This window comes from Actinomadura sp. NPDC047616 (assembly GCF_040642915.1).
In the GTDB taxonomy this organism is placed as follows: Bacteria; Actinomycetota; Actinomycetes; order Streptosporangiales; family Streptosporangiaceae; genus Spirillospora; species Spirillospora miaoliensis.
Genome location: NZ_JBEYTB010000014.1, coordinates 1 through 114,894, shown reverse-complemented (window position 1 = coordinate 114,894; position 114,894 = coordinate 1). Strand labels below are relative to the sequence as shown.

The following is a 114,894-nucleotide window of genomic DNA, read 5'->3' as shown; positions in this document are numbered from 1 at the left end:
GGCGAGGTGGCGTTCACCCTCGCCCAGGCCTCCGCCTGACCACTCCGTCCCAGGGGGCCCGCCGGGGACGCCGTCGGTGGTGCGGCGGCGCGTCGTCCTGGTCCCACCCCGCTCGACCAGGAAACCGGCGGAGTGCACGCCGGGGCGCCGGTCCGGTCACGGCCGGACGGCGCCCCGGCGTCTGTCTTCCGCCCTCTTGTGCGTTCTTCTGCGACACTGGCCGGGTGAGCCGGAACAGGTCGTCGTGGCGCGACCAGCCGCGCGGCCTGGCCTGCGCGGTCATCGCCGCGTTCCTCCTGCTCACCTTGGTCGCGTTCGGGCTGGCGATCGGCGCGTTCGTCGTCGCCCTCACCTGAGCGTTCAGGCGCCGGGGCCGAACGACGGGTGCGGGCCCAGCGCCCAGTACTCGAACAGGCCGTACCCGGTGTGCGCGGGCGTCGGGGCCGAGCCGTCCAGGTACTCGTAGCGCGCCACCGCGTCGACCATGCCCCACATGCGCGCCGCGTCCTCCGGGTCGCGCGTGTCGTACGAGACGCCCTGCACCTTCAGCTCCGGCCCCTGGTACATGCCGTGCTTCCAGTCGGGCTCCAGCCCGTACCCGGTGCCCACCATCAGGTGCACGGGCAGCAGCGGGGTGGCGCGGATCTCGAACGCCTTGCCGCCGGACGGGGCGAACGCCAGCGTCGCGGTCACCACGTCCCGCGTGCCCGGCGCGTACGACGGGCGGTACTCGGGCCGTCCCAGGAACTCCTCCTCGCGCCCCGACCCCTCCGGCCACACCCGTACGGCCTCCTCCAGGACGCGGCGGCCCTTCTCGTCCTCCTGGACGATGCACAGCACCGCGTGGTCCTCGAACTGGATCGGCGCGTACAGCCAGTAGAAGGTGCCGGAGTTCTTGACCTGGATGCCGGGCGGCTCGGGCTCGCCCACGGGCCGGATGCCCCAGGAGCGGTCCCGCGAGCCCCACCAGCGGTCGGGCGTCACCTCGACGCGGTCGCCGCCGACGTCGATCCAGCCGCTCCACCGCCCGGTCTGCGCCAGCCGCCGCGAGTCGAACACCACCCGTTCCTGCCGGCGCAGGCAGTGCGGCGGCTCCAGGGTCGCCGGGACCGTCCCCTCCCAGGTCAGGTCGAACGCCAGCCCGTGCCCGCCGTCGTCGAGCGCCACCCGCAGCCGCCTCAGCCCCTCGATCACCTCCACGCGGAACGGCCCGACCGTGGTGTCCATGCGGTCGGCGCCCAGCTCGCGGGACGCCCGCACCACCCGGTGCAGGGGGCCGCGGCGGACGACCGCGAACGCGTCGGTGACCCCCAGGTTCGGGTACTGCCCCATCCCGATCAGCATCATCAGCTCGTCCGAGCAGGCGTGGACGTTGAAGTAGTAGCGGTCGTAGAAGTTGCGGTCGGAGGTGGTGACGTGCCGCATGACCTCCGGGGCCTGGTGCACCGGGTAGTCGTCGAGCGGGGAGAGCGTCATCGGGATCCTCCCAGGATCCGGTCGAGCAGCCGGGTGCAGTTGTTGTCGTACGGGAACGTGTTCTCGTGCTCGATCCAGCCGAAGTCGATCATCGCCTGGCCGACCCGGGCCATGATGACGGCGAACTTGAAGCCGGACAGCACCTCGTAATAGGCCAGGTCGCGCACGGGACGGCCGAGCAGTTCCTCGTAGCGCGCCACGGTCTCGGCGTAGGAGGGGAAACCGGGGAGGCGGGGCACGCCCATGCCGTCGCTGTGGTGGCGGTCCAGGAACATGAACCACGCCAGGTCCTCCTCGGGCGCCCCCAGCGTCGCGGTCTCCCAGTCAAGGACGGCGCGCGGCTCCCCGTCGTCGAAGACGACGTTGCCGATGCGCGCGTCCCCCCACAGCAGTACGGGCGGGTCCGGCTCGTCCGGCCGGTTGGCCCGCAGCCACCCGAGCGCGCGCTGCGCGATCTCCTGCGGCCCGTCGTACGCCCAGCGCATGTAGTGCTCGTAGTAGTTGAGGCGCTGTTGCAGGCCGGTGGCGCCCCATTCGGGACGGTCCACGAAGCCGAGCCCCAGGGCGTCCACGTCGAGCCGGTGGACGCGGGCGAGGATCTCCAGGGTGGACCACCACATCGCCGCCCGCTCCCCGGGCGGCACCTCGGTCACCCAGCCGTCCATGTGGTACGGGGGCATGTCGGTGGGGACGCGGCCCTCCGCCCGTCCCATCACGTAGAACGGGGCGCCCAGCGGTTCGGCGGACGGCTCGTACCAGCGGATGGGCGGCACCGGGATGTCGGTGTGCGCGTCCAGGATCCGCATCAGCCGGTACTCGTCGGCGAACCGCGGTTCGGGGAAGACCTGGTAGTTGATCGGGGCGACCCGGGCGACCAGCGCCTCCCGGTGCCCGGCGCCGTCCTCCCCCGGCCATATCGCCTCGAAGATCAGCGTCTCGTTGGAGAAGCCGCTCGTGCCGGGCGTGTCCACCCGGGGGATCCGCACGCCGGGCAGGTGCCGGTCCAGCCAGCCGGCCAGGGCGCGGCGGGTGATCTCGGGATCGCGCTGTTCGGGCACGGGCATCGCTGCCTCCTCGCGGCCGCATCCCAAATTGAAACGTGTTCTATCAACGGGTGGCGGGCGGGTCAATGGCGGGTGGACGGCGGGTGGCGACCCGGCCCCGACGTGCCGGGGGACGGCCGGGCGGCGGCGCGACCGGGCGTGAAAAAATGTGGCAATGCGTCTCACCAAGTTCGGACACGCCTGCGTGCGGATCCAGAAGGACGACCGGACCCTCGTCATCGACCCCGGGGCGTTCACCCCGGAGGCCGACGCCCTGGCGGGCGCCGACGCGGTCCTGATCACCCATGAGCACCCCGACCACTTCGACGCCGACCGGCTGCGCAAGGCCCTCGCCGACGACCCGTCCCTGGAGGTGTGGACGTCCCGCGTCGTCGCCCGGAGCCTGGCCGACCTGGGCGGCCGCGTGCACGAGGTGGGGCACGGCGACGCGGTGACGGTGGCGGGCTTCGACGTGCACGTCTACGGGGAGGACCACGAGATCCTGCACCCGGACGTCCCGCCCATCCCCAACGTCGGCTTCCTCGTCGACGGCGAGGTCTTCCACCCGGGGGACGCGCTGACCGTCCCCGGCGAGCCCGTGCCGACCCTTTGCCTGCCCGGCAACGCGCCCTGGCTGAAGGTCCCGGAGATGTACTCCTACGTCCGCGAGGTACGGCCCGAGCGGGCGTTCGTCGTGCACGACGGGCTGCTCAACGACTTCGGCCTGAACGTGATGATGAACCACGTCACCACCGCCGGCAAGGAGGCGGGCAAGGACTTCCGCCGCCTCACCCCCGGCGAGTCCGTGGAACTCGGCTCGTCGTGAAGCCCATCCAGGCGGTCTTCTTCGACATCGGCGAGACCCTCATCAACGAGGGTGAGATCTACGGCCGCTGGGCCGACTGGCTGGGCGTGCCCAGGCACACGTTCCTGACCAAGCTCGGCGCGGTGCTGGCCACCGGCGGCGACTACGCCGACCTGTTCGCCTACTTCCGTCCCGGGTTCGACCTGGCCGTGGAGGAGAAGAAGCGGGCCGAGGCGGGGATGCCCAACGGGTTCGGCCCCGACGACCTCTACCCCGACGCGCGCGCGTGCCTGTCCGCGTTGCGCGCGCAGGGGCTGTACGTGGGCGTCGCGGGCAACCAGCCCGCCGAGGCCGCCGAGCAGTTCGCCGCCCTGGGGCTGGAGGCGGACGTGGTGGGCATCTCCGCCGTGTGGGGCGTGGAGAAGCCCTCCCAGGAGTTCTTCGCCCGGTGCGCGGAACACGCCGGTGTGCCGCCCGCACACGTGCTGTACGTGGGGGACAGGATCGACAACGACGTTCGGCCCGCGCTCGCCCACGGCATGCGGGTCGCCTTCCTGCGGCGCGGTCCGTGGGGCCACATCCAGCGCGACGACGGCGCGCTGCGCCGCTGCCAGTTCGTCCTGGACGACCTGGCGTCCCTCCCCGGTCTCGTCGCCGCACGGAATGACGGCGGCGGCTGAATCGTCGTCCCGTAAGGGTCATCCCCTAGTCCGTGGGTAGGGGGCGAGGACAGGCCGTTCGGCCGATCCGGACCGGGACTCCCCGTTCGTAGCGTGGTGAACGTGACCCGCAGACGGCGGGGCACCCGGCCGCACAGGCACGGTTCGATCGGAGAGACGAAAAGGACAATGGAAGGTCTTCACCGCCCTCGCCACGGACGGATGATCGGCGGAGTGTGCGCCGGGCTCGCCCGCCGGTTCGGAATGAGCCCCGGGACGGTCCGGCTGCTGGCACTGCTGTCGTGCGTGCTGCCCGGCCCCCAGTTCGTCGTCTACCTCATCCTGTGGGTGATGCTGCCCAGCGAGGACAAGCACGCCGCCCGCACCTACTGACCCGTCCCCGCAGCCCGGGCCGCCCCCTGAGGGCGCCCCGGGCCGCCCCGGACCACGGGGCGGGCGGCGGCCATGGAGTCCGAGCCCGGCCCGCGCGGTGCCACCCGGCGACGCCCCCGTTCGGGTCGCCGAGGCTCCGCGCGAGCGGAAGAGTTCCCCCGTGCCATGGCCGCCGCCCGGCCCCTCGATCCCGTCGCGTTCCCCGGTTTCCCGATTCCCCGTGACACTTTCCGCGACCGGGATCGATACGAGTTTCTAGCAGGCCGGGGGCCGCGACGATCTCGATTCGCCGTCATTTTCTCCTGGTCATTTGGGGTGATCTCAAGGCCATTTCGCCGCACTTGGAGCCGGACGTCCCGCAGTGTTAGATCGGGACGTCGGACAGGCGGGGGCGCGCGGCGGAGGGAGGGCCGTGGACACCAGGGGCGGCGCGGCGGACGCGTCCGGGCTGCTGCGGTTCCTGCGCGACCTGGCCCGTGTGCGGCGCGCGCCCGCCCGCGACGCGGGCGCCCGGCGCGAGCGCGTCCACTGGCTGGCCGAACTGCCCGGCGACGTCTACGTCGAGACCGACGCCGGGCAGGGCGACGTGCTGTTCAGCGTGCCGTTCATCCCGCTGACGCCGCCCGCCGTGCTGGAGGAGTTCGACGGCTGGCTGGCCCTGCGGCACTGGTACCGGACGCTGCGCGAACTGGCCGAGCTGTCGTCCGGCGGGCACGAGGTGGTGCTGGCGGCGGGGCTGCTGTCCTGGCGTCCGGGCGGCGGTCCGGCCGTCCGCGGCCACCTGCTGAGCACGCCGGTGAGCGTCATGGTGGACGAACGCACCGAACGCGTCGACGTCGTCCTCACCGGGCCCACGACGTTGCGCGACCGCGAACTGCTCACCGGGTCGCCGGGCTTCCGCGCCGAGCATGCCGGTCGGGTGCGCGACGCCGTCCGAGCCGGTCAGGGCTTCGGGCTGGGCGCGTCCGTCTGCGACGTGCTGCGCGCGTGGGGTGCGGCGGCGTTCGAGGGCGGCGTGCCCGTCCGCGCGGACTGGCCCCCGGACGACCCCGCCGGAGCCGCGCGTACGGCTCGCGCCCGCGCTGGTGATCCGTCCACCCGGCCGCGCCGCCCTCGCCGACCACTACGAGCGGCTTCTCGCGCAGGGCACGACGTCCCGCGGCCTCGCCCGCCTGCTGGACCCCTCGCTCGGCGGCAGGCCGCTGATGCACGTCCCCGAACGCGGACCGGGCACCGTCGCCGACCTGCTCGCCGGGCTGCTGGTGCGCGGCCGGCGCGTGCTGGTGGCCTGCGCGGACGCACAGGCCGCGCGGCGGCTGCTCGCCGGCCTGCCCTCCGGCGTCGCCGGGCTGTGCGCGGGGGCCGGTGACGGCGACCGGGTCGCCGAGGCCCTGGCCGCCCGCGCCGCCGGACACGACCCGTCCCGCCACCTGCGGCACGTCGCCGACCTCGAACGGCGCCGCGACGACGCCGCCCGCGCCGTCGCCGAGCTGCGCGAACGTCTCGCCGTCACGCTGGCCGCCGACCGCTGCGACCTCGCCCCCGGATACCGGGGCACCCGCGCGGAGGTGGAACGGCGGATCGCGGCCGAGGCGGCCGACCACTCCTGGCTGCCGCCCCGTCCCGGCCTGCCCGGGGCGCCGCCGCTCACCGCCGCCGAGGCGGCCGAGCTGGTCCGGCTGCTCGCCGGTGAGACGCCCGCGCGGCGGGCCCGTCCCGCGCAACGCGACGTCGATCCCGGCACGCTGCCCAGCCCCGCCTACGTGCGGACGCTCATCGACGAGGAGGCGAAGGCCCGGGCGCGCGCGGAGGAGGCCGAGACCGTCCTGTCACGGCGGCTGCGCGACGTCGACGTCGCCGCCCTCGCCCGCCTCGACGCGTGCGCGACGGCGGTCACCGCGACGCTGCGCGACCTGGGCCTGAGCGAGGACCCGGACGACTGGGACGCGAGCGACCAGGCCGTCCGCGCGTTCACCGACGCTCTCGCCCGGCGCCGTACCAGCGCGTGGGCGCGTGTCGCCGCGCTGGCCGCGCGGGCCGAGGAGGCCGCCCGCGCCGCCGCGTCCACCGCCGGACGCCGCGTCCTGCTGCCCCCGGGCGACCCGCGCGAACTGGCGGACGCGGCGGAGGGCCTGCGCGGCTACCTGGCCGACGGCGGCACCCTCAAACGCGGCCCGCTGCGCCCGGCCCCGCAACGCCGCGCCGAGCCGCTGCTGTCGGGCGCCCGCGTCGACGGCCGGCCGCCCACCACACCCGACCGGCTGGCCGTGCTGTGCGCGTACCTGGAAGCTCTCATGGCGTGCCGGGAGCTGCAGCAGGCGTGGGAGGCGACCGGGGCCCGGTTCCCCGCCGACGCGCCTCCGCATGAGCGCCTGGCCCGGTTCCGCCGCGCCCACGACCGGCTGGCGCGCGTCCGCGCGGCCCTGCCCGCACTGGAGGAGACCGGCGCGTTGCTGGACGGCGCGGGCCTGGACGTCCCGCTGCACCAGCCGCGGCTGTGGCACGAGTACCTGACCGGCCTGCGCAGCGCCCTGCTGGGCGTGGACGCGGGACGCGCCACCGCCGACCTGACCGCGCTGCGCGACTCCATCCCCAGGGGCGAGGACGACCCGCCCGAGCTGCGCGCCGCCCTGGCCGCCCTCGACGACCGCGACGCCGGCGCCTACGCCCGCGCTCTCGGCGACCTGGCCGGCGCCCGCCGCGAACGCGAACTGCAGGTGCGGTGCGAGGCGCTGCTCGGCCGCGTCCGTGCCGTCCACCCCGACCTGGCCGACTCGCTCGCGACCACCGCCCACGACGACGCGTGGACGGAACGGACCGCGCGCTGGGACGAGGCATGGACGTGGGCGCACGTGTCCGGCCGTCTGGCCGAGCACGCCCGTTCCCCGGCGGAGACCCGGGTGCGCCAGGCGCTGGCCGAGGCCGAGACGCGGCAACGCGATCTGGACGCCGAACTGCTCGCCGCCCGCGCCTGGGGGGCGGCGCTCGCCCGGCCGCACCTGGTACCGGCCTGGGTGCTTCCGCTGCGGGACGTCCCGGACGCGCTCGCGCCCGACCCCGACTCGTTCGACGTCGTCATCATCGACGGCGAACACGGCGCCGGGGCCGAGGCGCTGTTCCTGCTGTGGCAGGCGCCCCGCGTCATCCTGGTGGGGGAGAGCGGCCCGCCGCTGCCCATGCCCGACGGCGCGCCGCCCGCCCCCGAGGACATCCCGTCCGATCTGCGAGAGGTGATCAGCCCCACCGCGCCCCTCTTCGCCGTCCTGCTCGGCGCCCTGGGCGACCGCCCGCCCCCGGCCTCACCACCGGCCGTGCCAGGGGCGCGCTCGGGGCGTTCCATCGCCACCTACAAGCGCGCGGAGCTGGTGGACCTGATCGGCCGCATCGCCCGGCAGGACCCGGACCTCACCGACGACCAGCTCGTCACCGTCGCCCGTGCCCGGCTCGCGTGCCCGCCGGACGAGCACGACCTCGTCGAAGCCCGCCTCCGCTTCGCCCTGGACGTCCACCGCGGCTCGTCCGGGGAGCGCGGCGGAGGCTGAGGGGCTCAGGAGCCCGCTTCCCGCGCGCGCACGATCTCGGCGAGCGTGTCGGTGATCCACTGTTCGGCGGCGGGCTTGGTGACGCCCAGGCCGGCCAGCAGCCGCCCGCCCGCCTCCTCGTCGCTGAGCAGGGCCAGCAGGATGTGCTCGGTGCCGATGTAGTTGTGGCCGAGCCGCAGCGCCTCCCGGACGGTCAGGTTGCGCACCCGCTTGCCCGCGACGCCGAACGGGACGTCGCCGGTGACGGCGGTGCCGGTGGACCGGGGCAGCGCGGCGCGGGCGGCCGTGCGCACCGCGTCGAGCGACACGCCCTGCGCCTCGATCGCCTTGGCGGCCAGCGCCTCGGGTTCGTGCAGCAGGCCGAGGACGATGTGCGTGCCGTCCACCTGGTCGTGCCCGGCCTGCCGGGCCTCCTCCTGCGCCTGCTCCAGGACGTGGCGGGTGCGCGGGGTCAGCCGCGCGCCGATGCCGCTCTCCGGCGGGCCGGGCTCGGCGCCGGGCCTGGGCACGAAGCGCTTCTGCGCGGCCTGCTTGCTGACGCCCATGCTGCGGCCGATCTCCGTCCAGGACGCGCCGGACCGGCGCGCCTGGTCGACGAAGTGCCCGATGAGGTGGTCGGCCAGCTCGCCGAGCCGTTCGGACAGCAGCATGGCCGTGGCCAGGTGCTCCAGCGGCCCGGCCTCGTCGGGGGACGCGATGACGACGACGTCGATCAGGTCGTCCAGTCGTACGGGGAGCTGTTCCATGCGTCAACCGTAAGTTGACGATCCATGCTCGTCAACCCGGAGTTGACGATTGACAGGCAACTTTCTGGTTGCCTATGGTGGCGACAGGCAACCAGAAGGTTGCTTATCCCAGGTGAGGACGATGGACGCGATATTCAAAGCGCTCGCCGACGCCAGCCGCCGCCGGCTTCTGGACAGCCTCAACAGCCGTAACGGCCAGAGCCTGCGCGAGCTGTGCGCCGACCTGGACATGACCCGGCAGGCCGTGACCAAGCACCTGGCGGTGCTGGAGGCGGCCGGGCTCGTCACCACGATGCGCCGCGGCCGGGAGAAGCTGCACTACCTGAACGCCGCGCCCATCAACGACATCGCCGAACGCTGGATCGGCCGCTACGACCGCGAACGCGCCCGTGCCCTGGCCGACCTGAAGACCGCATTGGAGGCCGCCCCGATGACCGACAACCCGTTCGTCTACACGACCTACATCAAGACCACGCCCGAACGGCTCTGGCAGGCCCTGACCGACCCCGCCTTCACCCGCCGCTACTGGAACATCGAGTTCGAGACGGACTGGAAGCCGGGCTCCACCATGGCCTGGCTGACCGAGGACGGGCGCAAGACCGTCGACTCCGAGCAGGTGGTCCTCGAGGCCGAGCCCTACCGGCGGCTCGCCTACACCTGGCACACCTTCACGCCCGAGTGGGCGCAGGCCGCCGGGATCGGCGACGACGTGCTCGCCAGGCTGGCCGCGGAGCCCCGCTCGAAGGTCACCTTCGAGATCGAGCCCTTCGGGGAGGAGATGGTGAAGCTGACCGTCGTGCACGACGGCTTCGGACCCGACAGCACCATGCGCGCGATGATCAGCGAGGGCTGGCCGGGCGTGGTGGCCCTGCTCAAGACCCTGCTGGAGACCGGCGAGGTCCCCGCGGTCCCCCAGCACTAGGAGACCCGCGGCCCCGCGCCGGGGAAGGGCTACCGATCGCCCCGCACGATCTGGTCGGCGTGCGTCCACAGGAGCGCGCCGCCCGCCTCGGGCAGGAAGTGGCGGCGCGCCCCCGGGATGCGCCCGGCCAGCGTCGCGCCGAAGTCGGGGGAGTGCGTGGGGTTGGTGTCCTGGCCGCCGTACCACAGGTCGACGGGGACGGCGATGTCCGCCACGTCGAACGGCCAGCGCGACATGTGCAGCACCGTGTCGCGCGCGTAGCCGCCCGCGCCCTGCGCGAACCCCTCCGACAGCGCCCGCCGGAACGCCGACTCGAAGTCGGGCCGCAGGTACACGTCGCGGTCGACGGCCGGGCTGCCCTCGATGCTCATCCGCCACATCGTGTCGGGGTCGCCGAACGCGGCGAACTCGGCCTCGGCGGCGGCCGGGTCGGACGCCACCAGCTCGACCAGCCCGCGGATGTCCGGCGGCAGGCGGTCGGCGAACACCGGATGCGCCAGCTCGTCGCCGCCGGACACGACCGTGGCCGCCGCCGCGACCCCGCGGGCGGCGCACGCCAGCGCGAACGGCGCGCCCTGCGAGAAGCCCACCACGCGCGGCGCGTCCAGCCCGAGCTCGGCGACCAGGTGCGCCACGTCGTCCGCCCAGTCCAGCAGCGTGCGGCCGGGGCACGGATCGGACGCGCCGAGCCCCGGCCGGTCGACCGTCACCAGCCGCACGCCCGGCGCGTCGAACCCCAGCCACCTGCTCCACCCGGCGCCCCCGCACAGCAGCACCGGCACGCCGTCGGACGGCCCCCGCTCGGCCCAGCCGAGGACGCGCCCGCCGGGAAGCTCGATCGTGCCCAGCCGGTCCGGTCCGGTGATAGTCACACGCATGATCGACAATGCTGCCCCAGCCGCCCCGCCCCGCGCATCCCGAGAAAGGGCACCGGCCGAGAAACCACGCGATCGGGATGATCTTCCGCATGGCGCCGAGCGAGCTGGTTTCGCGAGCCATGAGAAAGCGTTCTTCGCTCGGCCGGCATGGCCGGTGGCCGCGCTCCGGGCACGACCACCGGCTGGGGGATCAGCCGATCGCGGCCAGGTCCACGATCTGGAACGATCCCTTGATCGTCCTGATGAGGTACCGGTCGAGGACCGAGCCGGAGCCGTTCTGCCGTGCGCTCGGAATGGTCTGCGGGACATCACCCTCGTGGCCGGGGCCGAGGTCGAACAACTTCCCCGTCGCCAGGTCATAGACCGCTTCGTGCTTGTTGTGGAGCGTCCGATTGATGAACCGGTCGTACATCACCGGCAGCCCGGTGACGGGCAGCTTGTCGGCCGGCAGCGCGCGGCCGGTGCCCCCGGCCAACGGAAGGATGCGGGTGTCGGGAACGCGGTCGAGTGTGACGCCGATGGGCGGTCCCCCCACGCACCAGCTGATCCAACATGTCCAGGTGTTCGCAGCCTTGGGGGGCCGGATGCTTCGGGTCTGCCCCGTCTCGAGGTTGCGCAGTTCCGTGAAGTCGGTCTCGCCGGCCCGCCCCTTGGTGGTGCCCGGTGTGCCGATCCAGGGCCAGGAGAGGATGCGGTACCCCTCGGTTCCGGGGATCATCCGCGCGTTGCCACCGGCGAGCGGCGCCTCGTACACCGCGGACTGCCGGTCACCGTCGGCGCCGCCTCGGACGTCGGCCGCCGCGTCGGCGCCGGCAGGGGCGAGGCTCCAGCGGAGCTTGCCGCCGCCGACCACCAGTTGCCCGACCTGCGCCTGCTTCGACGTGGCGTCCATCGACAGGACCTTGCGGGCCTTTCCGCCGCGCAGCGGCGCGGCCCATATCTCGGTCGCCGACCGGCCGCCCGGCTCGGCTCCGTTCGCCCACACGACCTGACCGTCGCCGACGGCGAAGTCGCTCGTGATCTCCGGCGGTCCGGCCGGCTTCGGGACATCGGTGACCTTGGTGGCCTGGCGTGTCCGGGGGTCGTACCGCCACAACCGGTCGGGCACATCGTCCCTGGACGACGTCGAGACCAGCAGCGATCCGTCGTCCAGCGCCACTTCGGGGTTGTACGCGCGGCCGTCGGGCAGCGTGTCCGGCACGGTCAGGATCGCCGCCTTCGGGACCGGCACGGGCGATGGGACGGTCCTCGGCGGCAGGGCGCCCGCGTTCCGTCCCGAGAACGCTCCGGCCCCCGGCCCGGTGTCGGCGACGAACGAGGTCCCCGCGGTCACCGCCATCGCCGTGGTGATCGCCGCCGCCACGGGCACCATGGCCCGGTTGCGCCTGCGCGCCCGCCCGCGCCTCACCACCCGGTCGAGCAGTTCCGGTGCCGCGTCCGGGGCGTCCAGCGAGGCGGCCCTGAGCGTGTTCCTCAGGGCCTGCTGAAGGTCATCGGTCATGGTGGGCTCCCATCGTCGGGGTCGGTGCGGGACGCCAGTCCGCCCGGAGCTTGCCGAGAGCGCGGGCGGCCTGGCTGCGCACCGTCCCCCGCGAGATGCCGAGCACCTTGGCTATCTCCTCGTCCGGCAGGTCTTCGTAGTAGCGCAGGACGAGCACGGCGCGTTGCCGCTTCGGCAGCGCCGCCAGGGCCCGCCACAACCGGGGGTCGCGTTCCGCCTGCTCCAGTCCCCTGTCCACGTGGTCACGCTCGGGCACCTCGCGGACGAGGTGCTCGCGCCTGCGCCGCCGCCACATGCTGATGTGCTTCCGCGCCATGATCGTCCGCGTGTAGCCCTCCGGGTCGTCCTTCCTGACGACACGCGGCCACGCGGCGCGCAGCCGGATCAACCCCTCCTGCACGAGATCGGCCGCGTCGTGCGCGTTGCCGGTCAGCACATAGCCGTAGCGGAGGAGCGTCGAGGCGCGGTCGGTGACGAACCGCTCGTAGGTCAATGCGTCGTCATCATCCACAGGCCATCCCTTCTGTCATGACCGGGACGCCGCAGGCCCGCGAATCTGTTGCATCCGCCAGCCGGCCACGGGATGACCAGGGATGTTCGGATTCCGGCCCCCCGAGAACGGTCGGGGAGTGGATCAAGGGGAGGGAGCCGCGTGAGGAACCTCTGCCGGCCTGCAAGCCGCACAGGAGCCGTCCTGGGGCGGCCGGCGAGGGCGCCGCTGCCGTGGGCGGCACGAGAGTCCGCAGAAGTGGCGTTTCCGGTTACAGGACGACGCCGCTTCTGTAGAAACAGACGTGTGACGGGATGGGACGAGCCGTCGCTGGCGCGGTTGCGCGCGGCGGCGTACCGCTGGGACGGCGCCGCGGGCATGGACGTCCTGCGCACCCGGCCGCTCGGCCCGGTGCTGCAGTACGCCGGGGACGTCCTGGTCGCCGCCCTCGAACAGGAGGTGTCCGGCGCCGAGGCGATGGCCCGCAAGTGCCTGGAGGAACTGGACGGCCGCGACCTTCCCGGCGACGCCGAGCTGGCGGACGAGCTGTCGGCCGCGCTCGGCGCGCCGCGCGGCCCGGAGCTGACGCGGGTGCCGGTCGACCTCGGCGCGCTGGCCGCCGCGCTGGACGACCCCGGCCCGCACGCGGTCGACCTGGGCACCGGCGACGTCGTCCCCGCCGGCGAGGCCGGCGCGTCGTTCACCGAGAGCCTGGAGTACGAGCCCGAGCGGTGGCTGGCGCTGTGGGGCGAGCCGGGCGGCGACCGCGACGAGGACCGGCGGCGCGGCCGGGCCCGGCGCTGGCTCGCCGAACGCGGCTGCCGCCCCGGCCCCCGCACCCTCTGAGCACGGCCAGGACCCCCAGGACGACCGGGACCGCCTACGACCCCGGTTTGACCAGCGGGAACGGGATGGTCTCCCGGATGCTGCGGCCGGTCAGCGTGATCAGCAGCCGGTCGATGCCCATGCCCATGCCGCCGGCGGGCGGCATCGCGTACTCCAGGGCGCGCAGGAAGTCGCGGTCGAGCTCCATCGCCTCCGGGTCGCCGCCCGCCGCCTGCAGCGACTGCTCGGTGAGCCGCTGCCGCTGCAGGATCGGGTCGATCAGCTCCGAGTACGCGGTGCCCAGCTCCAGGCCGAACACGATCAGGTCCCACTTCTCCGCCAGCCGCGGGTCGGCGCGGTGCGGGCGGGTCAGCGGCGAGGTCTCGGCCGGGTAGTCCCGCACGAACGTCGGCGCGACCAGGGTCTCCTCGACCAGCGCCTCGAACAGCTCCTGAACGATCTTTCCCTGGCCCCAGCCGGGGTCGACGTTCACGCCCGCCCGGTCGGCCAGCTCGCGCACGGCGCGCTGCGGGGTGTCCGGGGTGACCTCCTCGCCGAGCGCCTGCGACACCGACCCGTACACGGTGATCTCCCGCCACGGCTCGGCCAGGTCGTACTCGACGCCGTCGCGCACCACCACCGTCGTGCCGAGCGCCGCCTTGGCCGCCGCCGTCACCAGATCGCGGGTCAGCGCGGCCATGGTGTCGTAGTCGCCGTACGGCTCGTAGGCCTCCAGCATCGTGAACTCGGGATTGTGCTTGTTGGACACGCCCTCGTTGCGGAAGTTGCGGTTCAGCTCGAACACCTTGCCGACCCCGCCGACCAGCAGCCGCTTGAGGTACAGCTCCGGCGCGATCCGCAGGTACAGCTGCATGTTGTAGGCGTTGATGCGGGTGGTGAACGGACGGGCCGCCGCACCGCCGTGGATCGGCTGCAGCATCGGCGTCTCGACCTCCAGGTAGCCGCGTTCGCGCAGCGTGTCGCGCACGGCGGCCACCGCGTCGCCGCGCATGCGCAACATCCGGCGGGCCTCGTCGTTGACGATGAAGTCGACGTACCGCTGCCGCACCCGCACCTCGGGGTCGGCCAGTCCGGTCCGCTTGTTGGGCAGCGGGCGCAGGCACTTGGCGGTCATCGTCCACGACGCGGCCAGCACCGACAGCTCCCCGGTGCGGGACGTGACGACCTCGCCGGTCACCCCCACCAGGTCGCCGAGGTCGACCAGCGACTTCCAGCGCCGCAGCGCCTCGGCGCCCACCGCGTCCTCGGCCAGCATGACCTGCAGGTCGCCGGTCTCGTCGCGCAGCGTCGCGAACACCAGCCGGCCGTGCTCGCGGGCCAGCACCACCCGCCCGGCGATCGCGACCTCCTCGCCGGTGCGGGTGTCGGGCGCCAGGCCCGGGTGGCGGGCGCGGATCTCGGCGGCGAAGTCGGCGCGGTCGAACCCGAGGGGATAGGGGTCCATGCCGCCGGCGCGGATCTGGTCGAGCTTGGCGTGCCGCACCCGCTCCTGCTCCGACAGGCGGCGCACCGGCGGGCGCGGCCCCTTGGCCGCGTCCTCGATCTCCTGGATGCGGGCGACGACGTCCGGCGGCGGCACGGTGCGGGCGGCACGTTCCAGCTTGGGCCGGTTGAGGTTCGGCAGGAAGCCCTCGGCGCGCGCGTACGCCAGCCCGAGCCGTACCAGGTGCCGGCTCTGCTCGTAGCAGATGAACCGCGGCCGCCACTCGGGCATGTACTTGGCGTTGGCCAGGTACAGCGACTCCAGCTGCCAGAACTTGGACGCGAACGACAGGAACCGGTACGACAGCCGCGCCACCGGGCCCGCGCCGATCTGCGAGCCGCGCTCGAACGCCGACCGCAGCATCGCGAAGTTCAGCGACATGTGCTTGGCGCCCAGCCCGGCCACCTTCTCGGCCAGCTTGGCGACCATGTACTCGTTCAGCCCGTTCTCGGCGGTGCGGTCGCGGCGCATCAGGTCCAGCGACAGGCCGGTGCGGCCCCACGGGACGAAGCTGAGCAGCCCGCGCAGCCGGCCCTCGGCGTCGAACGCCTCCACCATCACGCAGCGGCCGTCGGTCGGGTCGCCCAGCCGGCCGAGCGCCATCGAGAAGCCGCGCTCGGTGTCCTCGCCGCGCCAGGCGTCGGCGCTGCGGACGAGCTGTTCCATCTCCCAGTCGGGGATCTGCGAGTGCCGCCGGATGCGCACCGAGTACCCGGCCCGCTCGACACGCCGCACCGCCTGCCGGACCTGCCGCATCTCCCGGCCCTCGAGGTTGAACTCGGTCAGGTCGATGATCGCCTCGTCGCCGAGCTCCAGCGCGGTGAAGCCGTGCCGCTTGTAGATGTGCGCGGCGCGCTCGCCCACGCTGACCGCGCCGGGGATCCAGGCGTGCGCCCGGCACTCGCTCAGCCACGCCTCGATCGCCTGGTCCCACGACTCGGGGTCGCCCAGCGGGTCGCCGCTGGCCAGCGACACCGAGCCCTCCACCCGGTAGGCGATGGCGGCCTTGCCGTTGGGCGCCACGATGACGTCCTTGTCGCGGCGCAGCGCGAAGTAGCCGAGGGAGTCCTCGTCGCCGTACTCGGCCAGCAGGGTGCGCGCGGCCAGCTCCTCCTCGGCGCTGAGCACCGCCTCGCGCCGTCCCGGCCGGAACATCGCCCAGAAGGTGATGACCAGCAGGCCGGTGCCCAGCACGCCGATGGCGGTGTCGACCCAGCCGGGCACGTTCACGTCCAGGTCGCCGCCGGTCAGGCCGGCGCCCAGCACCGTCTGCAGCACCACGTAGGCCGGGTGGGTCCACCCGCTGCCCTCGGCGTCCCGGTCGGTGACGGAGACCAGCAGCGTGCCGATGCCGCCGCTGACGACCAGCCACACCGAGAACACGATGGCGGCCAGGCGCCGGTTGGCCCGGTCGGGCAGCGTGGTGAACTGCCCGCGCGCCGCGATCAGCAGGCCCAGCACGGCGCAGTACGACACGGCGGTGACGATCTCGCCGCTGGCCGTCGGCTCGGCCGGGTCGAGCACCACGGCGATCAGGATCAGCACCGAGTACGCCGCGTACAGCCCGAACAGCACCATCAGGATCCGCCAGGCGGCCTTCTTGCGGCGCCGGATCCCCATCGACAGCAGGATGTACAGCAGGCCGAGCGGCAGGCTCGGCGACAGCCCGAGGTAGTAGATCCAGCGCAGCGCCCAGATGTCGGCGATGCGCAGGATGAGGTCGGACGACAGCCACGACAGGATCGACAGGATGCCCGACAGCCGGGTGTACCAGAAGAAGACCGTCGGCACCGACTCGATCAGGCTCCGCCACGCGCCGGGCAGGCCCCTGTCCGTCATGCTGCTCCCATCGCGACCATGCCGCTCGTCACCAAGCCGCCCGTGCCGATGCCGCTTGTGATCGAGCTGCGTTCTCTTCTTTGTACCGGCTGTCACGTCTTCACGCCTCTGTCCGCCGCGCGGCGTGACCTGCCAGGAGGCGGCCGCGCGGATTCCGCCTGTGATCGGTGCGAACTTCGGGGGCGCGGCGGACGTCCTACCCCGAGAGGGCTCCGGCCGCCGAGCCGGGTCCAAGGTTGTCAGCAAAAGTCGATATGGTCGCCGATATGCCGAACGAGACCACCGGGGAGCGGTTGCTCGCCCGCCGTTACCGACTGGTGACCCCGGTCGGCCGCGGCGGCATGGGCACGGTCTGGCATGCGCACGATGAGGTCCTCGGTCGTGACGTCGCGGTGAAGGAGGTCATCCTCCCGCATGGTCTCACCGACGAGGAACGCGCCGTCCAGCACAAGCGCACCTTCCGCGAGGCGCGCACCGCGGCCCGGCTGGGGCATCCCGGGGTCATCACCGTCTACGACGTGGTCGAGGAGGACGGCCGGCCCTGGATCATCATGGAGCTGCTCCGGGCGCCGTCCCTCGACCAGATCATCAAGAGCGAGGGCCCGCTGGAGCCGCGCCGCGCCGCCGAGCTCGGCCGCCAGATGCTGGCCGCGCTGCACGCCGCGCACGAGGCCGGGGTGCTGCACCGCGACGTCAAGCCGTCCAACGTGCTGGTCAGCCGGGGCGACCGCGCGGTGCTCACCGACTTCGGCATCGCCACCTCGGCCGGTGACGCCACGCTGACCCAGACCGGGCTGGTCATGGGCTCGCCCGCCTACATCGCGCCCGAACGGGCCCGCGGCCGCACCGCCGGGCCCGCCTCGGACCTGTGGTCGCTGGGCGTCACGCTGTACGCGATGCTGCACGGCAAGTCGCCGTTCGAACGTTCCGAGCCGATGGCCGCGCTGGTCGCCGTCATCTCCGAGGAGCCCGATCCGCCCGAGAACGCCGGGCCGCTGACGCCGGTGATCGAGGGCCTGCTGCGCAAGAACCCCGACCAGCGCATGGACGCCATCGAGGCGGGGGCGCTGCTGGACGACATCGTCCGCATGGAGACCGTCGACACCCAGCGCACGCTGGCGGTCGAGGTGCCGCTGGAGGAGCTGCTGGGCCGTCCGCCCGGCCGCGCGTCCGAACCGGCCGACGGCGACGCGGCCGGTACGGCGGTGGACGAGGCGTCCGGCACGGCGCGGCCGTACGCCGACCCCTCCGCGGACCCCTACTCCAGCCTGTACGCCGACAAGCCGGGCGGCGGCGAGCCGTCCGGCGCGGGCGGCGACGAGTCCGGCGGGTCGTCGTCCGGGCTCGACACCCAGCCGCACCGGCGGGACGACCTGGCCGGCGGCACCCGCCTGAGCCCCGCCATGGACGAGGCGGGCGCGCACGCCGTGCCGGGAGGTTCTGCGCCCGGCACGCGGCCCGTCGGCGGCGGGGCGGCGCCCACCGGCCCCGCGCGCCGGCCGCCCGCCCTGGGCCGCGGCGTCGTGATCGCCGTCCTCATCGTGGTGATCGTGCTGGTCGCCGTCGCCGGATACGCCCTGGCCAGGGTCGGCAAGGACGACAACGAGGGCGCCACGCGCGGCGCCACCCAGCCGCCCCCGTCCGCCACGGCGCAGACCCGCTCGGCGCCGAACACGACCGCCCCCGCGTCGTCCTCGCCCCCGGCCACGCCGACGACCGCCTCCCGCGTCCCGGAGGGCTTCCGCCTGTACCGCGGCAAGAACTTCTCCACGGTGATCCCCGAGGACTGGAAGGGCCCCGAGCGGCGCAGCACGTCCGCCACCAGCGTGTTCTTCACCCCGCCGAGCGGTGAGGGGTACATCCAGATCGACCAGACCTCCGACCCGAACGAGAGCGCGCTGAAGGACTGGGAGAACCTCGCCCCCTCGGCGCGCGGCCGGTTCCCCGGCTACGACGAGATCAAGATCGCGCCGGTGACGGAGGGGGAGCCGGTCAGCGACCCGTCCGGCGCCGACGCCGCCGACTGGGAGTGGACCTACAACGGGAAGTCGGGGCGCCTGCACGCGCTGAACCGCGGGTTCGTCATGGACGACTTCGGGTTCGCGATCCTGCTGGTGGCGCCGCACGACGGATGGGACGGCACGCTCGCCGAACTCGCCCCCGTCTACGAGAAGTTCGAGACCGACGACTGACGTCCCGGGCCCGCGGCCCGGCTCCTCGTCCCCTTAGGGCCGTATTTCACGAACTTGAGCGGATCTGACTACGGAGATCGGTAGGGTCGCCACACATGTCGCAGGGGGACAACACGGAAGCGGGCGCCGGACGGCTGCTGGCCGGGCGCTACCGGCTGGTCTCGGTGGTCGGGCACGGCGGCATGGGCACCGTCTGGCGGGCCCGCGACGAGACCCTCCACCGCGACGTCGCGGTCAAGGAGGTCGTCGTGCACGCCGCGGTGAGCGACGAGGAGCGCCGCGAGCGGCACGTCCGGACCCTGCGCGAGGCGCGGGCGTCGGCGCGGCTCAACCACCCGGGCGTGGTGACCGTCCACGACGTGGTCGACGAGGACGACCGCCCGTGGATCGTCATGGAGCTGCTGCGCGCGCGGTCGCTGCAGGACCTGGTGGACGAGGACGGCCCGCTGCCCCCGGCGCGGGCGGCGGGGATCGGCCGGCAGATCGTGTCGGCGCTGCGGGCCGCGCACGCCGTGGGCATCCTGCACCGCGACATCAAGCCCGCCAACGTGCTGGTCGGCGACGACGACCGGGCCGTGCTGACCGACTTCGGCATCGCGCACGTGGTGGGCGACGCGACGCTGACCAAGACGGGCCTGCTGGTGGGGTCGCCCGCGTACATGGCGCCCGAGCGGCTGCGCGGCGACCGCGCCGTGCCCGCCTCGGACCTGTGGGCGCTCGGCGCCACCCTGTACACCGCGTGCGAGGGCAGGCCGCCGCACCACCGCACCGACGCCATGGCCGTCCTCGCGGCGATCATGACCGAGGAGCCGCCCCCGCCGCGCAACGCCGGCCCGCTGACCGCGGTGCTGCTGGGCCTGCTGGAACGCGACCCGGGCAGGCGGATGACCGCCGAGCAGGCCGAGCCGCTGCTGGCGCAGATCGCGGCCGGGTCGACGGCGGTGGACGTCCCCGCCCGCCCGGCGCCTCCGCCCGTCGCCGGGCCGCCCGTCGCCGCGCCGGGCGGCCCGGCGCACGACGCGACCGCGCATGTTCCGCACGGTGGCCAGGTGTGGTCACCGCACGACGCGGTCACCACGTCGCCGGGCGGCGGCGAACCGGGGCGTGCGCGGCGTTCCGACCGCCATCTGGTGCTGATGACGGTCGGGGCCATGGTCGCGGTCACGGCGGTCGCGGTCGCCGTCACGGTCGCCCTGTGGCCCGACCGCGGACGCGGCGGCACCCCGCCGGCCACCCGCACCACGCTCGCCGGCGCCCCGACCGGCCGGGCCGCCACCGACCCGGCGCGGAATTCGCCGGCCCCCGAGACGTCCAGCCCCGACCCGACCCCGTCCGACCCGCCGCCCCCGGCGGCACCGCCCGGGTTCCGCACCGCGCGCGGCCCCGGCTTCACCGTGGCCGTCCCCAACGGCTGGGTGCGCACCGAACGCGGCGCCAGCGTCTTCTGGCGCGACTCGGCGACCGGCGCGTACATCCAGATCGACCGCACGCCGTGGTCCGGCGAGCCGATGGCGCACTGGCGGCAGTGGGAGCGCGAGGTCGTCGCCAGGAACAGCCTGCCCGGCTACCGCCGCCTGGACCTGCGGAGCACCAGCGTGGACGGGCATCCGGCGGCCGACCTGGAGTTCACCTTCAACATGCGCGGCGGCGTGCGTGCCGTGGACCGCGGCGTGAAGGCCGGCGGCAGGTCCTATGCGGTGTTCGTCGCGGTTCCGGTGTCGAGGTGGAACCAGTACCAGGAAACCGTGAACAATGTCCTGGACACGTTCCGCCCGACAGGGGTGCGATGAACCACGGGACGGCCGGAGGCGTCCCAGTACCACACATGTCCGCGACGTGCGCGTCGGGAGGGGACCCGATGCGGCGCGCGGCGCGACGGGGGACCATGGGGTCATGGGAGAGGGTCATCTGCTGGCCGACCGCTACCGGCTCGACGAGGTGGTGGGCCGGGGCGGCATGGGCACGGTATGGCGGGCCTATGACGTCACGCTGGACCGCGAGGTCGCGATCAAGGAAGTGGTGCTGCCGCCGGGGCTGAGCCCCGCGGAGCGGGACGTGCTGTACGAGCGCACCTTCCGGGAGGCGCGGGCCTCGGCCCGGCTCAACCACCCGGGCGTGGTCACCGTCCACGACGTGGTGCAGGAGTCCGGACGGCCGTGGATCGTGATGGAGCTGGTGCGCGCCCGCTCCCTGCAGGACCTCATCGAGCGGGCGCCGCTGGAGCCGCGCCGGGTCGCCGAGATCGGGCTGCAGACGCTGTCGGCGCTGCGGGCCGCGCACGAGAAGGGCATCCTGCACCGCGACGTCAAGCCGAGCAACGTGCTGATCACCGACTCCGGCCGGGTGGTGCTGACCGACTTCGGCATCGCGCAGGCCGAGGGCGATTCCACGCTCACCCAGACCGGGCTGGTCATGGGCTCGCCCGCGTACATCCCGCCGGAGCGGGCGCGCGGCGAGCGGGCCGTGCCCGCCTCGGACCTGTGGGCGCTGGGCGCCACCCTGTACGCGGCGGTGGAGGGACGCTCCCCCTACGAGCGGTCGGACGCGATGTCGTCGCTGGCCGCCGCGCTGAGCGAGCCGGTGCCGCCGTCCCGCAACGCCGGTCCGCTGGGGCCGGTGCTGGACGGGCTGCTGGCCCGCGAGCCGGCGTACCGGATGACCGCCGCGCAGGCGATGCCGCTGCTGACCAGGATCGCCTCGGCGCCCCCGCCGCCCCCTCGGCCGACGCGGGTGCCCGCCCCGCGTCCGCCCGCCGAGCGGCACACGCCCGCGCGCTACCCGGCGGACGGGCCCCGAGCGTCGTCCGGCCGGGGGCGCGCCGACGAGACCGTGGTGGACGACACCGCGCTGGACGATCCCGGCAGCGGTTACGGCGCGGCCGCCTCGCCATCGGTCCCGGCTCCGGCGTGGGTGGTCGACGACAGGCGCGGCGCCGACGAGACGGTGCTCGACGCGACCGAGTTCTACGGGGACACCCGCGACGACACGGGTTCGGCGGCCTCGCCGTCACCTCGGTCGTCCCCGTCCCCTCGGTCGTCCCCGTCGCCGTCCCCGTCGCCGTCGCCGTCGCCGTCTCCGTCTCAGTCGCCGTCGCCGTCGTACCGGTCGGGCGGCGCGTCGCGTCCGTCCGCGGGCGCCGACCCCGAGGCGCGCACGCTGCTGGAGAGCGACTGGGAGGCGCCCACGCGGCAGGCGTCGACGCCGCTGACCACGCCGCCGCCGGCCTCGCCGCCGTGGGAGCGGTCCGCCGAGCCGCACCGGCAGTGGGAGCCGTCCTCGGCCGCGCGACGCGACGACGTCCGCGAGCAGGTGCGCACGCTGGTGTTCGTCGTCGTGGCAGTGGTCCTGGTGGTGGGCGCCGTGCTGGCCGGGGCCTTCATCCTGCGCAACAGGCTCACCGGCGGCTGACCCCGCGCCGCGCCGGGCGGGCTAGTCGCCGGGGAAGAGGGCGTCGAGGGCCTCGCGCAGGTCGGCGACGTGGCTCTCCAGGCGGTCGAGGTCGTCGTCCGGGGCCGGCGGGTCGGCGCGGCGTGAGCGCAGCCGCGCCACGTCGTCCTCCACCCGGGCCAGCCGTTCGCCGAGCGACCGCAGCAGCCGGTCGCCCTCGCCGGTCTGCGGGTCGCCGCCGGACACGGCCCGGCGCAGCAGCTCGGCCTGCTGCCGCAGCCGCACGTGGCGGCGGTGCAGCTCGACGAACACCGACACCTTGGCGCGCAGCAGCCACGGGTCGAACGGCTTGGTCACGTAGTCGACGGCGCCGGCCTGGTACCCGCGGTAGACCTGCTCGTCGGCCGAGCCCGCCGCGGTCAGGAAGATGATCGGGATGTCCCGGGTGCGGGGGCGGCTCTTGATGCGCCCGGCGACCTCGAAACCGTCCATCTCCGGCATCACGACGTCCAGCAGGATCAGTGCGAACTCGTCGTTGAGCAGCTCCTTGAGGGCGGCCGGACCGGACGAGACCGGCACCACCTCGACCGGCAGCACGTCGAGCACCGCCGCGAGAGCGACCAGGTTCTCCTCGCGGTCGTCGACGGCCAGGATCCTCGTGGCGTGCGTCACCTGACTCCCTCAACCCGGCGGCGGACGACTCGCGTCCACCCTGTCATGTCCGCGCCCCCACCGAACAGCGCGCAGCGGACATCGAATTGCCACAGACTGAGAATTTCTAGGGCAGCCAGCCGGGTTTGACAAGTCCGGACTCGTACGCCAGCACCACGAGCTGGGCCCGGTCCCGCGCGCCGAGCTTGACCATGGTGCGGCTGACGTGCGTCTTGGCGGTCGCGGGGCTCACCACCAGCCGCTCGGCGATCTCCTCGTTGCTCAGCCCCTCGCCGACGAGCGCCATCACCTCGCGCTCGCGGTCGGTGAGGGCGTTCAGCCGGGGGGAGGGCGCGGGCTCCTTGGCGCGGGCGGCGAACTCGACGATCAGCCGGCGGGTGACGCTGGGCGACAGCAGGGCGTCCCCGGCCGCCACCGCCCGCACCGCGTGGATGAGCTCCACCGGCTCGGTGTCCTTGACCAGGAAGCCGGACGCGCCGCCGCGCAGCGCCTCGAAGACGTACTCGTCCAGCTCGAAGGTGGTGAGGATGACGATCCGCACGCCGTCGAGCCGCTCGTCGGAGCAGATGCGCCGGGTGGCGGCCAGGCCGTCCAGGCGGGGCATGCGGATGTCCATGAGGATGACGTCGGGACGCAGCCGCCGGGCGGCCGCCACGGCCTCCTCGCCGTCGCCGGCCTCGCCGACCACCTCGATGTCGGGCTGGGCGGCCAGCAGCGCGCGGAACCCGGCGCGGACGAGCACCTGGTCGTCGGCGAGCACAACCTTGATCACTCGGCACTCCCTGGGGTGTCCGGCCCGCGCGCCGCGGCGGTGGAGACGTCGGCGGGGGCGTCCGGCGCGGGCTCCTCGATGATGGGCAGTGTCGCACGGACGCCGAACCCTCCGCTCGGCCGCGGGCCCGCGGCGAACGTGCCGCCGAGCGCCGCGGCGCGTTCGCGCATGCCGCGGATGCCGCTGCCGCCCGCGTGGTCGTCCAGCAGGGACACCCCGCGGCCGTCGTCCTCCACCCGCACGGAGATCTCGTGCTCGCCGTAGCCGATGTGGACCCGCACCGTCACCGGGCCGGGCCCGGCGTGCCGCGACACGTTCGTCAGGGACTCCTGGACGATGCGGTAGGCGGCCAGGTCGGTGCCCGCGGGCAGCGGCCGCCGGTCGCCGGTGATCTCGGCGCGGACGTCCAGCCCGGCCGAACGGGCCCGGTCGAGCAGGTCCTCCAGCCGGTCCAGCCCGGCGGTGGGGGAGCGCGGCGCGCTCTCGCCCTGCGAGCGCAGCACCCCGATCACCGAGCGCATCTCGGTGAGCGCCTCCTTGCTGGCCTCCTTGATCGCCGCGAGCGCGGTGCGCGCCGCCGCCGTTCCGGTCGGCCCGGGGTCGTCGTCGAGCAGGTGCAGCGCCACCCCGGCCTGCACGTTGATCATCGAGATGTTGTGCGCGAGGACGTCGTGCAGCTCCCGGGCGATGCGCAGCCGTTCCTCGCTGGCCTGCCGCTTCTCCTCCTCGGCGCGGGTGCGCGCGGCCTCGGCCAGCTTCTGCCCGCGCATGCGGATCAGCTCGGCGGCGATCAGCACCACCAGCGCCCACGCCACGGTGAACGTGATGATCCCGAGGGTGGGCTCCTCCACCGGGAACGGCGCGTCGCCCTGGCCGCGCCGCTCCAGCGGCACGCCGATGACCGCGGTGAGGGAGAAGTAGCCGGCGAGGGCGGCGGCGGTGCCGCCCCAGGCGATCACGCGGTGGCCCGCCAGGACCGCGCCGAGCGTCGCCACGGCCACCGCGACCGGTGCCGGGCCCATGACGTAGCCGCGCAGGAAGTACAGGCCCGTGATCACGCCCACCACGGCCAGGGTGAGGACGGGACGGCGGCGCCGCAGCAGCAGCGTCGCCGGGCCCGCCACGAGCAGCGCCACACCGAAGGCGTCCAGGTGCTGGAAGGGGTAGTCGTGGCCTCCGCCGTGCCCCCACGGCCCCTGCTCCGTCCAGGGACCTCCCTGCGGCCCTCTGCCGCTCTCCCCGCTCTGCGCGCCGAAGGAACCGCCGACCTGGAGCAGGGCCACGAACAGCGGCGCCAGCCACACGGGCCACTGCGACGGCGTGGGCCAGTGTGCCCGGACGTGGGCGCCTCCCGCGGTAGTGCTCATTCCTGCAGGCTAAGGGGGATCCGGGCGGCCCGGCATCGGCTCCCAGGAGTGATGCGCGGTACTCCCTGGGGTGTACCGGGCGGGGTCCTGTGGTGTGCCGGAGTCGCGGCGGGCCCCGGCATGCCAGGACGTCAGCCGGCCAGCCATTCGCCGGTCTCGACGCTCACCAGGCCGTGCCGGGCCGCCTCGATCACCGCCTCACGCTGCGAGTGCACGCCGAGCTTGCCGAGCACGCTGCGCACGTGGCTGCGGGCGGTGCTGCGCGTGACGCCCATGGCCTTGGCCAGCGCCTGCGTCGACTCGCCGCGGGTCAGGCGGGTGAGCACCTCGCGTTCGCGCGGGGTGAGGAACCGCGCCGCCCTCTGCGCCTGGCGGCGCGGCCGCCGCACGGCCCCGGCATCGCCGTGCGTCGCGGCGTGGTCGACCACCACCTCGCCCGCTTCGACCCGCTGGAGCAGTGCCAGGATGTCGTCCGCCTGGCGGCCCTTGTCCGCGAACCCGCGCACGCCCGCCGCCAGCCCCGCCTCCAGGATCGGCCGGTCGAGATAGCCGGTGAGCACGACGAACCGCGTGCGCGGCGCGGCGCCCCGCAGGCGGGGCATCCACTCCAGCACGTCGCCCTGGGGGAAGCGCAGGTCGACCAGGCACACGTCGGCGTCGCGGCCGCGCAGCACCGGCAGCAGCTCGGGCGGCGAGTAGGCCACGCCCACCACGACGTGGCCCGCGTCGGCCAGCACCAGCGAGAGCGAGTCGGCGAACATCGCGTGGTCGTCGCACACGATGAGCCTCATCGGCGAGCCCGTCCGGGTTCGGCGGACGCGGCGGCCGACGCGGCGACGGGCGAGGGCGGCGCCGACGGCAGCAGCAGGCGGACGCGGGCGCCGCCCGTCTCGCCCGTGCGGATCTCCAGGCTGCCGCCGTGGCCGGACACGATGTCGTGCACGATGCCCAGCCCCAGGGACGACCGTCCCGGCAGGGCCGCGTGCCGCGCCGCGGCCGTCCGGGCGCCGGCGGAGCCGAAACCGGGGCCGTCGTCGTCCACCTGCACGATCACCCAGCCACCCTCGGCCGTGACCCGCACCTCGACCCGGCTCTCGGCCACCCGGCAGGCGTTGTCCAGGACGTTGCGCAGCGCCCGCCACAGCGCCACCGCCTCCATGTGCGCCCACGCCTCGGCGCCGCCGAACAGGATGCGGCGCGGCGTGGCCAGACGCAGCCCGGTGACGACCTCGGCGGCCAGCTCGTCCACCCGGACGCGCTCGGGCCCGGGCGGCGGCCGTGTGCCGTCGGCCGGGCCGTCGTCGGCCTCCAGCCGCCGCAGCAGGTGGTCGAGCCAGCGCGTCTCGCCCAGCAACTGCTCGACGCGGGCGCGGCTGCCCGCCCCGATGTCGTCGGCGGTCGCCACCGCCGAGGCGAGCATGATGATCGTGCCGAGCTCATGGCGGATGTCGTGGCGCAGCCGGCGCCGCCACAGGTCACCGTCGGCCGCCGCGTCGGCGTCGGCGTCGGCGGCACGCACGCCGCGTGCCCGCTCGTCGTACCCGGCGGCCGGCGGCGGAGCGGCGGAAAGGGCCGCCGGCCGCACCGGTTCCGTCGGGGACGACCGAGACTGCCCGTTGTCCATGGGGTGACCCCCGTCCCGTTTTCAGCACCCAGTAGACCGTCGCCCGCGCCACGTCGCATGTCCAGTCAATTGACCGCAACCGACCAGCGGCTGACCAGAAGCGGACAGGGTAAAAAATCAGTAAACCGATCCTATTGTTAGTGAGACGGATGGTTGGTGCCGTAGCCCCGCCGACATCATTTCCTCTCCTCGGCGTGGCTGGTATGTGCATTCCGGCGGATGTGGTCCGGGTGCTCTTTGGCAATCGCCCCGAAGCTACGATTATCTTTCCTTGAAGCTGCCGCACTGGTGCTCAGTGTGGCGGTGTCTTCGCTGCTCACAGGTCCGTAACGGGCTTCGAGAGGTCTTCCTGGACGCTGGCGCCGGAATCGAAAATGATCGACGTTTCGCTGGCGCCGGACGTCGGGCGGGTGGCCGCCCCCAGCGAACACCTCGATCCTCGGGTGATCGAACGACCTCCGGAACGCGCGCGCACCCTCATTCCGTGTCGTCCGGGCCGGGCCTTCCGAGGCCGGACGCCGCGCGCCGCCGGACCCGCCAGGTAATAGAACTCCAACCCTGGCAGCAATTCCCGCTCGACAATCTCGGCTCCTGGATCGCCGCGATTCCCGAGGCGTCGCCGATGTGCCACGACGCCGCCTTTCTTCCGGACGTCGACGGCCGTGCGGTGCTGAACTGCAACGACGCCCGGCTGGTCGCGGTGCCGTCCCGGCGGACCAGGCGCCTGGCCGACAACCGCCCGGACGTGATGGCGGTGCGGCCCACGAGCCTTCTGGCATCCGGTCCGCTCCACGTACCCGCCTGCCGTGACGGCGAGCGGCGGCCTGGGGGCGACGTGCCCGGCGGGAACCCGGCACGCCGAAACTCGGTTGACATTGGGGGTTTTATAACGAAATGTCCGGGGAGGGGGTTGTTGATCGTGTGCGCCCGCGTTCGTTTTGAATGCGGGTGGATCTTGTACTGTGTAGGGTCTTGCCTGCTTGGCAGGGTTGTGGGCGCCGGGGGGAATGAGTGCGCAGGCTTGGTGCGGTGGGGCACCGGATCGACGTGACGGCACGCGCGATGCGGCGGATGTCCCGCCTGCGGCTCGGTCTGATGATCGCCGCGTTGACGTTGGTCGTGGTGGGCATGGAGGTCGCCGCGCTGCAGCTCGGCTCGTTCGAGCTGCCGCTGCCCAAGAACCAGGCGGTGGCCGACCCGGCGGACGGCGGCGGCCGCTGACGCCTCTGCGGCGGCGCCGCGGTGCGGTCATGCGACCGCATCAGGGCTACCGGCGGGCGTTGTGCTCCCGCATGACCGACTGGAGGTCGGGACGCCCGGCGCGGCCGTCGGCGTCGGCCAGGGTGGGGCAGGCCGACTTCCGCTGGCGGCCCCAGGAGTAGGACACGTCCATCGGCGGGTCCGGCACCAGCCGGTCCCAGCGACGCAGGATGGCGCGCAGCTGCCCCTCGGTCGGCAGCCGGAACCGGTACGTGCCGTCGGCGCAGCTCTGCCCGAACGTCTGGAACACCGGGACGATCACCCGGCGCGGTATCCCGGCGGCACCGGCCATGCGGACCATCCGGTCGATCTCGCCGAGGTCGCAGCCGGGACGCGGCCGCGCGCACGGGTACGGGTCGAGCCCGACCAGGTCCACGCCGGTCCGGGCGGGCGCGACCGCGCGCATCGGCTGCCAGTCGGTGAGCGAGACGAACGAGACCTGGCCGGGGGCGTGCCGCCGCACGTACTCGGCGCGGCGGCGTATCTCCCCGGCCACCCAGGGGCACGCGCCGGGGTTCGGCTCGTCCGACAGGTACCAGCCGTACACCCCGGGATGGCCGGCCAGGCGGCGCACGGCCGCGGTGAACTCCTCGAACGGCAGCTCGAACGGGCCGCACGTGGAGTTGCCGACCCACAGCAACGCCCGCATGCCGTCCGGGACGCCGCGCACCGGCCACTCGTCCGGCTTGACGTCCACCACGTCGTAGCCGAGCGCCCGCAGCCGTGCGAAGTCGTGCGGCGCGGTGTTGAGCGCGAGGTGGCGGGTGCCGCCCGGCCGGGCCGAGGGACCGCCGGGCGTGGCGGACGGCCCCCGGTACGACCCGCCGCTGTCGGACGGGCCGCGCCGGGCGTGCACCACCAGCCCCGCCACCAGCCCCGTTACCAGCACGGCGAGCGTCACCGCCGCGGCGACCCCGGACCTGATCCGCATCGGGCTTGCGCGCCGGGAACCGTCAGGCCGCCGAGCCGGGTTCCTCGGCCGCCCGGGGAATCGGGTCCGCGAGCACCGCGCCCGGTCCTCCCGCGACCGGCCGGGGCAGGGCGGGCACCCTGAGGCCGAGGACGTGGCGGGCGGTGTGGACGAGCGTCCGCAGGGTGGCGCGCAGCGACGGGTCCCGCAGGTAGAGCGCGTCGACGGCGGCGCGGGCGGGCACGACCTGCCGGATGTACTCCGTCAGGTCCACCTCACGGCCCGGGGTCAGCACGGCGTCGTCGGACAGGCGGACCTGCGAGAAGCCGGTCATGCCGGGACGGTGGTCGAACACCCACCGGTGCGCCTGGTCGTAGTACACCGCCAGCTCGTAGGTCTCCGGACGCGGGCCGACCAGTGTCATCTGCCCGCACAGCACGTTGACCAGCTGCGGCAGCTCGTCCAGCGACCACGCGCGCAGCACCCTGCCCACGCGCGTGACGCGTGGGTCGTGCCGGGCGGTCACCGTGAGACCCGCGGCGTCGCGCCGCATGGAGCGGAACTTGTACATGGTGAAGGGCCGCCCGCCCTGTCCCACCCGGACCTGCCGGAAGATGCCGGGGCCACGGCTGGTCGCCCGCACCAGCAGGTACAGCAGCAGCAGGGGCACGCACAGCAGCACCAGCCCGGCCGCCGCGCCCGCGACGTCCAGGGCCCGGCGGGCACGCGAGGGCGGAACGCCGGCGGACGGGACGACCGGACGGGCCACGAGCCCGCCTTCCGAGACCGGCATGGCGGTCACCTCTTCCCTGTGAGTCTCTGGTTCCGGGCGGCCCTGTCGACGCGGGCGAACCACGCCAGCAGCGCCACGGTGGTGGCGACGAACGACACGGAGGTGGCGACGGCCGCGCCCACCGCCCCGTAGCGCGGGATCAGCAGCGCGCCGCACGTCACCACGACGACCAGGCCCACCGCCTGGCCCATGGACGCCGCGCCCGGCCGTCCCACCCCGTACAGGCAGGCCGTGACCAGGCCGGTGACGCCGAAGGTGACGACCCCGGCCAGGCGGATGTGGGTGGGCGTCACCGCGTCCTGGAACGCGTCCCCGAACACCCACGGCAGCGCGGTGCCCGCGACCAGCGCCGGCGGCAGCGCCGCCAGGACCGACACGCCCAGCGCGGGCAGGATCAGGCGGCGGGTGCGGCGGATCGCCTCGGCCCGGTCCGCCCGGGCGAAGTCGGGATACAGGACGTAGTTGACGGCCAGGCCGGGCAGCTGCACCAGCTCGGCGAACTTGCTGGCGACCGTGTAGACGCCCAGCACCTTCGGCCCGGCCAGCCCGCCCAGCAGCGCCATGTCGAACCGCAGTTGCAGCAGGTCGATGAGCTGGCCGAGGTAGCCGCGGTAGCCGTACCCGACCATGTCGCGGGCCAGGCGCGGGTCGAACCGGCCCCAGCCGCGGAAGAACCCGCGGCGGGCCAGCCGCGCGGCGATCCACGCGGCCGCCGCCACGTCCGCCAGCACCAGCGCGGCGACCAGCGCGCCGGGCCCGTACCAGCCGACGAGGATCACCAGGTAGAAGGGGAGGAACACGAACTCCTCCACGGCGATCGCCAGGTTGGCGCCGTTCAGGTCGTCGCGGCCCTGCAGCAGCCCCTTGCCGACCGACACGAACCCCTGCGTGACGCACGGCGCGGCGGCCGCCAGCGTCACCCAGTACGGGAACGCCTTGAAGAACGCCATGTGCAGCAGCGGCGCGGCGGCCAGCCACACCAGGCCGCTGAGCAGTGCGCCGGCGACCGTCAGCCAGACCAGGGTGGGACGCACCCGCGTCCCGTCGTGCTCGCGTCCCGACAGGAAGTACGGCGCGGCGACGGGCAGCCCCGCGCCCGCCAGGTGGCAGACGAGCGCGGGCAGGATCCGCACCAGCGTGAACGCGCCGACCAGCGCGGGCCCGCCGACCCGCGCGACCAGCACCGTGGCCAGGCCGAGCGAGGCCAGCGCGCCGAGGCGTCCGGCCATGTTCCCGGCCATCAGCGCGAGCACCCTGCCCGTGACGGTGCGCCCGGCGGTGCGCGCGGGAGGCGTCTCCGGGGCCGCGGGCCTGGGGCGGGCCTCGGTCATCGCGTCGCCTCCGGACGGCGGCCGAACGACTCGACCGCGGCGATCAGGCCGAAGAACGCCCAGCCGTGCCGGTAGTGGAGCACCTCGTAGAACAGCCCGGAGACCAGGAAGACGACGACCAGCGCGCCGAACAGCTCCGGCCGGGGCACCAGCCGCGCGTACTCGGGCGCGAGCCGCGGGCCCGGACGCGCGATGCGCACGCATCTGAGCAGCAGGAGGAACACCAGGACGATCAGCGCGATCCCGCCGAGGAACCCGCGTTCCAGCACGGCCGCGATGTAGTCGTTGTGCGCCTCACGGACGTAGGCCTCCTGGTTCTCCAGCGTCCGGGCCTCGGTCTGCGCCGGGCCGATGCCCCACGGATGCGGCTGCTCGCGGATCATGCGGAGGGTCGTGCCGGTCACCGTTCCGCGCGACTCGGCGCTCTCCCCGGTGCTCCGCCCGATCGAGTCGCGCAGGACGGGCGAGGCGGCGCTCGCCCGGTCCAGGTACGGTTGGACGTCGACCTGCGACAGCGCGGCCACGGCACCGCCGCCCAGCAGCGTCACCAGGCACCCGGCGGCGACGGCGTGGTGCGCCCTGCCCTCCCGCACCATCCGCCACAGCCCGCCGGCGACCGTGGCGAGGACGAGGGCGAGCACGCCGCCGTTGGAGCCGGTCAGCAGCTCCGCCGCGATCAGCACCGCGCACACCGCCCAACGCCGCCACGCCGTCTCGGGGAACCGTGTGGCGCGCGCGATGAACAGCGCGCAGATCAGCCAGTTCGCGGCGTAGTTGGCGTCGCCGAAGGTGAACTGCAGGCGCTCGCCGTCGGGTTGCTTGCCCGACAGCGCGTCCTGGCCGGTCACGAACCCGGCGAGCATGAGGAGGGCGGAGAACACGCCGGCGCACACCCAGGCGCGCAGCGCCACGCGCAGCAGCCGCGCGTCCCGGCCGAGGTTGGCCAGGCTCACCGCCCACAGCAGCACGAACAGGTCCTTGACCAGCGTCAGCGGGCCGACGTCGTTCACCACCGCGGCGATGCCGCCCGCCAGGACCGTCAGCAGCGTCGGCACCAGGAACGGCCAGCGCACCGGGACGCCCAGCGACGCCGCCCACAGCAGGGTCGTCACCGCCAGCACGACCAGCACCAGGTCGGGCAGGCCGGTGTTGCCGGGGCCGGGCGGCAGCCCGAACGGCATGAGCAGCGGCAGCGAGGCGATGCCCGCGACCAGCACCACCGCGACCACCGGCAACCCCCGAGGACGCTCCCCGGGCGGCTCGTCCGCGCGGCGGGTCCCGGGTCGCGGCGGCCCGGCGGCCATCGTCGTCCTGATCATCGTGTGGTGTCGTCCCGTCACCGCCGGTGCGGCCGGGTGGACGCGCCCCGGTACGTCTCGTCGAGCACCTCGCCCAGGTGGCGCGGGCTGAACCAGTCGCCCACGTGGGCGCGGGCGCGGACGGCCATGCGGGCGGCGGCGGACGGGTCGTCCAGCAGCGCGGCGATCGCGACGGCCAGCGGCTCGGGATCGTCCGGCGGCACCAGCAGGCCAGTCTCGCCGGGCAGCACCAGGTCGTGGTTGGACGACACCGCCGTGGCGACCAGCGGGATCCCCGCGCCGATCGCCTCGACCAGCACGCACGGCAGCCCCTCGGTGTACGTCGGCATCGCCATGACGTCGAAGGCGGGCAGCACCTCGGCCACGTCGTCGCGGTGCCCGAGCCAGCGCATCCGGCCGTCCACGCCCAGCCTGGCGCTGAGCCTGGCCATCTCCTCGGTGAGCGGGCCGCCGCCCACCCACAGCCCGAACACGTCCTCCGGCAGCCGCGCCAGCGCCCGGGGGAGCAGGTGCGGCCCCTTCACCGGGGCGAGCCGTCCCACCGATCCGACGACCTTGACGCCCAGCGGCAGGTCGAGACGCCTCCGCGCCTGGGCACGCGCACCGGAGGCGGCGGCGTAGGCGTCGACGTCCACGGCGGGGTAGGACAGGCGGATCCGTTCGGGCGTGGCCAGTCCGAGCCGCAGCGCGGTGGTCGCCGTCTGCGACCCGACGGCCAGGAACGCGTCGGTGTGTTTGGCCGCCATGCGCTCCATGCGTATGTAGGCGCGGCGCCGCGGCCACGACTGGTAGTCGTGGAAGGGGAAGCCGTGCCAGGTGTGCACGATGCGCGGCACACCCGCACGGGCCGCCGCGAGCCGTCCGATGAAACCGGCCTTGGAGCTGTGGGTGTGGACGACGTCGTAGCGTCCCTCGGCCAGGACGCGGGTCAGGGTGCGCAACGCGGTCAGGTCGTCGCGCGGGGAGATCTGCGGCACGAGCGGCCGCACCTGCGCGACCTGCATGCCCGCCGCGTGGGCGCGCGCGGTGAGGTCACCGGTCGCGGCGTTGGCCACCGCGTCGTCCCCGTAGCGCACGCCGGCGCGGTCTCCGCCGGACGCGCCGGCGGCCTTGCTGTCGATGCCGACGCCGCCGGTGAACACGGTGCGTTCGTAGGCGTCGGGGTCCAGGGCGAGCAGCCCGTTCAGGGCCACGTGACCGGCCCCGCCGTTGAAACGGGTGATCACCGTCGCCACTCTCAGCTTGCGGTCGTTTCGCACGGGCACCTCACAGAGCGGGCAGGGACGGACGCGCGTGCCCGCCGGACGGACGCGGACGCCGCACGGGCCGGTACTCGGGCAGCAGGCGGCACAGCAGCAGCCGCACCCGCGCGTCGTCGCCGTGCCCGGCGGCCTCGGCGAGTTCGTCGAGCAGCGGCGGCAGCCCGGCGGGCGGCGGCGCGGGCCGGGTGCCCCAGATCCGCGGATGCGCGGTGGGGACGCGCCGCTCGCAGTCGGCGAACGTCTTCTCGGCGAGCTTCTCGCCCGGCCCCAGGCCGCTGAACCGGATCGTCACCTCGGGCCGCCGCAGCTGCGCCGCATACCGGTGCACCAGCTCCACGACCGGCAGGGGGCTGCCCATGTCCAGCGCGAACGTCTCGGCCTCCTCGGCGAGGGCGGCGGCCTCCAGCAGCAGCCCGGCGGCCTCCGCGGCCGTCATGAAGTGGCGCGCCACCTCGGGATGGGCGACGTCGACGACCTCGCCGCACGAGATGCGGTGCGCCACCGCGTCCAGCAGCGGCCCGCCCGCGTCGATCACGTTGCCGAGCCGCACGGCGGCGAAGCGGGTGGGGCCGCCGGTCGCCGCCTGGAGCAGCAGTTCCCCCAGGCGCATCGTCGCGCCGAGCACCGAGGTGGGGTCGGCGGCCTTGTCCGACGACACCAGCACCAGCCGCGCCGCCTCGTGCCGCAGCGCGCCGTCGACGACGTGCCGGGCGCCGACGACGTTGTCGGTCACGCCGCGGCACGGGTCGTGTTCGACGCTGGGCAGCTCGTTGCGCGCCGCCGCGTGGAACACCAGCTCCGGCCTGGCGTCGCGGAAGAACCGTTCGACGGCGGCGCGGTCGCGCACGTCGGCGCGCACCGGCCGCGCCCCGGGCAGGTCGAGCGCCAGCCGGGACAGGCCGTCGGCGTCCTTGTCGACCAGGCACAGCGCCGCCGGTCCGAGCGGGGCGACGCCGCGGCACAGCGCCGACCCGACCGTGCCGCAGGCACCGGTGACCAGCACGCGGCGTCCGCGCACGTGCCGCCGCGCCCGCACGCCCGGCACGGGCACCTCGGCGCGGCCCAGCAGGGCGGCCATGGGGTCCTGTTCCCGGGACTGTTCCGGGGGGTGCCGCCGGGCGGTGGGACGGCGGCGACGCGGGAGCCCTGCCATGTCAGCCTCGCGACCGCAGGGCGCCGGCCAGCGCGTCGACCACCCGGTCCTGCGCGGCGTCGCCGAGCCGCGGGTACAGCGGCAGCGAGAGCAGCCCCTCGGCCACCCGGTCGGTGGCGGGCAGCGGGCCGAGCTCGTGGTCGTCCAGCAGGTCCCGGTACACGGTGAGCCGGTGCGCCGGGATGAAGTGCACCGACGTCGACACGCCCGCCTTCTCCAGCTCGGTGATGACCGCCTCACGTCCGGGCACCCGCACCTGGTAGAGGTGCCAGGCGTGCTGGACGCCCTCGCCCAGGTCGCGCTGCGGCAGGACGACCCCGGGCAGGCCGCGCAGCGCCTCGTCGTAACGGGCGGCCAGCTCGGCGCGGCGCCGCTGCCACTCGGGCAGGGCGTGCAGCTGGGCGCGTCCGATGGCGGCCTGGACGTCGGTCATGTTGGCCTTGAGCCCGAGCTTCTTCACGTCGTACGACCAGCTGCCGCCGGGCAGGTAGCGGCGCCAGGAGTCCTTGCTCATGCCGTGCAGCCGCAGCGAGCGGACCCGCTCGGCGAACGCGGCGTCACGGGTCGCCACCGCGCCGCCCTCGCCGATCGGCAGGTTCTTGGTGGCGTAGAAGGAGAAGCACGCGGCCTGCGAGTCCGCGCCGACCGGCACGCCGCCGCGCGCCGCGCCCGGACCGTGCGCGACGTCCTCCACCACGCGCGAGCGGTCCAGCCCGGCCGCCCCGGCCAGCGCGGGCACGTCCACCGGGTAGCCGGCCTGGTTCTGCACCACCATCGCGGCGGGCCTGGCGCGGGCGGCGGCGGCCTCGACGGTCGCGGGGGACGGCACCAGCGTGTCCTCGTCGATGTCGACCAGCACCGGGCGGTGCCCGGCGTGCAGGATCGCGTTGATCGCGCCGCAGAACGTCAGGCTCGGGGTGAGCACGGCCGAGCCGGGCGGCAGCTCCAGGGCGCGCAGGCTCAGCTCGATCGCCGCGGTGCAGGACGCCACCGCCACCACGTGCTCGGCGCCCAGGAAGTCGGCGAAGTCCTGCTCGAACTCGGCGGTCTGCGGGCCGGTGGTCACCCAGCCGGAGTCCAGCACCTTGACGACGGCGTCGCCGACCTCGGCGGCGAACGAGGGAAGGGAGAACGGGACGGTGGTCTGGCCGGCGCTCGTGCTCATATGTGCGTCACCCCTGGCTGGTGGTCCTGTGCGTGCTGGTCGTGCGTGTCGCGGTCGTGTGTGTCGTGGTCATGCCTGTCGTGGCCGTTGCGTGCGGTGGTCCGGCGGGAGAGCGACCTCCCGCGGGAGACGGCGACGACCCCGAGCAGCGGCCAGCCGGACGCGGCGACCAGGTCGCGCACCGACTCCAGCGCCGCCGCCCGGGTCAGCGGGCCGACCACCGCGACCACGCCGGTCCGCTCGCCCGCGCCCGGGTCGACGTCCTCGAACGCGTGCACGTGGCACAGGCCCTCGCCGGCGACCCTGCCGTTGGGCGTGGACGGAGCCGGAGCGGCGACCGTCGTCCGGTCCCCGTACACCGCCGCGGCCACCGTCGACACCAGGTCGGCGGGCAGCGGCCCGGACCCGGTGGTGACCAGGGCGACCCGGCGGACCCGGACGCGCCGGGCCGACAGCCGCATCCGCCGGCCCAGATCGGCCCGCGCCGCCGGGCCCCGGTCGGCCCACCCCAGCAGCGGCGCGCCCAGCCGCCGCGCCACCCGCCGCTGCCCCGGGACGGTCGGCCGGAACATCTCGATGACGACCGCGACCAGCACCCCGGCGACCAGCCCGGTCAGCCCCGCGACCGCCGACATCATCACCGCCGGGTCCGACGGCGGCTTCAGCACCGCGGGCTGCACGAACGACGCCGTCCCCGAGGTGGTCAGCCGGGTGCGCAGCTCGGTGCGGGTGGTGCGCAGGTCGCTCAGCTCGGCCTGGACGCGTTCGCGCTCGTTGGCCGCGTCGATGTCGGGCGGCGTGGCGGCGGCGCGCCGCGACAGCGGGCCCAGCCGTCTCTCCAGGTCGCGCATCCGCCGCTCGATGCCGGCGAGCTGGGTGCTGATCGGGCCCTGGTCGGACCGGTTGATCTCGACGACGACGGCCCGGCCGAGGGCGTCGGTGAGCCGCCGCGCCACCCGCGGGTCGGTGTCGCGCACCGACAGTTCGACCACCGTGGAGGCGCCCAGCCCGGCCACCGTGATCCGCTCGGCGACCGCGTCCGGTTTGCGGACGACGCGCTGCTCGCCGAGCACCCGCTCCAGCAGGGCGCGGCCGGTCGCGAACGCCTTGACCTGGCTGACCGCCATGCTGACGCCCGCGTCGCCGGCGGCGGCGTCGGCGGCCCGCCCGCCGGCCTGCAGCCGCGCGGTCGCGGTGTGCTGCGGCTCCTGCCGTCCCACCACGACCGCCACCAGGACCAGCGGGACCAGCAGCATGCCCAGCAGGAGCGGCCAGTACCCGCGGACGACCCGCGCGGCGACTTCGTCGATCTCCACGATCACCCCTCCGGCGTCCTCGCGCCGAGGGTCTCAGCGCCCGCCGGGCGACGGATCACCCATCGATACGAGCGCGCCCTACGTCTTTTGCAGGGGCCGAGGGATCGCGCAGGTCGGTGGGACGGGATGGACGCGCCGCCGCTAGCCGCGGTCGCCCGGGCGCATGCCGGCGCGCATCGCCAGGGTGATCGCCTCCAGCACCGAGTGGACGTCCAGCTTGGCCAGCAGGTTCTGGGTGTGGGTGCGGACGGTGTTGGCCGACAGTCCCAGCCGCGCGGCGATCTCCGCGCGGTTCAGCCCGTCCACCAGGCACTGCAGCACTTCGCGTTCGCGCGGGGTGAGCCCGGCCGGCAGCCGCGTGCCGCCCTGCCCGGCGTCGTCGTCCAGCAGCCGCCGCAGCACGTCGCCGAGCACGTCCGGCGGGATCCAGCCGCCGCGCCGGGCGGCGCCGCGGACCACCCGCGCCACCAGGTCGGCGCCCTCGGTCTTGACCAGGAACCCGACCGCGCCGCGCCGCACCGCCCGCACGATCGCGTCCACCTCGTCGGTCGCCGTCAGCACGACCACGCGGACGTCCGGGTGCCGCTCGCGCACCCTGTCCAGCACGTCCAGGCCGCTCTCCGCGCCCAGCGACAGGTCCAGGACGATCACGTGCGGCCGTTCGGTCGCGGTCAGCGCGAGGGCGCGCCGCCCGTCGGGGGCGACGGGCAGGACGACGAGGTCGGGTTCCCGGCTCAGCCGGGCCGCGAGGGCCTCGGCGAACAGCGCGTGATCGTCCACGATCAGGACGCGGATGGGGGGCTGCATGCCAGGACGATGCCCGCCCTGCGGCGGGCGCGAATCCTGCGAACGCCGTTCCACGGCCGAGTCCGGCCTGGGAATCTCACGGGCCGCATTCTGGGCGTGCCGTTCGGTGGCCGGGGAACGGGGCGTAAGGAGAGGCGCGGCGGCGTTCTCCGGACATGCCGGGCACAGGGGAAGAACTGCGTGCGCGGACGCCCGAGGCGGGGCGGAAGTTGACGCCGGTCCGGAGGCGGCCAGGCGCGGACGGCGGACATTGACCCCTCACGGTCCGTTGCCGAAGCTTTTTCCTGTCGAGAAGGCGCGAGGCAGGGGGAAACGACCGTGAAAGTCCTGATCACCGGTGGTGCCGGTTTCATCGGCAGCACGATCGCCTCGGTGTTCGCCGAGCGCGGGGTCACACCCGTCGTGCTGGACAGCCTGGTCACCGGACGGCGGGAATTCACCGACGGCAGGATCTTCTATCGCGGGGACGTGGGCGACGGCGCGCTCGTCGACCAGATCTTCCGCGACCATCCCGACGTTTTCGCGGCGGTGCACTGCGCGGCGCTCATCGTGGTGCCCGAGTCGATGGCCGATCCGCACCGCTACTACCAGGTCAACCTGTCCAAGACCATCGAATTCACCGGGCATCTGGTGCGCAACGGATGCGACCGGCTGATATTCGCCTCCACCGCCGGAATGTACCGGCCCGAGGACGACCTCTCGGTGCGGGAGACCTCGCCGCTGGAGCCGAAGAACCCCTACACGCGCTCGAAGATGATGGCCGAGCTGGCACTGGCCGACTTTGCCGCCGCCTACCCGCTGCGGGTCGTCTCCCTGCGCTATCTCAACCCGATCGGCGCGGACCCGCGGCTGCGCACCGGCCTGCAGCACCGCCGGCCCTCGCACGCCCTCGGCAAGATGATCGAGTCGTACGAGAACGGCGAGCCGTTCACCATCACCGGCGTGGACTGGGCCACCCGCGACGGCACGGCGATCCGCGACTACATTCACGTCTGGGACATCGCCCGCGCCTTCTACGAGACGGCCGTGCGGTTCGACTCGGTCCTTCCCCCGCTCGGACCGGGCGGCCCCGGAAAGCCTTCCGGCGGCTACGAGGTCATCAATCTCGGCACCGGCGACGGAATCACCGTGCGGGAGCTGGTCGACGCCTTCCGGGTAGTCGTCGGCGACGAATTCCAGGTGCGTGAGGCACCCGCCCGTCCGGGGGACGTGGTCGGCGCTTTCGTCGATCCGGCAAAGGCCGAGGAACTGCTCGGCTGGAAGCCCGAATACAGCGTCGAGGAAGCCATCCGCCATTCTCTGGAATGGGCGCGCCAGCGCCGCGCGCTCGACGTGGTCTGACATTTCCCGACCGTGTCGCGGCGCGGCCCGTCATGGGCGGCGTGACCCGTCATGGGCGGCGCGGCTCGTCACGGATCGCGGCGGGTGAGCGTCACCGGGAACTCGGTCACGCCGCGCACGAACGCGTTGCGCAGGATGCGCGGGCCCGTGTCGTCCGCCCACCGCGCGTCCGCCACCCGCGCGACGAACTCCTCGAAGAAGATCCGCAGCTCCAGGCGGGCCAGCGAGGCGCCCAGGCAGAAGTGCGGGCCCAGGCCGAACGCGATGTGGTCGCCGGGCGCGCGGGTCACGTCGAACTCGTCGGGACGGTCGAACACCGCCTCGTCGCGGTTGGCCGACCCGTACATCAGCAGCACCTGCGCGCCCGCCGGGATCGTCACCCCGGCCACCTCGGCGTCGCGCGTGGCCGTGCGGCACATGTTGAGGATCGGCGTCGTCCACCGCACGAACTCCTCCACCGCGCCCGGGATGAGGGACGGGTCGCGGCGCAGCAGCTCCCACTGGCCGGGATGCCGGATCAGCGCGTCCAGCGCCGTCGCGATGACGGTGCGGGTCGTCTCGGCGCCGCCGACGAGCAGCAGCAGCGCCTCGTGCGCCAGATGCTCGTCGTCGTACACCGGCTCGCCGGGACCGGCGTTCGACCACACCGACAGCAGGTCGCCGGCCGGGCAGCCGCGCCGCTCCTTGGCCATCTCCAGCACGGCCAGCGCGAACTCGGCCGCGGCCTGCGTCGCGTCCGCCGTGACGTAGCGCAGCCCGCCCCCGGCGAACACCGCCGTCTCCGACCAGCGCACCAGCTGCGGCCACGACTCCTCGGGGAAGCCCAGCAGCCAGCCGATCACCCGGGCGGGCAGCGGCGCCGCCAGCGCCGGGACCGCGTCCACGGTGCCGCGCTCCAGCGCGTTCTCGACGCAGTCCACGGCGGTCGCGCGGATCCGGTCGGCGTAGCGGGCCACGCCGCGCGGCGTGAACCGCTGGTACACCATGCGGCGGCGCAGCATGTGCTCCGGATCGTCCAGGCCGATCATGGACGGGTCGGACGGCAGCTGCGGACGGTAGCCGCCCGCGTTGCTCCACAGCCGCGGGTCGCGTTCGATGGCGAAGACGTCCGCGTGCCGGGCGACGCCCCACAGCCCGTTGGCCTCGTCGTGGTAGACGGGCGCCTCCGCGCGCAGCCGCGCGTACACCGACCACGGGACCGTCGCGTACATCTCACCGTCGAGCAGGTCGACCCTCATGACTCACCCAAGCAAGCGATAGGTTGCATTCCCTGCCATCCTGACCGGTCGGCCCGCCCACGGCAAGGGCCCCGCGCGTATGCTTCCCGCGCCCCGTCCGGCTTCCCGCACCACCGGAGATCCACACGGCGCCGGATGCGAGAAGATGGGACGATCCCGACAAGGAGGCGCAGTGACCGGCGATGTGCGGATCACCGTGACGCGGACGCTGAGCAAGGAGCAGCAGGCCCGCCGCGAACGGCTGCTCGACGCGGCCCGCCGGCTCGCGCACGAGGGCGGCTACCACGCCGTCACCATGCACGACGTCGCCGACCGCGCCGGGGTGGCCCGCGCGACCGTGTACCGCTACTTCGCCACCAAGGACCACCTGCTCACCGAGGTGGCGGCCACCTGGGCGCACCGCATCACCGCCGACATCGACGCTCTGGCGGTCGGGGAGACGCCGGTGGAACGGCTGACCGCGCTGCTGGAGCGGATCGTGCGCGTGGCCGCCGAGGAGCGCACCCTCACCTCGGCCATCATCCAGGCGGTGACGTCGGACGACCCCAGCGTCGACGACGCGCGCACGGTGCTGTTCCTGTTCGTGCGCGACCGGCTGTCGGCGGCGATCGGCGGCCCGGTGCCGGAACGGGACGAGATCGAGATCGTGCTCGGGCACGTCCTGCTGGCCGCGCTGGTCAGCCTGTCGTCGCTGCGCCGCCCGGTCGAGGAGGTCGCCCTGATGGTCCGCACCGCCGGCCGGATGGTGCTCGCCGGAGCCCTCGCGGCCGCCCCCGCCCGTCCCGAGACGCCGGACAGCCAGGAGAACTAGGCGTCGGAAGACTGCGCGCCGGGGAGCCTGGCCCCGGGAAGCAGGGCGCGGCCGATTGGACCGACGTCCCGGCGGTCGATTGGACCTTCGACGCGGGGACGTGCCGGGCATAGCGTCGCATGTCGTGAGTCATCCGCTGTTGTTCCTGCTCGCCGCCACGACCCTGGTCGTCATCCCCGGCCCGAACCACCTGTACATCATCACCCGCAGCGTCGCCGAGGGACGGCGCGCCGGCGTCGTCTCCGCGCTCGGCGTCGAGAGCGGCACGCTCGTGCACGTCGCCGCGGCCACCGCCGGGCTGTCCGCGCTGGTCGCCGCGTCCGCTACCGCGTTCTCCGCGCTGCGCTACGCGGGCGCCGCGTACCTGGTCTACCTGGCGATCCGCACCTTCCGGGCCCGCGACGAGGGCGACGCGACGCCCCTGCCGCCGCAGCCGCTGCGCCGCGTCTACCTCGACGGCCTGCTGGTCAACGTGCTCAACCCCAAGGTCGTGCTGTTCTTCCTGGCGTTCCTGCCGCAGTTCGTCGACCGCGGCGCCGCCGTCCCGGTCCCGGCCCAGATCGCCGTGATGGGCCTGGTCACCGGGCTGATCGGAGTGGTCAGCGACATGGTCTACGCGGTGGCGGCCGGGTCGATCGGCGCCTGGCTGCGGGCCCGTCCGGCCTTCCGGCGGCGGCAGCGGCACGCCACCGGCGTCATCTATCTGGGCCTCGGCGCGGCCGCCGTGCTCGCCGGGCCCCGCCGCGCCTGACGCCTCGCCCGGTTGGTACGCGCCGTTTGTCACCCGACTGACAAACGGCGCGGTCCAATGGTGCGATCCGGCAGAAGCCTCACCGGATACGGACGAGTACTTTCAGTAGTCCCCGCTTCGCACGGGCATGGGAGGTGCGCACGGTGACCACGTCCGTCGGCGAACGCTCGACCCTCAAGCCCTGGGCCGGCGTCCCCCCGGAGATCGGCGAGATCTTCCGTCCCCATCTGGACGCCCTGGCCGAGGAGATGATCGCCGAGATCCTGCTTGGGATACCCGAGTACGCCCGCCCGCAGGACGAGGAGTACGCCCGGCTGGTGCGGCTGGCCGTGGAGGGCGCGCTGCGGCAGTTCGTCGACCTCATCGTCGATCCCGACGCGTCCTGGGAGTCGGTCGCCGCCGTCTACCGGGAGATCGGCTGGGCCGAGGCGCGCGAGGGCCGCGGCCTGGACGTGCTGCAGACCTCGCTGCGGCTGGGCGCGCGGGTGGCCTGGCGGCGCCTGGCCGCCGAGTCCGAGCACTACAACATCTCCCGCCGCACGCTGGCCAGCATCGCCGAAGGGATCTTCGCGTTCCTGGACGAGATCGCCCAGGCCGCCACCGAGGGCTACACCAAGGCGCGCGAGCAGGAGGCGGGCGAACTGGAGCACCGCCGCCGGCGCCTGCTGGACCTGCTGCTGGCCGAGCCGCCCGCCGCGCCGCAGGCCATCGCCGACATGGCCCGCCTGGCGCAGTGGCGGGTGCCCCGGACGGTCGCCGCCGTCGTGCTGTACGAACGCAGCCGCCGGCCCTTCCACCAGCCGTCGCTGCCGCCCGACGTGCTCTCCGACGTCAACCGGCGCGAACCCTGCCTGCTCGTCCCGGACCCCGACGGGCCCGGCCGCGCCCGCATGCTGGAGACGGCCCTGCGCCACTGGGTCGCCGCGCTCGGCCCCACCGTGCGCACCGAGGACGCGGCCAAGTCGCTGCGCTGGGCGCGCGAGGCGCTGCCGCTGGCCCGTCGCGGCATCCTGCCGTCCGACCGGCTCATCCGCTGCGCCGACCACATGCCCACGCTGGTGGTGTTCAAGGACGAGGAACTGGTGCGGGCCGTCGCCGACCTGCGGCTGGCGCCGCTGAAGGCGGTGCGCCCCCGGCACCGCGAACGGCTGGCGCGCACCCTGCTGGCCTGCCTGCAGAACGGGTTCAATGCCACCGAGGTCGCCGGCCGCCTGCACGTCCACCCGCAGACGGTGCGCTACCGCCTGCACCAGCTGGAGGAACTGTTCGGCGACCGGCTGTACGCGCCCGAGACGCGGCTGGAACTGGAGATGGTGCTGACCGTCTGGCTCAGCGCCCCGGACGTCGCCGACGACAAGGAGAGCGCGGTCGCGATGGAACGTCCGAACCGCGGCCCGCACGCCTCCCGCGCCGCCGCCGACCACTGACGCGTCCGCCCGGCGCCCGGCGGCTTGGCTCGCTCGCCGGGCGCCGTTCGGGACGCCCTCTACGCCAGGCGCAGGAGCCGCTTGAGGATGGACGGTTCCTTCAGCTCGCCGCCCACGGTCAGGGGAGTGCTGGCGGCGCCCGCCGTCACGGCGCCGAGCCGCGTGCCGTCGGCTGCCTGGCGCGGCGGATCCCCGGTGACGCGGACCGGCACGGTGAGCCCGGGCCAGCCGACCACCGTGACGGGGGCGGAGGCGCGCAGCGGCGTCTCCCCGCCCAGGCCGTCGTCGACCACCGCGACCTGTGCCCCCGCCGGGGCCAGCGTGACCGAGGTCAGCGTGTTCTCGGCGGCCACGACCAGCCGCTGCGCGACCGTCAGCGCGCCCATCGCGCTCGGCGTCCGCTGCCCCATGACCGCGCCCACGATCGTGGTCGGGACGTTGCCCACCCGCTTGCGCGCGGCGAAGACGTAGTTGCCGCCCGCCGCGTCGGTGTAACCGGTCTTGCCGCCGAGCACCCCGTGCTGCCCGACCAGGATGTTGCCGCCGGGACGCGCCGGCCGCCCGTCGTTGGGGACGTAGGTGCGGTTGGCCACGATCTCGGCGAACGCCGGGATCTTCATCGCCGCGGTCAGCAGCTTGACCTGGTCGGCGGCCGTGCTGACGGTGCGCGAGTCGTAGCCGCTGGGGTCGGTGTAGGTGGTGCTGGTCATCCCCAGTGACCGCGCGGCGTCGTTCATCTTGCGCACGAACGCCTGCTCGTCGCCCGAGTCCCAGCGGGCCAGCTCGTGCGCGATGTTGTTCGCCGACACGATCATCAGCGCCTCCAGCGCCTTGCGCTGGGTGAACGGCTGTCCCGCCACGACCTCGACGAGCGACTCGCCGCGCTGCTTGCGCGCGGGAAGCTGCGCGGCCTCCTGCGGGGAGATCCTGAACGTCGGACCCGGCGCGCCCGGCTGCAGCGGGTGGTCGCGCAGGAAGACGTACGCGGTCATCACCTTCGCCACGCTGGCCGTGGGGGTCGGCGCCTGCCCGCCGGACGACCCCATGGAGCCCACCCCCTCCACATAGAGGGTCGCCTGCCCCTGCCGTGGCCACGGAAGCGCCGGGGCGGCACCCCCGAAGGTGTGCTGGGTGGTCGGCAGGGTCAGACGCAACGTCGGCTCGGGGGTCGGCCGTATGAGCTGCCCTCCCACCAGCCCTGCGAGCAGCACGAGCAGGGCCACGACGGTGATCAGGCCGCGGCGCCGCCGCTTGCGTGGTCCCTTCGCGGGAGGCTGCTCGGGCTCCTGCGTTGCGGCCGGCTGGGCGGCCGCAGGCGGACCGTCTGGGGGTGGTGCCGTCTGCGGTGGGGGCGCTGTGTACGCCGGTGCCGCCGCAGGCGGGGCGGTCTGGGGCAGGGGATCCCGCTGCGTCGTCTCCGTGAAGCCCTCGGGAAGGAACGGAGGGGCCTCCGGCAGCGGCTGCTCCACCGTTGGCTGAGCCGAGCGGAATCCCTGGTGGGACGGCGGCTGCACCCGTACGGGCCACGACGGAGGAGCATTCCCCGGCTCGGGTGCTTCGCGCTCGGGGGCGGGACGGGTGAGCGCGGCGTCCTCAGCGGCAGGCGCGGGCTCCTGCGGTGCGGCCTGCTGCGGTGCCGGGTGCTCTGCGGGCTGCGGTGCGGGCTCTGGCTTCTCCTGAGCGGGCCGCTGAGGCGTGCTCTGCCTGAACTCGGCGTCAGCCGGCCGTTCCCTGAAGAACACCGGGCGTGGCAGGTCCGGAACGGTGGCATTGCTGGACGCGGCGGGCGGCTCCGCCTTGGGCGGAAGCCGGAACTCCGTGGTGGGCGTCCTACCGCCGTCCTCGCCGTCCTCGCCTTCTTCTTCGTCCTCTTCGGCTTCGTCGGCGTCCGCCTCGTCGGTCTCCTCGGCGGCGGAGCGGGGCTCGTCCTCGGGCTCCTCGCGGTCATCGGATTCGTCGGATTCGCCGGGTTCGTCCGCCCGCTCCGGTTGCTCGTCCTCGACGGCCTCGTCCTCGGGCTCAGCCGGCTCGGCGGATTCCGAGGACGGCTCCGGCTCCTCCTCGGCCTGCTCCTCGGCGGCCTGCTCCTCGTCGTCGCGGCCCTCGGCGTCGGCTTCCTCCTGCCGCCGCTCGGCTTCGGAGTCGGCCTCCTCTTCCTCCTGCTCGGACTCGTCCTCCGCCTGCTCGGGCTCGGCGGCCTCGGACGGCTGCTCCGGCTGCGCGTCCGCCTGCTCCTCAACGCCGTCCTGTGCCTCGGCGTCGTCCTCCGGCTCGACGCCGTCCTCCGGCTCGACGCCGTCCTGCGGCTCGGCGTTGTCCTGTGCCTCGGCGTTGTCCTGTGCCTCGGCGTCGTCCGTGGTGTCGGGCTCGTCCGTGGTCTCGGGCTCGGCCTCCGCCTCCGGCCGTGCCTCAGTGTCGGCCTCGGGCTCCGCCTCCGCCTCCGCGTCCGCCTCTGCCTCGGGCTCTCGTTCGGTTTCCGAGGAGCCGCCCTGGTCGAAGTCGGTGTCCGGTTTCGCGTCGGGTGCGGGGCCGTCCTGCGGGGGCGTCCCCGCAGGATCGTGCCGTGCGTCGTCGTCCAGCTCACGCGACGCGTCATTCACGGCGCGACCTCCTCGACTTCATGCCGGGCAGTTGGAGAAAAGACCGGGCAGGCGGGCGGAACGGTCTCGCCGACGACCCCCGTGCATCTGTCAAGATGCGCGGGTCCGCCCCCGGGTTCACACACATACGAAGCCTTGATCCGATTGTTGGTCAGGGCCGGTGTCCCCAGAACGCGTCGATGTCGGCGAACGAGCGCAGCGCGTCCTCCAGCGGCGCCGGGGTGACCTTGACGTTGCCGGTGAAGGGCACGTTGACCTCGTAGAGGAGGAATACCACGAACGCGACCGTGGCCGCGCCCACGAACGCCAACACGACCCGAACCGCCGGACGCGGATCGCCCCGCAGCATCGGCAGCACCACCACCAGCAGCCCGGTGGAGATGAGCGCGACCCACATCAGCGGGGGAATCCTGGTCCCGGCCAGCGACTCGCGTGAGCGCCGCGCGTCGAAAAGGGCGCTCACCGCTCGCAACGCGTCCTGGTACCGAATGGTGGCGCCGCCCGGCTGTGGAGAGATGTGCGTGATCTCGTAGCGCAACTGCCTCGCCAACTGCCAGGAGCGGGGGTGCAGCTCCCCCGTCTCGGCCATGGTCGGCCATTCCACGCGGATGACATGGGTGGTGTAGTCGCGCAGCTCGCTGCGCAGCCGCACCTCCTCCGGGCCGTCGATCGTCTGGGCGTACCAGTACAGGTCGAGGACGGCGTCGGTCTCCTGCACCACGCTGCGGCTCGCCTGGTTGATGGTCAGCCAGACGAACAGGCCCATCGTTATCGCCGTCAGCAGGAACGCGGACACCACCAGGACGGTGGTGAGCGCCCCGTACATCCCGAAGTCGTACCGCACCCGGGCGGGGACCGTCCGCTGGATCAGCAGCGCCCCCGCGACCGCCGCCGCTCCCGTCCCGAAGACGGCCAGGCAGCCCAGGAGCACGGTGGTCATGCGCTCGACCCTTCCCGGCGTCCACCGGCGATCGCAGGGGCAGGGCAAGGCTTTGCCGACTCGGGGTGGTCCGCTGGGAGCATCCGGACGCGGGAACGCGGTCGGGCCAAGAGTTGTGAGTGATCCGCGATCGTCCGGGTAAGGCCGAGATCGATCGGATCTGCAGAGACATCGACAGGGTCAACCTCAAGGGGTGAACGATGGCCACCAAGATCCGCGACATCATGACCGGTTCCCCGACGGCGGTCTCGCCGCAGGACGACATCGTCAGCGTGGCGCGCCGGATGCGCGACGAGGACATCGGCAACGTCCTGGTCGCCGAGGGCGACGAGCTGCGCGGCATCGTCACCGACCGCGACTTGGTGGTGCGCGGTCTCGCCGCGGGCGGCGACCCGGGCAGCACCAAGGTCGGCGGCCTGTGCAGCGACGTCACGGCCACGGTCGGGCCGGACGACCCGCCCGAGCGGGCGGTCGAGATCATGCGTGAGCGGGCGGTCCGCCGCCTGCCGGTGATCGAGAACGGCCGGCCGGTGGGGATCGTCTCCATCGGCGACCTGGCGGTGGAGAAGGAGGGCTCCGCCCTCGCCGACATCAGCGCCGCCAAGTCGAACCTCTGAGTGGGGTGGTGGAGGGCCCGGGACGCTGCTCCGTGCGTCCCGGGCCCTGTCGCGTCCGTCAGGCGGGGCGCGGCAGGGCGCGCAGCAGGCGCTCCACTTCCTCTTCCGTGTTGTAGTAGTGCACCGACGCCCGTACGGCACTGACGGCGCCGCTGGGATCGAAGCGCTGCTCCCCGCTGGTGATGCTCACGTTGACGCCCTGCTCCCGTAGCGCGAGCTTGACGTCGGCGGCCTCGTGCCCGTCCACGGTGAACGTGACGATGGCCGAACGACGCGCCCCGCGATCCAGGACGTTCACCCCTGGACGGGCCGCGAGCTCGTCACGCAGCCCCGCGGCCAGGGCGGTCACACGTTCCTCGATGGCCGCGACACCGAGCGCGACGGCGTAGTCGGCGGCCACGCCCAGGCCGATCTGCCCGGCGACGTAGCGTTCCCACGTCTCGAAGCGGCGGGCGTCGTCGCGGACGACGTACTCGTCCGGGGCCGTCCAGGCGGCCGAGTGCAGGTCGAGGAACGGCGGCTCCAGCGTCCGCAGGACGTCCCGCCGCACGTACAGCAGGCCCGTGCCGCGCGGCCCCCGCAGGAACTTGCGGCCCGTCGCCGACAGCATGTCGCAGCCGATCTCCCGCACGTCCACGGTGAGCTGCCCGACCGACTGGCACGCGTCCAGCAGGTACAGCGCGCCCGCCGCCCGCGTCAGCCGCCCCACCTCGGCCGCCGGGTTGACCAGGCCGTTGTGCGTCGGGACGTGGTTGAGCGACACCAGCCGCACGTCTCCCTTGGCCAGCTCGGCCTCCAGCGCCTTCAGGGAGATCTGGCCGTCGGCGTCGTCGGGCACCACCTCCACGCGGGCGCCGCGCGCCCGCGCGACCTGCTGGTAGGCGATGCCGTTGCTGGCGTACTCGCTGGTGGTGGTGAGGATCCGGTCGCCGCGACGGAACGGGATCGCGTAGAACACCATGTCCCAGGCGCGGGTGGCGTTCTCCACGTAGGCGATCTCGTCGCGGTCCGCGCCCAGCAGCCCGGCGACCGCGTCGTAGAACCGCTCGACCGCCGCGGACGCCTGCTCGTAGGCCTCGTAGCCGCCGGTCAGCGCCTCCAGCTCCAGGTGCCCGTTCACCGCGTCGATCACCGGCCTGGGCGGCAGTGCCGCGCCCGCGTTGTTGAAGTGCGCCACCCGCGCGCAGCCCGGTGTGTCCGCCCGCGCCTTGTCGATGTCGATGTCCACGTTGTCCGCTCCTCGTCGCCGCCTCGGATATTCAAGCCGTGCGGCCGTGGCTGCGCAAAGTGTCAGACCCCCGCGAGACGATGCCACGCGACGGGGGCCTTGACCTCGACCATTGTTGAGGTCCCACCATCGGAGGTCGGACCTTCCTCCTCCGACCAGATCGGCGGTACCCAATGGACATGGAAGTCACCGCGTGGATGTCGCTGCACCACGCGATGAACGCGCAGGACGACCGGCGGCCCTTCTCCCGCGCCACGCTGCGGCGCATCTGGGGCTTCGCGCGGCCGCACCGCGCGCTGCTGACGTGGTTCCTGCTGCTCAGCGTGGTCATGGCCGTCCTGGCGGTGGTCACGCCGGTGCTGGCCGGACGGGTCGTCGACGCGATCGGCGAGGGCGCCGCCACCGGCACCGTCACCCGGCTGGCCGTGCTGATCGCCGTGATCGCCCTGGCCGAGGGCGGGATCGGGCTGCTCAACCGGTGGCTGTCGGCGCGCATCGGCGAGGGCCTCATCCTCGACCTGCGCACCGCCGTGTTCGACCACGTCCAGCGCATGCCGGTCGCGTTCTTCACCCGTACCCGCACCGGCGCCCTGGTCAGCCGCCTCAACAACGACGTGATCGGCGCCCAGCGCGCCTTCAGCGACACCCTGTCGGGGGTGGTCAGCAACCTGGTCACGCTGGTGCTGACGTTCGCGGTCATGGTGGGCATCTCCTGGCAGATCACGCTGCTGGCGCTCCTGCTGCTGCCGGTGTTCGTGCTGCCCGCCCGGCGCATGGGCACCCGCCTGGCCCGCCTGCAGCGCGAGGCCGCGGCGCACGACGCCGCCATGAGCACGCAGATGACCGAGCGGTTCTCCGCGCCCGGCGCGACGCTGGTGAAGCTGTTCGGACGGCCCGCCCGCGAGTCGCGGGAGTTCGCCGTGCGGGCCCGGCGCGTCCGCGACATCGGCGTGCGCACCGCGATGGTGCAGCACGTGTTCATCACCGCGCTCACCATGGTGTCCGCCCTGGCGCTGGCCCTGGTCTACGGCCTCGGCGGGTACTTCTCGCTGCGCGGCCAGCTCGACGCAGGCGCCGTGGTGGCCCTGGCGCTGCTGCTCACCCGCCTCTACGCGCCGCTGACCTCCCTGGCCAGCGCCCGGGTCGAGGTGATGAGCGCGCTGGTCAGCTTCGAGCGCGTCTTCGAGATCCTCGACCTGCGTCCGCTGGTCGCCGAACGCCCCGACGCCCGCTCGGTGCCGGACGGCCCCGTCTCCGTGGAGTTCGACAACGTCCGCTTCTCCTACCCGTCGCCCGACAAGGTGTCCCTGGCGTCCCTGGAGGAGGTCGCCGTCCTCGACACGCGCGGCGGCGCCGAGGTCCTGCACGACGTCTCCTTCCGCGCCGAACCCGGCCAGATGGTCGCCCTGGTCGGCTCCTCGGGCGCCGGGAAGTCCACGATCGCGAGCCTGCTGCCCCGCCTCTACGACGTCGACTCCGGCGCCGTCCGGCTGGGCGGCGTGGACGTGCGCGACCTGAGCTTCGCCGCCATCCGCGACACCCTCGGCATGGTCACCCAGGACGGCCACCTGTTCCACGAGTCGATCCGGGCCAACCTGCTGCTCGCCCGTCCCGAGGCCACCGAGGACGAGCTGTGGGAGGTCCTGCGCCGCGCCCGCCTGGACGACCTGATCGAGAGCCTGCCCGACGGCCTGGACACCATCGTCGGCGAACGCGGCTACCGGCTGTCGGGCGGCGAACGCCAGCGCCTGACCATCGCCCGCGTCCTGCTGGCCCGTCCCCGCGTGGTCATCCTCGACGAGGCGACCGCCCACCTCGACTCCACCTCCGAGGCGGCCGTCCAGGAGGCCCTGACCGAGGCCCTCGACGGCCGCACCGCCGTGGTGATCGCCCACCGCCTGTCCACGGTCCGCGCCGCCGACCTCATCCTGGTCGTGGAGGACGGCCGCATCGTCGAACGCGGCACGCACGACGAACTCCTCGCCGCCGAAGGCCGCTACAGCGAACTCCACCGCACCCAGTTCCAGCCCCCCACCGTCGAAGCCGTCGCCTGACCCCGAAGCCCGTCGCGCACCGGCCACAACCCCCACCGGCGCGACGGGCATTCCTGGCGCTGGTGACATCGTCGTTTTTCGGTATGTCGCTGTTCATCCCTTTTTGTGGCAGGCATTCCTCTTTTTGGATCGGTAGAACCGCCGGAATGCGGGGTGCGTACCACACCAGGGGGAGTCGGCTCGCAGGCAGGCGGGGAGGAGGACGGCGCGTGCGGTTTCCCCAGGGCAGGAAGGCCGAGGAGGGGTCCGGGGGAGCGCTTCGCCGGCGTGGTCGAGGACACGTGGTGTTCTGCCTGCAAAACACTGTGATCCGCGACATAATCGCGCAATCGCCACGAAGGACCATTCCACCCAACTGAGGACCTGATGGAGCAATCCCTCTTGGTGGCGGCGCTCGTCGGCGCCGCCATCGGCATCGTCGTCCTCGCGGTCGTGCTCGTCCGCCAGCGGCACGTCTCCGACCGGTACCGCGGGCGGACCGAGGCACTGCTGGACGAGCTGCGGCGGCGCGACGAGGAGCTGCGGCATCTGGCCGGCACGCGGCTCCCCGAGCTGCGCGACCAGCTCGACGGGCGGCCGGTGACGGTGTCCAGGCCGCTGCACGAGCAGTGGCTGACCGGCACGCCGTTCGGGCAGGACGTGCAGACGGTGCTGGACCTGTTCACCGAGAGCGTGGAGCGCGCCCGGGTCCGCGCCGACCGGTCGGCCAAGGTCACGCTGCGGGCGATGATGCGCACCGTGCAGAGCCTGACCAACGAGCAGCAGCTCGCGCTGACCGACATGCAGGACCGGCACGACGACCCGGAGGTGCTGGCCGACCTGCTGCGCCTGGACCACATGAACGCCCAGCTCGGACGGCGCGCCCAGGCCACGGCGGTGCTGTGCGGGTCGTGGCCGGGCCAGCAGCGGCAGGCGTCGGCGCTGTCGGACGTGGTGCGCGGCGCGGTCTCCCGGATCCGCGACTACCTGCGGGTCCAGCTCACCTCGGAGGTCAACGTCGCGGTCGTCAGCCGCGCCGTGGAGCCGGTCGTGCTGGTGCTCGCCGAACTGCTGGACAACGCCACCCGGCACTCCCAGCCGAACACCACGGTCGAGGTCAACTTCCAGATGGCGCACAACGGCGTGGCCATCATGATCGACGACGCCGGGGTGGCGATGAACGGGGAGGAGATCCAGCGCGCCACCCGGCTGCTGAACGGCCGCGAGAGCGTCGACATCAACCGGATCGGCGACCCGCCGCAGGTCGGCTTCGCCGTCGCCGGGGTGCTGTCGGCCCGCTACGGGTTCACCGTGTCGGTGGACACGCGGTCGCCGTACGGCGGCGTGCGCGCGGTGGTGTTCCTGCCGAACACGCTGCTGACCGCCGTCCCGACGAACGAGCAGGAGGGACCCGCCGTGTCGCCCGAGCCTGACGTGTCGTCCGTCCGAGCACAGCCGGCGGGGGTGGGGGCCGCCGGACGTCCGGAGCCGGTCGCCGAGGAGGCCACGGCCGGCGGCCTGCCCAAGCGCCGCCGCGTCACCGCCGCCGCGCCGGCGCAGGCGGCGGAGGAACCGGCCGCCGGGAACGGCGCCGCCGCGGGCGCGGAGCCGCCGTCGCGCCGGAGCGCCGCGGGACTGGGGGCGTGGCAGCGCGGAACGCGGTCCGGTCGTGCCGCGTCCGTCCCCGGTCCGGCCGAGGGGGCGGCCGGCCAGCACGAAGCCGACAGTGAAGGGAACATCCGGTCATGACCGATTTCGTGGACAACAAGCTCGGCTGGATGCTCGACGACGCACTGCGCATGCCGGAGACGCGGTACGCGATCCTGCTGTCGGCCGACGGGCTGCTGATCGCCCACTCCGCGCAGATCAACCGCGACGAGGCCGAACGGCAGGCCGCGGGGATGGCGGGGCTGCAGTCGCTGGCCCGCAGCACCGCCGAGTTCTGCGGCAACCCGAACACGATGTGGCGGCAGACGGTCAGCGAGTTCGACGACGGCTACGTGTTCCTCGTCGCCGCGGGGCCGGGCGCGTACCTGGCCGTCTCGGCCACCCAGCACGTGGACATGGAGGCGGTGTCGTTCCGGCTGCAGGAACTGGTGCAGCGGCTGGGCAAGGAACTGTCGACCCCGCCGAGACGGGGTGCCGACGCATGATGACGCCGCGCAACCGGCGGGCGCTGGTCCGGCCGCACGTGGTGACCGGCGGCCGGGCGCGTCCGACCCGCAACATCTTCGACCTGGTGACCCTGGTGACGGCCGCCGGGGATCTGCCGCTGACCGGGCTCAGCCCGGAGAAGCGCCGCATCGTGACGCTGTGCCGGGGCGGCGCGCTGTCGGTGGCCGAGGTGTCCGGTCATCTGGGCCTGCCGGTGAGCGTCACCAAGGTGCTGCTGTCCGACCTGGTGGACAGCGGCCACATCACCACCCGGGCCGCGAGCCCGGACTCGTCGCGGCCCGAGCAGCTGGGGCTCCTGCAGGAGGTGCTCGATGGACTCCGTGCTCTCCTCTGAGAGCGTCGCCGCGGGCGCGCCCGGCACGGGCGCCGGCGGCATGTACGTGCGCGACTCGGTGCGCCAGTCGGTGAAGCTGCTGATCGTGGGGCACTTCGCGGTCGGTAAGACGACGCTGGTGGGCACCCTGTCGGAGATCCGGCCGCTGCGCACCGAGGAGCGGATGACGCAGGCCGGGGCGCCCGTCGACGACCTGTCCGGCGTCCCCGACAAGACCCACACCACCGTGGCCATGGACTTCGGGCGGCTCACCCTCAGCGACCGGCTGGTGCTGTACCTGTTCGGGACGCCGGGGCAGGGCCGGTTCAAGCGGCTCTGGGAGGATCTGGCGCGCGGGGCGCTCGGCGCCCTGGTGCTGGTCGACACCCGCCGCCTGGACCAGTCCTTCGAGATCATGGACCTGGTGGAGCGGCACGGCCTGCCGTACGCGGTGGCCGTCAACGCCTTCGACGGCGCCCCGGTGTTCCCCGAGGCCGAGGTCCGCGAGGCCCTCGACCTGCATCCCGCCACCCCGCTGGTCACCTGCGACGCCCGCGACCGCGCGTCGTCGGCGCGGGCGCTGATCGCGCTGGTGGACCACCTGATCGCCACCGACCGGGAGGCGTCATGACGACCGAACGCCTGGACGACGACCAGACCCGTGCCGCCGCGGCCCCCTCCCCGTACGGGGCGGGGGCGTCGGGGTGCCCCGTGCACGCCGGCGGCCGGATGCCCCTGTACGGGCCCGAGTTCGCCGCCGACCCGCACGGCGCCTACGCCAAGCTGCGCGCCCACGGGCCGTTCGCGCCCGTGGAGCTGGCGCCGGGCGTCCCGGCGATGCTCGCCATCGGGTACGACGCGGCCCTTGAGGTCCTGCGCGACGACCTGACGTTCATGCACGACCCGCGCGGCTGGCAGGAGACGGTGCCGCCCGACTGCCCGCTGCTGCCGATGATGGGGTACCGGCCGAACGCGCTGTTCACCGACGGCACCGTCCACGCGCGGCTGCGCGGCGCCATCACCGACGCGTTCGCCCGGGTCGACAACACCACGCTGCGCGGCTACGTCGAGCGCAACGCCGACAAGCTGATCCGCCTGATGGGCCCGATGGGCGAGGCGGACCTGCTCAAGGACTACGCCGTCGTGCTGCCGCTGCTGGTGTTCATGGAGCTGTTCGGCTGCCCGCCGGACATCGCCCAGCAGCTGATGTACGGCATGAGCGCCATCTGGGAGATGGAGGAGGCCGAGAAGGGCAACGCGGCGCTGGCCGACGGCGTCCAGCGGCTGGTCCAGCTCAAGCGTCAGCGTCCGGGCGCCGACATCACGTCCTGGCTGATCGCCCACCCGGCGCGGCTGACCGACGAGGAGATGGCGCACCAGCTGGTGGTGCTGATGGGGGGCGGCACCGAGCCCACCCAGAACCTCATCGCCAACGGGCTGCGGTTGCTGCTGGCCGACGACCGGTTCGCCGGTGACCTGTCCGGCGGCAGCATCCCCGTGGAGGACGCCCTCGAAGAGATCCTCTGGACGGACCCGCCGATCGCCAACTACGCGGCCCGTTACCTGGCCCGCGAGATGGAGTTCATGGGCACGGTGCTGCCGGCCAACCAGCCCATCGTCATCAGCTTCGCCGCCGCCAACACCGACCCCGCCAAGGCCACCGACCAGCGGACGGGCAACCGCGCCCACGTCTCCTGGGGCGCGGGGCCGCACGCCTGCCCCGCCAAGAGCCACGCGCGGCTCATCGCGTCGGTGGCCATGGAGCGGCTGCTGGACGGCCTGCCCGACATCGAACTCGCCGTCCCCGCCGGGCAGTTGCAGTGGCGGCCGGGCCCGTTCCACCGGTCCCTGCAGGCACTGCCGGTGAAGTTCCCGCGTGTCCGGAACGCCGACCAGTCCTGGGGCGCGCAGAACGACGCGCTGGAACAGGGGGCAGAACCCGCCGAGGCACCGCCGCGGCCGTCCGTCTACGCCGCGGCGGGCGCCGTCCACCAGCCGCCGCCCGCGCCGGTCCCGGCTCCGCGTGGCGGCTTGCGGGCCGCCGTCGCCCGCTGGTGGAACGGCGAGTAGGGGGTCACCGGTCGCGGGCTCGGCAGGGGCCGGGCGCCCGCGCGGGAGCGCGGGGCGCCCGCCCGGCTCACACCCGGGCGGATTGGCGGATGCGGTCGTACTCGTTGTGCGCGTCCACGAGCGCCAACGCGCCGACCAGCCACGACAGCTCCTCGTGGCCGCCGCCGCGGGCCACGTCGCGCAGCAGCGTGTCGCCGTCGGACGGCAGGTGCAGCCGTTCGGCGGCGCGGACGGCGTGCCGGTCCATGAACGGCCCCGCCTCCGGCCAGAACATCTGGGCGTCGCGGAGGAAGACCGCGCGGCCCGCGTCGTCCATGCCGGGGATCTCCGCCAGCAGCTCGACCAGGCGGTCGTGGTCGCCGCCCGCGGCCCTGCGCAGGTTGCGCAGGTCGCCGTCGTAGCGGTCCATGATCATGCGGGTCGCCTCGCCGAGCAGGCGGGCGGCCCGGTCGGCGTGGGGGTACCCGGCCTGGGCGATCACCTCGGCGCGTCCCCGGTCGTCGGTCTTGCTCATCTCGGGCGCGCTGTCCCAGCGGCGCGACAGCAGCGCGCGGGTGGCCTCGACCGCCTCCCGCGACGGTGCCGCGTCGTCGGCCAGGACCGACAGGCACAGCAGCCGGAACAGCCCGGCCGCCGTGGCGGTGACGGTGAAGCCGGTCTCCTCGGCGACGTAGCCGCGGGGGTGACGGTCCAGCAGGGCGCGCACCGTCGCCTTCGTGCGCTCGTCCATCGGCATGGCCGCTCCTACCCCTGCTTGCGCGCGATGGCCTCGGCCAGTTCCTCCTTGGACATGCGCGAGCGACCCTGCACGTCCAGCTTGGCGGCCCGCTCGTAGAGCTCCTGCTTGGAGTGGCCCTCGACGTCGACGCCGCCGAAGCTCTTGCCCTTGCCCTCGCGGGCCCTGGGGTTCTTGGCACGCGGGTCGGACGGGCCCTTCTGGGCCTTCTTGACCCAGCGGTCGCCCCTCTTCTCGAACTTGTGCTTGAGCGCCGCGTACGCGGTGCGGTGCGCCCGCTGGCCCTCGCCGTACGTCTCGACCGCGCTGTCGTGGGCCTTGGCGAAGGTCTCCTGGGCCTCCTTGTCGGAGCGCTGGAGGGTGCTCGGAAGCTCTTCCTTCCGCGGCTTGCCGCTCTTGGTCGTCTTCGGCATGGCTCCTCCTTTCCTCCCTCTTCGATCCCGCTTTCCAGAAAGGGCGGCCATAAACCGGGAGCGCGCGGCGGCAGGTGCGGCGCCTGTCACAAGGGCGGGGGGCGTTCCGGGGGGCGCGCGGGAAGAGAACGACGGGTTCCGCTCACGGAGAAGGCACGCCCGCGGGCCGGCGGGTGGGCGTGCCCCCTCCCCCCTCCGTGGCCGCCGGGGCCGGGCATACGGGGCCCATGGGCACCGGTGCGGGACGGTTGCCCGTCGGCTCCGCCGACGGTGCCTCCCCCGAGGACTCCTATGACCGGGGCGCCCGGCGACTGCAACGAAAATAGGCACTACGCCCGGGTATGTTCGCGCGACCGCCGTCCCGTGCGACGAGCGGCCGGATTCCTGCGACGAGTGGTCACCCGATCACCCACCGCTACGGCGGGCGGGAGTCGCCCGGTATCCGCGGTGCTCGGAGCTGGGGCGCTGAATCCGGGATGCTCAGTAGTCGTGGCGGGTCATCAGCCAGCACACGGCGACGATGCGGACGAACTCCCAGTCACGGGTGTCGCCGGGGGTCCAGCCGCGTTCCAGCGCGGACTCGGTGAAGCCGACCAGGTAGTCGCCGAGCGACGCGGCGTCGAGCGTCTGGTCGGACGCGGCGAGGAGGTCGCGCACCGCGGCGGCGTGCTGGTCCACCGCTGCCAGCAGCCCGGGTATGCTCGCCATGGCTGTCATCCCGGCGTTGCCCACGCTGCGGGCGACATTGGCCAAGGCATGCGACGGCTTGTCTCGCATGGCCTCGACGTTAGCAAGGCTTTTCCGGCGCTTGACCGCTTCCCCGCCCCGTCCACAGGGCTTTGAGCAGCGGAAACCCCCCAGTCAGAGGGGGATCGCGCACGTCGGACGGCACGCCCGCGACGCCCGATCTTTTACTTCATTTTTTACTCGACGGCGGGTTGATCAGGCGGGCACCCGGGAACGCGCCAGCGCACGCCGGTACACCTTGACGGTCTCCAGGGCGATGCGGTCCCACGAGTAGCGGGAGCGGGCCCGGTCGCTGCCCGCGAACCCCATGGCCGCGCGGCGGGTCGGGTCGGCGAGCAGCGCGCGGATGACGCGGGCGGTCTGCTCGGGTGTCCGGGGCGCGACGTGCACCCCGGTGACACCGTCGATGACGGTGTCCAAGTGACCGCCGACGGCGGTGGCGACGACCGGCACGCCGCAGGCCATCGCCTCCAGCGGCACCATGCCGAACGGCTCGTACCAGGGCAGGGTCACCACCAGGTCCGCCGACCGCAGCAGCCGGGGCACCTCCGCCCGGGTCACCCGTCCCAGGAACGCCACCCGCCGGGCGACCCCGGCCTCCTCGGCCACCCGGCGCAGCCGCCGCACGTCCGGGTCGTCGTCGATCCGCTCGTACGGCGGGCCCCCGGCGACGATCAGCTCCGCGCCGGGGATCCGGTCGAGCGCCCGGATCGCGGTGTCCACGCCCTGGCGTTCGCCCAGCCGCGACAGCATGAGCAGGCGCCGTCCCCGCCGGGACGGGTCGGCCGGCCCCTCCGGGCTGAAGAACTCCAGGTCGACCCCGCAGGGCACGATCGTGATGCGCTCGCGCGGCACCCCCATGCGCACCAGCTCCTCGGCCTCCTCGGAGCTCGTCGCGATCACGGCGTCGGCGGCCTGGCCGATGGCACGTTCCAGCCGGATGCGTCCGGCCGGCCCGGTGTCCTCCGCCCCGCCGTGGCGGTGCTCGACCGTGCCGAGCGCGTGGTACGCCTGCACCATCGGGACGCGCCGCCCGCCGAGATGCCGGATGGCCTGGACCGTGGCCAGGCCGCTCATCCAGAAGTGCGCGTGGGCGATCTCGGGCTGGTCGTCGACCCAGCGCTGTCCCAGGTAGCGGCCGAAGTCGGGGATCCAGGGGAGCAGCTCGTCCCGGGGGATCGGCTCGGCCGGCCCGGCGGGCACGTGCTCGACGGTCACCCCGGGCTCCAGCCGCACCCGCGCGGGCAGGGCCGGGTCGTCGCGGCGGGTGTAGACGGTGACGTGGTGACCCTGCGCCCCGAGACGCGCCGCCAGGTCGGCGACGAACACGTGCTGCCCGCCGGGGTCGGCGGGGCCGTTCTCCGCCTCGCCCTCCTCGTCCGGGTCGACGGCGCGGACGGCCAGCGGGCTGGCGTGTTCGGAGATCATGGCGATCTTCACAGGGTCACCTCCGGGAGCAGTCGGCCCCACTCGCGCGGCACGGTGGTCACCCGCGGGCCGCCGGGCCCGCCGGGCCGCCGGCCGCCCGACCGGCCGATCACGCCGGCCGGTCACCGCGATGGGGAAGAAAAGGACTTTCGTGATGTTCGGGGGTGCGGATGGTGGGCGCACCGGGCCGGAACCACGGAGGACTGTGCTGACCCTTCGCGCCGGCGACGTCGCCGGACGAACCGGCCACGTCGCCGCCGAATCGGCGCGGTCGTCGCCTGCCCGTCCCGGCTCGGCGCGTTCGGGCCGGCGGGGACGGGGCGCGCTCACATGGACGCGCGCTGCGCCTCTTCCCGCCTGTCGCCGTGGGTCGCGGCCGCCCAGTCACGCCGGTGCGTGCTCGGCCGGGCGAACCAGGAGCGGAGCATCGCGATCGCGGCGATCGAGCCGGCGAGCGTGACGACCGCGGTCAGCCCGGTGGCGCTCCACTTGGCCCACGTGCCGATCCGCGACGTCCTGCGCTGCGGCCGACGAGCCTTGTTCGACGACTTGCGTGCCTTGTTCGCCTTCATCGCGGGTCCCCTTCATGAGCACGGTTGTTCGCACGCAGGGCATGACGGCCACACCCCCGTGGCGAAAATCGACGGTTACGGCCCCGTTCCGAGACGGACGAGGGAACGAGGCCCGCGCACAGATACCTTTCAGTAACGGGCCGTGCTCAAACTGTTACCGATAAAAATCGGCGCCAGGTTACGGGCCGATCTTCGTTAAGGACGGCCGGGGATGCTGGCGTCCGGGCGCGTCCTCCGGCACGGCTCGCGGCGAACCGCAAGGCTCGCGGCGATCCGCACGCATGGCCGCGCCGAGCCCGAGCACAGCCGGCCCGCCCTCAGCGCGGGCAGGGGTGTCTCAGGCGCGGCGGGGGCGTGCCGTGGCGGCCCTGGGGGCAGGGCGTGAGGTCCGATGACGGTGTCGCGGTCGTTCAGGGTGTCGCGGGCGTTCAGCGGGTGCCGTAGTAGCGCTTCAAGCCGAGGAAGTCCCCCCGGCCCAGGGTGCGCCAGTGGAACTCGCAGGCGCCGACGGCCGGGAACATCGTGAGGTTGCGGTGAGCGGCGCCGTCGACGTGGGCGAGCCCCATGTGGTGCAGGTTCTCGTGGGCGGCGACGCCGACCGCGTCATAGGTGTCGCCGCGGCAGCGCCCGCTGCCGGTCGTCCAGGTCACTCCGCTGGCGTTGAGGGCGACGTCGCCCTCGATCACCTTGCCCCTGCGGAACCACTTGCAGGTGAGGCCGAGCATGGCCTCGCCCTGGTCGAAGCGCATCCAGCCGCGGACGTTGCGCCCGTCGGCCAGGCCGCACGCTCCGCTGGATATGACTCCGGGCGGACGCCAGGTGTGCCCCATCAGGGACTGGCGGACGGCGATCCGGCCCAGGCGGCAGTTGTTGCGTCCTTCCACGGCGATGCGGACCCCCAAGGTGAACGCCCTCTTCTGCTGCGCGACGCTCAGTCTCCGCACCCGGCCGTCGCCCGGGTAGTACCACCATTTCAGCACCGCGCGGCCGCGGCGTGCCGACGGGAGCGGGGCACCGTCGCGTCGGTAGGCGGCGTCCTTGCACGCCGGGATGGGCGCGACGGCCGGAGCCGGGGTGCCGGGAGCGGGCGAGGCGGCCACGGCGCGGACCGTCTCCGGCTCGCGGGCCGCCGGCCCGCCGGAGGCGTCCAGCGGACCGCCGGGCGCGTCCCTCGGGCCGCCGGGCTCCTGGTCGGACACGACGACCAGCTTCCTGGCGAGGTCCACCCGCACGACCAGCGTCCGCATGCTCTCCCCGGGGGCGGTGCCGAGGCTGGACGCCGCCACCGAGGAGCCGTCGGCGGGCACCACGGCGCCCAGGCCGTTCGGCCCCTCCAGCAGCGCGGACCGCGGGTCGCACCTGGTCATGTCGATGACGTAGGGCATGCGGGCGACCCGCAGCGTCTCCCTCGGGCACGGTTCGGCGGCGATCCTCGACCCGCGCGTACCCGGCTCCGTCCCCGCCGCGGCCGGTGGGTCCGGCGCGCGGCTCGGCGTCGCCCGGTCCGCCGGCGCGGGCGCGCGTTCCGCCGGACCCGCCGTGACCAGGGCGCCGAGCGCCGCCAGCGCCGCCAGGCCCATCGCGATCGTGCGCCCGTGGGCGCCCGCCCGGCGGTGCCGTGTGCTGTCCATGCTCACCCCGCATTGCTCTTGGCCAGGACGACCAGCCGTTGCCTGTCGGAGCCCGGCGGATGGCACGTGACGAGCGTGAGCGACCGGGTGCGCGGTGCGGCGTCCGGCTGGAACGGGACCGGCGCGAGCACCGAGCGCCGTCGCGGCGACATGATCGTCTTCCGGTACACCCGGTAGGTGTGCCGCCGCGCCCCCTCCGCCAGCACGAGCCGGTCACCGTCGCGCAACCGGTGCAGCAGCCGGAACGGCGCCGAATGCGTCGTGCGGTGGCCGAGCAGCACCACGTTCCCGATCGCGCCGGGGCGCGCCGTCCCCGGGTAATGGCCCACCCCGAGGGCGAGCACGCGCGGCGACACGCCTTCCCTGACGCGCAGCCGCTTGTGCAGGCGCGGAATGACGAGAAACGTCGTCGCGGAGCGGCGGCCGGGGCCGCGCGCCAGGGCCGTCGCGGGTTTGGCGGACGCGGCGGGCGTCTCCGTCGTCGCGGGTGCCGGTGGTGCCGTGGGCGGGGCCGCTTTCGCGGCAGCCGTCGGCGCGCCGGGCGCGAGCGCCGTGCCGAGCGCGCCGGCGAGCGCCGCCGCGATGCCGAATCTGACGAACCAGTGAGCAGACAATTCCACTTCCAGCCGAGGATGCGGGAAACATGGGCGCCACACTCCGGCCATTCGGGTCGCCGGCCGCGGGGTGCGTTTCCACTAGCCTGAAACGGGTTGCCGGCTCGGACGCACCACCGGAATCCGGCGGCCGGTGAACAATCGCCGGGCCTGTCGCCCGTGGTCATACCCACCTTCCACGCCGGGGCGGCCGTATTGGTGTCTTGTTGGCCGACTGATTGCCGGGCGCGGGAGAGAGGATGACGCCGGGACTGTTTCCGGTCGCGGCGCGGAGGGACGCGGAGTGGACGGCTTCGAACGTGATCGGCTGAGCCGCTTCGGCTGGGCGCGTAAACCGCCGAACCGGATGACGATCGAAGAACTCGGACAAGCCCTGACATTCCTGGAATCCTGCGATATGACCGACGACCCGCTCGCCCACGCGCTCGCCGCCGAGCTGGCCAGGCGCATGGCCGCCAGGGTCCTGTGGAACGGCAACGGGCACACGACCGCCCTGGGCTGAGAAGAACCACGGGACGTCGAGCGCATGGTCCGGCGCGCGGCCCGGCGCGCGATGGCGCCGGTTCGGTTCGTCGAGTCATCTGGCTGATCCCGGCCTGTGCGGATGAGTCCGAGTGCGCCCATGTGCCGGTGTCGGCCTGATCAGGTGGGGGATGCGCGATTGTCGCGCCGGAATGTCGGTGGCGGCATAAGCCGGGATTCGAGAAAATCATCGCCTGTGCCCGCCGGGGTGCGCGCGTATGTCTGGTGTCGGAAGAGAAGCCGCGCTCATCCGTGTTGCGGTCCCGATGGCGGTTGCGGCGTTTTTCGGGGACTTCGAAAAGGCGCGTCACCGCGGTTCGCGCGGGGTGCGAAAAGGACGCGCCGGGACATCGGTCGTCTTGATCAAGAGAACGGTCGATCTTGTTAAAGAAATCAGGTGGCCAGGTGTACTTCGCCGCTCCGGTGTCATCCTGATTCACGGGCCCGCCGAAAGGAAACGGGCACCGGCCGGGCGGTGTTCGGATACCGCTTTTTACGGCCTCATTCATCGTTCTTGGACGTCACTCGCCAGTGAGTTCTTGTCTTTGAAGGGATGCGTGAGATGGGAGCCCAGGGGCTGAGTGCGAAGACCGTTCCGCAGCGAACCGGGGGGACGGTTCCCGCGACGGCGGCGCTTTCGACGGAGGAAGTCGACACCAGTGTCGCCGCCGTTCCAGCCGTTTCTCGATCCGCCCGCGGCGGACCGCGAAAAAGCGTTTTCTTCTCTTTCCTCCTGCCCGCGGTGGACGGGGCGGCGATGACGCTCGCGGCCCTGTCGGCAGGGGCCGCGCGGCCTGTCGCGGCATTCGGGGCGGCCGCCGTGACGGTCGCCTCGTGCGGCCTTTCCGGGGGCCTTTACCAGCGTCGCCGAGTGCTTTCTCTGGTGGACGACCTGCGGGCGATGCTGATTCCCGCGCTCGTCGCCGGAATGTTGGCCGCCCTGGCTTTCCTGGGCAGTCCGTGGACACCTTTTCCCGACACCTGTGCGCTCGGCCTGTGGGTCGCTCTCCTGTTCTGCGTGACATCGCTGGCGGGCCGGTCCCTGTGTTACGCGGCGGTGCGGGCGTGGCGCAGACGACGGATTTCCGCGCCGTCCGCCCTCGTCATAGGAAGCGGGCCGTTCACCAGCCATGTGCTGGACGTGCTGCAACGACACGCCGAGTTCGGCCTGAAGCCGGTGGGGCAGATCGTGTGCTACGGATCGGTGCCGCAGGCGGAGGGACGCGCCCCTGTCCTCGGCGGTCTGCTCGATCTGCGTCGCGTCATAGGAACGCACGGCGTCACCACCGCGGTCATCGTCGCCGAGGAGGTGCCGCGCCGTCACATCGAGGTCGTGGCCCGGGTCTGCGGGGCGCTGGGGTGCGAGGTGCTCCTCGTGCCCTCGACCGTGGAACTGATCTCCGGTGTCGGGACGCGCGCGGAGCATCTGCGCGGGATCCCGTGCGTGGCGATTCCGCACCGTCCCCACGGACTCCCCTCGTGGTCCGCCAAGCGCGCCTTCGACGTCCTCGTCGCCGCTCTGGCCCTCGCCGCCGTCTGGCCGCTCATGGTCGCCTGCGCGATCGCGGTGCGGATCGAGGGCGGCCCTGGGGTGCTGTTCCGGCAGCGCCGGGTGGGCGTCGGGGGCCGGACCTTCATGGTGCTGAAGTTCCGCACGCTCAAGCCCGCCGACGAGAAGGAGTCCGACACGCGCTGGAGCGTCGACGGCGACGACCGCATGGGGCCGGTCGGGCGGTTCCTCCGGCGCTCCTCCCTGGACGAGCTGCCGCAACTGTGGAACGTGCTACGCGGCGACATGAGCCTCGTCGGGCCGCGCCCCGAGCGCCCGCACTTCGTCCAGCGGTTCTCGGACGAGTACAGCGGCTACGCGATGCGGCACCGCGTGCCGGTCGGCATCACCGGCTGGTCCCAGATCCACGGGCTCCGCGGCAACACCTCGATCGAACTGCGCGCCAGGTACGACAACCACTACATCGACAACTGGTCCTTCTGGGGCGACCTGAAGATCCTGCTGCTGACCCTGCAGGCCGTGGTGAAGGCGCCGTGATGAGGACGGCGCTCGTTCCGCCCGCGCTCATCGCCGTCACGGTGGTGTGCGTGTGCCTGCCCCGGGGGCCGGCCGACCTGGACGCGACGGTGCAGGTGACCCCGGCCGACGTGGCCAGCGCCGTGCTCGTCGCGGTGGCCGCCCTGGCGGCGGTGCTGGGACGGCGCAGGCTGCCCCCGCGCGCGCTCGTCGCGTTCGGTCCGCTGATCGTCGCGCTCGGCGTGACGACGATCCTGTCGACGGACATCGCGGTGAGCCTGGTGGGGGCGGCCCGGTTCCTGCAGGTCTTCGCGTTGGTCCCGCTGGCCGTGATGCTGGCCGTCCGGGAGCGTCGCGACCTGGTGCTGGTGTGCGGGGCCGTGCTGGCGGCCGGGCTGTTCGAGGCGGTGTACGGGATCGTCCAGGCGGCCACGGGCACGGGCGCCTCCTACGGGGGGCGCGGCGTGCGGGCCGTCGGGACGTTCGGCGCGATGGACGTCATGGCCTTGGCGTCCGTCGTCAGTTACGGGCTCGTCGTCGCCCTGGCGTTCCTGCTGACCTCACCGTCCAGGCGGCGGTCCGGTGCGCTCACCGCCTTCCTGTGGTGCGCGTTCGGCGTTCTGGCGGTGGCGCTCGCCCTGTCGCTGAGCCGGGGCAACTGGATCGCGGTGGGGGCGGCCCTGACGGTGATGGTGGTGCTGTACAGCCGGATGCTGGCACTACGCGTCGCGGTCTGCGCGAGCGCGGTCGCGGTCGTCATGGTCGGAGGGCTGGGGATCGCGTCGGGGACCCTCGTCGAACGCGCCCGGTCCATCACCGAGACGACGAGCACGCCCGACCAGTCGGTGGTGGACCGCTACAGCCTGTGGAGCACGGCCGCCGGCATCTGGCAGGACCACCCGGCGGCGGGGGTGGGGGTCAAGAACTTCTCCGCCTACCGCGACACCTACGCGCCGCTCCAGCTGTCGGCGGCCAGCGACACCGCCGACTCGGTCAACGGCTTCGTCCGTCAACCGCTGCTGTCCCCGCACAACGAGTACCTGCTGATCCTCAGCGAGCAGGGGCTGCTGGGGTTCACCGGGTTCGCGGTGCTGCTGGCGACCCTGCTGTGGGGGCTGCTGCATCCGCCGGGCGGCTCGCTCAAGCGCGCGCGCAGGGACCCATTGTGGCTGGTCGCGGCCGGGTTCATGACGGCGCTGCTGTTCAACTTCCTGTACGGAGACCTGGGAGGGCCCACGTCCGTGCTGACTTCGGTGATGATCGGGCTGACCGCCGTGATCGCCCTCGGCCCGCCGTGGGCGGACGGCGCTGCCGGACTTCAGAGAACACGCCTGCGGGGATCGGGATCCGGGAGTTCCGGCGGCCCGGCCGTCGGGTCCGCGCCGCGAGGCGGCCGCCGCACGCCTGGAGGCGCCGATGACGGCCGTTGACGCCGCACCCGCACGCGGGGTGTCGGTCGGGCGCGCGACGGCCGTCTCCGGCCTTCTCATCGGCACGGGCACGGTGCTGGGGTTCCTGCGCGACCTGACCATGGCGCACCAGTTCGGGGCCACCAGCGGCACCGACGCGTTCCTGGTCGGCTGGACGATCCCCGAGACGGTGTCGCCGCTGCTCATCGAGGACGCCATGGCGCTGGCGGTGGTGCCCGCCATCAGCCACGCCCTGCATCGGCACGGCGGCGTGCGGCCGCTGGTGGCCGCCGCGCTGCCCCGTCTGACCGCCCTGCTGGCCCTGACGGCCCTGCTGACCGCCGTGGCGGCGCCGTACCTGGTCAGCGTGCTCGCGCCCGGCCTGAGCGACGCCACCGACGCCGTGCGCTGCGTACGGCTCACGTCGCTGACCATCCTGACGTTCGGCATCGCCGGCTTCATGGGCGCGACCCTGCGGGCGCACCACTGCTTCGGCCCGCCGGCGGCGATCTACGCCGCGTACAACGTGGGCATCCTGGCGATGATCGGGGCGTTCCACGAGCCGCTGGGCGTCACCAGCGCGGCCCTGGGGGTCGCGTTCGGCAGCCTGCTCATGGTCGCGGTGGTGGCGCCGATCTTCGCGCGCTGCGTGACGCCGGCCCGCGCCTCCGCCCGGACGGAGCGGGGCGAGGCGGGGAGCCGGGCGGCCTTCGTGGGGCTGGCCGCTCTGGCGCCCATCGTCATCTGGAGCCTGACCCGCCAGGCCCAGACGCTGGTGGAGCGTTTCCTTGGGTCGTCCCTGGCCGAGGGCTCGATCTCCTACCTCAACTACGCCCAGAAGGTGGCGCAGGTGCCGGCGATGCTGTCACTGCTTCTGGTGACGGTGACGTTCCCCCGGCTGGCGCGGGCGTCGGCCGACGGCGACCTGGGGCAGATACGCCGGCGCATGGAAATGGACGTGGTCGGGGTGGGCGCCATGGTGCTCTGCGCGACGGCGTTCCTGATCGCGTTCGCGCCTTCGGTCATCTCGATCCTGTTCCAGCACGGCCGCTTCACCAAGGACGACACCGACACCACCGCGCTCATCATGCGCGTCTACTCGCTGGGCCTCCTGGGGCAGGCGATGGTCGGTGTGGCCGGACGCGGGTTCTTCGCCCATCGCACGCCGCGCTGGTACCCGGTCCTGTGCGTCGCCATCGGACTGGTGGTCACCGCGATCGTGGGTGTAGCGACCCTGGGTGTCTTCGGGGTGGGCGGTCTCGCGGCGGCCAACGCCCTGGGCATCAGCGTCGCGGCCGTCCTGCTGTTCGTGGGCCTGCGTTCGCGCGTGGCACCGCTGTCCTTGCGCCGTACCGGAAAGGACCTCGTCACGCTGCTGTTCGCGGCCGTGCTCGCCGCAGCCGTCGGGTGCCTCCTGCAAGAGGGGCTCGCGAAGGAAATGCCCCCCGTCCTCCTGCTGGCGCTGGGAGGGGTCGTCCTGCTCGCGGTTTTCGGTACGGCGCTGCTGGTGGCGTGCGCGTACCGGGGGTTCACCACCCCGGCGCGGGGGGCGGCCACAGGAGAAGGAACGAGCCCGTTGGAGTTCTACTTCCCCTTCGTCGTTCGGGCCACCAGTCGTGTCGTCAGTCGTTTTGATCGGGGGGGAGTCCGGTGATCCAAGGGCAGCCGGTGGGGCGAGAGCAGCCAGTGGAACAGCAGCCGGTGCGGCCGCAGCAGCCGGCGGAACAACAGCAGCCGGCGGAGAAGCCGCGCACCAGGATGCCGTGGATCCTGATGTACCACTCGGTGGGCCGCACGGACGACGACCCGCACCTGATCACGGTGTCACCGGCGCAGTTCACGCGTCAGATGCGCTGGCTCAAGTCGCGGGGGCTGCGCGGGGTGAGCATGCGCGAGCTGCGGCGCGCCGAGAGCGACGGGGGCCTCCGGGGGCTGGTGGGCCTGACATTCGACGACGGCTATGCCGACTTCGCGGTACGGGCGGTCCCCACGTTGCTGCGGTTCGGTTTCACCGCGACCGTCTTCGTGGTCGCCGACCGCATCGGGTCCTACAACACCTGGGACGAGGGGCCGTGCAAGCCCCTGATGACGGCCGACCAGATCTGCCAGGTGCGCGCCATGGGCATGGAGGTCGCCTCACACGGGCTGCGGCACGTCTCCCTCCCCGACGCCGACGACGACGAACTGTGCACCGAGCTGCGCCGTAGCCGCGCCGTCCTGGAAGAGGTCATCGAAGAACCGGTGACCGGGTTCGCCTACCCGTACGGGCACGTGGGCCCCCGTGAGATCGACGCGGTACGCGCCGCCGGTTACGACTACGGGTGCGCGATCTGGTCCGACACCTACGACGTGCACGCCCTGGCCCGCACCTACATCGGCGAACGGGACCACGGCCTGCGCATGCGCGTGAAGGTCGTGCGCCACCAGCTGCGGTGGAGGACGCGGATATGACCCGGGTCCTGCACATCATCACCGGGCTGGGACGCGGCGGCGCCGAGCAGCAGCTCCTGGACCTGATACGGCACATGTCCGGGCTGGTCGACAACGAGGTCGCGGTGCTGTCCCGGCCCGGTCCCGTCGCCGTCGCGCTGCGCGAGCACGGCGTGCCCGTGCATGCGGTCGGCATGCGCGGCAACCGGGACCTGTCCGCCCTGCCCAGGCTCGCACGGCTCATCCGCGCCGGGGGCTACGACGTCGTCCACACCCATCTCTACAGGGCATGCGTGTTCGGACGCATCGCCGCGCGCATCGCGGGAGTGCGGACGATCATCGCCACCGAGCACTCCCTGGGGCACGGGCACATCGAGGGCCGCTCCACCACGGCCGCGGTGCGGATGCTGTACACCGCGACCGAACGCCTGGGCACGACCACCGTCGCGGTGTCCCCGACAGTGGCCGAACGTCTGCGCGGCTGGGGCGTGCCTCCCGACCGCGTCACGGTGATCCCGAACGGCATCGACGCGGAGGCGTTCGCCTTCCACGCCGAGCGGCGCGCACGTGTACGCGCGCGGCTCGGCCTCGACCCGAACGCCTTCGTCTTCGGCGCGGTGGGGCGGCTGGTCCCGACCAAACGCTTCGACCTCCTCATCCAGGCGTTCGCACACCTCGACGACGGGCTGCTCCTGATCGTGGGGGACGGCCCCCAGCGCGCGGCACTCCATCGCCTCGCGGACAGCAGCGGCGTGGCGGCGCGGACGATGTTCGCGGGGGAGTCGGGCGACGTGCCCGACGTGCTCTCCGCCATCGACGTGCTGGCCGCCCCCTCCGAGCAGGAGACGTTCGGCCTCTCCGTCATCGAGGGCCTCGCCGCAGGGCTCCCGGTCCTCTACACGGCCTGTCCGGCCCTGGACGACCTGCCGCCGGGGATGGTCCCGGCCCAGGCCCGGCATGTGCCCACCGGACTGGTGGCCTGGCGGGCGGCACTGACCCGTTGCCTGCTCCAAAGCCCCACGCGGTGGCCCCCACCCGAAGCCGTGCAGCACTACGACATCCGTGTTCACGCGAAGACGCTTGCCGAACTGTATGAGAGCCACCGCCACCGCCCGGCCAAGGGGGCCCGGGCGGCATGGCCTGCCGTGGCACCGCGACAGTACGAAAGGGCGGAGCATGCCGGACTCTAAGTCCATCAACAGCGAACGACCCGAATCCAAGCCGTCCCGGGTGAAGGCACCCCTGGCGCTGGTGACGCGGAAGAAGTCACCACGCCGGGGTGGCGAGCGCTCGTTGCGGCCCCGGCCGAAGCGGTCCGGTCAGCGGCCAGGCGTCTGGCGGTTCGCCCGCCACCTTGTGTCGCGGGTGGTGCTGTTCGTGTTCGTCGTCCTGCTGGGGGCCTTGGGCGGCCTCGCCTACGCGCTGCTCACGACCCCGGTCTACAAGGCGACCTCCCACGTCATCGTGGTGACCGGACAGAAGGGGTCCGACCAGCTCGCCGTCAACTTCGCCCAGGCGTACGGGAGGCTCGCCGCCCAACGGCAGACCCTCGCATGGGCCGTCAGCCCCCCGGTTCCCCAGGGGGCGAACCCGACCAAGCACGTCCAGGCGTCCACGTCGCCCGACACGCCCCTCATCCAGCTCACCGGCTCGGCGCGCACCGCCGACGGCGCCGTGGCCTACGCCAACGCCGCCGCCGACGCCCTGGTCCGCTACAGCGCGGTCCGCTCCGAGGAGACCGGCGTCCACGCCGCCCTCATGAGCGCGGCGGACCGTCCCTCCGCGCCCGCCTCGCCCAACTTGGTGCTGAGCCTGGCGATCGGAACGGCCACAGGCATCCTCCTGGCCGGGCTGCTGGCCACCGTCGCCTCCGGCATCCGAGGGCAGTTCCGCGAGTACCGGCGCCTCCACCCGGAACAGTTCCAGCCGCCGGCCGAACCGGCCGGACCGGCCGAACCGGCCGAAACGCGCGAAGAGCCCGTGCGGCAACGCACCCGCCCGCGACGACGGAACGGGCGGCCCCAGGGGAAAGGGGCCGTGCCCAAGAAACTGGCCGCGCGCTGACGCGCCATCACGCCATGACCCACATGTCTTCGGGGGGCAGACATGACCAGCCAACAAGAACCGATCCGCGTTCTGCACGTGTCCCAGCCGACAGACGGCGGCGTCGCGGTCTACGTCACCCAGGCGTGCCGGGACCAGATGCGCCGTGGCTGGGAGGTCGCCGTTGCATGCCCCGCGGAGGGAACGCTGCCGGGCAATCTGCGCATCCACGGCGTCCCGCACATCGCGTGGACCGCCGGGCGCGCACCGGGGCCGAAGACACTGGCCGAGTCACGGCAGTTGCACGACATCATCGGACGCTACCGGCCGCACATCGTCCACCTGCACTCGTCCAAGGCCGGGCTGGCGGGCCGCATGCGCACGGTGCACGGAACACCGCTCATCTTCCAGCCGCATGGGTGGTCGTGGCTGGCGGCGCGCGGCGCACAGCGCACGGCCAGCATCAGGTGGGAACGGTTCGCGGCACGTCGTGCCAAGGCGGTCATCTGCGTGGGCGAGGGGGAGCTTCAGCAGGGGCAGCAGGCCGGGGTGGACGCGCCCTACGCGCTCGTCCGCAACGGCGTGGATCTGCGCCGGTTCCAGCAGGCCGACTCGTCCGCACGGTTCGCGGCACGCAGGCTCCTGGGCGTACCCGCCGAGAAGCCGCTGGCGGTCTGCATCGGCCGTGTCACACGGCAGAAGGGCCAGGACGTCCTAGCCGCCGCGTGGCCCCGTGTCAGGGAACGCTGCCCTGACGCCCAACTGGTGATGGTCGGTGACGGCGACATGCTGCGCCGTGTGCGCGTCTACGCCACCGACGGCATACGGTTCGTCCCACCGGTCGCCGACCCCCGCCCATGGCTGGTCGCCGCCGACGTGGTGACGATGCCGTCGCGCTGGGAAGGACTGCCGCTCGCCGCCCTGGAGGCATTGGCCATCGGCCGTCCCGTGGTCGGCACGGACATCCCAGGGCTCACCGAGGTCGTCACCCCGGACGTGGGGGCGCTCGTGCCCATGGACGACCCGGCGGCGCTGGGCGCCGAGGTCGCACGCAGGCTGCTCTTCCCGGAACTCGCCGAGATCGAGGGAAAGGCGGCCGCCCAGCGCGCCGCCGGATTCGACGCCATGCGGACCTTCGCCCAGCTGGCCGTCATCACACAGGACCTCGCCACCGCCGCGTACCCGGTGGCAGGCGCGCCCGGGACCGCCTACGGGCGTGAACCCGTCGCTCAGCCGGTGACCCGCCCCGCCTCCGCCAGACCTCTGGCGGAGGCGGGGCCGGGCGTGGGTGCGGACTGATGGCGTCAAGGCGACCGCGACACGTTCGGCGAGACGGCCGGCGACGCCGCGGCGGTGCGGAACGGGCTCAGCCAGCCGGCGGCCCTGCCGAACAGCGAACGGTAGACCTCGGACGACCGCGGGTTGTCGGAGCAGCGCCACACCCCGTGCGGGCAGTAGTCGGAGATCGTCTGGTACTCCGCCCTGTGCCGGGTTATCCAGTCGAACATGTCCCGGATGTAGTCCGGATTATCGGAATTCCGGAACAGTCCCCATTCGGGAAAGGAGATCTTCTTGCCGTGCGCGCGGGCGAAGTCGACATGGGCCTGCAGACCGTAGGGTTCCTTGACGAACTCGTCGAAGTCCTTGCCGACGGGCTGGTCGTAGACGTCCATGCCGATGATGTCGACCACGTCGTCGCCCGGATAGCACTCGGGCCAGGCGATGGCGTCCATGCCCCGGCTGGGCGTGAAGTCGAACTGGAAACGCGCCCCCTTCACCGAGCGCATGGCCGCGACGATGCGCCGCCAGTAGATCTTCCACATCTCCGGGTTCGGGGCGCATCGGCCGGTGTAGGTGATGCCGTTCATCTCCCACCCCAGCACGATGATCGTGTCCGCCGCCTCGGCGTCGACGAGCCGTTCGGCGAGCCGGACGAAATGCGTGTCGAACGCGCCCGTCGCCCCGCCGCGCAGCAGCGCCGAGACGACGTTGTCGGGCAGCGGCACCTCATTGGGCGCCAGCATGGGAACGTTCACGACGAGCTTCCGCCGCGGATCGGCCGCGCGCCATTCTCCCCACGACCTGACCAGGTTGCCCGGACCCTCGATTCCCGCCCAGGTCTCTCCGGGCAGATACGTGTGGCCCACGGTGACCGGCGCGTCGAGCCATTGCTCGAATTCGGCGAGCCGTTCCACCCCGGCGGCGCCCGACCCGACGAACGCGCCCAGTGGAACGGCGGGGCCCTGCGGAGCGGCCGGGCTTTCCGGAACGGCCGGGCTTTCCGGACGGGGCGAGCCGCTCGCGACGGTCGAGGCCGCCGCGACGTCCGAGCCTCCCGGTACGGCCGAACTGCCCGGAGCGGCCGGATCCAGCGACACCGAGGCCCCGGTGCGAACGGCGGAGCCACCTATCTCGAAACGCATTCCCGCCATCGTCACGGCCCAGACCGCGGCGGCCATCGCCGCGGCGAGCAGGCCCCGGCCGAGCCGCCGCCGGAAGCGATCGCGGGAACGCGGGAAAGGGCCGTCGTCATGGCGGGCTATCCCGAAACTCATAGCTGGGTTATGCCCTTTGTCTCCCCGCCGCGAGCAATGAAATCGCCAAGCCTTCGTCGGACCGCTTATTTGGGAGTGAATATGCGGCTGGATGTCAAGTGTCCGGTTGTCGGCCTTATGGGGCGGTGCCGATGAGCCGCCACGACCCCGTCGACGCCGAGTTCGACACCGAACTTCCCGTCCTGGTGCTGCGGACGGACGCCAACATGTTCCACCACGGCACCGTGGGGGTGATCCGCTCGCTCGGCCGCGCCGGCGTGCCGGTGCACGCCGTCCTGGAGAGCGGCGCCGTCCCCGCCGCCGCGTCCCGCTACCTGCGGCGACGGCACCGCTGGGGCCCGCCCGCCCCCGACGGCGCCCCGGCCGCGCTGGTCGCGCACCTGAACCGGATCGGGCGGCGGATCGGACGGCCCGCGCTGCTGGTCCCGATGGACGACGGCGGCGCGATATTCATCGCCGAGAACTCCGCCGCGCTCGCCGAACGATTCGTCTTCCCCCGGCAGGAAGGGGGGCTGCCCCGGACGCTGGCGAACAAGTCCACGCTGGCCGACAGATGCGCCGAGGCCGGCGTCGCCTACCCGGAGATCCGCCTTCCGCTGTCCGGCCAGGACGTCGACGAGGCGATCAAACAATGGGGCCTGCCGGTCATCGGAAAATGGGCGAAGCCGTGGCGCCTCGGCCCGGGGCAGCGCAGCACCTCCGTTCTCCGGACGCCCGAGGACGCCCATGCGCTCTTCGCCGCGGCAGCGGACCGGCCCGCCGCCGGGCCGCTGATCCTGCAGCGCGGAATCGTCTCGCCGCAGGCGGCGGACTGGTTCTTCCACGGATACTTCGACGACGCCTCCCGGTGCCTGTTCGCCGGAACCGGACGCAAAAGACTGGCCTGCCCACCGGGGGCCGGGCAGACCGTGGTCGGGGAATGGCTGCCCAATCCCGAACTGGAGGAGATCGGGCGCACCCTGGGACGCGTCCTCGGCTACCGCGGCGTGGTCGACCTGGACTTCCGTCTGGTGCCCGAGTCCGGCACCTACTTCCTGCTCGACTTCAACCCGCGGCTCGGCGCCCAGTTCCGGTTGTTCACCGACCGGCGCGGCCTGGACCTGGTGCGCGTCATGCACCTGGACCTGTCCGGCCGGCCGGTCCCGTTCGTCCGGCCCCATTACGGCCGCACCATGGTGGTCGAGAACCATTACCTGCGGCCGTCGGTGCTGAGGGCCGCCGGCGGCATGTCCAGAACGCGCCTGCTGGGAACCGCGGAGGAGTATGCCTGGCTGGCGGGTGATGATCTCAAGCCATTTCTGCTCATGGGGGCGCAAAGCGTCATCCGGGGGGCGGAAAAAATCGCCGCGCCGAGGCTTTCCGGGGCACGACGGGGTAGGAGCGCGGCGTCCGAGGGAACGAAGAGAACGGTCAGCGCCTGACCCGCCGGGCGCCGCCGGAAGTCGGCAAGGAAATCGGGGGAGAACATGTACGACTCGGTCATCGACGTGCTCGTCGTCGGCGCCGGTCCCTATGGCCTGTCCGTGGGAGCCTACGCGCGTCACGTGGGGCTGAGAGTGCGCGTCATCGGCACTCCCATGGACTTCTGGCGCAACAACATGCCGACGGGAATGTTCCTGAAGTCCGAACCGTTCGCCTCCAGCCTGGGCAGCCCCGTCCCCGGCCTGTCGTTCCGCGAGTACAACGGCGGCTGGCCGGAGGGGCTGCCCATCCCCATCCACACCTTCATCAGCTACGGCCAGTGGTTCGCCGAGCACGCCGCCCCCGAACCCGAGCCGTCGCAGGTGCTGCGCGTCGAGGGCGAGCCCGGCCGCGTCTACACGGTGACGCTGTCCACCGGCGAGGAGGTCCGGACCCGCACCGTGGTGCTGGCCGTGGGCGTCGGCCCGTTCGCCCACGTTCCCCGCCAACTGGCGTCGTTGCCCACGTCACTGGTCACGCACAGCGTCGTCCACCGCGAGTTCGACCGGTTCGCCGACAAGGAGGTCATCGTCGTGGGGGCGGGGCAGTCCGCCCTCGAGACCGCCGTGCTGCTCGCCGACTGCGGGGCCCGCCCCGTCGTGCTGGCGCGCACGCCGCAACTGGAGTGGAACGCCCTGCCCGGCAAGACCAGCAGCCCCCTGCAGACACTGCTGCACGGCCCCCAGTCGGGGCTGGGGCGCGGCTGGCGCACATGGGTGTGGTCGGAGCACCCGCAGACCGTCCGGTACCTGCCGACGCGCACCCGGCAGCACATCGTGAAGAACACCCTGGGCCCCGCGGGGGCCTGGTGGCTCCGCGACCGCATGGACAGCCGCGTGGGACGGATGCTGGGACGCCGCGTGGTCAACGCCGCCCCGCACGGCGACGGCCAGGTGCGCCTGATCGTCGAAGACCGGCGCGGCGACCGCACCGAGGTGCGCGCCGACCACGTCATCGCCGCCACCGGATACGTCCCCGACGTCGACCGGATCTCCGTCCTTCCCCCGGACCTGCGCCGCAGGCTGCGCCGCACCCTCCTTTCCCCCGCGCTGGACGCCAACTTCCAGTCGTCGCTGCCCGGCCTGTACTTCGCGGGCCTGACCGCCGCCGCCACGTTCGGCCCGGTCATGCGCTTCGTCCACGGCGCCGACTTCGCGGCCCGCCGCATCGTCGGCCACCTGTCCGAGACGATGGGCACGGGCACCGCCCAGCAGGACATGATCGCCTATCCCCACGAAGCCACCATGCCCCGCTGACCGCCGCGCAGGGGCTCCTGCCACAGGGGCCCCTGCGCGCACAACCCCGCCTAAAGCCCCCGCTGGTACGAATTACCTGTCGGACGCTCCACAATTTTGTGGACCATCATGCCGGGGTCGGATAACCGCGGCGGCTGACATTGGCCGCGTCTCCAAAATCGTGCGGAGCAATGCCGGGACGGGGTTGTAGTGTCGAGGCATGGCAGGAAGTCGAGATCAGCTGCGGCAGACATGGGAACGAGCACGTGACGATCTTCATAAGAGGCTCCGGATGACACCGATGCAGTCGGCCGACCGTAGGGCCCTGGCGCGCGCCTTCGATGTCTACCACGCCACCCTGGTGGCATGGCTGACATGCGAGTATCCCACGCTGCGAGATATGTCGGACATTCCCGGCCTGACGCACTCCGAGTGGAAACCCTCACCGGGCGGCGTCGCGTCATGACCGACCCTGGCCCACAGCGCCCCGCGTTTTCGTCCACCCGACGCTTTCACCCGCCGAGACCTTCCGCGAAAAGACGTTCCACCACCCCCCGGCCGAAGGCGAAACGCATCTTCCGTCGACCGAGAGGCCGCCCTGCCGCCCCCGCCGCGACATTCTCCAGCGCCATACAGATATAGCGCGATACCGCCAAGGCGAATTGTGCGTCACCCGCCTACCGGTCCTGGTGCCGCACTCGCCCCCGGCGGCGCCGACCACGGCCAGGCGACGTCCACGACGACGCCGCCCGCGCACCCCGACCCACCCGCCGTTGGCCCTGCAGGCGTCCGCCTCACACAGCACCGGCCCTGCGACTATCTGATCAATGCGGCACTGGCCGTGCCGCCGATGTGGGTCCCTGCGTCTGGATCCCCGGACGAATACGGTCTGCCGGCTCCGCCTGAACGGCCTGCGGCGTGCTCTCCAGACGGCGACCGTTCCCGCACGCCGCGCCCCCACCTGGTGGACGATCAGTTGCCGCGTCGGCCGCGTAAGCGGACCGCCCGTAATGCCAGGCCGCACACTCGGCCGCCGCGCGGTCGCCACCTCGACCCCGCTGCGGGAACCGACGGGGCCTTCAGGTGATGTACGCACGGTGTTCGCGATTGACGGCGACGGTGGCGTGGGCCGGGCGCGGGCACGTCGTGCGAGCTGCCGGGGCGGCGCCGCGAGTCTCCGATGCCGAACAGACGAGCAGGTCGTCGTGTTGCAGGTGGCCGGCAAGGACGAGATTCAGGCGGATATCAGGAAATTCCGGACGATGCGCCGATGGTGCCGTCCGCCGCCGTCCTTGAAGTCGGCTACCTGGAAGAACGCATCATGTTTATCAGTCATGTACGTGATGGGCGGGTTCCGGCGTGGAAACTTTTTGGGTGCGGGAGTGTCGCTTTACTTCGGTTGAAACTTCGCGTCGGCAGGCTAGGTCGTGCTGGCGCCCCCAGACGTTGGGAGCGTTGTCCGTGAGGCGCTCGGCGTCTTTTCGTGACAGACGGAGGAGAGGCAACATGTTCAAGAAGACTTTCGCGGCCGCGAGCTTGGTCGTCGGTGCCGCCGCCGGCGCTCTGCTGCTGTCTTCGCCCGCTCAGGCCGACGGTCGTGGTGAGGTCCCCCACGTCATCAACGTGTACAACACGAACACGAACACGAACACCAACAACAACGACAACAAGAACATGGCCACGGTCCACATCCCCAACCCGCTGGCATGGCTGCTCTGATCGGGTATTACGGGACGTAGCGCAGCGTTGCGATTATGACGGCCCCGGCCCGGTGGTGGCACCAAGGTCGGCGAGCGCCGGTCAACTGCTTGACCCAGGGATGCCGGAACGCCTTGCGTTCCGGCATCCCTTGTCATTTGTCGGGCGGGCTGCCCGGTGCCGGGCCGGCGACCCGATCAGGGGCGTGGTCGAGCGAACGCGGCGCACGGGGGACGGCAGCCACGACGCCACATGGCGTTCAGCCGGATACAGGGCTCATCATGCGATGCCAAGGAAAAAGGTCCGGGCGCTTGCGTCCGCGAGGCTCGTCCGGGAGCGGCGGGTGCCGCGGGCTGCGGCTTCCCGTTGCGTTCAGGAGCTCAGGTGGCGGGCGGCGAGATGCGCGCAACTGTTCGGTGAGCCGGCGACCGGCGGGCGCGTCGGATGTGCGTCCGGACGGTTTCCGGGAGTCGCGTCGGCGGCGCGATACGAGGTTGGTCGTCCGTCATATGAGGCGTTGGCGGTGATCAGTCGGGCTATGTCCAGTTTGCTGGAATGAGCGTTGCTTGCCGCGAGGTTCATGCCTTCAATTTATGATTCACTCTGACCGGTTTTTCGTGCTCTTTCTTCGTCCTTTGCATTGCGGGTCATACTCTTGATCGCGACGGTGGACATCGGTGCTCTCCAAATCGTGATCCCGCGAATGAAGAGAGCGTCCCCATCAAACAACTTGTCCACGACAGGTGAAGGAGAAGCGCGATGCTGAAGAAGGCGACGGCTGCGGCTGGCCTGGTGATCGGTGCGGCGGCGGGGGCTCTGCTCCTGAGCTCGCCCGCGCACGCCAGCGGCCGGGGCGACAACCCGGACGTCAACGCCCAGCAGCAGAAGCAGGCGACGACCGTGACCGCCAACAACGTCAACAAGAACACGCTGACCAACACCAACTCCAACGTGGCGAAGGCCGAGGCCGAGGCCAAGCTCCTGGACATCCTCTGATCCAGGTCACGAGGAGTTATCAGCCGATTTGATCCATCCGGTCGCGGCAACGCGCGGCCGGCATGATCGACGGGCTGAGCGGGGGTGCTGGGACGGCAACGTCCCAGCACCCTTTCCGTATGCGCGGACGAATGAAATCGGCCGCCGTCTCGAATGAGCATGACTCCGGCCGGGTGCCGCCCCGGGAGGCCATCGGAAGCACGCCCGCTTCCGCGCCAGTGCCCTAGGGCGGATGCAGGTGAACGACGCCGCGGCTGTGCATGCGAAAGAAATGCGGCGAGCGCGCCGGCCGCCACGGCCCATCCCGTCCCGGGAAGGCCGGGAAACGAACGCGAAGCCGCCGGTCGAGAACGATGGTCTCACACCGGCCGGCCGAGCCGTCCGTGTGGACGGCGGAGGAGGGGAAGCGGCGGTTGACCGTTCTGTCGCCTTCCTCGTGGCATTCCGCTTTGCCGCGGTCGAGCCACCGGTCCCCGTTCGCCGGAGTCGCCGCCGTCGCGACCGTAAAACGCCCAACCGTTTCGAGTAAACGATGTATTTGATCGACAAATATGTCTGAGATGAGCTGTGGGAACGATGCTAGCTTCGGGTCGGCGGACTCACCGGAATCGCCCATCGACCACTCGGCCGGGCTCGGTCAACCGGGCGGCCCGTTGCGGCTTCCGTCTCTTCAGGGCGGTCCCGCCGAGCCTTTCCGGGAGACGGACGGAGCGGGTCGATGTCGAATAACCAGATAGCCGTGCGGCGGTCAGCGGGACACGCCGCGAGTAAATCGAGAATGACGTCCACGGTGCGGGCGGCCACTGACTTCGCGTGCTGCGCCGACCGTTGTGGCGGCCCGGCATCGCCCGGAGTCGCCGGACGTCCGCATCGGTGACACGGCGTCCGGGAGCGGCGTCGGTGGATCGTCAGTGAGGAGTCAGGGGCATGTGGCCGGAATCGATCCAGCGCGGGGCGTGGCGCCCCGGGGATCGGATCCGTCCTGCCCGGCTGCCGTTCGCGGCACGCGTCGCCGTCGTCGTCGGCCTGGCCCTGGCGGGCTGGCTCGCCGCCGCGCTGCTGGCGCAGGCGGCCGACGCCGCAGTCACCGACACCGACGAGGTCACGCGCACCGAGGCGGGCGGCGAGCGCACGGCGGTCCAGCGGCACGGCCCTCGGACCGTGGAGGAGGCCCTGCGCGAGACGCCCCGCCCGATGACAGCCGCGGACGAACCGGAGACAGGCGAATCGGACACAGGCGAATCGGAGAAGGACGAGTCCGAGGCAGGCGAGCCCGAGGCGAGCGAGCCGGAGGCGGGCGAGCCGGAGGCGCCGGCCGCCGGCGGCATCCGCCGGCACCCGGTGCGGCGCGTCGCCGAGCCGGCCGCCGAGCCGCTGTCCCGCGTCATGGGGTTCACCCGGAGGGCGGGGCACGGCGACTGCCCGGTGTGCTTCCTGATGGGCCGTCGCGGCCCACTGGGCGACCGGTCCTTCTTCCGGGCCCTGGACCAGGTCACCATGAGCGCGAGCGCGGCGGCCGGGGGGCCCGCCGCCGAAGCGCGGGGCCTGCTGCGCGAAGCCAGACTGACGCTCGCACGCGTGACCATGGGTGTCTCGCATGTGGGCACGGGGGCGTTCCAGGGCGAACTGCGACCGGTGCTGGATTCCGGGACCGGCGGCATCGGCGCGGACGCGCGGATGTCACTGAACGCCCTCGAACCGCAGCCGCTGCTCTTCGGGCCGCCGATCGCCGTGATGACCCCGGCCGAGGCGGCCGCACCGCGTCCCGCCGTCACCGGGACCGTCAAGAAGGTTCCGGCGCGCCCGGACAGGGACGCGGCTCCCGCCGCGGGCGTGCGCACCGGGTTCGAGACCGGCTGGGCGGGCGACGCCGTACGGCCCGCCGCCGTCGGTCACTGCCGGTCCTGCGTGGCCGAAGGCGAGCCCATCCTGCCGCGCCACCATTCCCCCTTCACTCACCACGTCCCGGCCGACATGACGTACATGTCCGCGTCGCACCCCCAGTTGTCCGTGGCCGGAATGCTCCAGGCCCACATGTGGCGCATCCATCGCGACAGCGGTGTCACGGCCGTCCCGTACAAGGCCCTGAACGACATGATCGCGGCGGAGGATCCCGGGGCCGTCCCCGACTGAGCCGCCTCAGGGCGAGCCACCCGGGGCCGAGTGGTCCGAGCCCAGCCGTCCCACCTCGTCGTCGAGACGAACCGGCCAGGCCGACAGGGCCCGAACCGCTTCCGCGACCGTCCACAGGCGTCGCCTGCCCCGGCCCACCCGAAGACGACCTTCCCACCAGGGCGATGGTGCCCTGCACCGTTGCCGGGCGAGCGCACCTGATGCGCCGTCGCGCAAGTGCATCCATCACGAACACACAAGACAGGAGTACACAGATGCGCAACTGGACCAAGAACGTGAGCCGCGCGGCCGTGGTGGCCGCGGGCGCCGTGGCGTTGGGATCCGGCGCCTGCGTGGGGCTCGCCTCCGCCGGCGCCGCCGACGGCACCGGCGGCAAGCGCAGTGCGATCACCATCGACCAGGACCAGGTCCAGCCGGGCCGTGCCCGCGCGACGCGCCACGAGTGCGACGACATGTCCGGCCTCATGGGCAAGGCACATGGCGCGTGCGCCCTGTCGGAGGACAAGGACGACGACTGGGACCGGGACGGGTTCGACGGGGACGACGACGGCTTCGTGGGCATGTGGGGCGGCTCCAACGGGCCGATCAGCGCGTACGGCGGGGCCCTGGCGATGGTGAACATCACCAAGTCCTTCACCTACGGCGGTGGGCAGGACCACTGCTCGCGCTGTGACGACTCCTACGACGACGACTACGCTCCGGTGAAGTCGCACAAGGCCAAGCCGAAGAAGTACAAGGCGAAGAAGTACAAGGCCAAGAAGTACAAGGCCAAGCCGCGCAAGGTGAAGGCCCACAAGGCCAAGCCGCGCAAGGTGCGGTCCTACAAGGCCAGGAGCTCCCGGCCGAAGGCGCCGCACTGGTCGCGCCCGGTCAAGGTGCGCAACTACGGCTACAACAGCCCGCTGCCGTCCACCGAGCGTCACGCCGCGGACCGGTCCGGAAGGAAGTTCACGGTGCCGACCGCGTTGGGGCCCGGCCGGGGACGGGTCGGCACGTTCGTGAGCAGGCTGGTCAAGCCGGTCGCCGACGTGCGGGTCGCCGCCAAGCGTCACAACCAGGAGCAGGAGCAGGAACTCGTGGTCCGGTCGACGAACACCGACAACGCCAAGGACCAGCACGCCAAGGCACTGCGGTGAACGCGGCCGAGGCCTGACCGCCCGGCTGAACGGTGCACCGCGGGTTCGGGCCGGGCCCGCCCGCCCGCGGGTGACCACCGCGACCACAGGAACACGGAATTCGGCTCCCGTCTCGGAATTCATCCGGGACGGGAGCCGTTTTCTGTTGTCGCCGGCCCGGTCGGAATCGTGCCCCGGCGGCATGCCAGCGATCTACGAATCGCCTGGCGGTGGTCTTTCTCTCGGTCGGCCGCCGGTTGATCGCGTATTGCGGACGTGAGTTCTCCGAATGTCTCCGGAAGAAACGCCGTGCGCTCCTGCGGGCCGCACCGCCCGCCGCCCGACTATCATCGGGACGTGCATTGGTGGATTCAGCAGGCCCGCGATTCCGCGGCGGAGGCGCAGGCCGCCGACCCGTCTCCGGAGAATCTGATGGCGGCCGCCCAGGTCGAGGCGCTGGTGTCCATGGCCGAGGCATTGCACCGCATCGCCTCGGCCATTGAGAACCAGGACAGACAGGAGCACGGCCGGCTTCGCGGAGTGGACGCCGGCTGACCGCCCGTCCCGGCGAATCCCGCCGGTCGAGCCGAAGCCGTGGGGGCCGACCAGAAAAACGAAAGCCGGTGTGTTCCGGGAAATCCCGGGACACACCGGCTTTCTGGTTCGTCGGGTGGGAATGGGGCTCAGACGTCGCTGAGGGCCTTGCGGTCCAGCCTGCTGCCGTTGGAACCCGGCGCCAGCCGCGAGGGCTTGGTGACCGCCGACCGCGGCGGCATCGGCGGCTCCGCGACGGCCTCGTGCTCCATGGTCACGGGGGCGATCCGGTCGTCCTCGACCATCTGGTGGTGGGCCGGGTGGAGCCCGTGGTCGGGACGGTCCCGCAGCCGCGCCGCGGCCTGCCGCAACGCGCGCTCGCCGACCAGCCGGGTCAGCTCGAGCCCGAAGCAGTCGAGCTTGTCGGCGTCGGTCAGGTCGTCGCGGTGGCTGAGGTCGGCGGCCACCCCGCCCAGCCGCTGCGCCTCGGCCAGGTCGAACTCGCGCAGCAGGTGGCAGCACAGCTCGGTCAGCGCCGCGTGGTCCCGTTCGAACGACAGCCCCGCCAGGTCGTTGTGCGACAGCCGGCTCAACGCGCGCTTGCGCTCCAGTTCGCCGTCCAGGACCCGCAGGACGCCGTTGAGGACGGCGATGGGGCCGATGCCGATCCCCCGGTCGTGGGCGAGCGTGAACGACACGCGCAGGAGCGCGGCCGATCCGAGGCCCGCCGTCAGCACCCGCACGATCAGCAGGCTCACCGGGGGCATGGTCTCCGGCAGGCCGAACGTCCAGCCCGCCGCCGTGATCGCGATCAGCGCGATGACCGACGCGCCGGTGTTGACGAACACGTACAGCAGGCCGGCCGGGGACAGGAACGCCGCCAGGGGCCTGTCGCGGTAGCGGACGATCAGTTCGGCGCCGCCGAATCCGCTGCCGATCAGGGCGGCGAACAGCATTTCGATGATCATTTTATCCGTCCCGTCACGCCGTTCGGGCGTTCACCCGGCCGAACGCGTACTCCTCGCTCTTGCCGCGCCGCGACAGCACCGACGGGCGCTGCCGGGTCGCCGTTTCGGTGCGTTCGGCCTCCAGGAAGACCAGCAGCCATTCCGCCGGTCCGCCGGCGCGGCCGGTGTGGGCTCGTCTCGACTTCTCCCGGGCGCGCAGGAAGGCCAGCAGCCATTCGGCCGGGCCGGACGCCGCGCCGCCTCGAATTCGGTAATCCATGAGGGAAACGATTCCGTATCCGCGGCCTCCGCGTCGACTTCTTCGCGGGCGCGTCAGGTAATCCCCCGGTCAGAGTCTGCGGCGACCACTTCTCCGGAGATTCCGCGGCACAATGCGGCGCACCGGGCGATCCGCCCCGCACGGCGCCGGAATGATCTTATGAAAAGGTCGGCGACACGGTTTTACGATGACCCGCGCCGACGTCGGCGCCCGGGTAGCGTGGCACGGTGTCTCAACACCGAGTCGGCGAAGCCGGGGGCGAAATCCGCGCCCTGGCGGAAATGTTCCGGTTGGGCGCGGTGAAGAACGCGGAGATGATCCCCGAGGGGATGATGAACCGCAACTGGCGGCTGGTCACCGCGCGCGGCGTGTTCTGCCTGCGCCGGATCCTCGACGTCGACCTGCCCACCGCCCGCCGCAACCTCGCCGTGCTCGCCGCCCTGGCCGAGGACGACCTGCCCGTCCGTCCGGCGCTGCCCGCCCCCGGCGGCACCCTGGTCGCCGAGGCCGCGGGGCACGGCTACTGCGTGTTCCCATGGACCGACGGCGTCCACATTCCCGGCGTGGACCTGACCGCTCAGCAGGCCGGCGCCCTGGGCGCCCTCCTCGCCCGCCTGCACTACGCCCTCCTCCGCGCCACGGCGCCTCCTCCTGCCCCCGGGCCGCCCCCCAACGCGCTTCTCTCGCCAGCCTTCACACCGGCACCGCCCGGTCCCGTGTCGCCGAGGCCCGCATACGCGTCCGGGCCAACGCCCGGCCTCGTCCCCACGGCACCTCACCCCGCCCCCGGACCTGCGCCGTTTCATGCCGCGTCCACGCCGGTCGCCCCCGCGCCTATGTCGTCTGGCTCGACACCAGGACCCCCTGCCCCCGCCTGGCCCACGGCCGCCGACACGCCCGCGGCGTCGTCCGGCCCCCCGCCGCTCTGCTCCACGTCCGCGTCCCAACGGCGTCCGCGTCCGGTGGCGGTCGAGCCCCCCGAGCACGCGCTGGCCCGGACCGGTCACCTGCTCGACCAGATCTCCTCGATCCGCTCCCCGCAGACGGCCGACCTGACCTTCCTCGTCCACCTGCGGCGGCGCATCCACCTGCTACGGAGGTACGGCGCGCTGCGCCCTGCCCATGACCGTCCCCTCGGCCCGTACGGCTGGACGCACGGCGACCTGCGTCCCGACAACCTCCTGTGGCGCGATGCCGCGATCGCCGCCGTCATCGACTGGGACCGGCTGGCCGTGCGTCCCCAGATGGAGGAACTCGCCCGCGCCGCCCTCGCCCTGTTCACCCACGAGGACGGCGCCATCGACCTGCCCCGCGTCGCCGCCTTCACCAACGGCTACCGCTCGATCGCCCCGGTCGACGAACGCGCCCTGGCCGACTCGGTGCGCCGCGTGTGGTGGACCACCATGTGCGACAACTGGCACCTGGAGTACTACTACGGCCACTGCTGCGGCCACCCGCACCGTTCCGGCCCCGGCGCCCTCGACTGGTGGCTCAACGCCTGCGGCCGGGCGTTCGTCCGCGACTCCCGCATGCTCGACTGGTGGACGCGCCACTGGCAGGACGTCCGCGACGCCTTCGCAGGCCACCACCCCTCCACCCGCGCCCTGGCCGCCTGAGGTTCCGTGAGATCGATCGGGCTTCGGGCGGGTCTCGGGGTGCGGCCGCCGGAGGGAGCCACGGTATTTCGGGGCCGGATAGGCACGCGGATCTGAGGGCCTCGCCTGTTTTCGTGATCGGTGGTTTCTCGGCGTAGGGCTTTTAAGGGGGTTTGGTGCAGGTGAGTCCGAAGCCGTCATCGCCGATGACGCGGGCCCTCGTACCGTGGATGTGAGGGAGGGGGCCCGATGACCGAGGTATCCGGGTACGCGCCTGGGGCGCCGTGCTGGGTGGAGCTGGTCAGCCCGCAGGTCAAGGCGTCCAAGGAGTTCTACGGGGAACTGTTCGGCTGGTACGTCCACGCGTTCGCCTACGACTTCGGCGACTACTTCACGTGGTCGCTGGGCGGCCGCCGGGGGCCCATGGTCTGCGGAATGCAGCCGCTCGCCGACGAAGGGCAGCCGCCGTACTGGACGTGCCACTTCGCCGTCGACGAGCTCGGGCCCGTCACCGAGCGGGTGCGCGCGGCAGGCGGCCAGGTGCTCGTGGAGGATGTCGGAGTGGAGGACCTCGGGCGGCTCGCTCTCGCGGTCGACCCCGAGGGGGCGGGCTTCGCGCTGTGGAAAGGGGGGACCTTCCACGGCGCCGGCGTGGTCGACGAGCCCGGGTCGCTGTGCTGGATGGAACTGGCCTGCCACGACCTGGAGACCGTCCAGCGCTTCTATGGCGAGGTCCTGGGATGGACGTTCGTGCGGCGGGATCACGACGGCCTCACCTACTCCTACTGGAGGGTCGCCGACCGCTCCGTGGGCGGCATGGTCGTGCTGGACGGTCGGCTGCGGCCGCTGGACCGGCCCCAGTGGGTCCCCTATTTCGCCGTGGACGACTGCGACGCCTCCGTCACCAAGGCCACCAAGCTGGGCGCCCGTGTCGAGGTGGCCCCGCGCGACATCCGGCCCGGCCGCTACGCGTTCGTGCGCGACCCCGTGGGGACGCCCCTGGCCGTCATCCAGCCGGCCCGGTGAGTCACCAGTCGCCGCCGAGCCGGCGTTTGGCCTCGGCGATGCGGGCCTCGTCGCGCTGGTAGAAGACCCACTGCTTGATCTTCTTGCTGCGGACCAGCCCCGCCCTGGCGAGGATCTTCAGGTGCTCCCCGCAGGTGGGCTGGCTGACGCCCAGCTTCTCGGCGATGAACAGGGAGCAGACGCCGTCGCGGACCAGGTCGCCGTCGCGCTGCGGCGGGAAATGGCGTTCCGGGTCGCGCAGCCACGCCAGGATCTGCTGCCTCCGGTCGTTGGCCAGCGCTTTGAGGAGGTCCACGTCCAGCACGCACGCATCATGGCAACGGCCCCAGGACCTGTCCACACGGCCGCAGGGATCGGGGGGAGTGGGCGGCCGTCACTCCGCTCGGTGCGGTCCTGACCTTGGTCGCCGGTCCGCCGGAGCCGCCCCCTACGATGTTCTCCGGCTTGAAGGAGGGGCGCATGACAGTCAGGGACGACTTCCTCGACACGGCGGCGGCCGCCGTCCGCCTGCTGGAGGACGCGGCGGTGGCCGAACGCTGGGACGACCCCAGCGCGCTGGAGGGCATGACGGTGGGCGCGCTCGCCGCGCACCTGGCCCACCAGATCTTCCTGGTGCCCCGGCTGCTCGACGCCGGCGGCGCGGAGAACGCCGAACCGGTCTCGTTGATCGATCACTACTCCGGCCCCGAATGGGACGACGCGGACGTCCACGCCGCGCTCCGCCGCTCGTCGGCGGAGGCGGCCGAGCAGGGGGCCCGGACGCTGGCCGAACGGGCCGCCGCCACGCTGGCCGACCTGCGCGGCAGGCTGCCGTCCGAGCCCGCCGACCGCGTGGTGCCCCTGCCCTGGGCGCAGCCGCTCACCCTCGACGACCTCCTCACCACCCGCATGACGGAACTGGTCGTCCACTCCGACGACCTGGCCGTGAGCGTGGACAAGGAGGCCGCGCCTCCGCCGGCCGCCGTGGAGACGGTGATCGGCCTCCTCGCCCGGCTGTCGGCCCGCCGGCACGGTCCGACGGCCGTCCTGCGCGCCCTCAGCCGCGCCGAACGCGCCCCCGCCTCGATCTCCGCGTTCTGACCTCTCCGGCCGCCCCCGCGCGGGGGCGGCCGTTCCCATCACGGCCTTCCGGCCCCACGGACCGTCCCGTCCTCAGGGGCATCGAGCATCGGTGCTGGCGCGCCCTCGGCGCGGCGGCGGTTCGCCGCCCGTGCCGCCGGACGCGGCAATGCGGGAGATGTGCCGGGTTTCGTCCTATATGAGCATGGACGTGTCGCGCTCGCCCCGGACATCCGATCCTCGCGAGGGCGACCATCTCCGCTGTCCCCGGCTCCGCCTCCCGCGGCGGCTCGGAGCCTGAGGGGGAGGGCGCGGTCCGGCCTGGCCGGCGCGCCGTCCGGGCGCCCCGCCGGGGCATCCGGCGCGCCACGCGCCCGGCGGGCGAGAACAGCCGAATCTCCGGTATCTGTTCAGGCACATTTTCTTATTGCCGTGAACTCGTCTCGTCCCGCGTTTTCGAAATCGTGCTCATTTGCTGAGCAAGAACGAAGTAGCCGCACGCCCCGACGGTCCGGGTACCTTCGGTCGAGTAGTCGTTTCTGGTGGTCGGGACCGTGAGTCAATGGCGTCCCGAACAGGGATTGGGGGATGTGTTGGCCGCGATGCTGCGGAAATTGGGGCGCCGTCTGCTTACCCCGGACGACGCGGAGACGACCCTGGAAAAGAGGGGTTTTCACGTCAAGAACAACGACGCCAGGGAAGTGCTGGAGAGGATCGGCCGCACTTTTCTGGCGGGCTTCGGCGACGCCGTCGAGTCGGGCGCGCCGGCGGCGCTGCCCGCGCGCCTGAAGGACATCCCGCCGCGTTTTCGCGGGTTCGCCTACGAGGGCGCCGGGATGGGCTTCGCCATGGTGGACGCGCTGACCTTCTCGGGCGGCCGGCGCACCCGCGAATACCTGGCGGGCTGCGGCGACGCCCACGTCTACATGGTCTACATCGGGGTGGGCTGGGCGATGGCCAGGCTGCCCCGGTTCCGCTGGCCGAAGCTCGACCTGGATCCGATGCTGCAGTGGCTGGTGCTCGACGGCTACGGCTTCCACCAGGCGTACTTCCGGACCGAGCGGTACGTGCGGCGGCACCACCAGGACCCGAGCTTCCCCTGGCCCGCGCACGACCCGCACGGGTACGCCAACCACGCCCTCGACCAGGGCATCGGACGGGCCCTGTGGTTCGTCGGCGGCACCGACCCCGACGTGGTGGCGACGCTGATCGAGGCGTACCCCCCGGCGCGCCACTCCGACCTGTACGCCGGCGCCGGGCTGGCCGCCACGTACGCGGGCGGGGCCGACGAGGACGAGCTGCGCGGCTTCTGGAAGCGGGCCGGACGGCACCGCCCGTTCGTCGCGCAGGGCAGCGCGTTCGCGGCCGAGGCCCGGCGCCGCGCGGGCCTGGAGGTGCCGCACACCGCGGTGGCGACCGAGATCTTCTGTGACATGCCCCCGGAGCGGGCGGCGCAGGTCTGCACCGACATCCGGAGGGAGCTGGACAGGCCCGGATCAACGGCCGGGGCCGCGGGCGAGGACCGGCGGCCCCTGTTCGAGGAATGGCGGCGGCGCATCGCCGACGAGTTCGCATCCCTTGGGAGGTGCTAGTCCGTGAGTGGCTTTGGACGACTGCGCAGACAGCTGCCGGGCGTGGTGGCGCTGGTGATGGTGGTGGGGGTGTTCTTCGCCGTCCGCCTGCCGGAGGCGCCCGCGTCCGAGAAGGCGCAGACCGCCCGCGGCTACGGGTTCGAGCCGATGAGCGTCGCCCTGCCCGGCGGCGCCAAGCAGCAGACGATCCGGCGCGTCAACAAGGACTACAAGCACATCGACGCGTGGATCTCCTCGGTCGGCGCGGGGATCGCGATGAACGACCTGGACGGCGACGGGCTGTCCAACGACCTGTGCATCACCGACCCCCGCACCGACCAGGTCATCGTGACGCCGACGCCGGGCGTCCGCGCGCAGCGGTACGCGCCGTTCGCGCTGACCACCGGCGACCTGCCGATGAACGAGGCGATGGCGCCGATGGGCTGCGCCCCCGCCGACTTCAACGAGGACGGCCGCATGGACCTGCTGGTCTACATGTGGGGCCGCACGCCGATCGTGCACCTGGCCCGTCCCGACGCCAAGAAGCTGGGGCCGGACGCCTACCGGGCCACAGAGCTGGTGCCGGGCCAGGCCGGCCGCACCTACACCGGGCCGGAGTGGAACTCCAACGCCGTGGCGATCGCCGACTTCGACGGTGACGGCCACGACGACATCTACCTGGGCAACTACTTCCCGCACGGGCCCGTCCTGGACCACCGCAAGAGCGGCGGCGTGGCGATGAACAAGTCCCTGTCCAACGCCACCAACGGCGGCGAGGACTTCTTCTTCCGCTGGACGGGCGCCACGGCCGGGGCGAACCCGTCGGTGTCGTTCGAGCGGATCGACAACGCGCTGCCCAAGGACATCTCCAAGGGCTGGGTGCTGGCCGCGGGCGCCAACGACCTGGACGGCGACCAGCTGCCCGAGCTGTACATCGCCCAGGACCACGGCAAGGACGCGCTGCTGTGCAACATCTCCAAGCCCGGGAAGATCGAGTTCCAGGCCGTCCACGGCAAGCGCACCCCCGGCCAGCCCAAGTCCAAGCGGATCGGCGACGACTCGTTCAAGGGCATGGGCATCGACTTCGCCGACTTCGACCACGACGGTCTCTACGACATGTTCGTCAGCAACATCACCACGACGTTCGGCATCCAGGAGAGCAACCTGCAGTTCATGAACACGGCCAAGGACCAGGCCGACCTGCGCGCCAGGCTGGGCGCCGGCGAGGCGCCGTGGGAGGACCGCAGCACCGAGCTGGGCACCGCCTGGACGGGCTGGGCGTGGGACGTGAAAGTGGACGACTTCGCCAACTCCGGCGAGCCGGCGATCGCGCAGACCACCGGGTTCGTCAAGGGCGACGTCAACCGGTGGCCGCAGCTGCAGGAGCTGGCCGCCTCCAACGACCTGGCGCTGGACAACCCGTACTGGTGGCCGCACGTGACCAGCGGTGACGACCTGGCGGGCAGCCAGCGGCTGGCGTTCTTCGTCAAGGACGGGGACGGCAAGTACCAGAACGTGGCGCGGACGCTCGGACTGGCCGTCCCGGTGCCCACGCGCGGCATCGCGGTCGGCGACGCCGACGGCGACGGACGCCTGGACATGGCCGTCGCCCGGCAGTGGGACGAACCCGTCTTCTACAAGAACACCGGCACGTCCAACGGCAAGTACCTGTCACTGAAGCTGCTGCGCGACACCGAGCCCACCCCCGGCTCGCTGCCCGCGGCCGGTTCCCCGGTGGTCGACGCGCAGGTGAAGGTGACCACCCGCGACGGCCGCACGCACCTGGCCCGCGTCGACGGCGGCAGCGGCCACTCCGGCAAGCGCAGCAACGAGGTGCACGTCGGTCTCGGTCCGAACGTCACCGGGCCGGTCAAGGTGACGCTGTGCTGGCGCGACCGCTCCGGCCAGGTGCGCAAGCAGGAACTTCAGCTCGACCCGGGCCGCCACACGCTGCTGCTCGGCTCCCAGGCCAAGGAGAGGTGACCATGTCCTCGACGATGTCCGCGGCCGCGACCGCACCGACCCCGCCGGCGCCGGCCGCGCCCGCGCCACGGCACGATCCCAAGGTCGTCATCGCGCTGCGCAACTTCGCCATCTCGATGTCGGTGTTCAACATCTTCGGCTACACGGTCCTGGGCTTCGAGCAGCCGTGGATCTGGCCGTTCATCGCGCTGGCCACCGGCTACACGTTCGAGATCTTCCTGGAGGTCATCGGGGCCCGCGTCGAGGGACGCCGGCCGCGCTTCCTCGGCAACGGCTGGCGCGGGGTCATGGAGTTCCTCTACCCCGCGCACATCACGGCGCTGGCCATGAACATGCTGATCTACGTCAACGACCAGGTGTGGGTCATGGTCTTCGGGGTCATGGTCGCGGTCGGCGCCAAGTGGGTGCTGCGGGCCCCGGTGCGCGGGCGGATGCGGCACTACATGAACCCGTCCAACTTCGGCATCACCGTGATCCTGCTGGTGTTCCCGTGGGCGAGCATCGCGCCGCCGTACCAGTTCACCGAGCGGTTCCACGAGCCGGTCGACTGGCTCGTCCCGGCGATCATCCTGTCCGCGGGCACCATGCTCAACGCCAAGCTGACCGGCCGGATGCCGCTGATCATGGGCTGGCTGTCGCTGTACGTGGTGCAGGCCGTGGTGCGCGGCTGGCTGCTGGACACCTCGATCCCGGCCGCGCTGATCATGATGACCGGCGTCGCGTTCGTGCTCTACACCAACTACATGGTGACCGACCCGGGCACCACCCCGTCGCATCCGGCCGCGCAGTTCGCCTTCGGCGGCGGCATCGCGGTCGTGTACGGCGTCCTCACCGGCATGAGCATCGCCTACGGCCTGTTCTTCGCCACCGCGATCGTCTGCCTGGTCCGCGGCCTCTACCACTGGTCGCTGCACTTCGCCGGTAAGGCGCGCGAGCAGCGCGCCGCCGCCGAGGCCGCCACCACCGACGCCGCCGTCAACGGCAAGGCCGACACGGCCCACCCCGAGACCCGGAAGAAGGTCGTCCCAGCATGAGCAGCGGTACCAGGCTGGCGGTCGTCGGAATGGCGTGCCGTTATCCGGACGCCGCGTCGCCGGCGGAGCTCTGGGAGAACGTCCTGGCGGGACGGCGCGCGTTCCGGCGGCTGCCCGACGAGCGGATGCGGCTGGAGGACTACTGGGACGCCGACCCGTCCGCCCCCGACCGTTTCTACGCGCGCAAGGCCGCCGTCATCGAGGGCTACGAGTTCGACCGGGTGGCGCACCGGGTCGCCGGGAGCACCTACCGGTCCACCGACCTGACGCACTGGCTGGCGCTGGACGTGGCGGGCGACGCCCTGGCCGACGCGGGGTTCCCCGACGCCGAGGGGCTGCCCCGCGAACGCACCGGCGTGATCGTCGGCAACACGCTGACCGGCGAGTTCACCCGCGCGAACCTGATGCGGCTGCGCTGGCCGTACGTGCGGCGCGTCGTCGCGGCCATGCTCAAGGAGCGCGACGGCTGGGACGACGACCGGCTCGGCGTCTTCCTGGAGGACCTGGAGCGCGTCTACAAGGACCCGTTCCCGGCCGTCGACGAGGACACCCTCGCCGGGGGCCTGTCCAACACGATCGCCGGGCGCATCTGCAACCACTTCGACCTCAAGGGCGGCGGCTACACCGTCGACGGGGCCTGCTCGTCGTCGCTGCTGTCGGTGACGACCGCGTGCCGGTCGCTGCTGGCGGGCGACGTGGACGTGGCCGTCGCGGGCGGCGTCGACCTGTCCATCGACCCGTTCGAGATCGTGGGGTTCGCCAAGACCGGGGCGCTGGCCCGGGAGGAGATGCGGCTCTACGACCGCCGCTCCAACGGCTTCTGGCCGGGCGAGGGCTGCGGGATGGTCGTGCTGATGCGCGAGGACGACGCCCGCGCCCAGGGCCGGCGGATCTACACGACCGTGGCCGGGTGGGGGATCTCCTCCGACGGCCAGGGCGGCATCACCCGTCCCGAGGTCAGCGGCTACCGGCTGGCGCTGCGCCGCGCGTACGAGCGGGCCGGGTTCGGCATCGACACCGTGCCGCTGTTCGAGGGGCACGGCACCGGCACGGAGGTCGGCGACGCGACCGAGCTGCGGGCGCTGTCGCAGGCCCGCCGGGACGCCCGCGCCGGCGTGGAGCCCGCCGCGATCAGCTCCATCAAGGGGATGATCGGGCACACCAAGGCCGCCGCGGGGGTGGCCGGGTTCATCAAGGCCGCGATGGCGGTGCACCACGGGATGCTGCCCCCGACGACCGGCTGCACCGACCCGCACCCGGTGCTGCAGGAGGATCCGGTGGCGCTGCGGGTGCTGCGCAAGGCCGAGCCGTGGCCGGCGCAGGCGCCGCCGCGCGCGGGCATCACCGCGATGGGCTTCGGCGGCATCAACACCCACGTCGTGCTGGAGGGCCTGGACGGCGCCGGGCCGCGGCGGCGCAGGCCGGTGGACGCCCGGACCAGGGCGCTGGCGTCCTCGCCGCAGGACGTGGAGCTGCTGGTGGTCGACGGCGACACGCCGCAGGCCCTGCGCGACCGCCTCACCGAGCTGGTGGAGTTCGTGCCGCGCCTGTCGTACGCGCAGCTCGGCGACCTGGCCGCCACCCTGCACCGGGAGCTGCGCGACCGGCGGCACCGCGCCGCCGTCGTGGTGTCCTCGCCGGAGGACGCCGAGCGCAGGCTGCGGCAGGTGCTGGACGCCCTGGAGGCGGGGGAGACGACCCTGTCGTCCCCCGACGCCCGCACCTTCCTCGGCCGGGTCGGCGGGATCGGCCGGGTCGGCTTCCTGTTCCCCGGGCAGGGGTCGGGCACCGGCACCGGCGGGGGCGCGCTGCGCCGCCGCTTCGCCGAGGTCGAGGAGGTGTACGAGCGGGCGGCGCTGCCCGCCGACGGCGACATGGTGGCCACGGCGGTGGCCCAGCCGCGCATCGTCACCGGGTCGGTGGCGGGCCTGCGCGCCATGTCCCTGCTGGGGCTGGACGCCGAGGTCGCGGTCGGGCACAGCCTCGGGGAGATCTCCGCCCTGCACTGGGCGGGCGCGATGGACGAGGAGACCCTGCTGCGGGTGGCCCGCGTGCGCGGCGCCGCGATGACCGAGCGCAGCGAGCCCGGCGGCATGATCGGGGTGACCGCCCCGGTCGGCACGACGACGGCGCTGACGGCGGACCTGCCCGTCGTGGTCGCCGGGTACAACGGCCCCGGCCAGACCGTCCTGGCCGGGCCGGTGGACGCGCTGCAGGAGGCCGGCCGCGCCGCCGACCGGGCCGGGGTGAGCTGGGTCCGCCTGCCGGTGTCGCACGCCTTCCACTCGCCGCTGGTCGCCCCCGCCGCCGACGCGCTCGCGGCGGGCCTGGCCGGCGAACGGTTCGGCGCGGTGACACGGCGGGTGGTGTCCACGGTGACCGGCGCGGACCTGGCGCCGGACACCGACCTGACCGCCCATCTGCGGCGGCAGATCACCGACCCGGTGCTGTTCGCGCAGGCGGTGGAGCTGGCCGCCAAGGACATCGACCTGCTGGTGGAGGTCGGTCCCGGGCGCGTGCTGAGCCGTCTGGCGGCGGGCATCGTCGACGTGCCGGCGCTCGCCCTGGACACCGACGACGAGTCGCTGCGAGGACTGCTCGGCGTGGCCGCGGCCGCGTTCGTCACCGGTGTCCCGGTGCGGCTGGACGCGCTGTTCCACGGCAGGCTCGTCCGGCCGCTGGAGGTCGGCGCCGAGTTCTCGTTCTTCGCCAGCCCGTGCGAGGCGGCGCCGACGGTGGACCTGGTCGCCCCCGCGCGGCCCGCCGACCCCGCGTCGCCGGACGCCGCGGACGGCGACGCCGCCACGGGCACGGGCGCGGAGTCGGAGGAACCCGGCATCGAGCTGCTGCGGCGCCTGCTGGCCGAACGGGTCGAACTGCCGCCCGAGACCGTCGCCGACGACAGCCGCCCCCTGGACGACCTGCACCTGAGCTCCATCACGGTCGGGCAGGTCATGAACCAGGCGGCGCGGCTGCGGGGCCTGCCGGTGACGCAGGCGCCGACGAACTTCGCCACGGCCACCGTGCGGGAACTCGCCGACGCCCTGGACACCCTGGCCGAGACCGCGCGGTCGGGGGACGCCGACCGGGCGCCCGTGGTCGCCGGGGCCGCCGCGTGGGCCCGCTCGTTCGTCGTCGACCTCGCCGAGGAGCCGCTGACGGGCCGTCCCGTGACCGCCGAGGCCGTTCCCGGCCAGGCGCCGATCCCGGCCGACCTGCCGGTCACCCCCGAGGCGGGACCGTGGGAGGTGCACGCCACCGGCGGGCATCCGCTCGCCGAGCCGCTGCGCCGGGCGCTGGAGCGCGCCGGCCTCGGCACCGGCGTGCTGGTGTGCCTGCCCCGCGACTGCACCGAGGAGCAGCTGAAACCGGCGCTGGAGGGCGCGCAGCGCGCGTTGCGCGGCCGGCCGGGCAGCCGCTTCGTCCTGGTGCAGGACGGGCACGGCGCGTCGGCGCTGGCCAGGACGCTGCGGCAGGAGGCGCCCGCGCTGCACGTCACCGTCGTGCACACCCCGTTCACCGGCGACGCGGTGGACCGCGTGGTGGCGGAGGTCGCCGCGACGTCCGGGTTCAGCGAGGCGCACTACGACGCCGAGGGCGTCCGGCGCGTCCCCACGCTGCGGGCGATGCCGGTGCGCGCGGCGCGTGCCGTCCCGGCGCTGGACGCCTCGGACGTGCTGCTGGTGACCGGCGGAGGCAAGGGCATCACCGCCGAGTGCGCCCTGGCCGTCGCCGCCGACACCGGCGCCGCCCTGGCGCTGCTCGGCCGGTCCGACCCCGCCGAGGACGAGGAGCTGGCGGCCAACCTGCGGCGGATGGCCGACGCCGGGGTACGGGTGCGCTACGCGCGCGCCGACGTCACCGACCCCGCCCAGGTCGGCGCCGCCGTCGAGGAGCTGACCGGCGCGCTCGGGCCCGTCACCGCCGTGCTGCACGGCTCGGGCCGCAACGAGCCGGGCGGCCTGGCCGGGCTGGACATGGAGGCGTTCCGGCGCACCCTCGCCCCCAAGATCGACGGGCTGCGGGCGGTGCTGGACGCCGTCGCGCCGGAACGGCTCAAGCTGCTGGTGACGTTCGGCAGCATCATCGGCCGGGCCGGGCTGCGCGGCGAGGCGCACTACGCCACCGCCAACGAACGGCTCGCCGACCTCACCCGCGAGTTCGCCGCCCGGCACCCCGGCTGCCGGACGGTCTGCATGGAGTGGTCGGTGTGGTCGGGCGTCGGCATGGGCGAGCGGCTGTCGGTCGTCGAGGGCCTGGAGCGCGACGGCATCACCGCGATCACCCCCGACCAGGGCATCGAGATCATGCGGCGGCTGGTCGCCGACCCGGACGTGCCGCCGGTGGTGGTGATCAGCGGCCGGACCGGCACCATCGACACCGTCCGGCACGACCGCCCCGAGCTGCCGCTGCTGCGGTTCGTGGACCGTCCCCTGGTCCACTACCACGGCGTCGAGCTGGTCACCGAGGTGGAGCTGAACGCCGGCTCCGACCCGTACCTGGCCGACCATCTGCTCGACGGGAACCTGCTGTTCCCCGCCGTGATCGGGATGGAGGCCATGGCGCAGGCCGCCGCGGCGGTCACCGGACGGCAGGACCCGCCGGTCATCGAGGGCGCCGAGTTCCAGCGGCCCATCGTCGTGCCGCCGCAGGGCAGCACGACCGTCCGCGTCGCCGCCACGGTCGTCGACGACGACGCGGTGCGGGTGGCGATCCGCAGCTCCGAGACCGGGTTCGCGGCCGACCACTTCACCGCGCGGCTGGTGTACTCCGGCGCCCGGCCGCCCGCCGGGCCGCCCGAGCAGGTCGGCGACGAGTTGCCTGCAGTGTCCCTGGACCCGGCCGCCGAGCTGTACGGCAGCGTGCTGTTCCAGGGCGCCCGGTTCCAGCGGCTGCGCGGCTACCACCGGGCCGCCGCCCGCCACGTCGACGCCGACGTGGCCGCCGAGCCGGCGCAGGGCTGGTTCGCCGCGTTTCTGCCCGGCGCGATGCTGCTCGCCGACCCGGGCATGCGGGACGCGCTCATGCACGGCAACCAGGTGTGCGTCCCCGACGCGACGCTGCTGCCGTCCGGCATCGAACGGGTGCACCCGGCGGGCCCGGACGTCACCGGCGACCTGCGCTACTGCGCCACCGAACGGGAACGCGACGGCGACACCTACGTCTACGACATCGCCGTGCGCGACGCCACCGGCGCCGTCGTCGAACGGTGGGACGGCCTGCGCCTGCGCGCCGTGCGCAAGGGCGACGGCCGCGGCCCCTGGGCGGTCCCGCTGCTCGGCCCCTACCTGGAACGCGAGGTGGAGGACCGGATCGGCGTGCGCGTGGCGGCGGCCGTCGAACCGGACGACGGATCGGGCGGCTCGGACGGCGGGTCGGGCGGCGGCGTCGAGGGACGCCGGGCCGCGACCGCGCTGGCGGCCGGGCGGGCGCTCGGGCACCCGGCGGAGATCCGGTACCGGCCGGACGGACGCCCCGAACTCGGCGACGGCCGCACCATCTCGGCGTCCCACGGCGCCGGGGTCACCCTCTGCGTCGTCGCCGACGGCACCGCCGCCTGCGACGTCGAGACGGTGACCGGGCGCTCGGAGACCGACTGGGACGGGCTGCTCGGACGGCACGCCGCGCTGGCCGGGCTGCTCGCCGCCGAGACCGGCGACGACCGCGACACCGCCGCCACCCGCGTCTGGTCGGCGGTCGAGTGCCTGCGCAAGGCCGGGCTGCCCGCCGACGCCCCGCTGGCCCTCGCGCCGGGACGGGCGGGCGCGGACGCCTGGACCGTCCTGGCCTCCGGCTCCCTGCGCGTCGCGACGCTCGCCACCACCCTGCGGGACCGCCCCGGGCGGACGGTCCTCGCTGTCCTCGCGGAAGGACGGACCTGAGCATGCCCGACACGACCACGCCCCCGACCATGCCCCCCACGAACACGCCCGCCACCAACATGGACGACCACGACTACTACGAGTACCGGCACACCGTCGGCTTCGAGGAGACCAACCTCGTCGGCAACGTCTACTACGTCAACTACGTGCGCTGGCAGGGCCGCTGCCGCGAGCTGTTCCTCAAGGAGCGCGCCCCGCAGGTGCTGGCCGAGCTGCGGGACGACCTGAAGCTGTTCACCCTGAAGGTCGACTGCGAGTTCTACGCCGAGATCACCGCGTTCGACGAGCTGTCCATCCGGATGCGGCTGATCGAGCTGGCGCAGACCCAGCTGGAGTTCGGCTTCGACTACGTGCGGCTCGACCCCGGCGGCCTGGAGACCCTGGTCGCCCGGGGCCGCCAGCGGGTGGCGTGCATGCGCGGCCCCAACACCCGCACCGCCCCCGCGCGCGTCCCCGAGTCGCTCGTGCGGGCCCTGGCGCCGTACACGCCGCAGCCGCGGGTCAAGCTCGGGAGCGCGATGTGAGCATCCATTCCAGGGCAACCGGACCCGCGGCCACCGCTGCCGACGCCGTCGACGCGCCGGACCCGCGGCTGCTGCGGCGGACGCTGGGCGAGTTCGCCACGGGCGTCACCGTGGTCACCGTCGGCGGCGGCACGCCGCACGCCATGACGGCCAACTCCTTCACCTCGGTGTCGCTGGACCCGCCGCTGGTGCTGGTCTGCATCGGCCACCAGGCCGTCATGCACCGGCGGCTGAGCACCGGCTACTTCGGCGTCTCGGTGCTGGCCGCGCACCAGGAGGAGATCGCGCGGTACTTCGCCGACCTGTCCCGGCCGCTCGGCGCCGCCCAGTTCGAGGGCGTCGACTGCGACATCGGCCCGCAGGCGGGGGTCCCGCTGATCGGCGGCGCCCTGGCCCGGTTCGAGTGCCAGGTGTGGAACGTGCACGACGCAGGAGATCACACGATCTTCCTCGGCCGGGTGCTGTCGATGGACCGGCCCGGCGCCGGCCGCCCCGAGGCGCTGCTGTTCTACCAGGGCCGCTTCCACCGGCTCGGGCCGGACGCCGTCCCCGCACCGGACGCCGTCCCCGGCCCGGACGCCGGCGAGGTGACGTCATGACCGCCACCGGCAGGAGCACCGGCTCCCGGCGCGCGACCCCCGCGCGCCGGGAGCCCCCCGGGCCCTCGTGGACCGCGACCCCCGGGCTGCTGCGCAGGCTCGCGCTGGACCGGCTCGGCCTGATGACCACGGCCGCCGCGCACGGCGACGCGGTGCGCCTGGCCATCGGGCCGCGCCGGCTCTACTTCTTCAACCACCCCGACCACGCCAAGCACGTGCTGGCCGACAACAGCGGCAACTACCACAAGGGGATCGGGCTGGTCCAGGCCCGCCGGGCCCTCGGCGACGGGCTGCTGACCAGCGAGGGCGAGCTGTGGCGCGAGCAGCGCCGCACCGTGCAGCCCGCCTTCCAGCACAAGCGCATCGCCATGCGGGCCGGCGCCATCGTCGACGAGGCGGCCGGGCTGGTCGCACGGCTGCGGGCCCGCGCGGGCGGGGGACCGGTCGACGTCGTCCACGAGATGACCGGGCTCACGCTCGGCGTCCTCGGCCGCACCCTGCTGGACGCCGACCTCAGCGCCTACGGGTCGATCGGCGCGTCGTTCGAGGCCGTCCAGGACCAGGCCATGTTCGAGATGGTCACCCAGGGGGCGGTGCCCACGTGGCTGCCGCTGCCCGGGCAGCTGCGGTTCCGGCGGGCCCGGCGCGAGCTGGAACGGGTGGTCGCCGACCTGGTCGCCGGACGCGGCGCGCGCGCCGACGAGGGCGACGACGCCCTGTCCCGGCTCATCGTGTCGGTCCGGAGGGAGAGCGACCCCGCCGTCGGGCGCCGCCGGCTGCGCGACGAGCTGGTGACGCTGCTGCTGGCCGGGCACGAGACGACGGCCAGCACCCTGGGGTGGACGTTCCACCTGCTCGACCGGAATCCGGCGGTGCTGGAACGGCTGCGCGCCGAGGCCGTCGACGTGCTCGGCGACCGGCGTCCCGAGCTGGACGACCTGAACCGGCTGACGTACACGGCCATGGTGCTGCAGGAGGCCATGCGCCTGTACCCGCCGGTGTGGATTCTCACCCGCGTGGCCCAGGCCGAGGACGACGTCGGCGGCTACCGGGTGCCGGCCGGTTCCGACGTGCTGGTGTCCCCGTACGCGCTGCACCGCCATCCCGCCTTCTGGGAGGCGCCCGACGTCTTCGACCCGGACCGCTTCGCCCCGGAGCGTTCGCAGGACCGGCCCCGCTACGCCTACATCCCGTTCGGCGCCGGGCCCCGGTTCTGCGTGGGCAGCCACCTGGGGATGATGGAGGCCACCTTCGTCCTGGCCATGGTGGTGCGGGAGCTGCGGCTCACCCACGCGCCCGGCCACCGCGTCGTCCCGGAGCCGATGCTGTCGCTGCGCATCCGCGGCGGCCTGAAGATGAACGTCACGACGATCTGACAGCCGCCCGGAGGCCGCGTGCCTCCGGGCGTCCCTATGCCCCGGCGCCGGGTCACCGCCCGGCCGGGCCCACAAAAAGGCCCCGGGCCGGTGATTTTCACCGGCCCGGGGCCTTTGCGTACGCGGTGGCGCGGCGGGCGGTCAGCTCGCGGTGGCGCTCAGCGCGACCCGGCGGGTGTCCAGCAGCGCCAGCAGCACCGGCGGGTCGAGGGTCCGCATGGGCCGCAGCCCGATGCGCACCGGCCGCAGCAGGTGCCCGTGCCGGACGGTGAGCGGCCCGTGCACGGCGACGGTCGGCGGCGTCTCACCGATGACGTACTCCTCACCGGGGACCACCGACTGCGCCAGCAGGTACCAGTCGCCCTCGGGCACGTTGTCGAGCCGGAACGGTCCGGGGCCGCCGAGCACCGTACATCGGGCCGGCCGTCCCTGCGGGATGGTGTCCGGGAAGAGCCCGATGAAGATCGTCCCCTCCGCGCCGTCCCCGTCCCCGTCGCCGTCGTCCTGCTGGAACACCTCCCCGTGGATGCTCATCGAGTGCGCCGACGAGCGGTGGGTGTCGACCGGGATGCTGGGGGCGAAGCCGCGCAGCTGCCGGTAGGCGGTCGGGGACAGGCCCACGCTGCTCTTGAACCGCGAGCTGAACGTGCCGACGCTGCTGTAGCCGACCTTGTGGCTGATCTCGGTCACGCTGAGGGAGGTCGACAGCAGCAGCCGTTTGGCCTCCTGCAGCCGGACCGCCGACAGGAATCGGCCGGGCGACACCCCGGTGGCCCGCTGGAATATGCGGGTGAAATGGAACTTGCTGAACATCGCGGTCCGCGCCATATCGTCGATGGTGATGGGCTCGCTGATGTTCTGGTGAATGCTGTCGATGACTCGCTGGACGCTTTCTTCCGCGTGGCCACCCATGGTCTTCTCCGTCACATGCGTCGACTCGGGCTGAATGGGGAGCGGGCCTCGTTGAGCAGTGCGGCCGTGAATTCGCGATTGCGGGGGCTTGGCTGACCGGGAGTCAGCATATCAAATAATCTGCCGAAGTCCCCGGTGCGTTGAACGCCCGGGATAACGTGTTTATCGGGTCACCGTCCGTAAAATGCGGTGCGTGTCGCCTGGTCGGAAAATGGTTGCGCGCAATGCGGTGGCGGTGCGCGGGCCGCGGCACCGCATATTGTTAAGCCGATTCGCAAATGTACGCCGGCCCGGACACGACGAACCCGATGGCCTGTCCGCCGGCCATCGGGGTGCGTTCGAGGGGGCGGGCGCGGTGCGGCGCCCACGCGGCGGTGCGCGCCGCTCTCAGGGGGAGGGGTTCGCCCGCTCTTCGAGGGCGTCGGCGAAACGCTCCCAGCTGTCGGCGCACTGGCGGGCGATGAGGGCGATGGTGGTCAGGCGGTGCGGCGGTATCGCGTCGACGAGCACGTACCAGTCCGCGACCGTCAGCGACCGGGTGTTCAGCAGCTGCAGCAGCCTGCGGCCCAGCACGCTCTGGCGCAGGGAGGGGTCCTTGGTGAGCTGCTGGAGGAGCGGGGACAGGTCGACCGGCGCGTCCTGTCCCTCCTCCGCCTTCGCCGGGGGCGCCGTCGCGTCGCGCGCCGTGGTGTCGATGCGCACCTTCTCCAGCGCCTCGTCCCGCGGCCGCCGGGCCGCCTCGGCGGCGCGGCGCAGCCCCGCCGGCACCGGGTCCTGGCCCTCGCGCATCCTGCGCCGCACGTCATGGGCGGTTCCCACGGACACCCCGGCGATCCGCGCGATCTCGCGCAGCGGGGCGTCGGGGCGGCGGTCGATGACCTGGGCGGCGCGCAGCCTGCCGTCCACCCCGCTCATCGGCCTGGTCCTGCCGTCGACGCCGGTTCTGGCGTTCAACTCCGGACCATCCGCGGTCGAACGCTGACGCAGCGCCGCGACGGTCTTGGCCGCCAGCCCGGCGCGCTGCCCGATCGCCCGGTCGGACCAGTGCGGGCGGGCGGCCAGGATGCGCAGGGCCGCCGCCTTGCGGTCGGCCAGCGGCAGCGGCAGCCCGTGCCGGGTGTTCTCCGCCACCGCCCGGATGAAGGCGTCCTCCTCGTCGCCGTAAAAGAATTCGACCTCGATTTCCTGGCGGCCGCCGAGTGCGGCGGCCCGCAGCCGGTGCACGCCGTCGATGATGCGCAGCGTCGAATGGTGCACGAGAATGGGCGGCAGGCGCTCCTCGGTCTGGTGCAGGCGGTGCACGTGTTCCTCGTCGACGTCGCGCCGTATGGCGAAGTCGCCGCGCAGTTCCGAGATCGCCAGGACGGCGGCCGTCGGGGCGGGGGCGGAGGGCGTGGGCGCCGGCGGACTTTCGGGATCAGCTGCACGCGTGCTGGTGGACCACAGACTGTGAATCCGCTTCACTTGATCTCTCGTCCCCCGTTCGTCGCAGCGTTGCCCAGGGAGCGCTGAGCCGCCGGTGCCCTCCGACGACCCGACTGGGGCGATCAAGTCCAAAAGATACCCGCGGTCCGGCTTTTGGCAATACTTCGGTGATGCTGGACCGGGCCAAGGAGGGTGTCCGACGCGTTACACACGGTGTCGATGTGGGCCGTGTGGTGCGCCGGGACGCGGAGGAAACGGGCGTCATGCCGTCACGTGGCCGAAAGAGGCAGTGACAGTTGCGTTTCCTCCCGTTGACAACGTGTCCGGGCGGCTACCCGGCGTCGACGGTGTCGAGATACTTCATGACGTCCGTCCTGCGTTCCGGGCGCAGCAGGCCGGGCAGGATCAACCGCCACATCGTGGCGTTGAACCGCCGCAGGTCCAGCTCGGTTTCGCCCGCGCGCACCCGGCGCTGCATCCCCGACAGGGCCGAGACGATGAACTCGGCGACGACCCGGGAGTCGATCTCCTGCATCATGTCGCCCTGCGCCTTGGCCTCGTCGAACAGCCGCTCGATGCTGGCGATCCAGGGGTCGAACAGCACCGGCGCCGAGGGGCCGATCTGGTCGCGCTCGCAGGCCAGCCGGGTGCTGGCCCGGGTCATCGGGTTGCCGCCCAGATGCTCCACGATCCGCTGCGACATCTCGATGAGCAGCCTGATGGCCTGCGGGTGGGACGGGCGCAGCGTGGCCGCCATCTTGGGCAGCAGGTCGCGCTGTTCCCGGATGACCGCGGCGGCCAGTTCCTCCTTGGAGGAGAAGTGGAAGTACAGAGCGCCCTTGCTCACCGAGCGGCCCGCCACGACGTCCTGGAGCCGGGTGCCCTGGTATCCGCGAGCCTCGAAGAGCTCGGCGGCTGCTGTCAAGATCGTGCGTCTGGTCTGGGCCGCGCGTTCCTGCATGCCGTGAGCTGCTCTCTTCCCAGTTGTGATCGGGGAAACGTGATCTTATAACAGCGCTCGGTGTAAAGGTATAGAGGTGCCGGTTTTCTCGTGCTGACGGGCCCCTGTCAAGGGCTGGTGCGTCGCCTCCTCGACGGGCCGCCGATCGGTCGGATCTCCCGGGTCGAAACCGGCCGAACGGCGTCGCGCGCCGCGTCCGCCGCCGGCCGCGCGCACGCGGGCTGACGTGCGCGGACGGTCGCCGCGCGGCGACGGCACGCTCAGAGATGCGGGCGTTGCGGGCGCCTTCGACCATGGGACCTGGGGAGACAGGGCAGGCGAATTCCCGGCGGAACCGCCATGGCCGGTCAAGTGATCGCGATCGTCCCCTTCTTTGCTGACCCGAACCCGCCGCGGTGGCCCGGCCACCCGGCGGAGCGACCCGAGCGTGCTTTCCCTTGCCGACGACAGGAGGTGTCACCGTGCCATCGGATGCCCACACCGAAGCGCAGGCGCGGAACATGACGATCGAGGCGTTCGCCGACACGATCGTCCCCGGTGAGAAACGCTGGCCGGCGGACCGCGCGGTGGCCGGGGCGGCGCCCGGTCCCGGCGCCGTGGCGGCCGGCGCCCTGGAACTGCTGGAATGGTCCGCCACGGGCTTGACCGACGGCCTGGACGAGCTCGCCCGCCTGCTGAACGCGCACGCCCGCACGCACGCCGAGGTGCGCGGACTGACCCTGGACGAGCAGGTCCCGCCGTTCGTGGCGCTGCCGTTCGCCGAGCGGACCGCGCTGGCGCGGGCACTGCTGGCGCCCGGCCACCCGGAGAAGGAGATCTGGGTGTCGCTCGCGCTGTTCAGCAACATGGCGTTCGACTCCGCCGCGCACATGCACACTCGTGACGCGATCGCCGCGGGACACCCCGGCATCGCCGCCATGGGACTGGCCGACCCGGACGGTGACGGGCTGTGGCGGTTCCCGCAGTACGGCTACGGCCGGAAGCTGGCCGACACCCATCCCGCCACCACCGAATCGGGGAGCCTGGCATGACCGCCGTGGAGAAGACCGACGTCCTCGTCGTCGGCAGCGGCTTCGGCGGCGCCATCGCCGCCTACCACCTGGCAGCCGGGGGCGCCCGCGTGGTCGTGCTCGAACGCGGCCCCTGGCTGGAGGGCAAGGACTTCGAGCACGACTTCAAGCTCGGCTCGTCCTACACGCGCATCTTCGACTTCGTGGTCGGCGACGGGATGAGCGTGCTCGGCGGCAACTGCGTGGGCGGCGGCAGCGTCGTCTACTTCGCCGCGATGCCCCGGGCCCCGCGGTTCGTGTTCGAACGGCGCGGCGGAATCGGCCGCAGGATGTGGCCGGAGGACATCAACCGGGACACCCTCGAACCCTGGTACGACCGGGTGGCCGAGGCGATGCCCGTCACCCGCCAGGACTGGGACGACGTCACCTACGCCGGCGGCCTGTGGGCGGCCGCGTGCCACCACGCCGGTCACACCGCCAACCCCGTCCCGGTCGCCATCGACACCGAGATGTGCACCAACTGCAACTGGATGATGGCGGGCTGCCGGTTCGACGCCAAACGCTCGCTGCTGTTCAACTACCTCCCCGCGGCGCTCGCCCACGGGGCGCAGATCCGGCCGCTGCACGAGGTGCAGCACCTGTCCCGCACCGACGACGGCGGCTACCGGGTGCACTACGACCTCATCGACGAGGAGGACTACCGGATCCGCTCCGCCGGCGGCGCGATCGACGCCAAGATCGTGATCCTGGCGGCGGGCGCGGGCGCCACCCCGGTCATCCTGCAGCGGTCCGAGGCGGCCCTCGGCCGCATGCCGCACGCCGTCGGCCGGTACTTCTCCGGCAACGGGGAACGGCTCAACACCGCCGTCATCGACGAGGACGCGGTGCGCGACGTGCTGGGGCTGGAACGCGGCGACGGCCTGGCCTACGCCGCCAACCAGATCGGCCGCGGGCCCGTCGTGGCCAACTGGGACCGGCTCGACGGCTCCCTGCCCGAGTACTCCCGGTTCTCGCTGGAGCAGCTGTACTTCCCGCCCGGCCTCGGCACCATCCTCGCGCAGGTGCCGGACGCGTCCGGCCCGTCCTGGTTCGGCGTGGAGAAGAAGGAGATGCTCAAGCGCTGGCAGTCGTGGCTGACCATCTTCATCATGTCCGAGGACGACAACGAGGGCGTGTTCGGGCCGCCGCCCGCCACCGGCAACGCCATGCGCATCTCCCAGCAGATGCTCGGCCGCGGCAACCTGCGCTACCACCCCACCGCCAACACCATCCGCGGCTGGACCGAGGCCGACGCCGCCGTGCGCGAGATCATCGAGGGCGCCGGGCTGGGCAGGGTCATGCCGTGGACGAACGACGTGGTGGGCGCCTACACCGTGCACCCGCTGGCGTCCTGCCGCATCGGCGACGACCCGGCCACGTCCGCGCTGGACGACCGGCACGAGCTGCGCGGCCATCCCGGCATCTTCGTCACCGACGGCTCGGCCGTGCCGGGCGCGCTGACGGTCAACCCCGCGATGACCATCGCCGCGCTCGCCGAGCGCGCGATGCCCGGCATCGTGGGCGCCGCGCGCGACCGGGGCGTCCCGGTCACCTACGGCGCCCCCGCCCCGAGCGGCGAGACCGCCGGGCGCCGCGCGACCGCGCCGCTGGTGCCGGGCCTGGCGCGCGGCTGACGCAGCGGGCGGTCCCGATGAGCACGCTGTTCGCGCGGGCCGCCCGTAAGGGCGCCCAGGAGCAGGTCCGTCACGTCCGCGTGGTGCGCCACGACGCGGCGCGGGGACGGGTGGCCGAGGTGTACGCGCAGGTGGAGCGGGAGTTCGGCATCCTCGCGCCGCCGGTGATCCTGCATTCCCCCGTGCCGGACGTCCTGGCGGCCGTGTGGATGACGCTGCGGGAGACGCTCGTCGCCACCGGGCGGGCGGACCGGGCGGCCAAGGAGGCGGTCGCGGCGGCGGTGTCGCTCGGCAACCGGTGCCCGTACTGCGTGGACGTGCACGGCATGACGCTGTACGGGCTGGTGCGCGGGCGCGACGCCGCCGCCGTCGCCGACGGGCGTCTCGACGCGGTCGCCGATCCGCGCGTCCGCGCCGTCGCGACCTGGGCGCGGGACCTCGGCGGGCCGGGGCGGCGGCCGCTGCCGCTGCCGGCCGCCGAGGCCGGCGAACTGGCCGGGGTCGCGGTGGTGTTCCACTACCTCAACCGGATGGTCAACGTGTTCCTGGGCGAGTCCCCGTTCCCGCCGGGCCTGCCGGCGCGGGCGCGGGGCGGGCTGATGCGGGTGATCGGCCGTTCCCTGCGGCCGAACTCCCTGCGGCACCGCGAGCCCGGGGCTTCGCTGCCCCTGCTGCCCGCCGCCCCGCCGCCCGGCGACATGTCCTGGGCGGCGGCCGCGCCCACGGTGGCGGACGCCTTCGCGCGGGCGGCGGCCGTGGTCGACGCGGCGGGCGGGCGTTCGGTCCCGGCCGCGGTGCGGGAGATGGTCGTGGCCGAGCTGGCGGACTGGGACGGCGCGCCGCCCGGTCTCGGCCGCTCCTGGACCGAACGGCCGCTGGCCGGGCTGCCGGACGCCGACCGGCCGGCCGGACGGCTGGCGCTGCTGACCGCCATGGCGTCCTACCAGGTCGACGCCCGGGTGGTCGAGGAGGTGCGCGAGGGCGGCCGCGACGACGCGTCCCTGGTGGAGCTGGCCTCCTGGGCCGCCTTCACGGCGGCCCGCCACGTGGGGAGGCCGGCCTAGAAACCCGGAGGGATCGCCACGTCCGCCTGTGCGGGCGTGGCGATCCCTCCGGCGTTTTCGCGGGGGACGCGAAGCGTCACTCCAACGGCAACCGGTACGCGCCGACGACCGAGGCCCCCTGCGGCGACGGCGGTTCGGCGCAGCGGCCGGCGATGTCGCGCTGGAACTCCTTGAACGCCGCCACCTCCGGCAGCGGATTGGCGTCGCCTTCGACCACCGCCACGTGCACGAACGTCACGCCGTCGGCCAGGCGGAAGGCCGCGTACCGCAGCCCGTCCGGCCGGTCGGCGGCGAGCTGGGCGAACACCTGCTCGATGAGCCGCTGGTTCTCGTCGGCGGCCTCCGGCCGCGTCCGGTACTGCACCACCACTGTCTGCACGGGGGAACCTCCATCCCTTTCGCCGGGTCTGTGCGCGTTCGTCGGATCTCTGTACGGAAACGCGGCCATCCCGGTCGGGCGGGGCGCCCGACCGGGATGGCGTCGAGGGTCAGCGGCTGTGCGCCGCGGCCTTGGCCGTCAGGTAGACCGGCAGCGTCTTCCAGCCGTTCATGATGAACGTCCCCTGCGGCTCCAGCTCGTGGTCCTCCACGGCCAGCGTCAGGTCGGGGAACCGCTCGAACAGGGCGGGCAGGGCGATCCGCGCCTCCAGCCGGGCCAGCGGCGCGCCGAAGCAGTAGTGGGTGCCGTGGCCGAAGCTCAGGTGCTCCTTGTCGGCGCGGGTGATGTCCCACGTGTCGGCGGTGTCGCCGTGGACCGCGGGGTCACGGCCCACGGCGGCGTAGCCCATCAGGATGGGGTCGCCCTTCTTGATCGTGACGCCGTCGACCTCGATGTCCTCCACCGCGAAGCGCAGCGGCAGCATGTTGATCGGCGACTCGGCCCGAAGCGTCTCCTCGATCACGTCCTCCCAGGTGGCGCGGCCGTCCTCGACCATCGCCCGCTGCTCGGGGTGGGTCAGCAGCTTGTGCACGGCGTGGGTGATGAGGTTCATCACCGTCTCCGACCCGGCGCCCAGCACCACGAACAGCGTGCCGATCAGCTCCGAGTCGCTCAGCCCCACGCCGTCCTCCTTCTCGGCGTGGATCAGGTCGGTGGTCAGGTCGTCCTGCGGCGACTTACGCTTGGCGTCGATCAGGTTCTGGAACTGCTGGGTCCACATCCGGACGTTGGCCTCGGCCTCCTCCGGGGTGATGGAGGAGTCCGTGGTCACCTCACCGCCGCGCAGGATGTCCGCGCGGTGCTCCTCGGGGATGCCGAACAGGTCGCAGATGATCGCGGCGGGCAGCCGGTAGGAGAAGTTGCGCTTGAGGTCCACCGGCTCCCCGGGCGGGAAGGCGGCCAGGTCGTCCAGCAGCCGGGCCACGGTCTGCTCGACGTAGGGCTGCATGGACCGGATGCGGCGCGGCGTGAAGGCCTTGACGACGGGCTTGCGCAGGCGCGCGTGCTCGGCGCCGTAGGCCGTGGTCATGTTCTCCATCGACGGCCAGCTGGACAGCGGCCAGTCCTGGCCGATCTCGCCGTTGATCCAGGCGGGCCAGTGCTGGCGGGGGTTCTTGGAGACCCGCGGATCGGTCAGCAGCTGCATGGCGAGGTCGTGGCCGACGACCGTCCATGCCTGGACCCCCTGTGGGAGCTCCACCCGGGCGACCTGGCCCTGCTCGCGCAGGACGCGGCCCTCGGCGTGCACGTCCCGACCCGTGGTGTCGAGGACGACGGGGCAGCGGCTTTCCATCGAATCCTCCCATGAGGCATTTCGGCGTTGATTCAATACAGACCGTAGGTGCGCCGTGTCATTTCTCTCATCTCGGAGAATGCCTTCTTCGGTGTTGCCGGATCCGGTGGTCCGCACCGGCTTTCCCTTTATTGTTGTTCGGCCCTGGGTTAGCGTCATTTCGAGTTGATCGATGCGCCTGCCCGACGGGGACGGTGCGCATGCCCGGGAAAAGGAGGGCTTTTCGTGGAACCGTTCCGGATCGAGATTCCGCAGGCCGACCTGGACGAGCTGCGGCGGCGGCTGGACGCCGTCCGCTGGCCGGCGGACCCGCCGGTGGCCGGCTGGGAGCGCGGGGTGCCGCCCGGCTACCTGAAGGAGCTGGCCGAGTACTGGCGCGACAAGTACGACTGGCGCCGGGCCGAGGCGCGGCTGAACGACTTCCCGCAGTTCCGCACCGAGATCGACGGCGTCGCCGTGCACCTGCTGCACGTGCGCTCGCCCGAGCCGGACGCGCTGCCGCTGGTCCTCACGCACGGCTGGCCCGGCTCGGTCGCCGAGTTCCTGGAGGTCGCCGGCCCGCTCACCGACCCCCGCGCGCACGGCGGCGACCCCGCCGACGCCTTCCACCTGGTGATCCCGTCGATTCCCGGATACGGGTTCTCCGCGCCGCCCCGCGAGCCCGGCTGGAACATCGGCCGGATCGCCCGCGCGTGGGCCGAGCTGATGCGGCGGCTGGGCTACGACCGGTACGGCGCGCAGGGCGGCGACTTCGGTTCGCTGATCTCGCTGGAACTCGGCCGGACCGATCCCGCGCACGTCGTCGGCGTGCACACCAACATGCTCATCACGATGCCGTCCGGCGACCCGGAGGAACTGGCCGGGCTGGACGAACGCGACCAGCGGAAGGCGGCCGTCCTCGCGCGTTTCGACAGCGAACTCAACGGCTATTTCAAATTGCAGGCCACACGTCCCCAGACGCTGTCCTACGCGCTCACCGACTCGCCGGTCGGGCAGCTGGCCTGGATCGTGGAGAAGTTCCGGGAGTGGACCGACTCGGCGTCGGTGCCCGAGGACGCGGTCGACCGCGACCAGCTGCTCACCAACGTCATGCTCTACTGGCTGACCGGCACCGCCGGGTCGTCGGCCCAGCTCTACTACGAGTACGTCCGCGAGCAGTTCGCCGCCGCCCCGGGCACCGTCCCGCCGATCACCGTCCCCGTCGGCGTCGCGGTGTTCCCGCACGACATGCTGGTGCCGATCCGCCGGCTCGCCGACCGCGACATCCCGACCATCGTGCACTGGACCGAGTTCGACCGGGGCGGCCACTTCGCCGCCATGGAGCAGCCCGCGCTGCTGGTCGACGACGTCCGGACCTTCTTCCGCTCCCTCAGGGGCTAGCCGCCGCCCGGGGACCGGCCGGTGGACAGGGACCGGCCGCCGGTCGTGCCGCCGGCCGTGCCGCTGGTCGGGGGCCGGCGGCACGACCGCCGGGGCGCCGGCGCGCCTACGGCGCGACCTCGGAGCCATCGGCCGCGTCGACCACCGTGATGGCCTCCATCGGGCACGCCTCGGCGGCCTCCACGACGGCCTCGTCCGCCACCAGGATCTCCTGCAGCGGACGCGCGCCGTCGTCGGTCAGCTCGAACCGTTCGGCGGCCAGCGCGACGCAGTTGCCGGACGACACGCACGCGTCCCGGTCCACGTGGACCTTCCAGCGGGTCTCACCCATCGCCACCCCTCCGATCCGTCCCGTCGGCGGACAGCGGCATCGTCACACGGCCCGTACCGCCCGGCACCTCCTGGAATGCGGTCATCGGCAGCGCAACGGCGAAGATGCGCGCGCCCCGGGGCGCTGCCACGCTCGTGGTGACCGCGGGCCGCGCCGCGCGGCATGTGCGGCGTCTCGACGAAGAGGACTCCGATGCGCGTTTTGTTCGTGACAGCCGCCTTCAAGTCACATCTGTACGTGCAGGTGCCGCTGGCGACGGCGTTCCGCAACGCGGGCCACGAGGTGCGGGTGGCGGCGCCGCCGGAGATGGTCGACGCCATCGCCGAGACCGGCCTGACCGGCATCCCGGTCGGCACCACGATCCCGCTCGACGTGATGATGGACCAGGCCGAACCCGACCGGGGGCCCGACCGGTCCGGCCTGCCGGTGCGGCGGCCGCCGCAGACCGACTACACCAGGGACGACCCGTTCGCCGAGCTGGAGACGACCGCGTTCGGCGGCCGCACCCTGTTCAACCACGACGACACCTTCGAGGACCTGGTGCGGTTCGCCCGCGACTGGCGCCCCGACGTGATCATCAGGGATCCGTTCATGTACTGCGGGGCGGTGGCCGCCCGCGCCAGCGGCGCGGCGGACGCCCGCATGCTGTTCGGCGCCGACACCCCCGCCCAGATCCGCGCCGACTGCTACGGCGCGCACGGCGGGCTCCACCGCAGCGACGGCCGGCCCGACCCGCTGCGCGACTGGCTGGAGCCGATCCTGGAACGGTACGGCTGCGCGTTCGACGAGGAGGTCGTGCTCGGCCGGTGGACGGTCATCGGGTGGCCGCCCTGGACGTGGCGGCCCACGGACGTCCACTACCTCCCGACGCGTCCGGTGTCGTACCACGGCCCGCACACCGTCGAGGAGTGGATGTACCGGCGCCCCGACCGGCCGCGCGTCTGCCTGACCCTCGGCATCTCCCACCGGGACCTGGGGTTCGGCCACTCCGCCTCGATCGACACGCTGTTCGAGGCGGTCGCCGACCTGGACGCCGAGATCATCGCCACGTTCGACGACAAGCAGCTGGCGACGGCGTCGGCGGTCCCGGACAACGTCCGCCCCGTGGACTTCGTCCCGCTGAACGTGCTGATGCCGACGTGCTCGGCGATCGTGCACCACGGCGGCTACGGGCCCATGACGGCCGCGCTGGAGCACGGCGTCCCGCAGCTGATCGTGCCCAACATCTACTGGAGCGAGAAGTGGTGGGGGCCGGTCGCCCTCGCCAAGGGGCTGGAGGAGCAGGGCGCCGGCGCCTACGTCGCCGACGCCGACCAGGTGACCGCCGACCTGCTGCACGACCACCTCGTCAAGGCGCTCACCGACCCGGCGATGGCCGAGAACGCGGCCCGGCTGCGGGACGAGCACTTCGCCGTGCCGGGCCCCAACGACACCGTGCGGGTGTTCGAGAAGCTGATCGCCGAGCACGCCCGCGGGGAGTCGTGATGCAGTACGGACCTGGCCACGCCGAGTTCTACGACCTGGTGTTCCGCGACCGCGGCAAGGACTTCGCGGCCGAGGCGCGGGCGCTGGCCGGGATGGTCCGCGACCGGGCGCCCGCCGCGCGCTCGCTGCTCGACGTCGCCTGCGGCACCGGCGCGCACCTGGAGACCTTCCGCGAGATCTTCGACGACGTGGCCGGCGTGGAGCTGGCGGACGCCATGCGGCGGGTCGCCGAGTCGCGGCTGCCGGGGGTGCCGCTGCACGCGGGCGACATGCGCCGGTTCGACCTCGGCCGGACGTTCGACGCGGTGGTCTGCGTGGGCAACTCGGTGGCCTGCATGCCCACCGCGGACGACCTGCGGGCCGCGATCGCCCGGATGGCCGGGCACCTGGCGCCCGGCGGCGTGCTCGTCGTCGAGCCGTGGTACTTCCCGGCCGACTTCATCGACGGCTACGTCGACGGGCACCAGATGAAGGCCGACGGCCGGGTCATCAGCCGGATCACCCGGTCGGTGCGCGAGGGCGACCGGACCCGCATGGAGGTGCGGTTCACCGTCGCCGACCGCGAGGGCATCACGGACTTCACCGAGGTGCTGCACGTGACGCTGTTCGAACGCCACGAGTACGAGGCCGCCTTCGCCAAGGCCGGATGCTCGGTCGAGTTCGTTCCGGCGCTGCGGCTCGCCAGCGGCAGGCCCAACGGCCCCGGCCTGTTCGTCGGGGTGCGCCGGTGACGGCGCCGGCCCGGACGACGTCGGTCACCCGGGATTCGGCCGCGACGCGGGATTCGGCCGAAAAATGTGCCGGGCGGATGTCGAATCGGGCCGCCCGGCTCCGACCTCTGCAGTGAGGCGCCCGGGTGGGGCGCATCGGGACGTGCCGGCGTCGCGCGAGCGCCGGCGCGGGGAGGAGACCTCATGGGACAGCCAGTGGTTCACTTCGAGATCATCGGCAGCGATCCGGGCAAGCTGCGCGGCTACTACGGTGACCTGTTCGGCTGGGAGTTCCACACCGGCGACGCGGCCACCGAGAAGGTGTCGGCGCCCGGCGAGTACGGCTTCGTACAGGGCGGCGAGGTGGTCGAGGCCACCGGGACCACCGGCATCCCCGGCGGCGTCGGCGGCGGCCCCGGCTACCAGCAGCGGGTGCTGTTCTACGTGGGCGTCGACAGCGTGGAGGAGGCGCTGGCCAAGGCCGAGAGCCTGGGCGGCAAGCGGGTGATGGGCCCCGAGCCGGCCGAGGGCGGCGCGTTCACGGTGGGGCACTTCCTCGACCCGGAGGGGAACCTGATCGGCGTGGCCGGCCCGCCCGCCTGAGCCGGACCGCCCGTACGGCGCCGCCGGAGCCGCCGCACGCCGGGCCCGGCGCGCGGCGCCCCGCGCGGCGCCGTACCCCACCGTGATCCGAGGGAGCCGAGAGTGAAGTACCTGCTCTTGATCTACAGCAACCCGGAAAGCGTGCGCTCCCCGGTGTCCCCGCCGGATCCGGAACTGCTGGCGGTGCCGGCGGACGAGCGCGAGGAGCTGACCGCGCAGTTCGAGGCGTTGCGCAAGGAGATCACCGAGTCCGGCGAGCTGGTGGCCGGGGCGGCGCTGGGCGACCCGCTGAGCACCAGGACGACGCGCGTGCGGGGCGGCGTCCCGGCCACCACCGACGGCCCCTACCTGGAGGCCAAGGAGCATCTCGCGGGATACTTCGTGGTGGACTGCGACGGCCCGGAACGGGCGGCCGAGATCGCGGCGCGGTTCCCCGGCGCCCGGTTCGCCGCCGTCGAGATGCACCCGATCATGAGCATGTCCGGTCAGGAGATGTGAGCGGCGACGACAGGTGGATCGAGGACCTGCTGCGCCCGCTGGCGCCGCAGGTCCTGGCCGCGCTCGTGCGGCACTACGGCAACTTCGAGACCGCCGAGGACGCGGTGCAGGAGGCGCTGCTGGCCGCCGCGACCCAGTGGCCCGAGCGGGGGGTGCCCGACAGCCCGTCCGGGTGGCTGATCCGGGTCGCCTCCCGCCGGATGACCGACCAGCTGCGCAGCGAACGGGCCAGCCGGCACCGCGAGGAGCGGATCGCCTCGCGGACCCCGCCGGACGAGCTGCTCGCCCTGGCCGCCGACGCCGACCTGCTCGGCGAGGATGTCGTCCACGACGACGACACCCTCACGCTGCTGCTGCTGTGCTGCCATCCGAGCCTGACGCCGCCGTCCCAGATCGCGCTGACGCTGCGCGCGGTCGGCGGACTGACCACGGCGGAGATCGCGCGGGCGTTCCTGGTGCCGGAGTCGACCATGGCCCAGCGCATCAGCCGCGCCAAGCAGCGCATCCGGGCGACCGGCGCGCAGTTCCGCATGCCGCCCGAGCCCGAGCTGCCGGACCGCCTGCGCGCCGTGCTGCACGTGCTGTATCTGATCTTCAACGAGGGCTACACCGCCACCTCGGGTCCCGAGCTGCAGCGCTGCGACCTGACCGCCGAGGCGATCCGGCTGACCCGGGCGGTGCGGGCGATGCTGCCGGACGACGGCGAGGTCGCCGGGCTGCTGGCGCTGATGCTGCTCACCGACGCGCGGCGGGCGGCCCGCACCCGGCCCGACGGCAGCCTGGTCCCGCTCGCCGAGCAGGACCGCAGCCGGTGGAACCGGGCGTCCATCAACGAGGCCATCACCCTCATCACCCACACGCTGGCCCGCGCCCGGCTCGGCCCCTACCAGCTCCAGGCGGCCATCGCCGCCGTGCACGCCGAGGCCGAACGCGTCGAGGACACCGACTGGCCGCAGATCGTCGCGCTCTACCAGATCCTTGAGGAGCTCGACCCCAACCCCATGGTCACGCTCAACCACGCCGTCGCCGTGGCGATGGTGCGGGGGCCGCGGGCCGGCCTGGCCCTGCTGGAGCCGCTGGACGCCGACAACCGGCTGTCCGGGCACCACCGGCTGCACGCCGTCCGGGCCCACCTGCTGGAGATGGCCGGTGACCACGAGGGCGCCCGCGCCTGCTACCGCACGGCCGCCCGCCTGACCACCAGCCAGCCCGAGCAGCACTACCTGCAGACGCAGGCGGACCGGCTCGCCAAGGACCGCGAATAGCGACGGCGGCCGCCGTGGGGCGGCCGCCGCACCGTGTCGAGCCTGACCGAGGCAGGCCCGACCCGGGTCAGACGTGTCCCGGGATGCTCCTATAGATGTCAAGCTGCAGGAGCAAGATCGTTTTGGTTGGCTGGTGTGGTGGATGTGCTGGTCAGGGTGCGGTAGACCTCGCG

Annotated in this window: 99 protein-coding genes (1 of these 99 only partly in view); 57 read left to right on the top strand and 42 right to left on the bottom strand. The window is 73.0% G+C overall.

Annotation, left to right across the window (positions count from 1 at the left end):
* Positions 1 to 39, top strand: the 3' portion of a protein-coding gene (locus ABZ801_RS29695) for a Fe-S cluster assembly protein HesB (protein ID WP_344954619.1). 249 nt of this gene lie to the left of the window's left edge; 39 of the gene's 288 nt are visible here — the last part of the coding sequence; the start codon falls outside the window, past its left edge; its stop codon occupies positions 37 to 39.
* Positions 40 to 224: 185 nt separating this feature from the next.
* A complete protein-coding gene (locus tag ABZ801_RS29690; RefSeq protein WP_360703926.1) occupies positions 225 to 356 on the top strand; it encodes a hypothetical protein in 132 nt (43 codons plus the stop codon).
* 4 nt (positions 357 to 360) lie between these two features.
* Here ABZ801_RS29690 and ABZ801_RS29685 read toward each other — a convergent pair whose 3' ends face one another.
* Together ABZ801_RS29685 and ABZ801_RS29680 are read right to left on the bottom strand one after the other, a co-directional pair.
* The gene (locus tag ABZ801_RS29685; protein WP_360703923.1) at positions 361 to 1,476 is read right to left on the bottom strand and encodes a hypothetical protein; all 1,116 of its coding nucleotides are present in this window, start codon (positions 1,474 to 1,476) and stop codon (positions 361 to 363) included.
* Complete coding sequence (locus ABZ801_RS29680) at positions 1,473 to 2,540, bottom strand: phosphotransferase family protein (RefSeq protein WP_360703920.1); 1,068 nt, start codon at positions 2,538 to 2,540, stop codon at positions 1,473 to 1,475. Before ABZ801_RS29680 ends, ABZ801_RS29685 begins: the two co-directional genes overlap by 4 nt.
* 154 nt (positions 2,541 to 2,694) lie before the next feature.
* Here ABZ801_RS29680 and ABZ801_RS29675 point away from each other — a divergent pair, with 154 nt between their 5' ends.
* From ABZ801_RS29675 to ABZ801_RS29660, 4 genes are all read left to right on the top strand, one after another.
* Positions 2,695 to 3,345: an MBL fold metallo-hydrolase gene (locus ABZ801_RS29675; RefSeq protein ID WP_344954627.1), complete on the top strand. Its 651-nt coding sequence runs from the start codon at positions 2,695 to 2,697 to the stop codon at positions 3,343 to 3,345.
* Positions 3,342 to 4,004, top strand: a complete 663-nt coding sequence (locus ABZ801_RS29670) for an HAD family hydrolase (RefSeq protein ID WP_360703918.1) — start codon at positions 3,342 to 3,344, stop codon at positions 4,002 to 4,004. Before ABZ801_RS29675 ends, ABZ801_RS29670 begins: the two co-directional genes overlap by 4 nt.
* A gap of 168 nt (positions 4,005 to 4,172) precedes the next feature.
* The gene (locus tag ABZ801_RS29665) at positions 4,173 to 4,376 is read left to right on the top strand and encodes a PspC domain-containing protein (RefSeq protein ID WP_360703915.1); all 204 of its coding nucleotides are present in this window, start codon (positions 4,173 to 4,175) and stop codon (positions 4,374 to 4,376) included.
* Positions 4,377 to 5,461: 1,085 nt separating this feature from the next.
* Positions 5,462 to 7,918: a hypothetical protein gene (locus ABZ801_RS29660; RefSeq protein ID WP_360703912.1), complete on the top strand. Its 2,457-nt coding sequence runs from the start codon at positions 5,462 to 5,464 to the stop codon at positions 7,916 to 7,918.
* 5 nt (positions 7,919 to 7,923) lie between these two features.
* Here ABZ801_RS29660 and ABZ801_RS29655 read toward each other — a convergent pair whose 3' ends face one another.
* Positions 7,924 to 8,664 carry a Clp protease N-terminal domain-containing protein gene (locus tag ABZ801_RS29655; RefSeq protein ID WP_360703910.1) on the bottom strand — a complete coding sequence of 247 codons (741 nt, stop codon included), beginning with the start codon at positions 8,662 to 8,664 and terminating at the stop codon, positions 7,924 to 7,926.
* Between the two features lie 121 nt (positions 8,665 to 8,785).
* On the opposite strand from ABZ801_RS29655, the gene ABZ801_RS29650 reads away from it, so the two are divergent.
* On the top strand, positions 8,786 to 9,586 hold the full coding sequence (locus ABZ801_RS29650; RefSeq protein WP_360703908.1) for a metalloregulator ArsR/SmtB family transcription factor: 801 nt from the start codon (positions 8,786 to 8,788) through the stop codon (positions 9,584 to 9,586).
* Between the two features lie 29 nt (positions 9,587 to 9,615).
* Here the strand turns inward: ABZ801_RS29650 and ABZ801_RS29645 are convergent, their stop codons facing one another.
* From ABZ801_RS29645 to ABZ801_RS29635, 3 genes are all read right to left on the bottom strand, one after another.
* Positions 9,616 to 10,464, bottom strand: a complete 849-nt coding sequence (locus ABZ801_RS29645) for an alpha/beta hydrolase (RefSeq protein WP_360703905.1) — start codon at positions 10,462 to 10,464, stop codon at positions 9,616 to 9,618.
* 190 nt (positions 10,465 to 10,654) lie between these two features.
* Positions 10,655 to 11,965 (bottom strand): hypothetical protein, encoded by a 1,311-nt coding sequence (locus ABZ801_RS29640; RefSeq protein ID WP_360703903.1) that lies wholly within the window; start codon positions 11,963 to 11,965, stop codon positions 10,655 to 10,657.
* A complete protein-coding gene (locus tag ABZ801_RS29635) occupies positions 11,955 to 12,476 on the bottom strand; it encodes a SigE family RNA polymerase sigma factor (RefSeq protein WP_360703900.1) in 522 nt (173 codons plus the stop codon). The genes ABZ801_RS29640 and ABZ801_RS29635 overlap by 11 nt, the downstream gene beginning before the upstream one ends.
* Before the next feature lie 285 nt (positions 12,477 to 12,761).
* Between ABZ801_RS29635 and ABZ801_RS29630 the strand changes: the two genes are divergently transcribed.
* On the top strand, positions 12,762 to 13,301 hold the full coding sequence (locus ABZ801_RS29630; protein ID WP_360703897.1) for a hypothetical protein: 540 nt from the start codon (positions 12,762 to 12,764) through the stop codon (positions 13,299 to 13,301).
* A gap of 34 nt (positions 13,302 to 13,335) precedes the next feature.
* Here ABZ801_RS29630 and lysX read toward each other — a convergent pair whose 3' ends face one another.
* Positions 13,336 to 16,623 (bottom strand): bifunctional lysylphosphatidylglycerol synthetase/lysine--tRNA ligase LysX, encoded by a 3,288-nt coding sequence (lysX, locus tag ABZ801_RS29625; RefSeq protein ID WP_360703894.1) that lies wholly within the window; start codon positions 16,621 to 16,623, stop codon positions 13,336 to 13,338.
* Positions 16,624 to 16,889: 266 nt separating this feature from the next.
* Between lysX and ABZ801_RS29620 the strand changes: the two genes are divergently transcribed.
* The 3 genes from ABZ801_RS29620 to ABZ801_RS29610 all read left to right on the top strand — a co-directional run bounded on the left by ABZ801_RS29620 (position 16,890) and on the right by ABZ801_RS29610 (position 22,223).
* Positions 16,890 to 18,815, top strand: a complete 1,926-nt coding sequence (locus ABZ801_RS29620) for a protein kinase (RefSeq protein WP_360703892.1) — start codon at positions 16,890 to 16,892, stop codon at positions 18,813 to 18,815.
* Between the two features lie 95 nt (positions 18,816 to 18,910).
* On the top strand, positions 18,911 to 20,605 hold the full coding sequence (locus ABZ801_RS29615) for a serine/threonine-protein kinase (protein WP_360703889.1): 1,695 nt from the start codon (positions 18,911 to 18,913) through the stop codon (positions 20,603 to 20,605).
* Positions 20,606 to 20,708: 103 nt separating this feature from the next.
* The gene (locus tag ABZ801_RS29610; protein ID WP_360703886.1) at positions 20,709 to 22,223 is read left to right on the top strand and encodes a serine/threonine-protein kinase; all 1,515 of its coding nucleotides are present in this window, start codon (positions 20,709 to 20,711) and stop codon (positions 22,221 to 22,223) included.
* A 21-nt stretch (positions 22,224 to 22,244) separates the two neighbouring features.
* Here ABZ801_RS29610 and ABZ801_RS29605 read toward each other — a convergent pair whose 3' ends face one another.
* From ABZ801_RS29605 to ABZ801_RS29585, 5 genes are all read right to left on the bottom strand, one after another.
* Positions 22,245 to 22,874, bottom strand: a complete 630-nt coding sequence (locus ABZ801_RS29605) for a response regulator (protein WP_360703884.1) — start codon at positions 22,872 to 22,874, stop codon at positions 22,245 to 22,247.
* A gap of 106 nt (positions 22,875 to 22,980) precedes the next feature.
* On the bottom strand, positions 22,981 to 23,646 hold the full coding sequence (locus ABZ801_RS29600; protein ID WP_344954653.1) for a response regulator transcription factor: 666 nt from the start codon (positions 23,644 to 23,646) through the stop codon (positions 22,981 to 22,983).
* Positions 23,643 to 25,013 (bottom strand): sensor histidine kinase, encoded by a 1,371-nt coding sequence (locus ABZ801_RS29595; RefSeq protein ID WP_360703881.1) that lies wholly within the window; start codon positions 25,011 to 25,013, stop codon positions 23,643 to 23,645. Before ABZ801_RS29595 ends, ABZ801_RS29600 begins: the two co-directional genes overlap by 4 nt.
* Positions 25,014 to 25,144: 131 nt before the next feature.
* Positions 25,145 to 25,804, bottom strand: coding sequence for a response regulator transcription factor (locus ABZ801_RS29590; protein WP_360703878.1), 660 nt, complete (start codon positions 25,802 to 25,804; stop codon positions 25,145 to 25,147).
* On the bottom strand, positions 25,801 to 26,598 hold the full coding sequence (locus ABZ801_RS29585) for a sensor histidine kinase (protein WP_360703875.1): 798 nt from the start codon (positions 26,596 to 26,598) through the stop codon (positions 25,801 to 25,803). The genes ABZ801_RS29590 and ABZ801_RS29585 overlap by 4 nt, the downstream gene beginning before the upstream one ends.
* 1,068 nt (positions 26,599 to 27,666) lie before the next feature.
* On the opposite strand from ABZ801_RS29585, the gene ABZ801_RS29580 reads away from it, so the two are divergent.
* Positions 27,667 to 27,858, top strand: coding sequence for a hypothetical protein (locus ABZ801_RS29580; protein WP_360703872.1), 192 nt, complete (start codon positions 27,667 to 27,669; stop codon positions 27,856 to 27,858).
* A gap of 46 nt (positions 27,859 to 27,904) precedes the next feature.
* On the opposite strand, the gene ABZ801_RS29575 is transcribed toward ABZ801_RS29580, so the two are convergent.
* The 9 genes from ABZ801_RS29575 to ABZ801_RS29535 all read right to left on the bottom strand — a co-directional run bounded on the left by ABZ801_RS29575 (position 27,905) and on the right by ABZ801_RS29535 (position 37,953).
* A complete protein-coding gene (locus tag ABZ801_RS29575) occupies positions 27,905 to 28,828 on the bottom strand; it encodes a hypothetical protein (protein WP_360703869.1) in 924 nt (307 codons plus the stop codon).
* A 22-nt stretch (positions 28,829 to 28,850) separates the two neighbouring features.
* On the bottom strand, positions 28,851 to 29,600 hold the full coding sequence (locus tag ABZ801_RS29570; protein ID WP_360703867.1) for a sugar transferase: 750 nt from the start codon (positions 29,598 to 29,600) through the stop codon (positions 28,851 to 28,853).
* 5 nt (positions 29,601 to 29,605) lie between these two features.
* A complete protein-coding gene (locus tag ABZ801_RS29565) occupies positions 29,606 to 30,931 on the bottom strand; it encodes an oligosaccharide flippase family protein (RefSeq protein WP_360703864.1) in 1,326 nt (441 codons plus the stop codon).
* Entirely contained in the window at positions 30,928 to 32,250 is a 1,323-nt protein-coding gene (locus ABZ801_RS29560) for an O-antigen ligase family protein (protein ID WP_360703861.1), read from the bottom strand. Before ABZ801_RS29560 ends, ABZ801_RS29565 begins: the two co-directional genes overlap by 4 nt.
* A 17-nt stretch (positions 32,251 to 32,267) precedes the next feature.
* A complete protein-coding gene (locus ABZ801_RS29555; RefSeq protein WP_360703858.1) occupies positions 32,268 to 33,509 on the bottom strand; it encodes a glycosyltransferase in 1,242 nt (413 codons plus the stop codon).
* Between the two features lie 7 nt (positions 33,510 to 33,516).
* Positions 33,517 to 34,590 carry a polysaccharide biosynthesis protein gene (locus ABZ801_RS29550; RefSeq protein ID WP_360703855.1) on the bottom strand — a complete coding sequence of 358 codons (1,074 nt, stop codon included), beginning with the start codon at positions 34,588 to 34,590 and terminating at the stop codon, positions 33,517 to 33,519.
* Positions 34,591 to 34,666: 76 nt separating this feature from the next.
* Positions 34,667 to 35,830: a DegT/DnrJ/EryC1/StrS aminotransferase family protein gene (locus ABZ801_RS29545; protein WP_360703852.1), complete on the bottom strand. Its 1,164-nt coding sequence runs from the start codon at positions 35,828 to 35,830 to the stop codon at positions 34,667 to 34,669.
* Entirely contained in the window at positions 35,827 to 37,146 is a 1,320-nt protein-coding gene (locus ABZ801_RS29540) for a hypothetical protein (RefSeq protein WP_360703849.1), read from the bottom strand. The genes ABZ801_RS29545 and ABZ801_RS29540 overlap by 4 nt, the downstream gene beginning before the upstream one ends.
* A gap of 141 nt (positions 37,147 to 37,287) precedes the next feature.
* Positions 37,288 to 37,953 (bottom strand): response regulator transcription factor, encoded by a 666-nt coding sequence (locus ABZ801_RS29535; protein ID WP_344954676.1) that lies wholly within the window; start codon positions 37,951 to 37,953, stop codon positions 37,288 to 37,290.
* A 318-nt stretch (positions 37,954 to 38,271) separates the two neighbouring features.
* On the opposite strand from ABZ801_RS29535, the gene galE reads away from it, so the two are divergent.
* Positions 38,272 to 39,294: a UDP-glucose 4-epimerase GalE gene (galE, locus tag ABZ801_RS29530; RefSeq protein ID WP_344954678.1), complete on the top strand. Its 1,023-nt coding sequence runs from the start codon at positions 38,272 to 38,274 to the stop codon at positions 39,292 to 39,294.
* A gap of 68 nt (positions 39,295 to 39,362) precedes the next feature.
* Here the strand turns inward: galE and ABZ801_RS29525 are convergent, their stop codons facing one another.
* The gene (locus ABZ801_RS29525) at positions 39,363 to 40,532 is read right to left on the bottom strand and encodes a cytochrome P450 (protein WP_360703846.1); all 1,170 of its coding nucleotides are present in this window, start codon (positions 40,530 to 40,532) and stop codon (positions 39,363 to 39,365) included.
* A gap of 172 nt (positions 40,533 to 40,704) precedes the next feature.
* On the opposite strand from ABZ801_RS29525, the gene ABZ801_RS29520 reads away from it, so the two are divergent.
* From ABZ801_RS29520 to ABZ801_RS29510, 3 genes are all read left to right on the top strand, one after another.
* Complete coding sequence (locus ABZ801_RS29520; protein WP_360703843.1) at positions 40,705 to 41,343, top strand: helix-turn-helix domain-containing protein; 639 nt, start codon at positions 40,705 to 40,707, stop codon at positions 41,341 to 41,343.
* A gap of 124 nt (positions 41,344 to 41,467) precedes the next feature.
* Complete coding sequence (locus ABZ801_RS29515) at positions 41,468 to 42,094, top strand: LysE family translocator (RefSeq protein ID WP_360703840.1); 627 nt, start codon at positions 41,468 to 41,470, stop codon at positions 42,092 to 42,094.
* 143 nt (positions 42,095 to 42,237) lie between these two features.
* Positions 42,238 to 43,521 carry a helix-turn-helix domain-containing protein gene (locus ABZ801_RS29510; protein ID WP_360703837.1) on the top strand — a complete coding sequence of 428 codons (1,284 nt, stop codon included), beginning with the start codon at positions 42,238 to 42,240 and terminating at the stop codon, positions 43,519 to 43,521.
* 59 nt (positions 43,522 to 43,580) lie between these two features.
* On the opposite strand, the gene ABZ801_RS29505 is transcribed toward ABZ801_RS29510, so the two are convergent.
* Both ABZ801_RS29505 and ABZ801_RS29500 read right to left on the bottom strand, forming a co-directional pair.
* Positions 43,581 to 46,121 (bottom strand): hypothetical protein, encoded by a 2,541-nt coding sequence (locus ABZ801_RS29505; protein WP_360703835.1) that lies wholly within the window; start codon positions 46,119 to 46,121, stop codon positions 43,581 to 43,583.
* 151 nt (positions 46,122 to 46,272) lie between these two features.
* On the bottom strand, positions 46,273 to 47,061 hold the full coding sequence (locus ABZ801_RS29500) for a hypothetical protein (RefSeq protein ID WP_360703832.1): 789 nt from the start codon (positions 47,059 to 47,061) through the stop codon (positions 46,273 to 46,275).
* Positions 47,062 to 47,261: 200 nt separating this feature from the next.
* Between ABZ801_RS29500 and ABZ801_RS29495 the strand changes: the two genes are divergently transcribed.
* Positions 47,262 to 47,678: a CBS domain-containing protein gene (locus tag ABZ801_RS29495; RefSeq protein ID WP_344954692.1), complete on the top strand. Its 417-nt coding sequence runs from the start codon at positions 47,262 to 47,264 to the stop codon at positions 47,676 to 47,678.
* Positions 47,679 to 47,736: 58 nt separating this feature from the next.
* Here ABZ801_RS29495 and ABZ801_RS29490 read toward each other — a convergent pair whose 3' ends face one another.
* Positions 47,737 to 48,906: an aminotransferase class V-fold PLP-dependent enzyme gene (locus ABZ801_RS29490; protein ID WP_360703828.1), complete on the bottom strand. Its 1,170-nt coding sequence runs from the start codon at positions 48,904 to 48,906 to the stop codon at positions 47,737 to 47,739.
* Between the two features lie 173 nt (positions 48,907 to 49,079).
* Between ABZ801_RS29490 and ABZ801_RS29485 the strand changes: the two genes are divergently transcribed.
* The 6 genes from ABZ801_RS29485 to ABZ801_RS29460 all read left to right on the top strand — a co-directional run bounded on the left by ABZ801_RS29485 (position 49,080) and on the right by ABZ801_RS29460 (position 55,497).
* Positions 49,080 to 50,960: an ABC transporter ATP-binding protein gene (locus ABZ801_RS29485; protein ID WP_360703825.1), complete on the top strand. Its 1,881-nt coding sequence runs from the start codon at positions 49,080 to 49,082 to the stop codon at positions 50,958 to 50,960.
* A gap of 366 nt (positions 50,961 to 51,326) precedes the next feature.
* A complete protein-coding gene (locus tag ABZ801_RS29480) occupies positions 51,327 to 52,688 on the top strand; it encodes an ATP-binding protein (protein WP_344954704.1) in 1,362 nt (453 codons plus the stop codon).
* Positions 52,685 to 53,092, top strand: coding sequence for a roadblock/LC7 domain-containing protein (locus ABZ801_RS29475; RefSeq protein WP_344954706.1), 408 nt, complete (start codon positions 52,685 to 52,687; stop codon positions 53,090 to 53,092). The genes ABZ801_RS29480 and ABZ801_RS29475 overlap by 4 nt, the downstream gene beginning before the upstream one ends.
* Positions 53,089 to 53,448: a DUF742 domain-containing protein gene (locus ABZ801_RS29470; protein ID WP_344954708.1), complete on the top strand. Its 360-nt coding sequence runs from the start codon at positions 53,089 to 53,091 to the stop codon at positions 53,446 to 53,448. Before ABZ801_RS29475 ends, ABZ801_RS29470 begins: the two co-directional genes overlap by 4 nt.
* Positions 53,449 to 53,488: 40 nt before the next feature.
* Positions 53,489 to 54,058 (top strand): ATP/GTP-binding protein, encoded by a 570-nt coding sequence (locus ABZ801_RS29465; RefSeq protein WP_360704211.1) that lies wholly within the window; start codon positions 53,489 to 53,491, stop codon positions 54,056 to 54,058.
* On the top strand, positions 54,055 to 55,497 hold the full coding sequence (locus ABZ801_RS29460; protein ID WP_360703820.1) for a cytochrome P450: 1,443 nt from the start codon (positions 54,055 to 54,057) through the stop codon (positions 55,495 to 55,497). The genes ABZ801_RS29465 and ABZ801_RS29460 overlap by 4 nt, the downstream gene beginning before the upstream one ends.
* Before the next feature lie 67 nt (positions 55,498 to 55,564).
* Here ABZ801_RS29460 and ABZ801_RS29455 read toward each other — a convergent pair whose 3' ends face one another.
* The 7 genes from ABZ801_RS29455 to ABZ801_RS29425 all read right to left on the bottom strand — a co-directional run bounded on the left by ABZ801_RS29455 (position 55,565) and on the right by ABZ801_RS29425 (position 61,689).
* A complete protein-coding gene (locus ABZ801_RS29455) occupies positions 55,565 to 56,227 on the bottom strand; it encodes a hypothetical protein (RefSeq protein WP_344954712.1) in 663 nt (220 codons plus the stop codon).
* A gap of 14 nt (positions 56,228 to 56,241) precedes the next feature.
* Positions 56,242 to 56,646 (bottom strand): ChaB family protein, encoded by a 405-nt coding sequence (locus ABZ801_RS29450; protein ID WP_344954714.1) that lies wholly within the window; start codon positions 56,644 to 56,646, stop codon positions 56,242 to 56,244.
* Between the two features lie 480 nt (positions 56,647 to 57,126).
* Complete coding sequence (locus tag ABZ801_RS29445; RefSeq protein WP_344954715.1) at positions 57,127 to 57,354, bottom strand: DUF6401 family natural product biosynthesis protein; 228 nt, start codon at positions 57,352 to 57,354, stop codon at positions 57,127 to 57,129.
* Positions 57,355 to 57,588: 234 nt separating this feature from the next.
* Positions 57,589 to 58,833, bottom strand: a complete 1,245-nt coding sequence (locus tag ABZ801_RS29440) for a glycosyltransferase (RefSeq protein WP_344954716.1) — start codon at positions 58,831 to 58,833, stop codon at positions 57,589 to 57,591.
* A 314-nt stretch (positions 58,834 to 59,147) separates the two neighbouring features.
* Entirely contained in the window at positions 59,148 to 59,393 is a 246-nt protein-coding gene (locus tag ABZ801_RS29435) for a hypothetical protein (protein WP_344954717.1), read from the bottom strand.
* A gap of 428 nt (positions 59,394 to 59,821) precedes the next feature.
* On the bottom strand, positions 59,822 to 61,024 hold the full coding sequence (locus ABZ801_RS29430; protein ID WP_344954719.1) for a hypothetical protein: 1,203 nt from the start codon (positions 61,022 to 61,024) through the stop codon (positions 59,822 to 59,824).
* Positions 61,025 to 61,026: 2 nt separating this feature from the next.
* The gene (locus ABZ801_RS29425) at positions 61,027 to 61,689 is read right to left on the bottom strand and encodes a class E sortase (RefSeq protein WP_344954721.1); all 663 of its coding nucleotides are present in this window, start codon (positions 61,687 to 61,689) and stop codon (positions 61,027 to 61,029) included.
* Positions 61,690 to 61,921: 232 nt separating this feature from the next.
* On the opposite strand from ABZ801_RS29425, the gene ABZ801_RS29420 reads away from it, so the two are divergent.
* The 8 genes from ABZ801_RS29420 to ABZ801_RS29385 all read left to right on the top strand — a co-directional run bounded on the left by ABZ801_RS29420 (position 61,922) and on the right by ABZ801_RS29385 (position 71,367).
* A complete protein-coding gene (locus ABZ801_RS29420; protein ID WP_344954722.1) occupies positions 61,922 to 62,140 on the top strand; it encodes a hypothetical protein in 219 nt (72 codons plus the stop codon).
* Positions 62,141 to 62,722: 582 nt separating this feature from the next.
* Positions 62,723 to 64,207: a sugar transferase gene (locus tag ABZ801_RS29415; RefSeq protein ID WP_360703813.1), complete on the top strand. Its 1,485-nt coding sequence runs from the start codon at positions 62,723 to 62,725 to the stop codon at positions 64,205 to 64,207.
* The gene (locus tag ABZ801_RS29410) at positions 64,207 to 65,616 is read left to right on the top strand and encodes an O-antigen ligase family protein (protein ID WP_344954726.1); all 1,410 of its coding nucleotides are present in this window, start codon (positions 64,207 to 64,209) and stop codon (positions 65,614 to 65,616) included. The genes ABZ801_RS29415 and ABZ801_RS29410 overlap by 1 nt, the downstream gene beginning before the upstream one ends.
* Entirely contained in the window at positions 65,603 to 67,249 is a 1,647-nt protein-coding gene (locus ABZ801_RS29405) for a lipid II flippase MurJ (protein WP_360703810.1), read from the top strand. The genes ABZ801_RS29410 and ABZ801_RS29405 overlap by 14 nt, the downstream gene beginning before the upstream one ends.
* Entirely contained in the window at positions 67,246 to 68,046 is an 801-nt protein-coding gene (locus ABZ801_RS29400) for a polysaccharide deacetylase family protein (protein ID WP_344954730.1), read from the top strand. Before ABZ801_RS29405 ends, ABZ801_RS29400 begins: the two co-directional genes overlap by 4 nt.
* Complete coding sequence (locus tag ABZ801_RS29395; RefSeq protein WP_344954732.1) at positions 68,043 to 69,215, top strand: glycosyltransferase; 1,173 nt, start codon at positions 68,043 to 68,045, stop codon at positions 69,213 to 69,215. Before ABZ801_RS29400 ends, ABZ801_RS29395 begins: the two co-directional genes overlap by 4 nt.
* A complete protein-coding gene (locus ABZ801_RS29390) occupies positions 69,202 to 70,089 on the top strand; it encodes a Wzz/FepE/Etk N-terminal domain-containing protein (RefSeq protein ID WP_344954734.1) in 888 nt (295 codons plus the stop codon). Before ABZ801_RS29395 ends, ABZ801_RS29390 begins: the two co-directional genes overlap by 14 nt.
* A 42-nt stretch (positions 70,090 to 70,131) precedes the next feature.
* A complete protein-coding gene (locus tag ABZ801_RS29385; RefSeq protein ID WP_344954735.1) occupies positions 70,132 to 71,367 on the top strand; it encodes a glycosyltransferase in 1,236 nt (411 codons plus the stop codon).
* Between the two features lie 5 nt (positions 71,368 to 71,372).
* On the opposite strand, the gene ABZ801_RS29380 is transcribed toward ABZ801_RS29385, so the two are convergent.
* Positions 71,373 to 72,623, bottom strand: a complete 1,251-nt coding sequence (locus tag ABZ801_RS29380; protein WP_360703805.1) for a glycosyl hydrolase — start codon at positions 72,621 to 72,623, stop codon at positions 71,373 to 71,375.
* A 131-nt stretch (positions 72,624 to 72,754) separates the two neighbouring features.
* Between ABZ801_RS29380 and ABZ801_RS29375 the strand changes: the two genes are divergently transcribed.
* The 7 genes from ABZ801_RS29375 to ABZ801_RS29345 all read left to right on the top strand — a co-directional run bounded on the left by ABZ801_RS29375 (position 72,755) and on the right by ABZ801_RS29345 (position 81,816).
* A complete protein-coding gene (locus ABZ801_RS29375; RefSeq protein WP_360703802.1) occupies positions 72,755 to 74,044 on the top strand; it encodes an ATP-grasp domain-containing protein in 1,290 nt (429 codons plus the stop codon).
* Between the two features lie 45 nt (positions 74,045 to 74,089).
* Positions 74,090 to 75,340 (top strand): NAD(P)-binding domain-containing protein, encoded by a 1,251-nt coding sequence (locus ABZ801_RS29370; RefSeq protein WP_344954741.1) that lies wholly within the window; start codon positions 74,090 to 74,092, stop codon positions 75,338 to 75,340.
* Between the two features lie 1,485 nt (positions 75,341 to 76,825).
* Entirely contained in the window at positions 76,826 to 77,038 is a 213-nt protein-coding gene (locus ABZ801_RS29365; RefSeq protein ID WP_360703799.1) for a hypothetical protein, read from the top strand.
* A gap of 738 nt (positions 77,039 to 77,776) precedes the next feature.
* On the top strand, positions 77,777 to 78,013 hold the full coding sequence (locus tag ABZ801_RS29360) for a hypothetical protein (RefSeq protein ID WP_360703796.1): 237 nt from the start codon (positions 77,777 to 77,779) through the stop codon (positions 78,011 to 78,013).
* A gap of 927 nt (positions 78,014 to 78,940) precedes the next feature.
* Positions 78,941 to 80,146, top strand: coding sequence for a hypothetical protein (locus ABZ801_RS29355; protein ID WP_360703793.1), 1,206 nt, complete (start codon positions 78,941 to 78,943; stop codon positions 80,144 to 80,146).
* Positions 80,147 to 80,400: 254 nt separating this feature from the next.
* Positions 80,401 to 81,282 carry a hypothetical protein gene (locus tag ABZ801_RS29350; RefSeq protein WP_360703791.1) on the top strand — a complete coding sequence of 294 codons (882 nt, stop codon included), beginning with the start codon at positions 80,401 to 80,403 and terminating at the stop codon, positions 81,280 to 81,282.
* A gap of 336 nt (positions 81,283 to 81,618) precedes the next feature.
* Entirely contained in the window at positions 81,619 to 81,816 is a 198-nt protein-coding gene (locus tag ABZ801_RS29345) for a hypothetical protein (protein WP_344954751.1), read from the top strand.
* A 128-nt stretch (positions 81,817 to 81,944) separates the two neighbouring features.
* On the opposite strand, the gene ABZ801_RS29340 is transcribed toward ABZ801_RS29345, so the two are convergent.
* Both ABZ801_RS29340 and ABZ801_RS29335 read right to left on the bottom strand, forming a co-directional pair.
* Positions 81,945 to 82,763 (bottom strand): hypothetical protein, encoded by an 819-nt coding sequence (locus ABZ801_RS29340; RefSeq protein ID WP_344954753.1) that lies wholly within the window; start codon positions 82,761 to 82,763, stop codon positions 81,945 to 81,947.
* 13 nt (positions 82,764 to 82,776) lie between these two features.
* Positions 82,777 to 83,022, bottom strand: coding sequence for a hypothetical protein (locus tag ABZ801_RS29335; RefSeq protein WP_344954754.1), 246 nt, complete (start codon positions 83,020 to 83,022; stop codon positions 82,777 to 82,779).
* A 227-nt stretch (positions 83,023 to 83,249) separates the two neighbouring features.
* Between ABZ801_RS29335 and ABZ801_RS29330 the strand changes: the two genes are divergently transcribed.
* Both ABZ801_RS29330 and ABZ801_RS29325 read left to right on the top strand, forming a co-directional pair.
* Positions 83,250 to 84,638 (top strand): phosphotransferase, encoded by a 1,389-nt coding sequence (locus ABZ801_RS29330; RefSeq protein ID WP_360703786.1) that lies wholly within the window; start codon positions 83,250 to 83,252, stop codon positions 84,636 to 84,638.
* A gap of 228 nt (positions 84,639 to 84,866) precedes the next feature.
* Positions 84,867 to 85,643, top strand: a complete 777-nt coding sequence (locus ABZ801_RS29325) for a VOC family protein (protein WP_344954758.1) — start codon at positions 84,867 to 84,869, stop codon at positions 85,641 to 85,643.
* A 1-nt stretch (position 85,644) separates the two neighbouring features.
* Here the strand turns inward: ABZ801_RS29325 and ABZ801_RS29320 are convergent, their stop codons facing one another.
* Positions 85,645 to 85,947: a helix-turn-helix domain-containing protein gene (locus tag ABZ801_RS29320; protein ID WP_360703783.1), complete on the bottom strand. Its 303-nt coding sequence runs from the start codon at positions 85,945 to 85,947 to the stop codon at positions 85,645 to 85,647.
* Positions 85,948 to 86,102: 155 nt separating this feature from the next.
* Between ABZ801_RS29320 and ABZ801_RS29315 the strand changes: the two genes are divergently transcribed.
* The 8 genes from ABZ801_RS29315 to ABZ801_RS29280 all read left to right on the top strand — a co-directional run bounded on the left by ABZ801_RS29315 (position 86,103) and on the right by ABZ801_RS29280 (position 99,671).
* Positions 86,103 to 86,723 (top strand): maleylpyruvate isomerase N-terminal domain-containing protein, encoded by a 621-nt coding sequence (locus tag ABZ801_RS29315; RefSeq protein WP_360703780.1) that lies wholly within the window; start codon positions 86,103 to 86,105, stop codon positions 86,721 to 86,723.
* Between the two features lie 593 nt (positions 86,724 to 87,316).
* The gene (locus ABZ801_RS29310) at positions 87,317 to 88,294 is read left to right on the top strand and encodes a DUF1702 family protein (protein ID WP_360703777.1); all 978 of its coding nucleotides are present in this window, start codon (positions 87,317 to 87,319) and stop codon (positions 88,292 to 88,294) included.
* 3 nt (positions 88,295 to 88,297) lie between these two features.
* A complete protein-coding gene (locus ABZ801_RS29305; RefSeq protein ID WP_360703774.1) occupies positions 88,298 to 90,256 on the top strand; it encodes a CRTAC1 family protein in 1,959 nt (652 codons plus the stop codon).
* 2 nt (positions 90,257 to 90,258) lie between these two features.
* Positions 90,259 to 91,290, top strand: coding sequence for an enediyne biosynthesis protein (locus ABZ801_RS29300; protein ID WP_360703771.1), 1,032 nt, complete (start codon positions 90,259 to 90,261; stop codon positions 91,288 to 91,290).
* Positions 91,287 to 97,172 (top strand): type I polyketide synthase, encoded by a 5,886-nt coding sequence (locus tag ABZ801_RS29295; protein WP_360703768.1) that lies wholly within the window; start codon positions 91,287 to 91,289, stop codon positions 97,170 to 97,172. The genes ABZ801_RS29300 and ABZ801_RS29295 overlap by 4 nt, the downstream gene beginning before the upstream one ends.
* Positions 97,173 to 97,174: 2 nt before the next feature.
* Entirely contained in the window at positions 97,175 to 97,696 is a 522-nt protein-coding gene (locus ABZ801_RS29290) for an acyl-CoA thioesterase (protein WP_360703765.1), read from the top strand.
* Positions 97,693 to 98,295 (top strand): flavin reductase family protein, encoded by a 603-nt coding sequence (locus ABZ801_RS29285; protein ID WP_360703762.1) that lies wholly within the window; start codon positions 97,693 to 97,695, stop codon positions 98,293 to 98,295. The genes ABZ801_RS29290 and ABZ801_RS29285 overlap by 4 nt, the downstream gene beginning before the upstream one ends.
* Positions 98,292 to 99,671: a cytochrome P450 gene (locus tag ABZ801_RS29280; RefSeq protein ID WP_360703759.1), complete on the top strand. Its 1,380-nt coding sequence runs from the start codon at positions 98,292 to 98,294 to the stop codon at positions 99,669 to 99,671. The genes ABZ801_RS29285 and ABZ801_RS29280 overlap by 4 nt, the downstream gene beginning before the upstream one ends.
* Before the next feature lie 141 nt (positions 99,672 to 99,812).
* Here the strand turns inward: ABZ801_RS29280 and ABZ801_RS29275 are convergent, their stop codons facing one another.
* The 3 genes from ABZ801_RS29275 to ABZ801_RS29265 all read right to left on the bottom strand — a co-directional run bounded on the left by ABZ801_RS29275 (position 99,813) and on the right by ABZ801_RS29265 (position 102,969).
* The gene (locus ABZ801_RS29275) at positions 99,813 to 100,583 is read right to left on the bottom strand and encodes an AraC family transcriptional regulator (RefSeq protein ID WP_344954778.1); all 771 of its coding nucleotides are present in this window, start codon (positions 100,581 to 100,583) and stop codon (positions 99,813 to 99,815) included.
* A 387-nt stretch (positions 100,584 to 100,970) separates the two neighbouring features.
* Positions 100,971 to 102,047, bottom strand: coding sequence for a ParB N-terminal domain-containing protein (locus ABZ801_RS29270; protein WP_360703754.1), 1,077 nt, complete (start codon positions 102,045 to 102,047; stop codon positions 100,971 to 100,973).
* Positions 102,048 to 102,339: 292 nt separating this feature from the next.
* Positions 102,340 to 102,969, bottom strand: coding sequence for a ScbR family autoregulator-binding transcription factor (locus ABZ801_RS29265; RefSeq protein WP_344954782.1), 630 nt, complete (start codon positions 102,967 to 102,969; stop codon positions 102,340 to 102,342).
* A 461-nt stretch (positions 102,970 to 103,430) separates the two neighbouring features.
* Here ABZ801_RS29265 and ABZ801_RS29260 point away from each other — a divergent pair, with 461 nt between their 5' ends.
* The 3 genes from ABZ801_RS29260 to ABZ801_RS29250 are packed head-to-tail and all read left to right on the top strand — an operon-like array spanning position 103,431 to position 106,716.
* Positions 103,431 to 104,000, top strand: coding sequence for a DUF5987 family protein (locus ABZ801_RS29260; RefSeq protein ID WP_360703751.1), 570 nt, complete (start codon positions 103,431 to 103,433; stop codon positions 103,998 to 104,000).
* Positions 103,997 to 105,652: a GMC family oxidoreductase gene (locus ABZ801_RS29255; protein WP_360703748.1), complete on the top strand. Its 1,656-nt coding sequence runs from the start codon at positions 103,997 to 103,999 to the stop codon at positions 105,650 to 105,652. Before ABZ801_RS29260 ends, ABZ801_RS29255 begins: the two co-directional genes overlap by 4 nt.
* 17 nt (positions 105,653 to 105,669) lie before the next feature.
* Positions 105,670 to 106,716: a carboxymuconolactone decarboxylase family protein gene (locus ABZ801_RS29250; RefSeq protein ID WP_360703745.1), complete on the top strand. Its 1,047-nt coding sequence runs from the start codon at positions 105,670 to 105,672 to the stop codon at positions 106,714 to 106,716.
* Positions 106,717 to 106,792: 76 nt separating this feature from the next.
* Here the strand turns inward: ABZ801_RS29250 and ABZ801_RS29245 are convergent, their stop codons facing one another.
* Positions 106,793 to 107,095 (bottom strand): hypothetical protein, encoded by a 303-nt coding sequence (locus ABZ801_RS29245; RefSeq protein ID WP_344954790.1) that lies wholly within the window; start codon positions 107,093 to 107,095, stop codon positions 106,793 to 106,795.
* Between the two features lie 109 nt (positions 107,096 to 107,204).
* Entirely contained in the window at positions 107,205 to 108,449 is a 1,245-nt protein-coding gene (locus ABZ801_RS29240) for a cytochrome P450 (RefSeq protein ID WP_360703741.1), read from the bottom strand.
* A 225-nt stretch (positions 108,450 to 108,674) separates the two neighbouring features.
* On the opposite strand from ABZ801_RS29240, the gene ABZ801_RS29235 reads away from it, so the two are divergent.
* On the top strand, positions 108,675 to 109,829 hold the full coding sequence (locus ABZ801_RS29235; RefSeq protein ID WP_360703737.1) for an epoxide hydrolase family protein: 1,155 nt from the start codon (positions 108,675 to 108,677) through the stop codon (positions 109,827 to 109,829).
* A gap of 106 nt (positions 109,830 to 109,935) precedes the next feature.
* On the opposite strand, the gene ABZ801_RS29230 is transcribed toward ABZ801_RS29235, so the two are convergent.
* Positions 109,936 to 110,160, bottom strand: coding sequence for a ferredoxin (locus tag ABZ801_RS29230; RefSeq protein WP_344954796.1), 225 nt, complete (start codon positions 110,158 to 110,160; stop codon positions 109,936 to 109,938).
* Positions 110,161 to 110,352: 192 nt separating this feature from the next.
* Between ABZ801_RS29230 and ABZ801_RS29225 the strand changes: the two genes are divergently transcribed.
* The 5 genes from ABZ801_RS29225 (at position 110,353) to ABZ801_RS29205 (ending at position 114,721) form a co-directional block, all read left to right on the top strand.
* A complete protein-coding gene (locus tag ABZ801_RS29225) occupies positions 110,353 to 111,645 on the top strand; it encodes an activator-dependent family glycosyltransferase (protein WP_360703734.1) in 1,293 nt (430 codons plus the stop codon).
* Positions 111,645 to 112,376, top strand: a complete 732-nt coding sequence (locus tag ABZ801_RS29220) for a class I SAM-dependent methyltransferase (protein WP_360703731.1) — start codon at positions 111,645 to 111,647, stop codon at positions 112,374 to 112,376. Before ABZ801_RS29225 ends, ABZ801_RS29220 begins: the two co-directional genes overlap by 1 nt.
* A 183-nt stretch (positions 112,377 to 112,559) precedes the next feature.
* Complete coding sequence (locus ABZ801_RS29215) at positions 112,560 to 112,958, top strand: VOC family protein (protein ID WP_344954802.1); 399 nt, start codon at positions 112,560 to 112,562, stop codon at positions 112,956 to 112,958.
* A 102-nt stretch (positions 112,959 to 113,060) separates the two neighbouring features.
* The gene (locus ABZ801_RS29210; protein ID WP_344954804.1) at positions 113,061 to 113,456 is read left to right on the top strand and encodes a YciI family protein; all 396 of its coding nucleotides are present in this window, start codon (positions 113,061 to 113,063) and stop codon (positions 113,454 to 113,456) included.
* A complete protein-coding gene (locus ABZ801_RS29205) occupies positions 113,453 to 114,721 on the top strand; it encodes a sigma-70 family RNA polymerase sigma factor (protein ID WP_360703727.1) in 1,269 nt (422 codons plus the stop codon). Before ABZ801_RS29210 ends, ABZ801_RS29205 begins: the two co-directional genes overlap by 4 nt.
* The last annotated feature ends 173 nt before the right edge of the window (positions 114,722 to 114,894 follow it).

Bases quoted from the DNA above. Each gene is read 5' to 3' on its own strand.
- lysX (WP_360703894.1), bottom strand. From the start codon at position 16,623: ATGACGGACAGGGGCCTGCCCGGCGCGTGGCGGAGCCTGATCGAGTCG.
- ABZ801_RS29415 (WP_360703813.1), top strand. From the start codon at position 62,723: ATGGGAGCCCAGGGGCTGAGTGCGAAGACCGTTCCGCAGCGAACCGGG.
- ABZ801_RS29360 (WP_360703796.1), top strand. From the start codon at position 77,777: ATGCTGAAGAAGGCGACGGCTGCGGCTGGCCTGGTGATCGGTGCGGCG.
- ABZ801_RS29365 (WP_360703799.1), top strand. From the start codon at position 76,826: ATGTTCAAGAAGACTTTCGCGGCCGCGAGCTTGGTCGTCGGTGCCGCC.
- ABZ801_RS29220 (WP_360703731.1), top strand. From the start codon at position 111,645: ATGCAGTACGGACCTGGCCACGCCGAGTTCTACGACCTGGTGTTCCGC.
- ABZ801_RS29250 (WP_360703745.1), top strand. From the start codon at position 105,670: ATGAGCACGCTGTTCGCGCGGGCCGCCCGTAAGGGCGCCCAGGAGCAG.
- ABZ801_RS29340 (WP_344954753.1), bottom strand. From the start codon at position 82,763: ATGATCATCGAAATGCTGTTCGCCGCCCTGATCGGCAGCGGATTCGGC.
- ABZ801_RS29675 (WP_344954627.1), top strand. From the start codon at position 2,695: ATGCGTCTCACCAAGTTCGGACACGCCTGCGTGCGGATCCAGAAGGAC.
- ABZ801_RS29325 (WP_344954758.1), top strand. From the start codon at position 84,867: ATGACCGAGGTATCCGGGTACGCGCCTGGGGCGCCGTGCTGGGTGGAG.
- ABZ801_RS29650 (WP_360703908.1), top strand. From the start codon at position 8,786: ATGGACGCGATATTCAAAGCGCTCGCCGACGCCAGCCGCCGCCGGCTT.
- ABZ801_RS29445 (WP_344954715.1), bottom strand. From the start codon at position 57,354: ATGGCGAGCATACCCGGGCTGCTGGCAGCGGTGGACCAGCACGCCGCC.
- ABZ801_RS29655 (WP_360703910.1), bottom strand. From the start codon at position 8,664: ATGGAACAGCTCCCCGTACGACTGGACGACCTGATCGACGTCGTCGTC.
- ABZ801_RS29240 (WP_360703741.1), bottom strand. From the start codon at position 108,449: ATGGAAAGCCGCTGCCCCGTCGTCCTCGACACCACGGGTCGGGACGTG.
- ABZ801_RS29335 (WP_344954754.1), bottom strand. From the start codon at position 83,022: ATGGATTACCGAATTCGAGGCGGCGCGGCGTCCGGCCCGGCCGAATGG.
- ABZ801_RS29610 (WP_360703886.1), top strand. From the start codon at position 20,709: ATGGGAGAGGGTCATCTGCTGGCCGACCGCTACCGGCTCGACGAGGTG.
- ABZ801_RS29560 (WP_360703861.1), bottom strand. From the start codon at position 32,250: ATGATCAGGACGACGATGGCCGCCGGGCCGCCGCGACCCGGGACCCGC.
- ABZ801_RS29295 (WP_360703768.1), top strand. From the start codon at position 91,287: ATGAGCAGCGGTACCAGGCTGGCGGTCGTCGGAATGGCGTGCCGTTAT.
- ABZ801_RS29265 (WP_344954782.1), bottom strand. From the start codon at position 102,969: ATGCAGGAACGCGCGGCCCAGACCAGACGCACGATCTTGACAGCAGCC.
- ABZ801_RS29645 (WP_360703905.1), bottom strand. From the start codon at position 10,464: ATGCGTGTGACTATCACCGGACCGGACCGGCTGGGCACGATCGAGCTT.
- ABZ801_RS29450 (WP_344954714.1), bottom strand. From the start codon at position 56,646: ATGCCGAAGACGACCAAGAGCGGCAAGCCGCGGAAGGAAGAGCTTCCG.
- ABZ801_RS29290 (WP_360703765.1), top strand. From the start codon at position 97,175: ATGCCCGACACGACCACGCCCCCGACCATGCCCCCCACGAACACGCCC.
- ABZ801_RS29385 (WP_344954735.1), top strand. From the start codon at position 70,132: ATGACCAGCCAACAAGAACCGATCCGCGTTCTGCACGTGTCCCAGCCG.
- ABZ801_RS29545 (WP_360703852.1), bottom strand. From the start codon at position 35,830: ATGAGCACGAGCGCCGGCCAGACCACCGTCCCGTTCTCCCTTCCCTCG.
- ABZ801_RS29225 (WP_360703734.1), top strand. From the start codon at position 110,353: ATGCGCGTTTTGTTCGTGACAGCCGCCTTCAAGTCACATCTGTACGTG.
- ABZ801_RS29315 (WP_360703780.1), top strand. From the start codon at position 86,103: ATGACAGTCAGGGACGACTTCCTCGACACGGCGGCGGCCGCCGTCCGC.
- ABZ801_RS29640 (WP_360703903.1), bottom strand. From the start codon at position 11,965: ATGACCGATGACCTTCAGCAGGCCCTGAGGAACACGCTCAGGGCCGCC.
- ABZ801_RS29460 (WP_360703820.1), top strand. From the start codon at position 54,055: ATGACGACCGAACGCCTGGACGACGACCAGACCCGTGCCGCCGCGGCC.
- ABZ801_RS29595 (WP_360703881.1), bottom strand. From the start codon at position 25,013: ATGAGCACTACCGCGGGAGGCGCCCACGTCCGGGCACACTGGCCCACG.
- ABZ801_RS29215 (WP_344954802.1), top strand. From the start codon at position 112,560: ATGGGACAGCCAGTGGTTCACTTCGAGATCATCGGCAGCGATCCGGGC.
- ABZ801_RS29500 (WP_360703832.1), bottom strand. From the start codon at position 47,061: ATGACCACCGTGCTCCTGGGCTGCCTGGCCGTCTTCGGGACGGGAGCG.
- ABZ801_RS29405 (WP_360703810.1), top strand. From the start codon at position 65,603: ATGACGGCCGTTGACGCCGCACCCGCACGCGGGGTGTCGGTCGGGCGC.
- ABZ801_RS29455 (WP_344954712.1), bottom strand. From the start codon at position 56,227: ATGGACGAGCGCACGAAGGCGACGGTGCGCGCCCTGCTGGACCGTCAC.
- ABZ801_RS29620 (WP_360703892.1), top strand. From the start codon at position 16,890: ATGCCGAACGAGACCACCGGGGAGCGGTTGCTCGCCCGCCGTTACCGA.
- ABZ801_RS29495 (WP_344954692.1), top strand. From the start codon at position 47,262: ATGGCCACCAAGATCCGCGACATCATGACCGGTTCCCCGACGGCGGTC.
- ABZ801_RS29615 (WP_360703889.1), top strand. From the start codon at position 18,911: ATGTCGCAGGGGGACAACACGGAAGCGGGCGCCGGACGGCTGCTGGCC.
- ABZ801_RS29375 (WP_360703802.1), top strand. From the start codon at position 72,755: ATGAGCCGCCACGACCCCGTCGACGCCGAGTTCGACACCGAACTTCCC.
- ABZ801_RS29470 (WP_344954708.1), top strand. From the start codon at position 53,089: ATGATGACGCCGCGCAACCGGCGGGCGCTGGTCCGGCCGCACGTGGTG.
- ABZ801_RS29390 (WP_344954734.1), top strand. From the start codon at position 69,202: ATGCCGGACTCTAAGTCCATCAACAGCGAACGACCCGAATCCAAGCCG.
- ABZ801_RS29280 (WP_360703759.1), top strand. From the start codon at position 98,292: ATGACCGCCACCGGCAGGAGCACCGGCTCCCGGCGCGCGACCCCCGCG.
- ABZ801_RS29570 (WP_360703867.1), bottom strand. From the start codon at position 29,600: ATGCCGGTCTCGGAAGGCGGGCTCGTGGCCCGTCCGGTCGTCCCGTCC.
- ABZ801_RS29665 (WP_360703915.1), top strand. From the start codon at position 4,173: ATGGAAGGTCTTCACCGCCCTCGCCACGGACGGATGATCGGCGGAGTG.
- ABZ801_RS29370 (WP_344954741.1), top strand. From the start codon at position 74,090: ATGTACGACTCGGTCATCGACGTGCTCGTCGTCGGCGCCGGTCCCTAT.
- ABZ801_RS29230 (WP_344954796.1), bottom strand. From the start codon at position 110,160: ATGGGTGAGACCCGCTGGAAGGTCCACGTGGACCGGGACGCGTGCGTG.
- ABZ801_RS29275 (WP_344954778.1), bottom strand. From the start codon at position 100,583: ATGGGTGGCCACGCGGAAGAAAGCGTCCAGCGAGTCATCGACAGCATT.
- ABZ801_RS29355 (WP_360703793.1), top strand. From the start codon at position 78,941: ATGTGGCCGGAATCGATCCAGCGCGGGGCGTGGCGCCCCGGGGATCGG.
- ABZ801_RS29410 (WP_344954726.1), top strand. From the start codon at position 64,207: ATGAGGACGGCGCTCGTTCCGCCCGCGCTCATCGCCGTCACGGTGGTG.
- ABZ801_RS29395 (WP_344954732.1), top strand. From the start codon at position 68,043: ATGACCCGGGTCCTGCACATCATCACCGGGCTGGGACGCGGCGGCGCC.
- ABZ801_RS29425 (WP_344954721.1), bottom strand. From the start codon at position 61,689: ATGGCCGGAGTGTGGCGCCCATGTTTCCCGCATCCTCGGCTGGAAGTG.
- ABZ801_RS29430 (WP_344954719.1), bottom strand. From the start codon at position 61,024: ATGGACAGCACACGGCACCGCCGGGCGGGCGCCCACGGGCGCACGATC.
- ABZ801_RS29465 (WP_360704211.1), top strand. From the start codon at position 53,489: ATGTACGTGCGCGACTCGGTGCGCCAGTCGGTGAAGCTGCTGATCGTG.
- ABZ801_RS29565 (WP_360703864.1), bottom strand. From the start codon at position 30,931: ATGACCGAGGCCCGCCCCAGGCCCGCGGCCCCGGAGACGCCTCCCGCG.
- ABZ801_RS29435 (WP_344954717.1), bottom strand. From the start codon at position 59,393: ATGAAGGCGAACAAGGCACGCAAGTCGTCGAACAAGGCTCGTCGGCCG.
- ABZ801_RS29255 (WP_360703748.1), top strand. From the start codon at position 103,997: ATGACCGCCGTGGAGAAGACCGACGTCCTCGTCGTCGGCAGCGGCTTC.
- ABZ801_RS29575 (WP_360703869.1), bottom strand. From the start codon at position 28,828: ATGCGGATCAGGTCCGGGGTCGCCGCGGCGGTGACGCTCGCCGTGCTG.
- ABZ801_RS29590 (WP_360703878.1), bottom strand. From the start codon at position 25,804: ATGAGGCTCATCGTGTGCGACGACCACGCGATGTTCGCCGACTCGCTC.
- ABZ801_RS29550 (WP_360703855.1), bottom strand. From the start codon at position 34,590: ATGGCCGCCCTGCTGGGCCGCGCCGAGGTGCCCGTGCCGGGCGTGCGG.
- ABZ801_RS29535 (WP_344954676.1), bottom strand. From the start codon at position 37,953: ATGCAGCCCCCCATCCGCGTCCTGATCGTGGACGATCACGCGCTGTTC.
- ABZ801_RS29350 (WP_360703791.1), top strand. From the start codon at position 80,401: ATGCGCAACTGGACCAAGAACGTGAGCCGCGCGGCCGTGGTGGCCGCG.
- ABZ801_RS29685 (WP_360703923.1), bottom strand. From the start codon at position 1,476: ATGACGCTCTCCCCGCTCGACGACTACCCGGTGCACCAGGCCCCGGAG.
- ABZ801_RS29300 (WP_360703771.1), top strand. From the start codon at position 90,259: ATGTCCTCGACGATGTCCGCGGCCGCGACCGCACCGACCCCGCCGGCG.
- ABZ801_RS29475 (WP_344954706.1), top strand. From the start codon at position 52,685: ATGACCGATTTCGTGGACAACAAGCTCGGCTGGATGCTCGACGACGCA.
- ABZ801_RS29480 (WP_344954704.1), top strand. From the start codon at position 51,327: ATGGAGCAATCCCTCTTGGTGGCGGCGCTCGTCGGCGCCGCCATCGGC.
- ABZ801_RS29680 (WP_360703920.1), bottom strand. From the start codon at position 2,540: ATGCCCGTGCCCGAACAGCGCGATCCCGAGATCACCCGCCGCGCCCTG.
- ABZ801_RS29525 (WP_360703846.1), bottom strand. From the start codon at position 40,532: ATGAGGGTCGACCTGCTCGACGGTGAGATGTACGCGACGGTCCCGTGG.
- ABZ801_RS29485 (WP_360703825.1), top strand. From the start codon at position 49,080: ATGGACATGGAAGTCACCGCGTGGATGTCGCTGCACCACGCGATGAAC.
- ABZ801_RS29380 (WP_360703805.1), bottom strand. From the start codon at position 72,623: ATGAGTTTCGGGATAGCCCGCCATGACGACGGCCCTTTCCCGCGTTCC.